Raw genomic sequence first — 115,343 nt, forward strand, 5'->3', positions numbered from 1 at the left:
CATTTGCAAGGAGAAACGGAACCATCAAGATCAGCATGACGATCGCCAGTATCTGATCAGAAACGCTGCGCATCAGCGTGTAATCCATAAATGTGGTCAGCAGCATGGCGGATTGCCAGAGAACGGGCAGTAAAAGAAGAACTCCATGATACCGGCCGGCTCCGTGGGTCCCCTTCAGGCCGATGACGATCCACAAAATTCCGGCAATCACCGGTGCGGCAAGCAGGCAAACTATGCCGAACACAGATATAAGCAGGGAAAACAGTACGGCCACTCCGGGCAGGTCAGGGCTAAAAGTCAGCAGGCTGTCCACTTGTTCAAGCAGTGAGGAACCGACAAACACCAGTGCGGCGATACCGGAAGCGATTAAGAATACCCGCGCTGGAAGGTTCATGTGAAAAACCGGTGCGGCCTCTTTGCTCTTGGAAAGCCATCCAAACAGCAAGAGGGCAATACAGCTTACCCCCAGAACCCAGTTGAAGATGGAAGAAAGCGCCAGATTGTCTTTGTAGAACCCGGTGGAAGGGTCAATGGCAGAAAGCTTCAAATAAATACGCAGTACCGTGCAGCACAAAAGCGCAGCCGGAAAAATTAGTTTTTGTGGTTTAATAAGCATGAAAATCCCTTTCCGGCCAAAACCAGCCAAGAACGCTATCCCGCCCTTCTGCGGAACGCTACATAATTATACCGCTTGACCGGAAATCGGTCAAGCGGTATCCTGCGATGGTCAGGGCCTTTCATGCAATGGAATATAGGATGACGGTTTCGAAATTGGTTTGTAGGCCGGCCTGATGATTTTGTTCCCGGTGGTGATTTCCTCCAGCCTGTGGGCACACCAGCCGGCTGTGCGCGCAATGGCGAACAAAGGCGTATGCAGTTCGTCCGGAATCCGCAGCATCCGGTAAACCAACCCCGAATAAAGGTCCACATTGTTGCTGACCGGACGGCTGCTGCCCCATTTTTCACGCAGGACGTCAGGCGCAAGCCGCTCGACAGCGTCAAGAAGCCGGAACTCTCCTTCAAAGTCGGTTCCATGCGCTATATGCAGCGCATTTGCCTTGAGGACAATGGCACGTGGATCGCTCTTCGTATAGACAGCATGCCCCATGCCGTAAATCAGCCCAGAACCGTCGCCCTCCTGCCTGTTCACGATTTTCCGGAGAAACTCACGGATTTCCTGGTCATCGTCCCAGTTGGAAACGCCTTCTTTCAGATACTCCAGCTGTTCGATAACCTTGCAGTTTGCCCCGCCGTGACGAGGCCCTTTCAATGAGCCGATTCCCGCGGCAATCGCGGAATAGGTGTCCGTACCCGACGAGGTCAGGACACGGACGCTGAAGGTCGAGTTGTTGCCGCCGCCGTGCTCGCTGTGCAGCATCAGACAGAGGTCAAGAAGCCGTGCTTCTTCTTCAGTGAACTGCTTATCCGAGCGAAGCAGGCGAAGAATATTCTGGGCGGTCGAATAATCCGGCCGGGGATTATGTAGATACATGCTGCGTCCGTCATAGATTCTTTTTTTTACCTGATAGGCGGAAACCATGATTGAAGGCATCCGCGCGATGAGCTGGATCGACTGCCGGATGACGTTTTCGACAGAGGTGTCCTCAGGATTGAAATCATAAGTATAAAGCGCCAGTACTGAACGCGCAAGCATATTCATAATATTGGGGCTGGCGACCTTCATAATAATGTCTTCGGTAAAATTGTCGGGAAGTTCGCGTGAGGCGGCGAGTATTTGCAAAAATTGATTCAGTTTTTTCTCATTGGGAAGCGAACCCATCAGCAAAAGCCATGCGGTTTCCTCGAAAATATAGCGGTTTTCTGCCCGGCATCCGGCAATCAGGTCGTTAATATTGATGCCGCGGTAAATCAGTTCACCGTCAATCGGCATCTTTTCACCTTCGCTGAGCAGATAGCCGTGTACGTTACAGATTTGCGTGATTCCGGCCAGCACGCCAGTGCCGTCGGAGTTGCGCAGACCCCGCTTGACATTGTACTGATTGAACAATGCCGGATCGAAACTGTTATAGCGGGGATATTCGTCGCATAGTAATTGAATATCCTTTTGAAGCTGCTCATTCGGTTTTTCGGGGTCTCTGCTATACATGATGGACATGGCTCCTTTCCTTCCCAACGGGTCATTCGGCGTAAATGCCGCCAGCAGATATGCAGACTATGTGCAATTCTTTTGACTGACAGCGAAAACAGGCCAACTGTTCGATGTGCAATGCAAATATTGTATAACAGTAAAGTGTCAAAGTCAATAGAATTTCCTCCGGAAAAACAGAGAAAATGAAAGTTTCAATTGGAAATCTTTCATAATCGAGGGATATGAAATGAACCGCAGAGGAGTGGCAATCGCACTATTTGCCTTAATGATGTTTCTGGTCCCGCTTTTGGCGCTAACTGGCGAAAAAGTGGACGTGCAGTTTTCGAACTCTTCAAATGCATATGGAGCATCCTCCAAAATGCAGCCGCAGCAGGACCAGTCCAGCCAGCCGCAGCAGGAAGACCAAGTAAAACCCTCTGAAACCATTTCGGTTTCAGGGGAGAATTTCCGGATTCTGAATGAGCATACCGGAAAAATCTTTGAAGTGTCGCCGAAGGAGTATGTTCGGGGAGCACTTGCGGCGGAAATGCCTCCGACTTTTCACCCGGAAGCAATGAAGGCGCAGGCTGTAGCCGCGCATACCTATGCGCTCTGCCGCCGCGAGCAGGCGAGGGCAAACGGAGAAAATTCAGATTTTTCAGCGGATCCGGAAAATTGGAAGGTATATACCACCGAGAAACTGTTCCGTGAACGATACGGAGACCTTGCGGATGCTTACTGGAAAGCAATCTGCCAGGCAGCCGACGAGGTCGCAGGCTATATTCTCACCTATGAGGGGGAGCCGATTGTGGCGGCGTACCATTCCATGAGCAGCGGAAAAACAGAGGACGCGTCCAATGTGTGGACAGGCGGAAAGCCATACCTTGTTCCGGTTGACAGCTTCGGCGACACGCTGGCCCCCGACTACCGCATGACAGTGACCCTTTCGTCAGACGAACTTGCCGGCGCTTTGCGGAAAGCCTGGCCGGACCTCGTTCTGGAAGGCGACGCTTCCGGCTGGATCGGGGAGGCGCAGCGCTCTGAAAGCGGCTATATTACGGAAATTACAGTGGGCAATCAAACGGTATCGGGGGCGGATTTTCGCACGGCTTTGGATCTGCGGTCTTCCGATTTCACGGTTTCCTATGACGGGGGAGAATTTACCTTCAAAGTAGTCGGCTATGGGCACGGGGTGGGCCTTTCCCAGTATGGAGCCGATTATATGGCGCGGCAGGGCGCGTCTTTTGATGAAATTCTGCTTCATTATTACCAGGGAGCTGCGCTTGCTGCCGCCGCTTCCTGATACTGTGTGGGCGGTCCTGCCATTTTCTGCACTTTAAAAGACAGGCTTGTATCTTGAGACAAAGCGTGTTAAGATTGTGCTAAGAATATAAAGGCGTCGATATTGGAAATTTCCTCGGCGGCGCAGAAAGAGGCAGGATAGAGGGCATGAAAATTGTCATTGTAGGTGACGGTAAGGTTGGCTTTGCGCTGACCCAGCAGCTTTCAAAAGAAGGCCATGACGTTGTCGTAATTGACAGCAATAAAAATGTATTGCAGGAATCCCTTGTGACGCTGGATGTCATGGTTGTTCATGGAAACGGCGCCAGCCTGCGGGTACAGAAAGAAGCCGGAGTTGAAAGCTGTGACCTGGTGATTGCCGCCACTTCCGCGGATGAGATCAATCTGCTCTGCTGTATCATTGCGAGAAAGCTTGGGCACGCACATACCATCGCACGTGTGCGCAACCCTGAATATGCAGAGCAGCTTTTCTTTTTAAAAGAAGAACTGGGGCTGAGCATGATGATCAACCCCGAACGTACGGCGGCAAACGAGATTTTTCGTTTGCTGCAATTTCCGTCTTTTCTGAAACGGGATTCCTTTGCCAAGGGGAAGGTGGAAATCGTAGAAATTGTTTTAAAGGAAAACGGTGTCCTGGACGGCAAACAGCTGCTTGACCTTTATAAGATCGCAAAGGTGCGTGTGCTGGTCTGCGCTGTGGAACGCGGCAGTCAGGTATACATCCCTGACGGGAACTTCCGCCTGCAAAAAGACGATAAGATTTATGTGACCGCGCCTACGCGTGACCTCGCCGCGCTGATCAAGCATATGGGCCTGTACACACACAGAATCAAGGACGTCTTAATTGTCGGCGGCAGCAATATCGCCTATTACCTTGCGGCGGATTTAATCGCGTCGGGTGTTGCCGTGAAAATTATCGAAAACAAACACAGCAGGTGTATGGAGCTGGCGGAACTGCTGCCAAAGGCTTCGGTTATCGAAGCGGACGGATGCAGCAAATCGGTTCTGCTGTCTGAAGGAATCGAAAGCACCGACGCGGTGGTGACATTGACAAATATTGACGAGGAAAACCTGCTGGTATCGATGTATGCGAATTTTTTGCAGGTTCCCAAGGTTGTTACAAAGATCAACCGGACCGAATATAACGAGGTGTTCCGCGGAAAAGGGATCGACTGCGTGATCAGTCCCAAACTGCTGACTTCCAACGATATCGTGCGTTATGTGCGCGCTATGCAGAATACTTCCGGCGGCTCTGTGATTACGCTCCACCGTCTGGTGGACGGCAGGGTGGAGGCGTTGGAATTTCTTGCGACGGAGGATACGCGCTATCTTGGGCAGACGCTCCTGCAGATTCAGCTGAAGCCGAATATTTTGATTTCCTGCATCAACCGCGGCGGTAAAATTATCATTCCAAACGGCGAAACCACCATCGAGCTGAGAGATACGGTGATTGTGGTAACGACAGCCGACCGGCCCATTAACACGCTCAATGATATTTTTGAGGAACCTCCGGTTCCGTCGATGACATACGATTCCACAAACTGCATTTGAATTGATTTCAGCATGTTGGACAGGAGAAAGATGTTAAAATGAATTTTAAAATGGTGGTTTATCTGATTGGACATATTCTCCGGTTGGAGGCCTTGTTCATGGTACCGGCAATGGCAATTTCTTTTTTTGGCAAAGAACCGGTATCTGCCCGGGCCTTCTTCATAACCATTATGGTATTGCTGTCGGTCAGCCTTTTTGCTACTTTCCGAAAACCAAAGAGCAGAGGATTTTACACCCGAGAAGGCTTCTTAGTAACAGCCCTGGCTTGGATGGTCATGTCGCTGTTCGGAGCACTTCCGTTTTTTATTTCCGGAGAAATTCCGAATTACCTGTTTGCTGTTTTTGAGACGGTTTCCGGCTTAACCACAACCGGCGCCAGTATCCTGAAGGACGTGGAAGTGATGTCCAAAGGAATGCTCTACTGGCGCAGCTTTACCCACTGGCTGGGGGGTATGGGAATCCTGGTGTTTCTGCTGGCGATTCTGCCGATGACACAGGGTTCGGGCAGTACCCTACATATTATGCGCGCGGAAAGCCCGGGACCGGAGGTAGGAAAGCTGGTTCCCAGATTGCACCAGATGGCAAAAATCCTGTATTTGATTTACTGTGCGCTTACCGTTATGCAGATGGTTCTGCTTTTGCTGGGCGATATGCCGTTGTTTGACACCGTTTGCATTACGTTTGGCACTGCCGGGACCGGCGGATTCGGGGTTTTGAATTCCAGCTGTGCCGATTACAGCCCCTACTGTCAGATCGTGATTACCGTATTTATGATGCTGTTCGGCGTGAATTTCAGTATTTTTTATCTGCTGCTGATGCGGGAATTTTCACAGGCGCTGCTGAATCAGGAACTTCGTGTTTATCTTGGCATTATGCTCAGTGCTGTCATTCTGGTTACAGTCAATATTCTGCCGGTCTACCGTTCAAATCTGCCTGAAGCGCTGCGGTACGCTTCCTTTCAGGTGGCTTCCATTATGACGACGACCGGATTTGCAACCGCCGATTTTAACCTCTGGCCTCAGCTTTCACGCAGCATTATGGTGGTGCTGATGGTTTTAGGCGCGTCTGCCGGCTCCACCGGGGGCGGCATCAAATCCGCCCGGGTCCTGATTTTATTCCAGTCTGCGAAACAGTCGCTGCGCAAAATGCTGAATCCCCGTGAAGTAAACGTCGTCAAAGTGGACGGCAAAGCTCTCGATGACGAGGTGATTGAGGGTGTACATGTTTATATGACCATTTACTGCGCCGTTGCAGCGGTCTCTTTTCTGATTGTTTCGCTGGACAATTTTTCGCTGGAGACCAATCTGACAGCGGTGCTTTCCTGCCTGAATAACATTGGACCCGGGTTAGGTGAGGTTGGGCCTACCGGGAATTTTTCCGGCTTTTCCGCCGGCAGCACAGTGGTGCTGATACTGAACATGCTGATCGGCCGTTTGGAAATATTCCCGATGCTGTTTTTGTTTGCCCCTTCAAACTGGAAGCGTACCAGAGTACTCCGCCCAAATGTTTAATGCAAAACAGAATCATTGTGCTAATAATTGCCTTCTGATTGCGCATACTACTGAAAATTAGAAATCAGGAGGCGATTTTCATGTTTAAACATGAAAAAGCATTGTTAAATGATGTCAAAATTGAAAAACCCAATCCACAGTTCGCGGTGCTGATGCAGGAGCAGCTGGGTGGCGGCAATGGGGAACTTAAGGCCGCGATGCAGTATATCTCACAGAGCTTTCGTGTGAAAGATCCCGCAATTAAAGACCTGTTTTTAGACATTGGCGCGGAAGAACTCAGCCATATGGAAATGGTCGCGACCACGATCAACCTTCTCAACGGGCATGATGTCGACTATAATGCGGTTGGTGCCGGCGAAATACAGGCACATGTAATTAATGGCTTGAATCCCGGGCTGATCAACTCCTCGGGATATTCCTGGACGGCTGATTATGTCACCGTGACCGGCGATCTCTGCGCGGATCTTCTTTCCAACATTGCGTCTGAACAGCGGGCCAAAGTAGTCTATCAGTACCTTTACCGTCAGGTTACAGACCGGTATGTGCGCGAGACCATCGACTTCCTTCTGAACCGTGAAGAAGCACATAATGCTCTGTTCCGCGAAGCGTTCAACAAGGTGCAGAATACCGGTTCCAATAAGGACTTCGGTGTCACTGAGGACTCCAAGCTGTACTTTAATCTGTCCAATCCGTCTCCCGACAACCAGTTCGGCAAACCGGAAGCTACCCCTCCCAGTTTTTCCTGACGGATTGTGCATTCACCGATTCAACAGATCAAAAAAGGAAGCAGGTTTTGAAACCTGCTTCCTTTTTTGGTATCGTGTCAGTCCGGCAATACTGTGCGAAGGGCATTCCTGATTTCAGAATAACCTGTGCACCGGCATAAGTTGGCTTGCAGCCAATCTTCTATGACTGATTCCCGGGCGTCGGGATGCTGCGTCATGAGGGAATGACAGACCATCAGGAATCCGGACGTGCAGTAGCCGCACTGGAAGGCTTCACAATCCACAAACGCTTTTTGCAGCGGGACATTCTGAAGCCCCTCAATCGTTGTGACAGCGTGCCCGGCCGCTTCAACCGCCAGCACAAGGCAGGACTTCACCGGCCAGCCGTCCATGAGCACCGTGCATGCCCCGCAGTCCCCGTTTTTGCACCCCGGTTTTGCCCCGGTCAGTCCGAACTGTTCCCGCAGGACATCCAGCAAAACATCGGACGGCCTCACCGTGGCAGTCCTCGTTTCACCGTTGACCTGTAAATCGATCACGCATTTTCCTTTATATTCTACCATTTGGCATCTCCTTAAACTTTTGCAGTACTTTGTATACCGTGTTTTTCAGCACGAATGCCCTATATTCCGCGGAGCCGTCCAGATTATCCAGACATGGGCCCGGAAGCTGATGCGTGATCCGCTCCGCTTTTTCGGAAATGGTACAATCCGGGCCGTTCAGGGTGTCTTCGATTCTGGAAGAACGGAACGGGAATTCGCAGAGGCCGGAAAATGCCATCCGGATATCCCCGCCCTCCAGCAGCGCGACAAGCGTGAGCAGCGGGTAGTCGATTTTCTCGTTCTTCGTCTTTTTCACGTGGATATAGGGAACGCCCAGCCATTTTTGATCGATTGCGAACCGGGTGATAAATTCTCCCTTTTTCAGCATTACCCTCTGGTGAAAGACATCCTTAATCGGTACCCTTCGTTCCCCGTTTGCGCCCCAGAGATAGACGGAACAGTCGGTGAGGAGCAGGGGGAGTACGGATTCCCTGTAAATAATGGTGCCGCAGACATTCCCGCCCAGCGTAATCCGGCACTGGTTGGTATGGTCTGCGATCCGGCTTACGGCTGTGCCCAGCATGGGGAACAGCTTTGATTCCGCTATCGCCGACAGCGTGACGCAGGCTCCGATCATCAATCCCTCGTCGGCAAATCCCATATAGGTACACTCCGGTATCGCTTTCAGATCGACCACGGCGCCGGGCAGAATGCTCCCTGCCCGGGACATGGTGATCACCTCGGAGCCGCCGGCGTAATAGGCCGGAGACTTGTCCATGGCAGATAACTTCTGATAGATTCCGTACGCTTCTTTCATCGTATCCGGCCGGTAATAATCGAAATCGTGAGCGATCATGGTTTGCCTCCCATATAACTCTTCCAGATGGTTTCAGGAGTAATCGGAAGCCGGTTCAGGCTGCTGTTGGAGGCCGTGGACAGCGCGTTGGCAAGAGCGGCGGGGATTCCGATAATGCCATGTTCTGAAAATACGCGCGCGCCGTAAGGTGAATCCTCCTGCGGCGTTTCCACAAACCCCACCAGATAATCCGGTTCCTGCCCGATGTGCAGGAGTTTATAATTGCGCAGGCTGGTCGCCTGCATAACGCCCCGCCCATTATAGGGAAAATATTCGCGGCTCGCGAGACTGAGCCCCATCGACATGCCTCCGCAGATGATGCCTTCGGCGGCGCGGGGGTTGATCAGTTTTCCGACATCCATGACAGTCGCGGCCTTGATAATACGGTAGGTGAATTCTGTGGTGTCCAGCTCCACCTCTACCGCCTGTGCGCCGACTGTCCAGTCGGGCCCGGTCTTACCCTTGCCGGTTTCCGGGCTGAGCGGGGTAAGGTGCCCCATAATAAAGCTTCCGCGCCCGATAATTTGTCCGCCGACCGCGTTGCCGTTGGGATATTTGAACCCCTGTACAAGCTTCTGAAAACTGATGCCGAATTGGGGGTCGGAGCGCAGGTAGACATATTCATGTCCGAGCTCCAGTTCCTCCGGAGGGCAACGCAGCGCGACGGATGCAATCGCTTTCAGCTGCGCGATCGCGTCGTCGGCGGCCTTTATAACCGCGCGCCCCGCCATATAAGTGGTCATACTTGCCACCGTTTTCCAGTAGTGCGGATTGAGCTGGGTGTCCACGTCGAGGCGCACATGCACCCTGCCGATATCCATCTTCATCCTGTCGGCCAGCATCTGCGCCAGCTGCGTCTGCCCGCCGGAGCCCATTTCTACGACCCCTGTGTTCAGATTCAGGCTGCCGTCGGAATTGAAGGTCAGGATGGCCCCTGCGGATGCGTCTGTGGGGGAGGTGGATGTTTTCCAAAGGCAGCTCATCCCCTTTGCCCGCACCTTTCCGTCCCCCAGCTCGATCCGGATTCCTTCCTCCCAGTTGATCAGGGAGGAAAGCTTTTGGATACAGGCGGAGGTATTTCCGGCGTTGCTGCTGGTAATTCTCACCTGGGTGGGAGAAAAATGGCCGGGCTGAATTGCGTTTTTCAGGCGGAGTTCCAGCGGGTCGATGCCGCACCGATTTGCCAGAGCGTCCAGTGCCCGCTCGATGCAGAAGGTGTAAGATTCGTGGGCAAAGCCACGGAAGGAGGTCGCGGGGATGTGGTTGGTATAAACGCAGAGGGAATCGCACCACAGGTTTTCGATGTTGTAAGGGCCGGTGCAGTCTGCCGCGATGGCTTTTGACATGTAGGGACTGCTGGTGCAGTAGGCGCCGGTGTCCAACAAAAACAGCATTTCGGCGGCCACAATGGTTCCGTCGCGCGCAGCGCCCAGTTTGATATCCGCTTCGAGCCCCAGCCGCGCGGGGCAGGATGCCATATCCTGCTCTCTTGTAATGGTCAGGCGAACAGGGCTCCCCCCAACCGCGAAAGACGCCATATAGGCCAGCACTTCCAGATAAACGGCGGCTTTTCCGCCAAACCCGCCGCCCAGAAAAGGGACACGGACAACCACTTTCCCCTCCGGAATGTTAAACAGCTTGCTGACCTGTTTTTTTACCGCAAACGGGGACTGTGTGGATGCCATAATCTCCACCGTTCCGCCGGGTTTGATTTCTGCCTGTGCGACCCGCACCTCCATCGCGGCGTGGTCGGAACCGGGGAGGGAGTAGTGCTCTTCTATGACAACCTCACTGGCGGCCCACCCGTGCGAAAGATTCCCTTTCCGGATTTGGAAACTGGCGGCAACGTTGGTTCCCGCCTGCGGAAGAAGATCGTTTGCGCCTTTCTTATAGGACATCATTGCTTCGTGGATGAGCGGGGCGCCCTGCTGCACCGATTCCTGAGCCGAATTTATCACGGGAAGCGGTTCATATTCCACCTCTACAAGTTCCGCGGCAAGCGACGCTTCCGCTTCACTTGCCGCGACGATGATCGCCAGCGGCTCTCCAAAATAGCGTACTTTGTCAATGGCGAGCGCCGGCTGGTCTTCCAAAAGGGTACCGAACAAAGCGGGGAAGCTCTTTCCGTCAAGGACTGCCCTTACCCCCGTCTGTTTTCTTGCCTTGGAAAAATCGATGGAAAGAATTCTGCCATGCGCAATGCTACTGGTGACAAGGCGTGCATGCAGGGTGCCCGGCGAATAAAAATCTCCGGTATACTTTGCTTTTCCGGTAACCTTTTCCCAGGCCTCTATGCGCTCCACGCTGGTGCCGACTGCTGATTTCATACAATTTCCCCATTTATGTTTGATATCTTTAATATTCACATTTTTGGGGGGAATAGACAGCATGCGGCCATTTTTCTTTCAGCAAAAAACGCATCGGATAAACAGGACCCCGCCGTTCATAATAGATTCAGATCGGTAAAGAATGAGAGGTTATTATGGAAGGGATCGGATTCTTGAGCAAATCTGAGCTTATCATCATTGTGATCGGTATTATAACAGGAACTGCGGCGCGCCTGATTACCCTTTGTGTGGATTTCAGGCAGGTTCCTACCTATCCGAGCGCCCTGTTTAACAATGTGGTGCAGGGCTTTATTGCCGCATCCCTGGGAGCCGTGGCGATTCCGGCGGTGCTGGCCGGGGATTTTGCCGCGGTGACCTTTCTGACGGTCGCCGTTCAGCAGTTCCGCGATATCAGAACTGCTGAAATGGAGAGTCTGGGGAATCTGGAACATACGGAATATGCAAAGCGCGGGCAGGCCTATATTGACGGGATTTCCAAAACCTTTGAGTCGAGAAGCTATATCTCGCTGGTGACTTCATTTGTGTCCGTCCTGGTCATGCAGCTGACCGGCAGCGGGAATATCCTGCTTCTGGCGGCCTTTGGCACCGTATCGGGAGCAGTTGTGATGATAGCCCTATACCGGTTTACAAAAGGGAAAATGATTGGGATAATCTGTGATATTGTTCCCGGAAAAATTGAAGTAAAAGGCTCGGAGCTCTACGTGGACGGGATCTTTGTCACCAATTTTCTCGGGACGGATCTCAGCAGGGAACTGATGTCCTCACAGGGGCTTGCCGTAGTCATAAAACCGCGGGACGAGGGAAGCCGGATGACGCTTGAAAATGCGGGGCAGCGCCAGGCGGTGGCGTTTGAGGCGTTCAGAACACTTGGTGTGAAGCAGTATAACTTCGTGCGCCGGGATATTCCATCCGGAAAGGTGATTCTTGCGTTTGTTCCGATTGAGCGGGACATGGATAAGCTGATTTATGTGGTGTCGCATACGCCGATTCTGGAAAACAGCCGCAAGATCAAAAGAATTATGAAGCAGTAAGGAGCGTCGTGAAATGGGAAAAGGCTCGGAAATTTTAGTTTATATTACCGCGGATGAAAACAGGGTCCTTGGCGGCGACCCGCTTACCCTTCTGGTCCGGGGCCTTGAGGAACAGAAATCCATATCGCTCGAACTGTCCCGTGCGCTGGATGCAACTGTCGTGCAGCTGAGAAACGGGGATTTCCTGATCATTCAAACCAACAGCTAAAGTCTTCCATTTTGTTGAAACTATGTTATACTGATAGCGGGAGCGGTTGGGCTCCTGAATTTTAAAATGCAGAGGGCTAAAATGTCGGAATTTGAACAAAATGATGTGAATATGTTTGACCTGCTGATCTGCCTCACAAAGGCGGTCGACCTGATCAGCCACGAGCTGGAAAACCATCACCAGCAGGTCGCCTATCTTGCGCTGCGCATCGCAGAACAGCTGAGGCTGCCGGTGGAGCAGAAAAAGGATTTAATATTGGCCGGGCTCCTGCATGATGTCGGAACCATCTCTCTGGATGAGCGGCTGGAACTGATCGAAAACGAACCGCTGACCGCCCAGAACCATGCGCTCCGGGGGGCGAAGCTGATCGAGGGGTTTTCACCGCTTCATCATGCGGCGGACATCATCCGGTTCCATCATGTCCCATGGAATTACGGTGAAGGGAATTTTTTTCAGGGAAACAGGGTATCACAATTAAGCCATATCCTGCATTTGGCGGACCGCGTTGCGGTCCTGACGGGGAGCAACCAGAATATCCTGGGAAAGGTTAAAGAAATCCGGAAGGCCATCCTGTCCCAGAAGGGCAGGAATTTTCAGCCGGAACTGGCAGATGCTTTTCTGGAAATCAGCGCACAGGAATACATATGGCTGGATCTGGTTTACAGTCCTTTGATTTATATCCTGCCGAAAGCGGTCACCTTTGACACGCTGGAACTTAGCCTCGACGAAGTCATCGGCCTGACCGGAATTTTCTCCAATATCATCGATTCCCGCAGCCCTTTCACCGCATATCACTCTGCAGGGGTGGCAAGCACTGCGGAAAAGCTGGCCGAGCTGGCTGGATTTTCTGAGGTTGAATGCAAGATGATGCTGGTTGCGGGCAACCTGCATGATCTCGGCAAGCTGGCGGTCAGGCGGGAGGTGCTGGAGAAGCAGGACCGGCTGAACGCGGAGGAATTCAATGAGATCCGGAGCCACACGTTCCATACCTACCGCTTGCTGGAGCTGATCAAAGGTTTTGAAACAATCAACCAGTGGGCCTCTTTCCACCATGAAAAGCTGAACGGGAAAGGATATCCGTTTCACTTAAAAGGCGCGAACATCCCGTTGGGATCGCGTATTATGGCGGTCGCGGATATCTTCACGGCAATCTCTGAAAATCGCCCTTACAGGCAGGGAATGGAACAGCAGGAAGTGGTGTCCGTTCTTCAGTCTATGGTAGGGGATGGGGCGATTTGTCCAAAAGTGGTCGCGCTTTTGCTCAGTAATTACGAGCTGATTGATGAAACCCGCAAAACTGCCCAGCAAAAAGCGAGGTACTCCTTTACAGTCTCGCTCACTGAGACCCGTAAAAAGAGTGCGATTTTGCAGATAGAAGAAGATTCATCGGTGAACTTCCTTCCGGAAGACGAAGAACTTAAGGTGTAGAATCAGGCGGCTGGGCAGCGGACTTGAGCGATGAAAATTGATCGAAGAGAACTCCCGCTATTACGAGCGCGATTCCCAGAATTTTCAGCGGATTTATCGTTCCTGCCGCCATTGAATCAATCGCGAAACCTGCGCCAAGCTGCCCGATGAGGACCAGTGCGGTGGCGTAGATCATCTGCGTGTTGACCATTCCTTTCAGAATCAGAAGCATGGAAAACAGTCCGAAAATGCCGCCGGTAAAATAAACGGGTGAGATGTTGCTTAGGTGGGGCAAATCTGTCAGATTACCTGAAAACAGGGCGATCGCAAGAGAAATCAGAGTCCCTTCCAGATAGTTGATCAGAGTCCCGTTTGCCATGCCGAGCCGCTGCTTGGCCTCAAAGTTCACCAGCTTGTTAATCGTGTTCACGATTCCGTTCAGGACAGCCAATCCGGTATAAAACAACATAGACTCAACTCCCTTTCAAGTGTGCAGAATCAGCAGCAGCCCTGCCCCTATCATGAGATAGGATGGGATTCGTTTCAGGCGGAATCTGACTACCGGCAGATGAAACAGCCCGAAATGATCGATGACAGCCGAGGAGATCAACTGCCCGGCGATCGACAGCGCCATGGTTAAAGTGGCTCCGATCTGATTGGCGCAGATACTGGAAGTAGTGACCAGAGCCACGCCCAGAAAGCCGACAAAATAGATGTACGCCGGCCCCCCGCCAAGGCAGAACCGTTCTTTTTTGGAAACAAGAATGTACCCTGCCAGCAGGGCCGCGCCGATTGCATGGACAATGAAACTGATTTCGAAGCTGGTCAGGTAGGATGCAAGTTGCCCGTTCAGGCTTGTCATCAGGCCAAGGCAGATACCGCCCGCCAGCAAAAGGAATAGATTCATACACATATCCTCCGAACTGATGGAATCCTTTTTCATTAGTATGGCAGAAAATCAGCAAAGCGGGGTATGACGCCTGTCATATTGCGTCTCAAAAATTTCAGAAGGACAATAAAAGAAAACGATGAAGCAGATTAGCTTGACAGATCAGCCGCGTTTAAAAGAAAAAGTGGAACTGGTGAAGAGGCATTTATCAGCTGCGGTTTTTGAGAAAATGCAGCCATGCCTCTTTAAAAACGGCGAATTTCTCTGCGTCGAAGGGGAACGCGCGGCGTATCTTTATATCATTCTGGACGGCAGGTGCAGGGTCTTTAAAACACTGGAAAACGGAAAAGTCCTGCTGGTCTGCCATTATGAGGACATTCAGGTATTGGGGGAATTTGAACTTTTTACCGATTCGATTGCAAAAACCACGATTCAGGCTCTGGGAGATTTTTGCTGCCTTGCAATTCCTGTTTCGGAGTATAGAGAACTGCTTTTAGCAGATAATCAGTTTTTACAGTGGGTTTGCCGCCAGACCTGCGAAAAAGTGGAGCGCAACAATCAAACAACCGGAATCAATTTGCTGTATCCGCTGGAACAGCGGCTGGCAAATTATATCCTTGTCATGCAAAATGACGGGGTGTTTTTCAGCAACTACACGCGCCTGTCCCAATATCTGGGGTGCAGCCACAGGCACCTTTTGAGGACGCTCGGATTATTATGTAAGAAACAATTTCTGGAAAAAGAGGATGCCGGTTACCGGCTGAAAAACCCGTCCGCATTGAAACAGCTGGCCGGAAACCTCTTTCAAGCGCAAAAAAAAGCTTGACAATTTGTTTTTCATCCGTTATGATATCGATAATTTACTTGTAAGTTTGAAAGGACACAGTGTTATGAATTTTATGCTGCCCGCCCTTTTTGCCAATATGATTAACGTAGTAGTAAGCGGAATCGTACTATCGATTATTCCGCTTATTATTGTTGTAGTCATTTTGATTAGCAAGAGGCGAACGAGTGTGTCCTTTCTTCCGGCTCCCGCGGTGAGTATGGAATAAAGAACGAAGACATAGAACCTTCGCCTCTGATCGGAAAACGCGGGCGAAGGGATTCCATAAAAAGGAAGAACCTCCGTCTGTGGATCAGGCGGAGGTTCTTTTATTTTTATCCGGAGGTGGGTTATGGAATTAAAAGAGATCGAACAGGCAGCCGCAAGGCTTCGCAATGTTGTGCATAAGACGCCGCTATGTTCCTCGAGGACTTTTTCGGAAATGAGCGGCGCGGAACTGTATCTGAAATGTGAAAACCTGCAAAAAACAGGGTCGTTCAAGGTCAGGGGGGCCTATAACAAGATTGCAAAGCTGATGGAAAACGGCCAGACGGTTTCTGTGGTTGCTTCCAGCGCGGGAAACCACGCGCAGGGCGTTGCTTACGCCTCCGGCGCGGTGGGGATTTCTTCCACGATTGTCATGCCGCGCGGCGCGCCGATTGCGAAAATTTCCGCTACCGAGGGTTATGGGGCGCGGGTTGTCCTGCATGGGGACTGCTACGACGACGCCTTTTCGGAAGCAATGGAGATTCAGCAGAAAACGGGGGCGGTGTTTGTGCATCCCTTTGACGATGGGGATGTCATCGCGGGGCAGGGGACGATCGCTCCGGAAATCCTCCGCGATCTTCCGCAGGTCGATGTGGTGCTGATTCCGGCGGGCGGCGGAGGGCTTCTCGCGGGAACGGCGGCCTATATCAAGCAGATCAATCCGCGGGTGCGGGTGGTCGGTGTGCAGGCGCAGGGCGCGAATGCAATCGAGCAGTCTTTTGAGCAGAAGACGTTGGTATCCACAACCCACTCGGCCACCATCGCGGACGGAATCGCGGTGAAAACACCGGGGGAACTGCCGCTGGAACTGATTCACCGGTATGTCGACGAGGTGGTATCGGTCTCTGAGGAGGAGATTGCGGAAACAGTGCTCCTCCTGCTGGAGCGCAACAAGATGGTGGTTGAACCGGCGGGCGCGGTATCGCTGGCCGCGGCGCTCCACCAAAAAACCGGGCTGGCCGGCAAGCGGGCGGTATGTCTGCTTTCAGGGGGCAACATGGATGTGAGCATGATTCACAAAATCGTGGAAAAAGGACTGGTGACACGCGGCCGGCAGATGAAGTTCCAGACCGTCATGCTGGATGTTCCCGGAAGCCTCCAGCGGTTTTCTTCTATCATCGCCGGCTGCGGAGCCAATATCATCATGGTGCAGTATGACCGCATGCACGCGGGTTTGCAGCTCAATGAGGTCATTCTTCACATCGCCTGCGAGGTGAGCGGCAGGGAACATGGGCAAAAGGTCATTCAGCAGCTCGAACAAAACGGCTATCAGACAGCCATGGAATAGGAGGAAACGACATGCAGATGACTGGCGCACAGATTTTAGTGCAATCACTTCTCGATCAGGGTGTGGAAGTGGTATTCGGCTATCCGGGCGGTTCGGTGCTGAATATTTATGATGCCCTGTATGAACGGCAAATGGAGCTGCGGCATATCGTAACTTCCCATGAACAGGGCGCCGCGCATGCGGCGGACGGATATGCGCGTTCCACCGGGAAAATCGGTGTCGTTCTGGCAACCTCGGGGCCGGGGGCCACCAATCTGGTGACAGGGATTGCCACCGCGTACCATGATTCCGTTCCGCTTGTCGCGATTACCGGCAACGTACCCACCGGGCTGATCGGGCGCGACAGCTTTCAGGAAGTGGATATCGTCGGCATCACCAACCCGATCACCAAGCATAACTACATTGTAAAAGATGTCTGCGAGCTTGCCGGAATTGTACGGGAAGCGTTTGTGATAGCCAATTCGGGCAGGAAAGGCCCTGTGCTGATTGATATTCCCAAGGACATCACCGCCCAGAAAACGGAATATAGCAGGCAGCCGGTTTTCGAGCCGCGCAAAAATCCCGCTCCGTCGGAATCGGACTATCAGGTGGCGCTCGAAGCAATCGCACAGGCAAAGCGCCCCCTGATTTACGCGGGCGGCGGGGTGGTTTTCTCGGACGCATCGGAACTGCTTGTGCAGTTCGCCCACAAAATCAGCGCGCCGGTCTGTGTGAGCATGATGGGGCTGACGTCGATGCCCTATGACGATCCGCTCTATCTGGGGATGATCGGGATGCATGGCACGGTTACCGCCAATGTGGCGGCGCGTGACTGCGACCTGATGATTGCGATCGGTTCCCGTTTTTCCGACCGTGTAGCGGGTAACCGGGAAAAATTCGCGTCCAACGCGCAGATCCTTCATCTTGACATTGACCCGTCTGAAATTTCGAAAAATGTATCCGCCGGTCTGTCGCTGCTTGGCAGTGCGCGGGAAGTCCTTTCCGAGCTGCTTGCGCGTACGGAGCAAATCTACAATTCGGAGTGGGTGCACAGCCTGCTCCGACACAAGGCGTACCATGCCCTGCCGAGTGCAATCAACGGGGAAGAGCTGACGCCGCGTGAAATTCTTTTAAAAATCAAAGGCGCGGCGGGGAAAGACACGGTTGTCGTAACAGATGTGGGGCAGCACCAGATGCTGACCGCTCAGTATTACCCGTTCTCGCAGCCCCGCACGCTGATCAGCTCCTGCGGGCTTGGAACCATGGGGTACGGCCTCGGGGCGGCGATCGGTGCAAAGGTTGGGAATCCTGACCGGCCGGTAGTGCTGGTTACGGGCGACGGCAGTTTTCATATGAACCTGAACGAGCTCGCGGTTGCCGTAACGCACCGGCTCCCGATCGTTATCCTGGTCATGAACAACGGCGTGCTCGGCATGGTGCATCAATGGCAGAAGCTGTTCTATGAGCAGCGGTATGCCTATACCGAACTCAACCGTGCCACGGACTTTGTCAGGCTGGCGGAAGCGTTCGGAGCCGCAGGCATGCGGCTGACAGACCGCAGCCAAATTCACAGCACTCTTTCCCGGGCGTTTTCCTGCGGAGGGCCCTGCGTTGTGGACTGCATGATTGACCGCAAGGAGCGGGTATATCCGATCATTCCGCCCGGCGGAACAGAAGAAGATATGATTTATTCAGATTAGGGGGAAAGGTATGCAGCAGGGTATTTTATCGATTTTGGTCTCCAACCATTTCGGTGTTTTGACAAAAATAACCGGACTGTTCGGCAGGCGGGGCTATAATATCAAGGCTTTGTCGGTCGGGGAAACGGAAAACCCGGAGGTATCGCGCATCACAGTTTTAACGGAAGGAGACCCCGCGCAGCTGGAACAAATTTATAAACAGGTCTGCAAGCTGGAGGAAGTCAGGGCGGCGGCAATCCTTCCCGAAGAGCAGCTGATCGAACGGGAACTCCTGCTGGTCAAAGTTTGTCCCGGTGAAAAAGAAACAGGCGCACTGATGGAACTGGTGACAAACAGCGCCGCGAAAGCGGTTGCGGTGCCGGACGGCGGCGTTATTATCGAGGCAAGCGGCCGGCCGGAACAAATCAATGAGCTTGTGGAGCGGATTCGGTTATTCGGCGTTGTAGAACTCAGCCGTACCGGCGTCACCGCGCTGCAGGCAACCGGGAAAGCGCTTGTCGACAACGCGTTCCAAATAGGGTATTCAAAATTCAGATAATCATGGAGGTATTCAAATGGCAAACATGTATTACGAAAGCGACTGCAAACAGGAACTCTTGAGAGGGAAAACCATAGCGGTCATCGGGTATGGCAGTCAGGGCCACGCACATTCGCTCAACCTGAAGGACAGCGGCGTTTCCGTCGTGGTGGGGCTTCGCAAAAATTCCGCCCGCTGGGAAGAGGCAAGCAAGGCCGGGCTTACAGTGAAGGAGGTCCCGGACGCGGTGCGCGGCGCGGACGCCGTCATGATGCTGGTGCCGGATGAACTGGCGGCGGACGTCTACAAGGAAGCGGTCGCCCCCAACCTGAAAGAAGGGGCCACGCTGATGTTCGCACACGGCTTCAATATCCACTTCAATCAGATCGTGCCGCCTGCCGGTGTCGACGTTTCGATGGTGGCGCCCAAGGGCCCGGGCCATCGGGTACGCGCGGAGTACATGGAGGGGAAGGGTGTTCCCTCACTGATTGCCGTTCATCAGGATGCGTCCGGCAGCGCAAAAGAGTTCGCTCTGGCATATGCGTGCGCGATCGGCGCAGGCCGCGCGGGAATTTTTGAAACCACGTTCCGGGAAGAAACCGAGACGGACCTGTTCGGTGAGCAGGCTGTGCTTTGCGGCGGCGTGACAGAATTGATGAAGGCCGGTTTTGAGACACTGGTGGAAGCGGGCTATTCCCCAGAAATGGCATATTTCGAATGCGTGCATGAGATGAAACTGATTGTTGACCTCATCAACAGCGGTGGATTCGGCATGATGCGCTATTCCATCAGCGATACGGCGGAATACGGCGATTACTGCACCGGCAAACGCATCATTACGGAAGACACCAGAAAAGAAATGAAAAAGGTGCTCGCTGAAATCCAAAACGGGACTTTCGCAAGCAGATGGATTTCGGAAAACCGCGCGGGAGGACGCGCGAGCTTTTTGGCGACGCGGCGTCTGGAAGCGGAACATCCGGTGGAGGTTGTGGGGGCGAAACTTCGCAAAATGATGAGCTGGCTCAAAAAATAAAGCAAACTGAAAAGCTGTGCGGAGAATGTTCCGCACAGCTTTTTATGCCATTGATCCGGCAAAGGACGGCAAGCAGAAATCGAATGGGAATAGCATAATTTTTCAGTACTTTTTAGTACTATTCCAAACAACAAAAAATCCGCTTAAACAGTTCGTTTAAGCGGATTTGGCGGAGATGGAGAGATTCGAACTCTCGCGCCCGTTTCCAGACCTACTCCCTTAGCAGGGGAGCCCCTTCACCAGCTTGGGTACATCTCCAGGTGAAAGATAAACATATTTGTATTTTAGAGAAGATGGCGGAGAGAGTGGGATTCGAACCCACGGCTCTTGCGAGTCACTGGTTTTCAAGACCAGCTCCTTAAACCGCTCGGACATCTCTCCACAGCTGTTAATAACCCAACTGGAACACTAAAACAACAAGTTCAACGCTTGAATAGTATATCATAGCTGAAAACGAAATGCAAGTACTATTTTTATTTGCTCATTCGGACGCAGGGTGCCCGGCCTGTCTTTTTCATCAAAGGCATGCTAGACATTTGCATGAATGCCTATGAAGAGCGCGCAGAGGGGCGAAGTGTTCTTTCCCTTGGAAACTTAGGCTGGATGAATGCCGTCTGGATGTTACCGGCAGTGTGCGCCTGTTCGGGGAAGGAAAGGCTGCGGCAGATAAACCGGGCTATGATGCCTGAAGAGATCGCCGTTTAGACTTGAATTTAAATGGCATATATGCTATCCTTAAAATAATAAGTATAAGTTGCCATGCCGCCTGAGCGGTTATGCTGGCAATACTCGGGGATGTAAGAACGAATGTGCGGATATTGGCATTAAAAATATGTAACACTCGCTCACCATGAATAATAGGCATTTTACATGTTTGCGATACTGCCAGCGTCAAGCGCTCAGGACCGTCTTTCGAGAAAAATCGAAAGACGGTCTTTTTATAAATATCTTATATAAATGGGGGGATGTTTCTATTGCCTGTGAAGAACGTCAATAATTTTAGCAACAAAATGAAAGAGGCTGCGTCGTCCATACTACCGGTTATGCTGCTTGTGCTGGTGGTATGCTTCATTGCGATTCCGATACCGCCGGATCTGATGCTGTCCTTTATCATTGGTTCAGTCCTGCTGATCATAGGAATGGGACTTTTTACCCTTGGTGCCGATATGGCTATGACGCCGATTGGAAGGTATATCGGCAGAAAAATGACGAAAACAAAAAATTTATGGCTGATTCTTTTATTGAGCTTCATACTGGGCGTGATGATAACCATATCCGAGCCGGACCTGCAGGTGCTTGCGGCAAGTGTGCCGCATATCGATACCGGCGTGCTCATCATAACGGTTGCTGTTGGCGTCGGACTCTTTCTGACAATTTGTATGCTGCGCATCATCTTTGGCGTTCAGCTGAGATGGCTGCTTTTGGGTTTTTATGCGCTGATATTTGTACTTGCCTGGCTGTCCGACGCCGATTATCTGAGCATTGCATTCGATTCCGGCGGTGTTACAACCGGACCGATGACCGTTCCGTTTATCATGGCGCTCGGTGTCGGCGTCGCTTATGTACGAAGTGATATGAGGGCTGAAGAGGATAGTTTCGGTCTGGTGGCATTATGCTCTATCGGTCCGATATTGGCAGTTCTGGCGTTGGGATTTCTGTATTCCGGCGGGAGCCAAATCGCAGAAGATACCGTGCTCAAAACCTATGCCGATACCACAGCAATAGGTTTTGGCTATCTGTCCGCATTGCCTAAGTATATGTTGGAAGTCTTTGTGGCGCTGGCGCCGATCGTGGCGTTTTTCCTCGCCTTTCAGATTGTCGCGCTGAAACTGGAAAAGCGCGTGCTCCAGCGCATATTGATCGGAATTGTCTATACCTATGTCGGTCTCGTGCTGTTCCTCGTCGGTGTCAATAAAGGATTTTCGCCGCTTGGCACCGCACTTGGCGGAGAACTGGCTATCGGATGGAGACGCTATCTTCTCATACCGCTCGGTATGCTCATGGGTTGGTTTATCATATCGGCGGAACCGGCGGTGCACGTGCTCAACAAGCAGGTGGAAGAAATCAGCTCTGGCGCCATATCCGCCAAGGCGATGGGCCTCAGTCTTTCGATCGCAATTGCGGCGGCAGGCGGACTGGCGATGCTCCGCGTGCTTACCGGCATCTCAATTTTATGGTTTCTTGTGCCCGGATATATCGCCGCATTGGCGCTGAGCTTTTTTGTGCCCCCGATCTTTACCGCTATTGCGTTCGATTCGGGCGGCGTTGCGTCCGGCCCTATGACCGCCACCTTTATGCTGCCGCTGGCGGTCGGTGCAGGAAATGCGCTGGGCGGCAATATATTGACCGATGCCTTCGGCCTTGTGGCGATGGTGGCGATGATGCCGCTGATCACGATACAGGTTATGGGTATGGTATATGTCTTTAAAACAGATACTGAGGATAAGGTTGTACCTGCTGGGGCGTATGACGATCTCGACGTTATCGAACTGTGGGAGGTAGTCTGAATGGAACTCAATTACGTTATCTCCATCGTCGACCGCGATAAGGGTGAATATATGGCCTCCATTTGTATGGAGCGTGAGCTCCCGATTGTCCTGACGGCGCTGGGCAGGGGAACTGCTACGAAGAAGCTTCTGGACCTGTACGGGCTGGAATCCACCGAAAAGTCAGTAGTGGTGACCATAGCCAGTGCGAAGAACACAAGGGACCTGATATTGCAGGCAAGAAAAAAGCTTTACATTGATATTCCCGGGAATGGTATTATGCTCTCAATCCCGATAAAAAGTGTTGGAGGAGGAAAAACATTGGCCTTTTTATCTGATCACGCAACACCTGACAAGTCGCTCCCCCGAATGAATTTTGACCATGAAATGATTGTCGTGATTGCGAACGAAGGATACACCGAGCAGGTGATGGATGCGGCGCGAACCGCCGGCGCCATGGGCGGAACCGTTATTCATACGAAGGGCACCGGTGCAAAAAAAGCAGAAAAATTTTATGGTGTATCCCTTGTAAACGAAAAGGAAATGATTTTTATCGTAGCCAAGTCTTCTGAAAAAGCCGGCATCATATCCAATATCGTTAAAGAAACCGGGCCTGACAGTCCGGCGGGTACGATTGTGTTTTCTCTGCCGGTTTCACGTGTCGCAGGGCTTCGTCTGTTATAAAATGTCATGCGGCTATGACAAAGACTGTATCGGGCGGGCAAATGATCCTAATAAAAAGGCTTTAGAATGCGAATTCTAAAGCCTTTTTTGGTTGTGCACAGCCTGCCTGTGATGTTGTTTTGCAAATGAATGATTCCGGCATGGGCGACAAACTGTCCGGCCTCGGCTTGTTTTCTCAAACCGCGGCAAAGCGAAATAAAATTAAATATGACAAAGAATGGCTATAACGATAGCTTAAAGCATGTATTTAGCCTTGACAGCATTTACTTACTGGGCCAAACATCAAATCCTGCTATTAACAGAAGATAAACCAACTTCATAGATTATGAATGGGAATTACAAAAAGTTTTTATATTTAAGTAACATGAAAAAGGAGAGTTAATATGTGTAATAAATGTCTTCCCTGTTGCTGCAATTTGAGTTTAATAGGCCCTCAGGGCCCTCAGGGTCCTCAGGGACCAGCAGGCCCGCCGGGACCGCCAGCTACGGCATCAGCTTTATCCGGCCTACAGACACAGCTGGTTGGAAGCGGTGGGACAACTGTTGCAGTTGGCGCAAATGTAATTTTTAATTCTATCGTCAGCAACCCCAGCCCCAATATAACCTATAACGCTGCTACCGGCGTTTTCACGATAACACAGCCAGGCACTTATTATATTGATTGGTGGGTGAATGCGGATGGCGCCGGTCCGGAAACCACCGTTATTTTTAGTATAGTAGCTTCGAACGGCCAAACAATTTCCGCGTCTTCACTTTCCCCGGTCACTTCCTTACAGCTAAATGGGCATGCACTTATAACTGTTGCAGCGCCTGCAACATTTTCTCTTGTTAACAACACCCCGTTTGCAGTCGCTTATGGCGTATCAGCCATCCAGGCAGATTTGGCAATCATTCAGGTAACTGCTTAATCATCTGAAAATAACCTTGAGGGGGCGTCTGAAACAGGCGCCCTCTTTTGGGCTTCTCAGCGGTGGGAAGCATTGATCATCCGATTTTTTGCAGTATGCTGCGCGGGTACGATCAGTGAAAGGACAAGCCTGTCATCCCGCACCATCCCGCCGTGTACCGGCTTTAACCAGGTGGGCCGGATATTTCAATTGAAATATCCGGCCCATCTGGTTATGTTATCAGAAATGTCACCGTCGGACTGACCTTTCGACGGCGGCTTATTTTGAGAGGACTGCCCTGTAAATATCATATGCCGGACCAGTCAAAAGTGCTATTGGGCACAGATGACATAGATTCGAAAGGAAAAAGAGTCATTCATAGAGCCAATCCTGTCAAAAACACCGCCGGATTGTTTTCCGGCGGTGTTTTTGACAGGAGGGTATACATAACGAAAAAAGCTGTTTAGACTCCTGACTATTTTGTGCGGATTCAATTGCAATATTCATACGAAAGGTGTCGAAAGAGCCCCGTATCAGTTTTAGCCTGCGGTTTTTAAAACAGGCAACCGCATGGATAAAAGTAAAAATGAGATTTTGAATGCAAAGGCATGCTAAAAACGAAATAAAATAAATATGATTACTAAAAGAAGATTCATTGGCGGTGGTGAATTTGCTTACAAAATTGTTCAAAAAAGGATTTGCGGCAGCTGCGGTACTTTTGACAATATCAATTTTATATTATTCGGTCTCCATTTTCCACCATATACGTACGGTTAATGCAATGGCGGATAATTCGTTGACATGGGTAGACTTTAATGTCACCAAATCGGCGATGGATCGGGCGCTCCAGTTGGATATAGAAAGCCGCAACACAAAAAATCCACTTAATTGGATTGATCTGCTTGCTTATCTGGGAGCAAAATATGGAGGAAATTTTAATCAATATCGGGCAAAGGATTTAAATGAACTTGTAAAACAATGTAAAGACGGCGTTTCGGTCAAGCAGCTGGCAGAAAATATGAAATACTTTGATTATTATAAAAAAGCGTATGAAGCCGTTCTGGGCGGTATGGTTGGAGAATATCTGATACAGCTTACGGATAAACCCGGCGGCAAGGCCCTGCAGCTTCAGACCGGATACGGGCTGAAAGCCTATTCTCCGGTTGCTGAGGGATATGGTTTTTCACACTACAATGATTTCGGCAGTTCACGTTCCTTTGGATTCAGCAGACCTCATCAGGGACATGATATTTTTGGAAGAATCGGAACGCCGGTTGTGGCGGTGGAGTCAGGAATTGTCGAAACGCTTGGATGGAATCAATATGGCGGGTGGCGCATAGGAATCCGGAGCTTCGACGGCCGCAGATACTATTATTATGCACATTTGCGCAAAGACCGGCCGTACCATGGAGACATGCAGGAAGGCGTGCTGGTACAGGCAGGTGACGTAATCGGATACCTTGGTATGACAGGTTACTCTAACGCTGAAAATGTGAACGGGATGAAAAGCCCGCATCTGCATTTCGGGATGGAGATTGTTCCGGAAGGGTGTGAAAGGGAAAGCAACTGCGAGATCTGGATTGATACATATGAAATTATAAAATTTTTGGAACAACATAAATCTACGGTGGTGCTTGACAAGGAAACAAAAGAATATAACCGCAAGTACAGGTTCTTGGATCTGGGGATGCTGGAATAGCCAGCCGACCGGGGCTGGCTGCTTCAATCAACTGTGCGGGACTGCAACGATAAATGCGGGCGGCATCTTTGCCGCCTTTTTTAATTTTGCATCTTTCTGAAAATGCAGATTGTATCCATCACCGGCGTATTCATGACCTTCAGCTCCGAGCGTACTGAATCGTACTACTACCCCAAATCGATTTAGATACTGGGTCAAACGGAAAAAGCTGCCAAAACAGCCTGAAATCAGCAGTTGAATATAGCATCCGGCAGTCTAAGACAGGCTTATCCTGGCCACGGCTGATACTGTTTTTGTGTGGGGCTATCGCACAGGCGGCTGATTTGTGGTATAATAGCTGCAAAGCGGCTATTATACGATTATGGCCAAGGCGATGCGCTCGCAAAGCTTGCTCCCGCCCAATGGCCAATTATACCACTGCGTGCTTTGCACTTGTGGCATAATAGCCGCAAAGCTGTTAATAGTCGCGCTGCGGATGTTACAACCATTCTTTTTTCCGTAGCTGTACTGATGGAAAACGGCTGGATAAATGGATTGCTTTGGCATCCATGACAGAAATTACTGCCGGCAGGAGGAATTCATAATGGAAATCAAAAAAGCCGCAATCATAGGCGTTGGCGCTTTGGGGGTTTTATTTGGGCGGCAGATTGCCGCCGCCCTTGGAAAAGACGCTGTTTGCTATGTGGCGGATAGACAACGAATTGAGCGGTATCAGAGGGACGGCGTTTACTGCAACGGGGAAAAGCTGGACCTATGCTTCATTGACCGCGATGATACGACCGCAAGCCCCGTAGATCTCCTGATCTTTGCGGTGAAATATCCTGCCATACAGGAAGCGGTGGAGGCGGCGCGCCGCCTGGTGGGCGAACAGACGGTCATCATTTCCCTGCTGAACGGGATCACCAGCGAACGGGTTCTCTCCGACGTGTTCGGCGCGGAAAAGGTGTTATACTGTGTGGCGCAGGGAATGGACGCGATCAAGGACGGAAGCCGGTTCTCCTATCAGAATATGGGCGAGCTTGTCATTGGAGAAGCCGATAACAGACGAAGTGAAAAGCTGTCTGCGGTCGCAAGGTTTTTTGACCGCGCGGGCGTCCCTTATAAAATTCCGGAAAATACCATGCATACCCTGTGGAACAAGCTGATGCTGAACGTGGGGGTGAATCAGACCACGGCTGTCTACGGAATCAACTTCCGGGAATTGCAGAAAGAGGGCCCCGCGAGGCAGACGATGCTTTCCGCTATGCGGGAAACGAAGGCTGTCGCCGCCTATGAAGGAATTACACTGACCGAAGATGACATCAGCCGCTGGATGCAGATTCTGGATTCGTTGAATCCGGACGGACGCCCTTCGATGGCGCAGGATGTGCTGGCCCGTCGCCGAACCGAGGTGGAGCTGTTCGCCGGCACCATAACCGCCCTAGGCAAAAAGCATGGTATCCCCACCTCGACAAACGATCTGCTTTATGCGAAAATTAAAGAGATTGAACGGCAGTTTTAGTCCCGCCGCGTCGCTCTCATAAACAGAAATCCCGCCTTGAATTCAAGGCGGGATTTCATGATTGTTCAGAAACGGCAGGTCACTGCCAGCTTTCCAGTTTATCAACAGCGGCTGTGATCATTTCAGGAGTGACCTCATAGGGATAATGGCGTACGTCGATGCCGCTGAGCGCTTTGGCAATCACGTTTCCAAGATCCTCTCTGGAAACATGAAGATCGGAGAGCTTCGTCGGCAGCCCCATTTTTTCGCTGAACTGATGGATTCGAACAAGCTCTTCGTCCTGCCCGTCCACGGCCAGCAAAACCAGCACGCCATAGGATACGATTTCTCCGTGCAGATGTCCGTAGCGTTCGATCTGCGGAAGAATGGTGAAACCATTGTACATGGCGTGGGCAAGTCCTGTCGTCAGATCAATGCCGACAAGGTTGGAAACCAGCCCGGTTGAAACAATGATTCCCAGAATAATTTCCTCCAGATCGGGGGAAACCGTATTGCTGTCGCAGTCGTGCAGGGCTTTCACGCCGTAACGTACCAGCGGGTCGGAACACATGCTGCTGATCGCGGTGCCGAGTGCGTTGGAGTGGGAAAGCACGTCCCCGCGCCCGGAAGTGGTGCATTCGTAAAATTTTGCCATGGTATCGCCGATGCCGGCCCAGAGGTACTGGCGGGGAGCTTCGGCGATGATCCTGCTGTTAATGAAAATATGGATCGGCGGAACATCGGAAAAGGAGTATTCCCGAAGGGAACCGTCCGGATGGTAAAGGATTCCCAGCGAGGTGCAGGAGGCACAGGTTGAAGCGATGGTCGGAAAGGTGAAAAACGGCCGGTTGGTTCTGTGCGCCAGCACCTTTGCGGTGTCGATCGCTTTGCCGCCGCCCACCGCAAAGATCATATCGGCCTGCTGTACTTCGGCGTTTGCTTCAAGCAGTTCGATGTTTTCCACAGAGGCTTCCCCGCCGTTCCAGAAAAATCCGAGAATGGACAGCGCGGTCTCTTTCACTGCCGCAGCAATGGCATCCCGGGATGCCTGCAAAGCCCGTTTACCGCCGATAACGGCGATTTTGCTGCCATAGCGGGGGCAGATCGTTTTGATATCATCGTAGGCGTCGTCACCGATTGTATAGCCCGGAAACAGTTGTCTGTTCATCGTAAAGTCTCCTTCTAAAGTTTGATTATTCAACGGGAACGGCGTCAAAGCCGGAAAGGTTCTTGCCGCTCTTAGCTTCCGCGGCAGTCTGCCCCACGTATTCCGGATGCTCTTTGAGGTATTTCCGGTTTTTATAAACACCGATCGTAAGGAAGGGGACGACAATAATGGCGATTCCCAGGTATCCGCAATAGCCGTAACCGTATTTGATGATTTTGCTGAGCCCCACCGTAGAAACCCCCATGGAAATCATCATGGAAAAACACGATACCACTGCGCGGCGGAAAACCGGCTGGCGGATGCCGGAGAGAACTTTCAGGTGTTCAAAGCGCGAAACAAACCCGTAGACGGTGGTAACACCGGTAGAAATGAAGCATAAAAGCAGGGAAATGTTATAAAACCAATAGAGAACGGGCATTCCAAGCTGGTTGCAGATATAGAGCGAGGGGAGCGTGGTTTCGCCTGCCGCGGAAAACTCGGGATACCAGCCGAGCAGCATGATGCAGGAAAGCCCCAGTGCGAAAGCGTTCATGAGAAAGGCGACGGTCATGGCTCTGGATGCGTTACGCCCGTTTTTGAGCGGAGCACCGCAGGAAATCATGGTTGGAATGACTACCGACTGGAAACCCGCATAGGTGAATGCGTTCAGCAGGGGAGTGCCAAGACCTTTCGAAGCTTGTAACGTGCTGAAAATGGTTGTGATCTCCGGCAGCCTGGCTTTGACGCCGACTGTAAAAATGATGGCGCAGCAGATCAGAATGCACACGGACATCAGGGTGGAGGCCCTGGAGACCAGAGATGCCCCAAAAATGGTAAGCGCCAGCAGAATCAGCCCGACAAGAAAGACCGCCGCGCCATAGGAGAGAATCCCCAGCTTTTCAAACAGGGAAGCCGCTCCGGCAATCACCGCCCCCACGGCGCAAATCACCATGATGTTGAAATAGAGCTCAAAAACCCATTCCAGTTTGTCAAACGGATGGTAAAGGGTCTGGAACAGTTCCTTATAGCTTTTTAGGCCTCTGGAATTATACATGATCATGCATTCCCGGATGGTCAGCGACAGCAGCGCCATCGAAAGGACTGCCGCGAGAGGAGCAATCCAGCCATACTGGGCATAATATTGGGTGGCCTGATTACCCGTGGCAAAGCCTCCGCCGGCGTGGGAGCTGAACAGGACACTGGCCACCGCAAAGACCCCTGCAAATTTCATGCGGGCGGAGATGGCCGCTTTTTGATTGGGATTGGACATAACTGACACACCTCTTTCAATGTTAGAAACATGAATCCGCACAAACAAGGCAAACAAAAAAAGCCTTTCGCCTCCGGGTATTAAACCCTAAGAGACGAAAGGCTTTACACTTTCGCGATACCACTCTTGTTCATTTCCGTGGAAATGCACTCACCGGATACGGACGCCATGCATCGTATATCCTGTCACTGTAACGGTTGACCTCCGTATTCACCTACACTTTTTTCAGTGAACCCACTCCGAGGCCAGTTCGGTATTTCTCCCGATGCTGTTTTTCACCACCCAACAGCTCTCTGCAATCGTTCAAAATCCTACTATTCCTCATCGATGTGTTTGTCGATTCAGTTTTCCTGTTTCATAATTTAGCACGAGTCTGACCAATTGTCAACCCTTTTTTGAAATAAAGTGGTAAAGGATGAAACAACAATCACTTGCAGACATCGGCTTCGGGGGATGGTTCAAGGCCGGCAATCATTCCTTCCAGCTTTTGAATCACAGCTTCTTTGCTGCGCTCTTTCAGGGGAATGCGCAGGATCATATCTTCCAGATAATCCTGAAAGGCGCTGACCAAAGTTTGCTGACGGAAGACAAAAATGATGGAGCCGTCATTTTTTGCTGCAATGACGCCGTTTTCCTCTTTCACGGCGAAGAAATAATTCTGTATGGGTTTCTCCGGATAAATGAGAAAAGAATAGCGCTCATAGGTTTTCAGAAGGTGAACGATATTTTTTAAGTGCAGGCAAAAATCTGAGCGGGAATATTGTAAAGCGGGTCCTCCCAAAAGGTCGCGCGGACAGGGCACAACCGTCGCTTCCGGAAAAGTTTCCGGAAGGGATAGCCCAACGAGTTCCGTGACATCATTGGCTTGCAGCTTGGATAAAAATGCAGACTGCATCTTTTTCTGGAGCGCGGAGATGCGTTGCGTTTGTTCCGCCGTGCCATAGCTCTGCGCAAGCAGACGGTCAAACATCGGCTTGGGCATCGTCAATGCGGATAAAGCTGTCGTACATAAAATGGAGTTTCCAAACTGCTCTTCAAAACGGACCCACAGTTCGGAGAATTTGGGAAAGCTCTCTTCTTTAAAAATCTGCATCAGAGGATAACAGGTCTTTAGAAATTCCTGAAATTCCACAGTCAGATTTTTTATCATATCGGGGTCCGTATAATAGAACAGCTGTGGGTTTGTCACAGACGGAGAGAAGGAAGTCGAGGTAACGGCGGCAATTCCAGGGGCGATAAACAGGGTTCGCCGAACGATATGCTCCCGAAATTTTGGAAAATAAAAGGATTCAATTGCGCCCGTCATATAAATCGGCATCCACTGGTCGATAGCGGTCAGCAGCTGCGACAGATCTCTGGCGATGGTATGAATGATCTTAATTTTCCATCCCTGTGCAATGATTTTTAAAAGCAAAGCTTGCCACTGATGGTTGAATTCTTTGCTTTTCATCATCCAGTCCATACTTTCATCACTGTATAACAGTAGCGTACAGGGCTTTCTGCTTGCCGCAACAGCGGAAAGAAACCGGATGATGACATCCTGTTTGCCTCCCAGTCCGTAAAAAACTTCCGCATTTACAGGTCTTCCTGCCGGCTGGCAGGTGCGTACTTCGGCATTAGGCAGCAGCACTTCGGATTTTCGGGGCAAGTTGAGCCTGTCCAAAAATTCAATAATTGACTCGTCCTGAATATTGCCTTCATTCAGCCAGGCAAGAAGCTGTTCCGTGATCTTTTGAGGATTTTCCGATCTTTCCTGCGGCTCTAAATTCATTAACTCGAACAAAGTGTTCTTCTGGCTCTCCAATTTTGCCTGTGCAACAAAAAACGCGGCAATTTCTCTGACGTAACTGTTTCGTGGTGAAGGGATACGTTTTCCGGTGCGCCAGCGGCTTACTAAGGAAGCATCGACCGACAGCGATTTTGCAAGGCGGCTGTTTGCAATATTTTGAACAGTCATCAGCAAATTCAGTCTTTTGTAAAAACTCATAAAGACCCTTCTCTCTTTATTCAGCAAGATGACAATTTCAAATGTGATGTCACGGGTTCATGACAAATCTGTCATTGACAAAATAATAAAAGTAACTAGTTTTAATTAAAAAACTGACGAGTTAAATAATACAGACGAAATTGTGACGGCTGTGTTCGGTAAGCGTATCGGTGCTGAATGTGTAACAAAATCACATACAAGGTATCTTTTCTATTTTAATATAAAGGCAAAAGAAAAGCCATACCAAAAAATGGACGCGAAACCGTATGAGCATGTCAATACACAGTCTGTGAGAGACAATTTAATCAACGGCTTAAGAGAGGATAGGGTGAGTATGAAATTTCAATTCAAAAAACGAAACAGGACCCAAAGTCTGAGCAAAATGGTATTGCAGTTCAATGCGATGACAGTTGCCGTTACAGTCGCGATCACCTGCACATTTGCGCTGGTTTCCATGGACAATTCAATTAGAGATTTATCCAGAAAACAGGCAGCGGCTTCTATAGAAATCGTAAAGGAAGACCTGACTGATATGGAACAGGACCTGCTTGATTCGGCACAGGCAATTGCTGGAAATCACGAGATTTCAGCAGCGGTGGCTGCGGGTGACCAGGGAAAAATAACAAGCAAATTAGGGGAACTTGCAAATTCTTTAAATTTGGAAATGGCGACGGTGACTGATGAAAAAGGCACGGTAATTGCACGCACACATGAAGAAAATAAAGGAGACGATATTTCCTATCAGGAGAATGTGCGCAGAGCTATGCAGGGGGAAGCGACAGCGCAGATCGAGACTGGAACAGCGGTTCGATTTGCGGTAAGGGCAGGGGCGCCTGTTTATGAAACAAACGGAAAAGTTGCAGGTGTCATCTCCGTTGGATACAGGCTGGATAATCCGAAGTTTGTAGATGAGCTGAAAGAAAAAATCGGTGCCGAATTTACGATATTTGCAGGCGATGAAAGAGTGAATTCAACCATCATGGAAAACGGCGAAAGAATTGTCGGAACCAAGCTGGATAACAAAATAGCCGATGTCGTCATTGGCCAAAAGCAGCAGTACATAGGAAATGCCACGTTATATGGAAAAAACTACACAGCGGTGTATAGCCCGATTCTTTCTGAAGATGGCAGTACGGTTACCGGCATTTTATATTCGGGCAGCGACATGACGGAAACAGAAAAAAAATTAGCGGAAGAAATTATCCTGATTGTCACAATTGCTGTTTTGGCGGTACTGCTGAGTATGCCAATCGGTGCAATGATCCTGAAAAAGCGCTTGAAAGCCCCTCTTGAAAAAGTAGTGAATGCGGCAAAGGCAATAGAAACTGGCGTGATTGACGAATCTCTGAATCTCCAGCTGCAGTCTATTACCAGCAGGGACGAAATCGGCTCGCTGGCACGCTCCATGGAAGGCGCCGTCCGGTCTGTCAATCGAATTGCCGAAGATTCAAAAGTTTTGGCGGAGGCAATTGCGAATCATGATCTGACCGTCCAGATAGACACATCATCACATAGCGGAGTGTATAAAGAGATTATAACGGTAGTGGACAGCTTGTTCTCGCAGATCGGTTCAATTTTGGAGCAGATCAGACAGGTGGCGGACAGCATTGGCGTGGGTTCGGAGCATATTTCCTCCGCCTCGCAGACACTTGCTCAGGGCGCAACCGAGCAGGCCAGTTCCACGGAAGAACTTGCCGCAACCATTTCAGAAATTGCCCAGCAGATTAAAGAAAATGCGATGAACGCCAACGGCGCCAATAGCCTGACACAGGAAGCCGGACAGGAAGTCGCCATCGGCAGCAGGCATATGGACGATCTGCTGGCCGCCATGGATGAAATCAGCCGGACTTCCAGCGAAATCGGTAAAATCATCAAAACCATCGACGATATTGCGTTTCAAACCAACATTCTTGCGCTGAACGCTGCTGTAGAAGCGGCGAGGGCAGGTTCCGCGGGAAAAGGGTTCTCCGTTGTGGCGGATGAAGTCAGAAATCTTGCGATTAAGAGCGCAGAGGCGGCCAAGAGCACGACCAGCCTGATTGAAACATCGACGCTTGCGGTGGGAAAAGGCGGAAAAATCGCGAAAGAAACGGAACAGGCACTTAGAACTGTCGTGGAAAAGACCGAACAGGTAAGCCGGATTGTGAGTGAGATCAGTCAGGCGGCCCGTAAACAGAGCGATGGCATTTATCAGGTAAATGTCGGAGTTGAGCAGATTTCCGGGGTTGTTCAGACAAACTCCGCGACCGCGGAAGAAACCGCTGCCTCCAGTGAGGAGCTTGCCGGACAGGCACTGACGCTGCGGGAGATGGTGGGCAGATATCGCCTGAAAAACAGGATGGCTTCGCTGCACGAAAATAAGCAGTCGTTCCATGAGATCCGGTTTACAGAAGCGCAGAGCAAATATTAAGGCAAAGCGAACGGGGCACCGGCGATGCTGCCGATGCCCCTTCTGATGATGAAATAAAATGAGAGAAGTTCCGGATGGAGTATTTCGCTGTTTTGGGCCGAGGCACAGGATCAATGAAAATGCAGCTCGACCATTGACAGTACATCCGTCCCGCCGCTCCCGTTTGAGAGGCTGTGGCCGATTTTACGGTTGTTTTCCTCCTCGACGCCGGGGGGCACACTGATCTGATACATCCTTCCCGCCGTATCACTGACACCGCACCAGAACCCTCTTGCGGAAGCGGTATCGTTTTTTAAAAGCACTTCAGCTTTTCCGCTCACTACCACCTTTACAAGTGAGCCATTTGCAATTCCGCTTTCGTAGATGACGCCAATCGGCATTTGGGAGTCCGCCGGGGCAATATCTACTGCCTGGTCAACAGTAGCTGATGCAATGACGATGGTGCCCTTGACACTGACGCCTGTGTTGTTTACAAACGTTTCAAAAATTCCGCCTTCCGCTGTAAATCCGCTGCTGCTGCCGCCTGTTTTTTCTGTAAACAGTTCGTAACTGACTGCCCCGCTCATAGCTTAAGATTAAGGATTCGGTATTACAATATAAGGAACAGCAGCTCTTTCAGCCGCGCTTAACGCCGCGTAGTCAGCTTCGGTGATTTGCTGGTTGACCCATGCGGCCGTTGTCAGAGCGTCGTTCCAGTACCAATAGGATGTCGTCTCGGTTACATAGGCGTAGTCTCCAAGATCGGCGGCAGGATATGCCGCAATCAGTGCGACGCTTGTGGCAAAGGTCCCTTTATAGGCGGAGACAGCTTCGGGCGGAAGCTGTGAAACCGGCAGTTGACCGGACGCATCCAAAGTTGCAATTCCGTTTGCGGTACCCTGTTTTGCTTGGAAAAGTTCATAACTAATTGCACTTGCCAACTTTTATTTCCTCCTTACGGTATGACAATCCACAGGATGTGCGGATTGATTTTTTGACAAATAAATAATTTATGATAGTTTTCTTCTGTGACAAATTTTATTACCATAAAACCAGTCCTTAAGTTGGTTCTATTTTAAAATAATGGCGGCATGGTTTTGCCGTGCAAACTATTTTATGCCTCATACCGGTGATTGTTTCAGTTTTTCTGACAAGAGAATAGGACGCCGCTTTCCACAAGCCCCTTTTTTCATGTGGAATTTTGGGCAGGGTAATGCGAATTACCAGAAATCGTACCAGATAAAATTTATTTATGATTCATGGGTATAGGTAATATCTGTTAGTTTTTATAGTATCCAGAACATTTTTCATCCTGTCCGGAAAGTTGGTTATGACAGCGTAGGTATTTGCTTTTGCCAAACGGAGCATTTCGCTTTCTTCATTAACTGTCCATGCCTGCGCGTCAACTCCATGGCATTTCAGATCCCGGATCATCTCATCCGTAAGAAACGAGTGGTGTACATTCAGAAAGCTGCCCCCATGGGAGGCTGTGTACCTGCCGGGTTCGGCAAGCGGCGAGCTGACCAGAAATGCCACCTTGATTTCCGGAGCCAGCTGTTTGCATTTGATCATGGAACAATGGTTAAAGGAGGAGAACAGTACCCGGGAAGCTATATGGTATTCATGAACCGTTTCAATCACTTTTTCTTCCAGACCCGGATAGTTACAAATTGTATTCTTTAACTCAATGTTGGTAAGGGTGTCTTTATGCCTGATCAGGTCGAAATATTCCCGGAGGGTCGGAATCCGGTTCGTTCCAAACTGCCCTGGGAATGCGCCGTACGCGTCAAATTTACGCAGTTCACTCAACTTTAGTTCCCCGATAAACCCTTTCCCATTGCAGGTGCGGTCCACGCTCTCATCATGAATAATCACCAGTTGGCCATCCCGGGTCATCTGAACGTCAAGTTCGATGCCGTCACAGCCGGACTCAATCGCTTTCCGGAAAGCCAGTATTGTATTTTCCGGATACCGGCCGCTGAAGCCCCGGTGTGCAAAATTTTTTGTCATGCGAATTGCCCCTTTCACTATTCCCTTTATATGCACGAAAGAACCGGTACGGAATGGTCCGCACCGGTTCTTTCAACTTTATTTTGGAAAGGTCAGTTTACTTAATAGTCAAGCCCCTGAACGGCTTCCTCCAGATCGGGAGCCGGAGGCTGCGGCAGATCCGAATTCTTACCACGGTTAAACATCAGATAGAAGGTCGGAAGAAGCAGAAGCGTCAGCAGCGTAGAAGCGCACAGGCCGCCGATCATAACAACCGCCATGCCGCGCATCATTTCCGCTCCGCTGCCAATACCGATTGCCATAGGCAGCATGGACAGAACAGTGGTCAGTGTGGTCATCAGGATTGGGCGCAGCCTAGTCCGGCCCGCGGTGATGAGCGCTGTCTCGATATTCATGCTCTTGCGGTACTGGTTAGTGGTATCGACAAACAGAATGCCGTTGTTGACTACCGTACCAACCAAAGTCAGGAATCCCATCAACGAAGGGAGGCTCAGGGTTGCGTTGCAAAGATAGAGGAGTCCGAATGACCCAATCAGGCTGAATGGAACGCAGAGCATTACCATGATAGAGAACTTTGGCGATTCAAACTGCATGGCCATCACCATAAAGACCAGCAAGATCGCAATCACAATCGCAAAACCCAGCGACTGGAATTCCTCCATCATGCTTTCATCCGTATCGCCCTGCGCAATGGTCACACCATCCGGGAGCGAAAGAGTTTTTACGGCGGCAACAATTTCATCCTTTGCGGTAAATTTCGCCGCAAGGGTGGGCTGGCCGGTGACAGTTACCACATATTGGTTGTTTTTACGGTCAATACTTTGTGGGCTGTCGGAATACTCAATCGTGGCTACGTCCATCAGTGGAACCAGCTGCCCTGCCTGATTGGTGAGCATCAGACCCGAAAGATCGTTGACGGTCTTATAACGATCCTTGGGGTATTCTACCCAGATGTCATATTCCTGCCCGTTCTCGGTCAAAGTAGCGGCATTTTTACCGCTGAGAGTGGTGTTGATCGTACCCGCAATTTGCATGGGCGTAAGTTTTTTGGCAGATGCGCGCATCGTGTCAATTTTTACTTTTGCCTGCGGGTTGCCTTTTGTCGCGCTGGAAGATACGTTGAGAATCTGTTCGTTATCCCGCATGACCTTTTCAACCTGAACGGCTGTGGTTTTCAGATCATCCAGATTACTGCCTTCCAGCACAACATCAATGCCGCCGCTGGAACCCATGGAACCCATGGAATCACTGGAGGAAGTGATATTAATATTGCAGTCAAGCATATCATGCGTTTTTTTCTGCCAATCCTCAACTACCTCGTCGGTAGACATCTTGCGGTCATCCCGGAGATAAGCGGTGAGTGAGGCGTTGGTATTCCCAGTCATCATGGAGTTCATCCCGGAACCGCCGCCTGTGACGGAATAGCTTTCAACGTCAGGATTGCTTGCGGCCAACGATTCGATCTCAGCGCAAATTTCGCTGACGCGGCTCAACTGCAATCCGGGGCGTGTTTCAATATCGACCTTCACGACTCCTTCATCCACCTGCGGCATCATTTCCATGTTAATCTGTGTAACAAGCGCAAAGGAACCGATCAGCAGAATGACAGCGGTCACAACCACCAGCACTTTGTGCGGAAGGATGCGTTTGATCAGGTTTCCATAAGATACCTCTACTTTATGCATAAAGCGGTTAAAGGGAGCTTCTCGTTTTTCACGCGGTTTGAAAATATTGAAGAAAAGGGGAACCAATGTCAATGCGCAGATGAGCGACGCGGTCAGTGAAAAGATGATCGTAAAGCCCAGCTGGCGGAACAGCTGACCGGAAATGCCCTGCATAAGACTGATGGGCAGGAATACGACCACCGTTGTAAGCGTAGAGGCCACGATGGAGGAGGCGACAAACCCCGCCCCTTCCAGGGCAACCTGCTTATAATCCTGCTTTTCGCCGACACTTCGCCTAAAGCAGCTTTCAATAACGACAATCGAGCTGTCCACCATCATGCCGACACCGACTACCATACCGCCAAGCGAAACCATGTTCAGAGAGAAGCCCATAGCATACATGAGTATCAGCGTAACAAGCAGGGAAACCGGCATGGAACTGCCGACAATTAGCGATGCTTTCAGGTCACCGAAGAACAGGAACAGCACGATCATTGACAGCAGGATGCCGAGCAGCAGGGTGCTGAACACAGAGTTTACCGAACTGACGATCATTTCGCTGTTGTCGTCGATCACGTTGAGCTGTACACCCATATCGGCCTGATTAATTTTGTCCATCTGTTTCAGCACAGCTTTGGAGACGCTCAGTGTGGAAGCACTCTGGCGTTTCTGCACGGACAGGGTTACGTTATCCTGCCCGTTATAGCGGCTTAAAGACTCCGAATCCTTGGTAGAACGGGAGATTGAAGCCACATCGGAAAGGTGAATTACCTTTCCGGAAGAAAGGGTAATCGGAATATTGCGCAGGGACTCCGCCGAATCGTAGGAAACGCCGGTACGCACCGCAAGATTCTGGCTGCCCATATCTGCGTCGCCGCCGGGGATAGAGAAATCCGCATTGGAAACCACATCGATGATCGAATTCATCGTCAGCCCGTACTGGCGCAGACGGTCATCCATCAGGCGGACGCTGACATAACTGTCGTTGCCGCCGGATACTTCGATGCTGGCGACGCCTGCCAGTTTTTCAAATTCGGGAGTAATTTCATCGTCAATAAAATTCTTCAGATCAATATCGCCTGTCGCTGTAGCGGACAGGGTGATGGAAGGCATCGCATTGACATCCAGTTCGAGGATAATTGGGTCCTGTGCATCGTCCGGCAGGGTGTTCTGGTACATGTTGACCTTTTCCTGCAAGTCCATGTGTGCAACATCCATGTTTGTGCCGTATTCCATTTCAAGAATGACCATGGACATATTTTCCATAGAACGGGACTGGATATTTTTTACGCCGCTGATTGTGGAAACGGCGTCTTCTATCTTTTTGGAGACCAGTTCCTCGACATCCTCAGGGCTTGCCCCGGGATAGGTTGTCAGCGTGATCAGCATGGGAAGCTCAATGTCAGGAGTCAGCTCTAAAGGAGACTGAAGAACAGCCATTGCTCCGAAGATCACCAGCGCTACCACGACAATGATTGCGGAAACAGGCCGTTTTAAAGTCAGTTTTGTAATATTCATTGAATGGCCCCCCGTTAAGCTTCTTCAGAAGCGGATTCGGAAGAGCTGGCCTGCGTGTCGGAATTTTTCAGCACTACAGCCGCACCGTCAAGAAGACGGGGATGCCATGTGGTGATGACCTCGTCATCTGCGGTGATGCCGGAGACAATCTGAATGTTATTCATGTCGGAGACGCCGGTTTCCACATCGGTTTTCACAGCGACCCCGTCTCTGTAGACATAGAGATAGGGCTTTTCACCGTCGTAATAGACTGCGTCGGCCGGAACAAGAAGGCTGTTGGTCGCTTTTTCAGTAGCCGCATAGATTTTCACAGTGGCCCCGGTGAAAAGCGGCATGTCGGCCTGATCGACGCTGGCTTTTACGGTAAAGAGCCCGCTCTGCGCGTCCACCATTGTGGAAATTTCCGTAATGGTACCTGTCACGTTTTTTCCGCTGTTTTCCACCTGTACCTGGTCACCGACAGCAAGGTTTCCGACTGCGGACTGCGAAACACTGAACTGAACGGTCATAAGACTTTTGTTCGAAACGGTGTAGGCGGGCTGGGAAGTAGATGTAAGGTCGTGTGCCGATATGTTCTTCTGCTCAACGATACCGTCGATTGGCGCATATACTTTGGTATATTCCAACTGCTTTGCCTGTGCTTCGAGAGCCACCTCGGCGGCGTGCAGCCCGGCGTCTACCGTGACTTCCGTATCGTCGCGGCTGATACCGGCAGCCTGGTCATAGGCTTCCTTAGCGGCATTGTATGAGATCTGCGCGTTCCGGTATGCAGTACGGGCGGAGCGCAGAGTAGGGTCGTCGTCATCCTCCAAATCTTTCACCTGTGCATGGGCAGTGCTGTATGTGTCATACGCGTCCTTATAGTCTTTATCGGCTTTTTCATATTCTGGACTGCCCGGTTCGTGTTCCTTTTTTTCTGCGTCTGCGGCCTGCATGTCTGCCTGCGCTTTGTCCTGCGCCTTCTGCGCATTCAGCAGATCATCATCTGCGTCATCGTTTAAATTTCTTAGTGAACTGCGTGCGGAATTCAGCTGCGTCTGTGCGGCATCCAGCTGAGCTTTGAGCGAAATCAGGCTGGAATCATAGCCGCTGCCCAGTTTCTGCTGGGCTTCAATCTTAGACGCCTCCAGCTGTGCAACTGCGGAATCATAGGCCATCTGCAGATCGACGGGGTCAATTTCATAAAGCAGGTCGCCAGCTTTTACCTGTTGCCCGATTTCAAAATATGTACTCAAAACGGTTCCCGATACTTTCGGGAACACCTGTACCTGTTGGTCCGGCTCCACCGTACCGATAAATTCTCCGTCCAACGCGACGTCGCCGACTGTCGGACGGCTTGCGCTGACAGTTACCTGCGAAGCGATTGCTTCCGCTGCGGGTTCCGAATTGCCGGCCATACGGACGGCAACCGCCGCACCTGCGGCAACAACTGCAACGCAGCAAATGGTGATAATTACTTTTTTACTCACAAAAAGAACCTCCTGTATCCCCTCTTTTTCATTATACCAATTTATTCTAACGATTAATTATGAACCCTGTGTTTCAACAATTGAGAAAAAAGTGAATAATTCATGAACGAAGAGTATCATTTTTCCCTGAAAAAGCTCTTCTCATTTTTCCGCTTCTCTGCTAGTATTAAGAAAAGCAGGCTAAAGGAGGAAAACCGCAATGGGAAGTATTCTGATTGTTGATGATAATGTGAAAATCCGAAATCTGATTGATATCTATCTGCGCAGGGAGGGCTTCTCAACCCTCAAAGCGGAGGATGGCGCCGAAGCGATGGCCCTTTTGGAAACGCAGCAGGTGGATTTGATTATCGCGGATGTGATGATGCCGAATCTGGACGGTTATGATCTGCTCAGACAGCTGCGGGAAAACAGAATTGAAATACCGGTGCTGATGGCAACCGCGAAGACCGAATTCGCGGACAAGCGCAAGGGCTTTGAATTGGGCGCCGACGACTACATGACCAAGCCGCTGGATATGGAGGAACTGACACTGCGGGTCAGGGCGCTGCTTCGCAGAAGCAAAATTTACAGCGAGAACCGTATCGTTATGGGGGATGTTGTGCTGGATTACAACAGCCTTGAGGTACGCATGCCCGAAGAAACGGTCGTCCTGCCGCAGAAGGAATTCTATCTGCTCTATAAGCTGTTTTCCTATCCCAACCGTATTTTTACCAGGCAGGAGCTCCTTGACGATATCTGGGGAATGGACACCGATACCAGTCCGCGCGCGGTGGATGTACATATCAAGCGGCTGCGGGAGCGGTTTGAACAGGTGAAAACATTTGAGATTGTGACCATCCGGGGGCTGGGCTATAAAGGCGTCCAGCATACGGCTTGAAGCGGGTTTACGGCACGATTTATGTAAAAGTCGTTGCCATCATGCTCGCTGTTATCTTTATTTCCGTAGTGGTACCGTATTCCGTTTTTAACTTATACTATAAAAAATATGCGGGAGACGAAATTGAATATTTCTTTATACAAAATCTGAAAACAGCCACCCGCTATCTGGAAGAACATGACCTGCCCCTCAATGATATGGAACACTTATACAATGTCGGAACGTTCCGGGTCCTTGTGCAGCAGGATACCAAAGGGCTTACTTTGACGCCGGAACAGGAAAAGATGCTGGAAAATGAAGAAGAGCCGGTCATTACCAACTGGCAGGGGGAAAAAGGTGTATATGCGGCCGCTGCGCGCTATCGGGATGTCTATGTCATCTGGATCCTCCAAACTGACAGCTTGTTTCAAAAAACACATTTTGCCGGGATGCTTGCGCTGCTTGTCTCCGTCCTCGGCGGCTCGTTTATAGCGGTTGTGGCCGGACGCAAGATGACCGGTCCGATCCGCAAGCTGAACGATGCGACCAGACGAGTGGCCGCCGGGGAATTTTCTCTGCAGCTGAAAAATCCTTACAGAGATGAAATCGGCTCCCTCATCAACAGCTTTAATATTATGACACGTGAGCTTGCAAGCGTCGAAATGCTGCGCAGCGATTTTGTATCTGATATTTCACATGAATTTAAAACGCCGCTGACGGCGATTGAAGGCTACGCAAAACTCCTGGTGGATGAAACGGATCCCGATGAACGAAGAGGATATGTGCAGATTATCACGGAGGAAACACAGCGGCTGTCTACGCTGGCGCAGAATATTCTTACCTTGAACAAGCTGGAAAAGGGAAATATTCCGGTGCAGCGGAGCCGGGTCTGTATTGACGAGCAGATTCGGCGCGCCCTGACGCTCTGCGAGTCGAAGTGGAGCGCAAAGCTCCTGGAACTGGAGCTTGAACTGGACGAGGCGGAAATAGAAGGATTGGAACCGCTGCTCATGCAGGTTTGGACAAACCTGATCGATAACGCAATCAAATTTTCAGCAGAAGGCAAAAAAATATGGATCACACTCGTCAACGCAGACAGGCATACCATATTCCGAATTCAGGACGAAGGACCCGGAATCCCGGAAATTGACCGTAATCATATTTTTGAAAAGTTTTATAAAGGAGACAAGTCCCGCGGCAGTGACGGCAACGGGCTGGGGCTTTCGATTGTCCGGCGTGTGGTGGAAATGCACAATGGGACAATTTCGGTGGAGAACCGGGAACAGGGCGGAACCTGCTTTACAGTTACACTGTAAGCCTTTCCATTTCAGGCGGTTTGTGCTATAATGCTTGCGTTGTGTGACGCAAGTTTAAAACAGTGGGAGTCTTTGCAATTGGAGAAAAAACAGGCATTTTTGAAAGGCCTGAAGGACGGAATCCCGATCTGTCTGGGATATCTTTCGGTTTCCTTTACGTTTGGCATGATGACGGCTGAAAACGGACTGCCGTATTGGATATCGCTGCTGATTTCCATGACCAACCTGACCTCGGCCGGGCAGTTTGCGGGAACGGCGCTGATCCTTTCGGGAGGAGCGTTTGTGGAAATCGCCGTCACGACCTTTGTTATCAATATCCGCTATATGCTGATGTCCCTTTCCCTTGCTCAGAAAGCCGACCCCGCAATGTCTGCCGGCCAGCGGCTCCTGCTTTCGTTCGGCATTACGGATGAAGTATTCGCGGTGGGCGTTCAGCAGCCGGGGCTGCTGACAGCACCCTATCTTGCGGGCCTGATTTTTGCCCCCTACTGGGGCTGGGCGCTGGGCACCCTGACAGGCGCGACCGCTACAAGCCTGCTGCCGGCGGCACTGCGCAGCGCGCTCGGTGTGGCAATTTACGGAATGTTTCTCGCGATCATCATTCCCCCGGCCAGAAAGGTGCGCCCGGTGGCAATCACCATCGTCATTGCGGCGGTCATGAGCTGTATCTTTCGCTACACGCCGTTGCTGAACCGAATTTCAAGCGGATGGGTAATCATCTTGTGCGCCATGGCGGCCGCCGGCTATTCCGCCCTGCGCTATCCTGTCGGTGAAGCGGGAGAGGAGGATGCGCAATGAATCTGCCTTATATTTTGACGGCTGTTTTTGTGATGGCTCTGGTTACTTACATACCGCGTATGCTCCCTCTGGTTTTTATGAAGCGCAAAATACAAAATCGCTTTGTAAAATCGCTGCTCGAATATGTCCCCTACGCGGTGCTGGCGGCCATGACGATCCCCGATATCCTCTACGCGACGTCGGGGATCGTGTCCGCGCTCATCGGGCTGGCCGCCGCCCTGATCCTGGCCTACTCCGGAAAAGGACTCCTGACGGTGGCTCTGGGCTCCACAGCCGCGGTATTCCTTGCGGAACAGGCTGTCCGGCTGTTTATTTAAAGAAAAGAAAATCCGGTGCGGCTGGGCCGCACCGGATTTTGATCTATTGATTGGACTGAAAGAACCTGCGCAGCGGCGGTACAATCGCGGCGCCGATTACAACTGCGACAAACGCCTCGGCAAGCCCGTTGGTAAATACGACAGTCAGAATGAATTTTGAAAAGCTTTCAAATGCGATCTGTTTTGCGGCGGCATATTCCTGCCCGAACAAAACGTAAATCCCGCCCATTACCAAACCTGTATTGACGGCGGAACCGGCAAACGCGGCAATCGCGGCCGCAATGCGGACTTTCGCGGCCCCGGCCTCGGCATGGACCAAGGCTCGGAAGATCAGCCCTGTCACCACACCGATCAGAATCCGGGGCACGAGCGCAATGATCAGCGCTTTAAAGCTGCCCGAGCCGGTTCCGGGAACGGCGATCAGGGGAGAAAAAACAAACGATACCAGGGAAGGCTCCATGGTGTTTTTGATGATGCTGGTGATGCCGAATACCGCGCCGAGGATACCGCCGGCTTTCGGCCCCAGAAGAATCGCGCCGATAATCACCGGGATATGCACCGTTGTGGCTTTAATTACCACCAGAGGGATATACCCCAAAAACGGCACAAACGCGACGAGAGCCACGATAGCCGCCATGAGGGCGACCTGTGCGAGGTAGCGGGTTTCTGATTGGTTTTTCACAAAGAATTCCTCCTGCTGTCACTCCCGCAGAACGGGATGTAACGCTTATTTGGAAACTACCGGTTTTTTTGATACAGGAGCCGCAGCCCGTCATGCAGCAGGCGGGGGCGGTACAGAACCGTATGGCTGCAGAGAGGTGCAAGCACCCCGGCGATTTCGCCGGTCGCGGCGACAGACGCGCTTTCCCCAAGCTCGGCTATGTAACGCGCGGTCATGCCGTCCAGCATGGAAATGGCGCCGTACAGTGCGCCGGATTTGATCGCATCCACCGTTCCGCGCCCGATCAGCGGCGCGTGCGAATCGAAGGAAACCAGCGGGAGCTGGGCGGAGCTCTGGCATAAATGCTCCAGTGCGCTTTCCACGCCCGGCAAAATCGAGCGGCCGATCAGCACGCCGTCTTTGTCAATCGCGGAGAAAGTGGTGGCGCCCGCCAGATTGATCACGATCAGCGGCGGTGCAAATTCATGCAGCGCCCCGATGGCTGTGGCGATAAAATCCGAGCCTACCGTGCCCGCGCTGTCCACGCGGAGGTTCAGCCCTGTCCGCATGCCCGCGCCGACTACCAGTACCTTTCCCGCCGCCAGCTGCCCGGCCGCGCACTGCGCGGTGCGGGTGAGGGACGGCACTACGGAGGAGATCACGGCGCCTTCAATGACGTCCGTGTCAATTCCGCGAAAAGAAAGAACTGTGTGCATCGCCGCGGCAAGCTGGTCTGCCGTTGCAAGAGGGTCGGTTCCAATGGAAGCATAGATGGCCTGTTTTTCGCCGTCGTACGCGGCAAGCGAAAGAATACGGTTGTCGATATGGACGGTCAGAACCACAGCATACACCTCCTGATAAAATTGACCGGATTTCCTGCTTTTATGATACCCCGCAGGACGGCCGCTGTCAATGTGTGAATGATTTTCATAAAAAGCGGCTAACTTCTATTTACTTGGTCCAAAATATGATATACTGGGACAGATACTTTCGGGAAGGGATGTGAACCGGTTGGCGATCAATAAGGCGATGCGGGCCGCGTTAAAAGCGCTGTCCTATCCCGACCTTAACGTCAAAAAAAATTATCAGTCGCTGCGGCAGGTCAAAAATATCACTTCGCCCAAGCTGCCGTTTTATAAAACGTGGGATCATCAGGTGTCCCGAGATGGGTATGATATTCCTGTACGCCTGTTTGCACCGAACGGCTGCCCTGCCGGAATGCTTGTATTTTTTCACGGCGGCGGCTGGGTAACCGGCAATATTGACAGCTACACCCGCGTCTGCGCCGATATGGCACGGATTACCGGGCGGCTGGTGATCTCGGCGGACTACCGGCTGGCGCCCGAGCACCGGTTCCCGGCGGCGCTGGAGGACTGCTATGCGGTTGCTGAGGAAGTATACGCCTGCTCGTCACTGTTTGGAATGCAGTGGGAGCAGATCGTTCTGATCGGTGACAGCGCGGGTGCCAACCTGGCCGCCGCAGTTTCTTTAATGGCGCGCGACAAGGGGAGATTTCTGCCATCCGCGCAGATTCTGATTTATCCGGCAACTTACTTCGACCATTCCGAACGATCGCCGTTCCGGTCCGTGCAGGAAAATGGAACCGGCTATCTTCTGACCGCAAAGCGTATCTGCGATTATATGGAGCTTTATCAGAGCGGCCCGGAAGACCGGACGAATCCGTATTTTGCGCCGCTTTTGGCGCAGTCGTTCGAACATCAGCCCCGAACCTTGATTATCACCGCGCAGTACGACCCGCTGCGGGATGAGGGGGAGGCTTACGGGCGGCGTCTGGCGGAGGCGGGCAACGAAGTTGAAGTCTATCGCATCGCGGACGCCCTGCATGGATTTTTTGCACTGCCGCCGCACTTTATGCATGTGAAGCGCACGTATGAATATATCAACCGTTTTCTGAATGGGGTGGACGCTTAGTGGGAAATAAAAAAGCCGCTGAATGGAACAGGCTGGACAATGCGGCTAAAATTTTTCCGCCTGCCAGCAGCAAGCGGGACAGCAAGGTATTCCGGTTTGCCTGCGAGCTGTTTGAAGAGGTGGAACCGGAACCTTTGCAGGCGGCGCTGGAACAGACAGTTGAAATGTTCCCGATTTTCAGGTCGGTGCTGCGCAAGGGCCTGTTCTGGTACTATCTTGAGGCAAGCACGCTGGAACCGGCGGTTCATACCGAAAACAAGATGCCCTGCAGCCCGCTTTATGACGGTGACCGCAGGGATTTGCTCTTTCGCGTCACCTACTATCGCCGGCGCATCAGTTTGGAAGTCCATCATGCCATAACCGATGGTACGGGTGCCATGCAGTTTCTAAGGATGCTGGTTTACCACTATCTTTCGATCCGCTATGCGGGTGATTTTCCAGACGGGCTGCCGCCGATGGACTATGACGCGTCTATGACACAGCGTAAGGCGGACAGCTTTCAGAAATATTATTCCGGAAAACAGCGCGTGAAAATGGAGAAGATGCCGCCCGCCTACCAGATTCGCGGGATGCGCCTGCCGACGGGGCAGATGCGTGTGATTGAGGGCGTAATGTCCGCCCGTGCGGTGTTGAACGCGGCGCACAGCTATCATGCAACGATGACGGTATTCCTGTCCGCCGTCCTGCTGTGCGCCATCCATGACGAAATGCCGCTGCGTCGCGAACGCGAACGCGTCGTGCTGATGGTGCCGGTGAACCTGCGCAAATATTTTTCGTCCGAATCGGCGCGCAATTTTTTCAGCATTATCCGCGTTGGGCATTGTTTTGCCAGTGACGGGAAAACGCTGGGCGAGGTGGTGGGGCAAATCGGCCGCGTGTTTGCGCAGGAGCTGACCACCGAGCGTTTAGGGCGCCGGATGGATGACCTTGCCGCGCTGGAGCACAACGTTTTCGCGCGGCTGGTACCTCTTGTTTTCAAAGATATGGGAATGGCCGCGGCCAACCGTATGGCCAGAAGGGCGATCACCGCGTCGATTTCCAATATCGGAAAAGTGGATATGCCGCCGCCCATGCGGGAGTATATCCGGCAGTTTGACGTTTTTACAAGCACCGACCGGCTGCAGATGTGTATGTGCTCCTATCAGGACCGGCTGGTGCTGAGCTTCAGTTCTGTATTTGCGGATACAGATATCATAAAACGGTTTTTCCGGACGCTGACAGGTATGGGGATTGATATGAAAATTGTCAGCAACCCTTTGGATGAGGAATGAGGTGTTTTTTTGCAGTTTTGCGATAAATGCAGAGTACAGGTTGCGGGCAGCAGAAAACGCTGTCCGCTCTGTCAGGGCAGTCTTACCGGAAGCGGTGAACCGGAAAATGAAGCATTCCCCGTTTTGCCCCAGTGGTACAGCCGGAGCGGTCTGCTTCTGAGAGCACTGGTGTTCCTTTCGGTGACGGCGGCTGTGGTATGCTTTACAGTGAATGCATTGTTCCCGGTGGGACGGATATGGTCGCTGTTTGTCGCGGCCGGAATCGCATTTATGTGGCTCGGCATTGCAACGGCACTGCGCAAACGCCATAATATTCCGAAAACCATCCTGTGGGAGGTGGTGCTCCTGTCCGTCTTCTCGGTTTTTTGGGATCTGCTGGCAGGGAAGAATTGGTCTGGCTGGTCGGTGGACTATGCCATCCCGAGCCTGTGCGTGTTTGCGCTGCTTTCCATGACGGTGATTGCAAAAATATTGCGGATTCAGGTGAAGGACTATCTGATCTACCTCATGATTGGCACGCTGTTCGGGATTCTTCCCATTCTGTTTCTGCTTATCGGTATTGTGCGCGTCCGGTACCCGTCTATTCTGTGTGTAGCGGCAAGCGCTGTCTTTTTAACGGCGCTGCTCTCCTTTCAGGGGCGCAACATGCGTGCGGAACTGAAGAAGAAACTGCACCTGTAAAATGGCTGTTTGTCACAAGATATGGTATTGCGAGTAAAAAAATCCACTAAAGATTGTGATTTTGCAGTTGACTTTTTGCATCCGATGATTTATGCTTAATAAGCGATCAATCGGCGTCGCCATAGATGCCGAAGGAATAGACGACCCCGGTATCGGGAAACAAGACAATGGAGGGCTGCAAAGTGGGCAACAAAACAGGACAGATGATAGGCGAAGGTGTAAAATTCGAGAGGATCCGCAGGATTACCGGTTATCTTGTGGGTACGGTTGACCGCTGGAACAATGCAAAGCGCTCCGAAGAGCATGACCGTGTGAAGCACGGTGTGGGCACCGGCTTGGAGCAGTTATAAGAATATGCGGGAAGGGCGGCCTGCGGGCCGCCCTTTTCTTTGGAGGAATTGTTGATGTCTGCCATCCGGATTGCGGGAGTGGTCCGGGAATCCATTGTAGATGGGCCCGGTTTCCGGTTTGTCGTATTTGTGCAGGGATGCCCGCACCACTGCAAAGGCTGCCATAATCCCCAGTCGCACGACTTTACGGGCGGCTATCTCTGTGAAACGGACACATTGCTGGCGGAGATTCAAAAGAACCCGCTGCTGTCCGGGGTCACTTTTTCCGGCGGGGAGCCGTTTTGCCAGCCGGAGCCTCTTGTGGAGCTGGGGACAGAAGTGAAAAAACTGGGGCTGAATCTGATTGTTTACAGCGGTTATACCTACGAGGAACTGAACGGGATGGACAGCCCCGATGTGCATGCGCTGCTGGATTTATCCGATTATCTCATCGACGGAAAGTTTCTGCTCGAACAAAGAAATCTGCTGCTGCGTTACCGCGGCAGTGAAAACCAGCGCATTATTGACCTGAAACGCACGCACGGGCAGGGTGCCGTGGTTACTGTGGAACTGTAAAGAAAAAAGGACGCCGGCCGGCGTCCTTTTTGATTGTTTTGCTGTATATTGATTAAAAAGCGCCCATGCGTATCAGCTGCTGTGTCGTCATGCCAATCAGGGCCGCGCTGTCCGGCTGCTTTTCCGCAAGCCCGGCGGCGGGAAGGTCTCCGGCTGCTTCAATATCGTAAAAACAGCCCACAAGACGGCCTGCGAGGCTTTCGCCGGGTTGGCCCAGAACTCCGACAAAGCTTCCGGTATAGCTGCTCTGCGCCGAATTATCCACTTTTACCGAGGCGATTCCGCGGTCGATCGTGCCCTGCACCAGCTTGCCCGCAAATCCGCCGGCGGCGGTGCAAAAAGAGTTCCCGGAGACCGTTCCGGTGATAGTGCAGTCGGTCAGCATGCTGGCCGGACCGTCAACCACGCCGCAGAGCCCGCCGACAATACCGCCCCCGGTGACGGTGACGTCCGCGCGGCATGCCTGCAAAACCCCGCCGCTGACCAACCCGGCAATACCTCCGGTGGCCTCCGAACCGCTGATTTCGCCGGAAACCCTGCATTTACTGATCCAGCCTCCGGCTACCCAGCCGGCAATGCCGCCGCAGGGCTGTTTAGAATCTTTGCCGGCCTCAACCTTCACGGATTCCAGATTCAGGTTGGCAATAAAACCGTTGCTGCCGACGCCCGCAAACAGTCCGTTCCCCTTTGCCGTTAAGTTGCGGATGGTATGCCCCTGCCCGTCAAACGTGGTGCAGAACCCTTTGGGCGCGGGGTCCCTGGGATCGTCGGACGCATAGGAACCGATGGGGGACATCAGGATTCCCGACAGATCAAGATCGGCATCCAGCAGATAAACATTATCCTGGTAATCCCTGTCTCCCGAATTTATCAGCTTGGCCAGCTCGGTCAGTTCCTGCGCGGATCGGATTTTTACCACCTGGCCTTTGTTGCCCCTTTCCGGCAAAGGCAGATTCCGTACAGAAATTATCCTCCAGAGAGAGTCCTGGGATTTCGCCTTTAAAAAAGTGCCGGCGCCCTTTTCGGGAGGAACGGCAGGGGCGAAAACATATTCGCCGGGATAGAGTTCCCGCCCCGCGACACTGCGGTTCACGACCAGCCTCCATCCTCCATCCTCAGTCTTTTCCAGGCTGGATAATGTCAGGTCCGGCAAATTGAACTGCTGTGTGTAGTCCGCGCTGAAACGAAGGTCGGACAGCCCCTCCGTTGCCGCGCGGTTCTTGCCGAAACAGGCTTCATACAGTGCCGCAGCGTCTTTCGTGGGGAGCACATAGCTCACCACATCGGAGCCGCTGTAAACGGCGCAGGCGTCCAGCAGACGGTTTTCTTTTGCCCAGCCGAACGCAAAATTGCGCAGGATATCCGGATTCGGCTTGCCGGCGCTGAACGCGGCTCCGCCGCAGTAGCCCTCGTAAATACGTACGTAGTCCTGTATCAGGGTGGCTGTTACGGCTTCTTCGCTGCTATCAGCAGCGGCTGGGACCGGTTTTTGAGGCTGAGAAAGGACGGATATTCCGTTATCCGGCTGTGTATTGCATCCCGCAAAAAGGAGCAGGCACGCAGCAAGCGCGGCAGTGATCAGTTTCATAGTCCACCTCATTTCTATCCATCAAGTTAAATTTATTTATTTTATCCGGATTGTATATGGATTTTTCTCCCTATCTTTTAATATGTGCAGAAAACATAGGCAAATGATTGCGCCTATGGCAAAAAAAGTGATATACTAATCTGACAGTAAAAAACGGAGGGGTAACATGTCAAAATTAGTCTGGAAACCGGGTACGCTGCTTGCGCCTGTTCCGCCCGCGCTTGTTTCCTGCGGTACAATGGAACGTCCCAATGTCTTTACAGTCGGCTGGACAGGCATTGTGAACACCAACCCCGCCATGACCTATATCTCTGTCCGCCCCGAAAGGTACTCCTATGCGCTGATTAAAGAGTCAGGCGAGTTTGTCATCAATCTGACAACCGTCAGCCTTGTGCGTGCCGCTGATTTTTGCGGGGTACGCTCGGGCCGTGACACGGATAAATTTTCCGCATGCGGCCTGACGGCTGAGCAGGCGTCGCAGGTTGCAGCGCCCATGATCGCAGAAAGCCCGCTTTCGATTGAATGCAGGGTGGAGTCCGTCACCGCTTTAGGGACGCATGACATGTTCCTTGCGAGGATCGTTGCCGTAAATGTGGACCCGTCGCTGGTCGACGCGGCCGGCCGGCTTCATTTGGGAAACTGCGGTTTGGCCGCCTATGCACACGGGGAATACTTTGAACTGGGGAAACGGATCGGGACTTTTGGCTATTCGGTGAAAAAACCAGTTAAAAAATCCCGAAAACCCGCCAAGGCCCGGGATAAGAGGCGCTGAAAAAGAATTGGGGCCTGCAAGATGGTTCTATGCCCTTATCATAGCTGGACGATTTGATACTGTCAATGTTTCACAACTGCCAAAATGTGCGAATGGCCTGATCAATCCGGCTGTTTACGTACGGCGGCGCGTGATTTTTGTATTTCAGGAAAGATGAAATGGGAGGGAGAGACCCATGCGGGATGGATTTGTGAAAGTCGCGGCGGGAACGCCTGAAATCAGGGTGGCAGACTGCGCGTTTAATGCCGCTTCAACGATTAATATGATGAAAGAGGCGCAGAAACTGGGCGTACGGCTGCTGGTTTTGCCGGAGCTTGGACTGACCGGGTATACCTGCGGCGATCTGTTTTTTCAACCTGCGCTGCTGGACGGTGCACGGGAGGCGCTGGACTCGGTCCGCAAGGCTTCCGCAAAGCTGGATATGCTGGTGGTGGCAGGGCTTCCGATCGAGCTGCGCGGCAAGCTTTTCAACTGTGCCGCGGTCGTTTACCACGGGGAGATTCTGGGGCTGGTTCCGAAAACCCATCTGCCCAATTACGGGGAATTTTACGAGAGGCGCTGGTTTAGCCCCGCGCCGGATCAGTACGACTATTATAACGCCTATGGGGACGACGCGGTTCCGTTTTCTTCCAGGCTGCTGTTTTCCTGCGCCGAACTGCCGGAATTTATTCTGGCGGTGGAGGTCTGTGAAGACCTGTGGTCGGTCAGCCCGCCGTCGGTTGCCCACGCGGTTGCGGGCGCAACGATCATAGCCAACCTTTCCGCGAGCGACGAAACGATCGGTAAAGACGCCTACCGGAGAAGCCTTGCAGTCGGGCAGTCGGCCCGCCTTGTCTGCGGTTATGTCTATGCCGACGCGGGCGAAGGGGAGTCCACCACCGACATGGTGTTTGCCGCGCACAACCTGATTGTGGAAAACGGCACGCTGCTGGCGGAAAGCGAACGGTTTGTATCCAATGCGCTTACTGTAAGCGAAATTGATGTCAAACGGCTTACAGGGGAGCGCCATCGGATGACAACCTATCCGGAAGTGAACGACAAGGGATACCTGCATATCGAATTCTCCATGCCTCTGCGGGAAACAACGCTGACGCGGCCGATATCCGCCAAGCCGTTTATCCCGGCGGACCCTGAGGCGCGGCGCAGCTGCTGCTGGGATATCCTCTCCATCCAGTCGATGGGGCTGAAAAAACGCCTGGCACATTCCCATGCGAAAACCGCCGTGGTCGGAATTTCGGGAGGGCTGGATTCCGCGCTTGCCCTGCTGGTGGCGGTGCGCGCCGCGGATCTGCTCGGCCGCCCGCGCACCGATGTGGTGGCGGTGACGATGCCGTGTTTCGGTACGACAGCCCGCACGAAAGGGAACGCCGAGCGGCTTTCCGAACTGCTCGGCGTTACGCTGATGCATGTGGACATCACGGCGGCTGTGCGGCAGCATTTCAAGGACATTGGCCATCCGGAGAACCAAACCGACGTCACCTTTGAAAATTCACAGGCGAGGGAGCGCACACAGGTGCTGATGGATCTTGCCAATCGGACCGGCGGCATTGTGGTGGGAACCGGTGACCTTTCCGAATTGGCGCTTGGTTGGGCTACTTATAACGGTGACCATATGTCCATGTACGGCGTGAACGCCTCCATCCCTAAAACACTGGTGCGCCACCTGGTGGCCTTTGAGGCGCAGCGGCTTGGCGGCGCGCTGGAAAAGGTGCTGGCTGATATTCTGGACACACCGGTCAGCCCCGAACTGCTTCCGCCCAGTGAGGGGGAAATTCAGCAGAAAACGGAGGATCTTGTCGGGCCTTATGAACTGCATGACTTTTTCCTGTATTACGGAATCCGCTGGGGGTTTCCGCCGGAAAAGGTGCTAAGGCTCGCGGAATACGCGTTTGCCGGGGAATATGAGAAAGCAACAATCTTAAGCTGGCTGAAGATTTTTTACCGGCGCTTTTTTCAGCAGCAGTTTAAACGCTCCTGCCTGCCGGACGGTCCCAAAGTTGGTTCGGTTTCCCTGTCGCCGCGGGGCGACTGGCGGATGCCGAGCGATGCGGTTGCTGATTTATGGCTTCGCAGGCTTGAAAACCTGTAGAAACGGCAGACTATATAAAAATCCCGCACTGCTTTTGCAGCGCGGGATTTTTAGAAATATGTGAGAGGTCACAGGGGGTATTCTGACAGAATATGTTCGTATTTTTCAAGAAGGCTGTTGCTGACAGAATCGACGGCTGAAAAGTCCATGGCGGCGATATAATAAGTCTCCAGCTGATTATGCAGTTCATAAGCTTCTGCGAGCAGGGAGCCTGCTTCGCTCAAAAGCTGCTGTGCTGCCTTTCGGTTAAATGTCAGCCTGCGGCGGGATTTTCTCAGGGCTTCTTCATCGGTAAACCTGCGGGAACGGATGACTTTGTAGGGGACAACATCCGGATGGTGGAAGTCATTGGATGTCATAAATCCAAGCTGCAGGGACGGGATAAACAGGTGTTCGAGCTTTTCAAATGGAGAAAGCGGGCAATAGCAGGAGATAATGTCAAGCCCGGATTCCAGCGCACGGCTGCGCAGTGCGTTTAAGATCAGCCGCGAAGTGGCGCCGTAGGAGTCTTCGATCAGGTAGATGCGGCTGCAAAGGGTATTTGCTGTCTCGTGAAAGAGGATGGGGCCTTTGTTTGTAATTGCGGAAAGGAAACGCACCGATTCGTGGCCTGGGGCGTTGCCGCCGCCTTTCAATTCAGCGGAAGCGATGCGCGCCGCCGCCTTTTGCAGTTTGGAAATTTCCGTTGCGTCCAACGCGATCCTCCAGTTATCGCCCAGCAGGCTTCCCGCTGCGGCAAGAAAGCGGCAGCAATGCTCATGGCACCGGCTGATGCGTGCTGCCAGCGTCATGATTTCCTTGCGCCGTTCATAGAGCAGATGTTCGTCCCAGCAGCCGGATAAATCCACGAGCTGTTCGAAAGCGCCCGGATATTTGGGATCGATCACATGGGGGTGGGCTGCAAATACAAACGCATATCAGAAGAGCCAGTGAATCCGCAGATTCTGTTCGCCGGTACTGTGATTTCGTTCCCCGATTGCGATGGTATCCAGCAATTCTGCAACCAGTTCCCGGGGCAGCTGATCGAAGTTCAGCAATTGGTTGATTTGGTCAAGTACGGATTGCCGGTCATAATTGCTGCTTTCTAGGTTCTCCAGCTCGGCGTTCAATGCATCCATACGGCTTTCCAGCCGCCCTTTTTCTTCAAGATATTCCCTGTTCAAAGCCATAAACTGCACGGCGTCAATGATGCCGGAGGATTTATCCAGATACAGGTCATGAATTGCCCTGGAACGCCGCTCTACCTCCATCTGCAAGTTTTTAAGTTCTTTGTTCAGAGCACTCGTTTGCTTTTCTGCCCGGTCGTTCGTCAAGAAGTTCTCTATCCCGTCCGGCACATAATACAGGCGAATATATTCCCGAATCAGGGAAGCTACCTGCGCTTCCAGCAGGTCAAGCCGTATCATATGGTGAGAACAGCGATTCTGATCCGTGGAATACAGTTTGCACCGGAGATAGCGGCGGCTGTTGCTTCCGGTCCCGTTGGAAAGCTTGAGCATGGTACTGCCGCAGTCCATACAGTGAACTTTACCGGCCAGCGGATGGACCGTGCCGGAGCCGCTGCTTTTTGTGCGCTCGCCGAGAAGCCGCTGGACGGTCTCGAAGGTAATTCTGTCAATGACTGCTTCGTGGGTGTCCGGGACGATTGTCCATTCTTCTTTCGGCACAGAAAGCGACGCTTTGGATTTATAGCTGATTCTCCTGCGCTTACCCTGTACCATGTCGCCGATGTACATCCTGTTTTTCAGGATACGTCCGACTGTTGTCCGGTTCCAAAGCCCGAGGGAATCTTTTTCAGAACCGTTCACATAGTTCAGCCCTTTTTGTTGCTTATATCTGGTTGGGTTGGGAATCCCCCGTTCATTCAGCTGGTCGGCGATGCGCTGCTTGCCATATCCCGCCAGATAGAGCCGGAAAATTTCGCGGACGACTTCGGCGGACTGCTTCTCGACCAGCAAGTGGTTGTGGTCGGCGGGGTCTTTTTGATACCCGTATACCGGAAAGCTGCCGATATATTTCCCCTGTTTCCGTTTCATCCCGAAAACGGCGCGGATGTTTTCCGATAAATCCTCCAAATACCATTCGTTGATGAGCCCGTTGATCTGACGGGCTTTTTTATTTCCTTTGATTTCTGTATCCACATGATCCAGCACAGCCACAAAGCGGATTCCCCACAGCAGAAACTTGTTGTGGAGATAGGTTTCCACCAGCTCCATGTCGCGTGTGAAGCGGGACTGGGTCTTGACCAGCAGGATGTCAAACCGGTGCTGTTCTGCTTCCGCAATCATCTGATTAAAGGCCGGGCGCGTTCGGTCGGTACCGGAATAGTCTTCGTCACAAAAAATTTTATAGATGTCCCAGCCGTTTTCGGCTGCATATTTGATTAGCAGCGCTTTCTGATTTTGAATACTTTCCGATTCCAGGCTCTTATCCGTGTCCTCCTTGCTTAGCCGGCAATAAATCGCCGCGCGCTGCGAAAGTTCCCCCATTTCCTTTGCTGTTCCTCCTTTCGGATGGCTCCTGATTGTGTAATCACTCTGCTCTATTGGTATGAGAGTAGGATTGCGCCTATGATAAAAGGAAGGGGATATATGGGAGTTTGGAATTACCGACTGCTTTCTTTGTCGTTTTATGCGGAATAATTGTTTTATATAAAATTTTATATAAAACAATTTACTTAAATAGCAGATAATAAAGAACTGAATTACTTAAATTCAAAAATATTATGTAATTTTTCCATAAATGATCATGGAAATGTTTATTTATTCAAACAAAAATGGCATAAAATATAAAGTTGACTATTGAAATTTTATATAAAAATTTTATAATAATGCTAAATACCAAAGGGAGGCGAACGGGTGAAGGCAGGAATGAAAAGAATCAGCGAAATGACGGGCTATTCCGTAGCGACGGTTTCGAACGCGCTGAACCACAAACGCGGCGTCAATAATGAAACCTCCACCCGCATCTTTCAGGCTGCACAGGAACTTGGCTATATCAACAGCGCTAAAATTTCAAAAATCCGGTTTGTGACTTATAAAAAGAACGGACTGATTATCGACGATACGCCTTTTTTTCCGGCCTTGATTGACGGTGTGGAACGGGAGGCAAAAGGCCTGGGCTATGAAACCGTATTCTGCACGCTTGACCGGGAAAGCGCAAATTATGAGGAACAGGTTGCTTCCATTCTAAGCGACCCGGCGGCGGGGGTGCTGCTGCTTGGGACGGAAATGGTGGAGGAAGACTATCAGCCGTATCAGGATGCGAAAAGCCCGCTGGTGCTGCTGGACGGCTGGTGCGACAGTTTTCCGTTTGACAGTGTACTGATCAGCAATGCCGATTCGGCTGCGCAGGCCGCGCAGCACCTGATTTCTAAAGGGCATCAGCGCATCGGCTATCTGAAAGGCAAATTCCGCATTAAAAACTTTGCCTACCGCTCCGCCGGCTTTCGCCAGGCGCTTTGCAGAAATGGACTTACGCTTGCGCCGCTTGATACGGTCCCTCTGCTTTCCACAATGGAGGGGGCCTATCAGGACATGAAGGAATGGCTGAAAACGGCAGTAAGCCTGCCTACCGCGTTTTTCGCTGATAATGATGTCATTGCGCTTGGCGCGATGCGCGCGATGAAAGAAAACGGCGTGCGTGTGCCGGAGGATGTTTCCGTGATCGGATTTGACGATCTGCTTTTGGGGGAGGTTTCGTCCCCGCGGCTTACCACCGTTCACGTGTTTAAACAGGAGATGGGGCAGCTTGCCGTCCGACGGCTGGTGGATATCATCCAAAAAAATGGCAGCCGTACCCGCGCGAAAATCCAGGTCTGCACACAATTAGTGGAACGTGAGAGTGTTTTTGACCGGAATCAATCAATTGATCGTTTGGAGGAATGAAGGATGGAACAATTGAAACTTGGATTTGCCCCCACGCGCAGAAGTATTTTCAGCGCGCCCGATGCTGTCAAGTACAGCAACCTGACGCGGCAGCGGCTGCGGGAACTGGGTGTCTCGTTTGCGGACATCACGGAGTTCAACGAGGAAGGGCTTCTCTACAATGACGCCGACATGCAGAAAATCGCGGCAAAATTCAAGGCGGAAAAGGTGGACGGATTATTTGTCCCGCACTGCAACTTTGGAACGGAGTACGTGGTTGCCCGCCTTGCGAAGGAACTGAACGTTCCCGTCCTGCTTTGGGGCCCGCGCGACGAACGCCCGGATGAAAACGGTATCCGCCTGCGCGATACCCAGTGCGGCCTTTTTGCGACCGGAAAGGTGCTGCGCCGCTTTCAGGTCCCGTTCACCTATCTCAAAAACTGCCGCCTGACCGATCCCGCTTTTGAAAACGGCATCCGCCGGTTCCTCGCGGTCTGCAATGTGGTCAGGACATTCCGCCACACGCGGATTCTTCAAATTTCCACCCGCCCGTTCGACTTCTGGACAACGATGTGCAACGAGGGGGAACTGCTGGAGAAATTCAATATCCAGCTTGCTCCGATTCCGATGCCGGAACTGGCCGATGCGGTAAAAGCGGCGAAAGAACAAAAGACTGAGGTTGAGAAAACCATTGCATACATAATTGCCAATATGGATGTGCAGATCAAGCCGGACGAACTGGAAACCGTGGCGGCCCTGAAGGTTGCCATGCAGACGCTCGCAGACAAATACGGCTGCAACGCGGTGGCTGTCCAGTGCTGGAACTGCATGCAGGATGTTCTGGGAATCATGCCGTGCGCCGCCAATTCCCTGCTGACCGACGAGGGACTGCCGGTCGTCTGCGAAACGGATATCCACGGCGCAATCACCTCGCTGCTGGTGCAGGCTGCGGGCATGGGCGAAAACCGGACGTTCTTTGCCGACTGGACGGTACGCCACCCCGACAATGAAAACGCCGAGCTTTTGCAGCACTGCGGCCCATGGCCCCTTTCGCTGGCGAAAACAAAGCCGGTGCTGGGCTATCCGCTTGCGTTCAGACACCCCGGCTCTGTTTCCGCCGAATGCCGCCACGGCGATATCACGCTTGCGCGCTTTGACGGTGACAACGGCGACTATTCGATGCTGCTTGGAAACGCGAAAGCGGTGGACGGCCCCTATACCAAGGGAACCTACCTATGGGCCGAGGTAGAGAATCTCGATCGTCTGGAGGATAAGGTCGTCTGTGGTCCTTATATCCACCACTGCACCGGTATCCACGGCGATGTGGTTCCGATACTGTACGAAGCCTGCAAATATATCGGCGTGAAGCCGGACCTTTATGACCCTGTGGAGGAACGTGTAAAAGCGATCATCAGGGGAGAGGAGCCAGCATGAATACAAAGGAACTGACGGCAAAATCGTTCGAGCTGCGCCGTGTCGTTCTGGATATGATCTACCGGACGAAGACAGGCCATATCGGCGGCGATTTCAGCGTAATGGACATTCTGGTTACCCTGTATTACCGGCAGATGCATGTCGGGCCGGAGCTGGTCAGTGACCCGAACCGCGACCGATTCATCCTGAGCAAAGGCCACTCGGTTGAGGCGCTCTATGCCGTGCTGTCCGATCGGGGATTCTTCCCGGAAACCGACCTGCTGACCTATTCGCAGTTCGGGTCCAAATACATCGGGCATCCGAACAATAAGGTCAGCGGAATTGAGATGAATTCCGGCTCTCTGGGGCATGGACTTTCCCTTTCCGTGGGCATGGCGCTTGCGGCAAAAATGGATGGCGCGCCCTACCGCGTCTATACGGTGATGGGGGACGGGGAACTGGCGGAGGGCTCGGTCTGGGAAGGCGCGATGGCCGCCGGGCATTATCATCTGGAGAACCTCACGGCGTTTGTTGACCGGAACCGCCTGCAAATTTCTGGGGGAACCGAACAGGTGATGGCGCAGGACAATCTTGACGCGCGGTGGTCGGCCTTCGGCTGGAATGTGCTGCATGCGGCGGGCAACGACGTCGCGGCGCTGGATGCAGCCGTGGAACAGGCGAAAGCCTGCAAAGGAAAGCCGACGGTCATCCTTGCGGATACCATAAAGGGATATGGGGTCTCCTTTATCGAGAATCAGGCCGGGTGGCACCATCGTGTTCCGACAGAGGAGGAATACCAGAAGGCGGCGGCCGAACTGGGAGAAAGGATGGTGAACGCGCAATGAACCGGATTCCAAACAGGCAGGTAATCTGTGAAGTTTTAAACCGGCATGCGGATTCCGACAGGGATATTGTGGTGCTTTGCAGCGATTCGCGAGGCTCTGCTTCGCTGGCTCCTTTCGCGGACGCGCATCCGGAACAGTTTATTGAAGTTGGCATCGCGGAACAGGATTTGGTGTCTGTCAGCGCGGGGCTGGCCAGATGCGGAAAGAAAGTTTTTGCGGCTTCTCCCGCCTGCTTCCTCTCCAGCAGGAGCCTGGAACAGGTCAAGGTGGATGTGGCCTATTCCAATACCAATGTGAAGCTCATCGGCATCAGCGGCGGCATCAGTTACGGCGCATTGGGGATGACACATCATTCAGCGCAGGATATCGCCGCAATCGCATCGATTCCGAATATGCGTGTTTATCTGCCGAGCGACCGGTTTCAGACAGAGCTTTTGATGGAATCGCTCCTGCTGGATGACCTGCCCGCCTATCTGCGTGTGGGCAGGAACGCCGTTGAGGACGTTTATGAGGAAGGGAATACCCCTTTTGAACTGAACCGGGCGACCGTGGTGCATGAGGGATCGGATATTGCCATCATTGCCTGCGGCGAACTGGTCGGCGCGGCAAAAAAAGCCGCCGAACTGCTTGAAAAGCAGGGCATCGGCACGCGGGTTCTGGATATGTACTGTGTAAAACCGATTGACCGGGAAGCAGTAATCCGGGCGGCGAAAGAAACCCGGGCGATCATCACTGTGGAAGAACACACCGTTTTTGGCGGACTGGGTTCTATGGTCAGCCAGATCACAGCAAGCGAGTGCCCAGTTGTGGTAAAGAATCTGGCTTTGCCGGATGCCCCGGTTGTTACCGGCACCTCAAAAGAAGTATTCGATTACTACGGGCTTAATGCGGAAAGTATTGCAAAGCTGGCGTCGGAGTTGGTAAAATGAGCGGGAACTATCTGCTGGCCATCGACCAGAGCACGCAGGGAACCAAAGGATTGCTGTTTGATGAAACGGGCGCGCTGACCGCGCGCGTAGATGTACCGCATGAGCAGCTGGTCGACGAGCGCGGCTGGGTCGAGCATGACCCCGAGGCGTTGTACAACAACACACTGGCCGCCGCAGAGGCCGTATTGAAAAAAGCGGATCTACCGCCCCAAAGGGTTGCCGGAGCGGGCATCAGCAACCAGCGGGAAACCGCCGTCGCGTGGGACCGGAAAACCGGGGAGCCGGTTTATCACGCCATTGTCTGGCAGTGCGCGCGCGGCGCGGAAATCTGCGAAAGGATTGCGGCGGGCGGACACGCGCAACTCGTAAAAAACCATACCGGCCTGCATCTCTCCCCCTATTTTTCGGCGGCAAAGCTGGCGTGGATCCTGCAAAATGTTCCAAAGGCATCCGAGCTGATGCGCCGCCGGGAACTGTGCATGGGAACGGTGGACAGCTGGCTGCTTTACCGGCTGACCGGCGGGCGGGAGTTTAAAACCGACTACTCCAATGCTTCCCGTATGCAGCTGTTCAATCTGACCGGTCTGTGCTGGGATGAAGAGGTGTGCGGCCTGTTCGGTATCGACCTGTCCGCACTGCCCGAGGTATGCGATTCCGACAGCCTGTTCGGATACAGTGATTTCGGGGGGCTGTTCCCGAATCCCATTCCCATTCACGCTATGATGGGGGATTCCCATGGGGCTTTATTCGGGCAGGGAGGGCTTTCTCCCGGGATGATGAAAACCACTTACGGCACAGGCTCATCTGTTATGATGAATATCGGCGGGACTCCTGTATTCAGCGACGCGGGCGTGGTGACGTCCCTCGCATGGCGGGTAGGAGGCAAAACCGATTATGTACTGGAAGGCAACATCAATTATACCGGAGCCGTCATGCGCTGGGTGGTGCAGGAGCTTGGCCTGCTGTCCTCCGCAAAAGACGCCTGCGCGGTCGCGGCTCAGGCGAATCCGGAGGATGAGACCTATCTTGTGCCGGCATTCTCGGGTTTAAATGCGCCGTATTGGGACAGCGACGCGAAAGCGGCAATCTGCGGCATGACCCGCCTGACGGGAAAAGCGGAGCTTGTAAAAGCGGCGGAGGAATGTATCGCCTATCAGATCGCGGATATTGTCAACATCATGAGCAGGGAATCCGGCATCCCGATTGATTCGTTGCGCGTGGACGGCGGCCCCACAAAAGACGGCTATCTGATGCAGTTCCAGAGCGACATCCTCCAAATCCCGATTCTGGTGCCGGATGTGGAGGAACTCAGCGGCATGGGCGCCGCGTTTGCGGCGGGGCTGGCAATGGGAATTTACGAAAGGGAACCGCTATTTTCGCGCGTGCGGCGCACACAGTATACCCCGGCAATGCCGGAGACAGTGCGGGGGAAAAAATATGCCGGCTGGAAAGCGGCTGTTAACATGGTGCTCACAAAAAACGGTAAGCGCGGGTGAAATACCCGAAAGCATACAAGATTTACTCAAATGATTAAGGAGGAACAGTAATGAAAAGCGCAAAAAGGTTTTTAGCGGCTCTGATGGCGGTTTCCGCTCTCGGCATCCTGACGTCAGGCTGCGGAGGAAACGCGGAGGCTCCGGCTTCGCAGGCGGCTCCCGTTTCCTCTCAAGCAGAATCTTCTCAGCCGGCTTCTTCCGAAGCACCGTCTTCCGAGGCTCCGAAAGCAGAAGCTCTGACCGGAGGCGGTTCCAAAATCATCTATATCATTACCCCGTCTCACTCTAACCCGTTCTTTAAAACCGAGGCCGAAGCTGCCGATGCAAAAGCAAAGGAACTGGGTTATGAAACAAAGGTCGTTTCCCATGACGACGACCCGACCAAACAGTCCGAACTGTTTGAAACCGCGATTTCCGATAAGGCCGCCGCGATTATCTGTGATAATGCGGGCGCGGACGCAACCGTTGCCGCTGTCCAGAAAGCGCGCGACAACAACATTCCGACCTTCCTCATCGATCGTGAAATCAACGAATCCGGCATTGCGATCAGCCAGATCGTAGCGAATAACTATCAGGGCGCAAAGGGCGCCGCGGAAATATTTGTTGAGGCAATGGGTGAAGCGGGCGAATATGCCGAACTGCTCGGCAAGGAATCCGACACCAATGCCGGTGTCCGTTCCAGCGCGTTCCACGAAGTCATCGACCAGTATACGGACATGAAGTGTGTGGCAACCCAGACTGCGAACTGGGAGCAGACCGAGGCCTACTCCAAAATGGAAACCATTCTCCAGTCGAATCCCAATATCAAAGGCGTCGTCTGCGGGAATGACACCATGGCGATGGGCGCATCGGCAGCCATCAAGGCCGCCGGGCTCAAAGATATTGCCATTATCGGTGTTGACGGGAGCGACGATGTGCGCGACGAGATCAAGGCCGGCACGATTACCGCGACAGCGCTTCAGCAGGCCGCTTTGATTTCTGAAATGGCTGTGGAGCAGGCCGACAAGTATTTAAAGGAAGGCTCGACCGGTTTGGACGAAAAACAACTGGTTGACTGCATTATCATTACCAAAGAGAACGCGGATAAGCTTTCCGCATTCCGTTACAGCGAATAAGCATCTGGATTTTCGCGCGACAAAACGGGCGCGGGCAATCAACAGATTCGCCCGCGCCCAAAACCGGACTCTATGGATTCCATCTGACCGATGGCTTTTAAACTTGAAAATCATCTGCTTCGGTATTGCCGGGCAGTCACATGGGCACGCCGGAATCCCGGCTGGCCTGATACACAGGGGCATACCCACAAAAAGGAGGATCATTCCGATGCTGAGAAAAATCCTTGCAATTACTTTGGCAGCTTCAATAGCTCTCCTGTCGGCCGGCTGCGTTACAATCGTGAAGACAGGGGAGGAGGGAAAGCTGACCGGGGAAGTGGAATTCAACGCGGGCGATAATGTAGCGGAGATCTGGGAATCGAAGGTTCTGCCCGACCTCAACGAAAAGGCGGTGGATCTGGCACAATTTTTGACCGAAGCGAACGGCGACCTGAAGTCTCTTGCCTCAAAATATGGAAAATACTCCATGGGAACCTCCGGGGAACTAAGCTATACGGTAAAGGGAACGGCTGTTGTCCAGGAAATTATTTCCGATAAAAAAGCAGGTTATATGACCGTAAAACTGGACGGCTATTCCGGGCCCGAAACCATTAAACTACAGATCGGGACAGTCTATAAGGGATCGGCGGTGCGGGATTCTCTGGACTTTATTAAATTCGAGGATTACAAAAACCAGGTGGACTATGCTGCGGTTTCGCAGAGCCTGCATGAAACCATTCAGAACACCGTTATCAGTAAGCTGGATTTCGCGTCGCTTGCGGGGAAACAGATACAATTTGTCGGGTGCTTTACCGTGGATAAGGCGGACGAATTACTGATTACCCCGGTGCAGATCGAAGTGAAATAGGGAGGGGGCCATCGCATGGAAAATCGGGACGGAGCGAATGATATCTGCCTGCATGCGCAAAATATAGATAAATTGTATCCCGGAACGAAAGCGCTCGATCAGGTTTCTTTTGATGTGCATACAGGGAAAGTCAATGTATTGATCGGTGAGAACGGCGCGGGCAAATCTACGCTGATGAAAATTATCGCGGGAATTGAACAGCCCACCGCAGGGGAACTCTTTCTGGACGGCAGGCAAGTCAGCTTTCGCAGTACCGTGGAAGCGCGCAGATATGGAATCGGGATCATTCATCAGGAACTGAGCTTATTTCCGAACCTGAATGTCTATCAGAACATTTTCATGGCCAATGAAAAGACAAAAAACGGCTGCTTCCTTGATAATAAAAAACATTACGCATTGGCGCATGAGGTGCTTGAACGTCTGGAGTATCCCATCAAACCCGATACGCTGGTGGGAAATCTGCGGGTAGGCCAGCAGCAGATGATTGAAATTGCGCGCAACCTGATTCAGGAGGGGCTTAAAATCCTGATTATGGACGAACCGACTTCCTCACTGAGTGAAATGGAGGTCGAGGTGCTGTTCAAAATCATGCGTGAACTGACTGCGGCGGGCATCTCGATTGTTTACATATCGCACCGGCTTGAGGAAATCATGCGGATCGGGGACTATATAACCATCCTGCGGGATGGGAAACTCGTGGCGAAAGCGTCTGTCTGCGGGATTGACCTGCCGTGGATTGTGCGGCAGATGACCGGCGAAGGCAAATCCTACCCGAAAAAAGACCACAGCGTTGATTGGGCCGGGCAGGAAACCGTGCTGGAAGTAAAAGATCTGACGCTCCCAAAAAGCGGCGGTGGATATCTGCTGGACCATGTGAGCTTTGACCTGAAAAAAGGGGAAATCCTGGGGATTTACGGTTTGCTCGGCGCCGGGCGCACCGAAATTTTTGAGTGTATCATGGGGCTTCGGCCGGAGCATACGGGTACGATTGTCATGAATGGACAGGAAATCCCCGTAAAAAGCCTGTCTGAACAGATTGGACGCGGGTTTGCGTGGGTTCCGGAGGACCGCCAGCGCGAGGGTCTGGTGCAGACGCTGAGCATCGGGAAAAACATCTCGCTGTCCAGCCTGAAGCAGTATGTCCGCGGAATTTTCCTGAATGAACGGATGGAAGGCAAAAGCATCGATCAGATGATACGGGAAATCCATATCAAAGTCGCGGACAAATCCCTTCCGATCCTGTCACTTTCGGGAGGCAACCAGCAGAAGGTGGTCATTGCGAAAGGAATCCTGACCAGCCCCAAAATCCTGCTTCTCGATGAACCCAGCCGCGGCATTGACATCGGCGCGAAAACCGAGGTATTCGATATCATCAACCAGTATGCTGCGCAGGGCCTGCCGCTCATTGTAATTTCTTCGGAGCTGAATGAGATCATCGCGATTGCCGACCGGATTGTCGTGCTTTCCAACGGAATCAAAACCGCCGAATTTACAGGGGATGAGATTACCGAAGACAATCTGGTTCTGGCATCCTATAAAGGGCACCATGGACACAATTCGAAAGAGAAGGAGTTTTCGGGCCATGAAATTCAATAAAAACGCGTTGATGATGACGCTGCTCAAAAGCAGAACCTTTATCGTATTAATTATACTGGTAGTCTTCTTTTCCTTTGCAAGCCCGACCTTCCTGACCTCAAAAAGCCTTTTGCTGATTGCGAAGCATGTTGCCCTCTACGGTATTCTCGGTATCGGCATGACCTATGTCATTATCACAGGCGGAATTGACCTTTCTGTTGGCGCGGTGGTGGGGCTGAGCGGGATGATTGCCGGCGGGCTGATCAATGAGGGCCTGCAGATGTTCGGATATACGCTTTACTTTAGCGTCCCCATGATTGCGCTGATCACAATTATCTGTGGGGCAGCCGTCGGTGTTGTGAACGGATTTTTAATTACCAGATTTAATGTGGCCCCGTTTATCGCGACGCTCGGCATGATGTATGTCGCCCGCGGTTTTGCGATGCTGCGTTCCAATGGAGCGACTTTTTCGAATATTGTGGGGAAAGAGGCGCTCGGCAATACCGGCTTTGAACTGTTTGGCCGGGACATCTGGGGGATTCCGGTCGGCGCAATTATTCTGGCAGTCATTGCGGTGGGAGCATCGGTGGTACTGAAAAAGACCCCGTTCGGCTGGCATGTGTTTTCGATCGGCGGTAATGAAAGAGCGGCAAAGCTTTCCGGCGTCAAGGTCAATCAGGTGAAATTGATGGTCTATCTGTTTTCGGGAGCCTGTTCCGCGATTGTGGGGATTATTACAGCCTCACAGCTGGTCGCGTCCCATCCGGCTTCCGGTGAATCCTGGGAAATGAACGCGATTGCAGCCGCGGTTCTGGGCGGGACGTCGATGGCGGGCGGCATCGGGACGATCGGCGGAACGATTGTAGGCGCGTTTGTCATCGGCGTCATCAACGACGGCATGGTGATGTGCGGCGTTTCGGAATTCTGGCAGATGGTCATTAAGGGGCTGGTCATTGTGCTGGCGGTGATTATCGACCAGTTCCAGCGCAATCTTCAGGCAAAAATGGCGCTGCAGGCCCGCAGCAAAGATGCGGTTGTCCACTGATTTTTTCATTCTTTACTCCCGGCAGGCGCGTGCATCTGTTTTGATGTACGCGCCTGCTGTTTGTCAGATTTGTGTTGACAACAAACCCCGAAATGCGTAGTATAAAATTATGATGTAAAATTTTATATGAGGGGCCGTCAGCTTGAAAGTTGGAATCAAAAAAATCAGTGAACTGTCAGGATTTTCGCTTGCCACAGTTTCTAATGTTTTAAACCATAAAAAAGGGGTCAACCAGCAGACGGCAGATTTGATCCTGAAAATTGCGCATGAAATCGGCTATCTGAAAGAGAACTGCGTCAAAACAATCAAACTTGTCATTTATAAAAAACATGGCATGGTTGTTTCCGATACGCCATTTTTCAGCGCATTGATTGAAGGAGTGGAGGGCGAGTGCCGTTCGCGGGGCTTTGCTTTGGAAATATGCAGCTTGGATCAGCACAGCAGGGATTTCGAGGCGGTCCTGAACGGTTTGCTGCGGGATTATTCGTCGGCAATCCTGCTGCTTGCCACAGAACTGGACGAGCAGGATATGCGCCCTTTTGAGTCGGCTGTCCCGCCGGTCATGGTGCTGGACAATTGGTTTTCCAACATGAAATTCAATTCGGTGCTGATCAACAATACCGATTCGGTTTACGGCGCCGTCAGTTATCTGGTTTCCTGCGGGCATCGGAAGATCGGCTATTTGAAAAGCGCGGTTTCCATCAACAACTTTGATTATCGTGCCGAGGGCTATCTGAGTGCCATGCGGCATGCGCGGCTGGTTCCTGACGAAGCCTATACCGTCCGGCTGACACCCACCATGGACGGTGCTTATCAGGACATGTGCGCCTACCTCAATGGAACCCCTGCTTTTCCGACGGCTTATTTTGCCGACAATGACATTATCGCGCTTGGCGCGGTCAAAGCTTTGAAACAGCACGGAATAAAAATCCCGCAGGATATTTCCTTGATTGGCTTTGATGACATGCCTTTTTGCGAAATCGCTTCCCCTGCCTTGACGACAATCCGCGTGTTTAAGCAGGAAATGGGCGCTTTGGCGGTCAAAAATCTGGCGGACAGTTTTCAGCAGAAAAATCCAATCCGAATCAAAGCGGAAGTTTGTACGGCATTTATCGTACGCGGCAGCGTAAAGCGGCTGTAACCACATTTTTACGGTCAAAGACGGGAAACGATGCGGTGGATTGCATTGGCATTTCAGGCCAGTGCTGTCGGCGCATCTGCAAATCCGCCGACAGCCGCAGTGAAGCCCAAGAGACGGACCCTTTTATCGGGATGCTGCCGAAAATGATGAAAACTACAGTAAAAAAGGGAAGCCGGCTATGCAGGCTTCCCTTTTTTACCAATTCAGTTTACTGAAGAAAGGCACCGACTTTTTTCTCTGAGATAGAATCCGAAAGTTTAAATTTTGAGGTTTCCCGGAACAGAACGCTTGCGTGAGCCGAAAGCTCCTCGCTGGAAGCGGAGCTTTCTTCCGCCGCAGACGCATTGGACTGCACGACTGATGATATTTGCTCGATGCTTTGCGTAATCTTCGCAATGGCAGTTGCCTGTACCGAAGAAGAACGGTCGATTTCATCTACCGCCTGTTTGATTGCTTCGGTTGCCTGGAGGCTTGTGGCAATCGTCTGTGACATGTCCTGCGCAATCTGAGAGCCCGCATCGACGGCGTTGATGGAAGTGACAATCAAATCAGCGGCATGCTTGGCAGCCTGTGAGGATTTTTGGGCGAGATTTCCGACCTCGGAAGCAACAACCGCGAATCCTTTTCCTGCGCTTCCCGCACGGGCTGCCTCAATGGACGCGTTCAGCGAAAGAATATTGGTCTGGAACGCGATGGATTCAATGATTTTTGCAATGTTCGCAATCTGATCCGCAGACGTTTTAATTTGTCCCATCGCTTTCAGCATTTGATTCATCTGCGTGTTCGAGCTTTCGATGTTTTGTGCCGCAAATCCGACATGCTGAGCCGCTTCCCTGGCTTTTGCCGCGTTTTTGGCGGCAGCGTCGGATACATGTTCAATTGCGAAGGTCAGGTCCTCAACAGCGCTTGTCTGTTCCGAAGCACCGGAGGCAAGCTCCTGCGCGCTGGAAGAAACCTGTCCGGCCCCCGCATTGACCTGATCGGCTGACTGGTAAATTGCAGAGAGTGTCCCGTTAAGCGAAGAATAGATTTCTTCAAGAGACCGCTTGATCGGGGCAAAATCCCCGATATAGTCGTATGTTACCGTTGCGGTCATATCTCCGTGCGACATTCCGTTCAAATGGCCGGTGATATCGCTGATGATGGTATCCATATTTGCAATCAGCTGTCCGGTTGCCTGTGTAAGCAGGCCTGTCTCGCTGTTGTTTTTTATAATGGGAGCTGAGGGCGTATGGACATCGCCCTTTGCAAGCAGCAGAAGCCTGTCGGTGACATTTTTAATGGGAGAGGCAATCTTTCCTGCCCATTTATACATAAACAAAATACCGAAGGCGGCGATTGCTGCGCTGGAGACCAGCAGAAAAAGTTCGGCAAGTAATTTATCGCGTTGTTGGGCCGCAAGCGCGGCGTCAATTTCGTCATAGTAGTTTCCGGTACTGATGTACCACCCGTACGGCTCAAATTTGAGCGTATAGGCCCGCTTATAAAAGGAACCCTCCTGACCGGGTTTGGTAAAATAAAATTCTGTAAAGCCCCCGTCCGGCTGATCTCCCGCCGTAATGACATTTCGTATGTAATAGGTACCATTCAGATCGGTTGCATTATAGCGCATGGTTCCCTCATATTCGGGATTATTATGTACCGCGCATGTTCCGTCGGCAGTGTCTGCCCAAAAATATCCTTCGCCGTTGTCATAACGGGTGTCCCGCACGATTTTTTGCGCATTTGCCAATGCCTGCTCTTCTGTAATCTCGCTGCTCTGATACCGCTGGTAGTTGACGTTCAGCACACTGACCAGATTTTCCGTTACGGTTTTAATCTTAACATCATAAGCCTGCTTCTTCTCGAGAATAGCTTCTGAATATGCTTTGCTGAGACTATAATAGGAAATGATCGAGAGAAGCGCAATTGTGCCGGCCAACAGAATTCCGACAAAAAGGACAAGCTGGCCTTTCAATTTTAACTTTTTGAATTTTTTTAATCTGACATGCATAGAAACACCCCTTCACCCTGTCGCCCCGTTTGTCCAGGAATAGATCGAATTCTTGAACAATTACCAAATATTATCAGGGCTTCCTGTGCTATTATATGCTTGTCACAGTTTGCCGTCAATAACTTGGGAGGATGAAAGATTGTTTCAAAAATGCCGGTGGATGCGGATTTTTCGCGATCTCGTATGCCTGTGCGAATCCGCGTTGAACCTGCATTGGGAATCGGTTTGTGAAAACCGGATAAGAATTCAATTTTCTCGGTCAGCTTCGTGCGTCAAATTACCTTCACGGCGCAATGTATTCAGCAGATATCGGTCTACCGCTTTTTGCAGATTCTGTTTTCGTTCCTCTTCATTGGAAGACTGAAACGTTTCGGTAATAATCAGTTTGACTCTGTTCATCTTTATACACCCCCATCATGCTTATGAAGGGGACAAGAAGCGGTATGCACCCGGCAGGAACTATCAGGAACTATTAGGATATGTGCTCCGCGCATGAGGTGCGGTACCATCAGCAATGGAGGTTTTGATAGCGGGGACGATGACGCCGTCCAGAGAGTCCACGTCGGAAGAGCAGTGGATCATTTCAACAAGAGAACAGCGTTCCTCGACTTTTGAAATAACACGCCTCATAAGCGTCGATTTGCCGGTCCCCGGTCCACCTTTCAGGATAAAGGCGCGCCAGCCGTCAGATGCGTCGGCAAGCTGGTCAAAACGGGAAACAAAACCCTGCGGCGTATTCGCACCGAGGAAAAAGTGCAGAAGTTTTTTATTGCTATTCATAAAAATCCTCCCAAAACGATTGTTACCACATGGTATTCGTTTGGGAGGATTTTGGTGAAAGACAGGCCATGGTGAGTTTTTACTTTCAGGGTTTCTTTATCGGGGCGGTAAATTCAAAAAATTGCGCAGTTTGAATGGCGTTTTTAACAAAGATCCGTTAAAGTTTCTCTTCAGCCAGCTCCAGTTCATCGAGCTTCGCGCGCAGTTTCACAAAATCATCCAGCCCGTCCGGCTTCTGGTTCGGGTTGCGCAGCAATGCCGCTGGGTGGAAAGTACCCATCATCAGGACCCCGTTTTTCTCATAAAATTCACCATGCTGGCGCGTTACTTTGAAATCAGGAGAAATCAGGGAACAGGCGGCGATGCGCCCGAGGCAGACAATGACCTTGGGCCGGATGAGATACACCTGATTGCGCAGATAACCGATGCAGGCGGCAATCTCGTCCTTTTCCGGGTCACGGTTTTTCGGCGGGCGGCATTTGACCATGTTGGCGATATAAATATTGGTTTTGCGGGAGAGTCCGACGTGCTCCAGCATTTTATCCAGAAGCTGCCCGCCGCGGCCTACGAAAGGTTCACCCTGCAGGTCCTCGTTTTCTCCGGGCCCTTCGCCGATGAACATGACTTTCGCTTTGGGGTTTCCGACACCGAACACCACGTTTGTGCGCGTTTCGCAAAGCTTGCATCCACGGCAGGCAAGAGCAGCCTCGCGCAGTTCTTCGAAATTCTCAATCATTCCTGGTCTTCCTCTCTGTTGCTTTCCGGGTTATGATACCACAAACGCAAAGCATGCAGTGGTATCATTGGCCATTGGGGCGGGAGCGAGCTTTACGAGCGCATCACCTTGGCCATAAACGTATAATAGCCGCCTTGCGGCTATTATACCACAATTTTCAATGTCAGAAAACTATGATAAAAGTTTAACAATGCTTGCAATATACCTGCATAAGGCTTAAAATAAAACTAGATATGAGTAAATTCTTTTCTTATAGGAGGAAACATCAGAATGGCAAAATTTATTGTTGAAACTTCTGCGCGTCATGTTCATGTCACACAGGAGGATTTGGAGACTCTGTTTGGCAAAGGCGCGACGCTTACCAACAAAAAAAATCTTTCACAGCCGGGACAGTTTGCATGTGTGGAAAAGGTTGATGTAGTCGGACCTAAAAAAACCATCCCGGGTGTTTCAATTTTAGGGCCGGTTCGTCCCGCGACCCAGATTGAGGTATCTCTGACCGATGCGAGGACACTTGGCGCTACGCCGCCTGTCCGTGAGTCCGGAGACATTGCTGGTTCCGCCGGCTGCAAGCTGGTTGGCCCTGCCGGCGAAGTGGAACTCAAAGAAGGGATGATTGCCGCAAAACGGCATATCCATATGACTCCCGATGACGCAAAAGTATTTGGTGTTTCCGACAAAGAAATTGTTTCTGTAAAGGTTTCTCCCTGTTCCCGTCCGCTGGTGTTCGGCGACGTGGTAGTCCGTGTCAGTGAAAAATTTGCGCTTGCCATGCATATTGATACCGATGAAGCAAACGCTGCCGGTTGTGCCGGTGAAGTGTTTGGTGAAATTGTAAAGTAAATTGCAGGAAAAACCGCAGGCTTGCCTGCGGTTTTTTATTTTTTATCGCATTTATCATAAAAATCCGGTTACTTATCGCAGATTGGAAATCAATAGATCACATTTTGCACACAATTTTACCTCATACTGAAAAGAACAACTTGACAGGACAGGTGAGCGTAATGGACAGTAAAATTCTGGTGGCGGAAGACGAAGCAAAAATCAGGCAGCTGGTGGCAAGTTATCTTGTGCGGGAGGGCTTTAAAGTCATTGAAGCCGCGGACGGGGAAGAAGCGGTCAAGCGCTTTGAGGACAACGAGGATGTCGTCCTTGTGATGCTGGACGTCATGATGCCCAATAAAGACGGATATGACGCCTGCCGGGAGATCCGGAGCAAGTCGGACGTTCCGATCCTGATGCTGACGGCGCGGGACAGCGAGGTGGACGAACTGGCCGGATTCCGCATGGGGGCCGATGAATATATTGCGAAACCTTTTTCCCCGATGATTCTGGTGACAAGGGTCAAGAATCTGCTGCGCCGCACCACCTCAAATGATATGAGCGATGTTTCGGTAGGCGGTATCAAAGTGCTTTACCGTGAACGCACGGTGCTGGTCGATGATAAAAAGATCATTACGACACCTAAGGAGTTTGATCTGCTTTATTACCTGATTAAAAACACGAACATTGTTCTGACAAGGGATCAGATCATCTGCACAGTGTGGGATATGGATTATAACGGTGATGACCGGACGGTTGACACCCATATCAAATGCCTGCGCGCTAAGATTGGCCGCTACTCCAAAAATATTGTGACAGTGCGAAAGGTTGGTTACAAATTTGAGTGGCTGGAATAAATGGGGAATCCGGCGCAAGCTGTTTTCTGTCATCATTCTGATTCTGCTGTTTAATGTTGTGGTTTTGCTGGTGATGGGTTCCACCCTGTTTGCCGGCTTTTATCAGTCCAATAAGATCGGGGAGCTGAAGAAAAGCGCAAATCAGATCCGGCAGGCTTATCAGCAGAACAGCGAGACGTTTTATGACGAAATCAGCCTCATCGAAAACGAAAACACTCTGGTCAGCGTTTTTTCCGTCGGAGACGACGGTTCCCTGAAAGTCCTTTACCATTCCCGCGCGGACAAAGGCGAGGGGCGCTCATCGGAAGTGCCGCGTGACCTACCGCCCATGGTGCCCAGCAATAAAATGGAGGAATGGAAAAAAGAACTTCTGACCCGGATTCAGGATCTGGATGAATCGTTCGATGTGCAGGGGTTTGGAGCGCGAAGCGGCAACGGACGCATGGACATCACCCTTGCCACCAGGCTGGATGCGAACCTCTATCTCTTCATGCAGACGCCGAAGGATTTTATCCGTTCCACGGCGGATCTGGCTGTCATCTATACGGCGCTTCTTTCAATCGGCATCCTGCTGATCGGGTCGGTCATCATTTACTTCGTGGTTGCGCGCGTTACAAAACCGATCCAGCAGATACAGAAGGTAGCCGGGCAGATAGCCAAAATGGATTTTTCCGACCGCTGTGAAATTAAAGGCGGCGATGAAATTGCCATGCTGGGGACCAGCATCAACCACATGTCCGAAGAACTGGAGGCCTCCATTGAAAAGCTGGTGGAAGCAAACCAGGTGCTGCAAAACGATCTTGTCCGCCAGCAGCAGACCGACCGTATGCGCCAGCAGTTTGTGGCGAATGTGTCCCATGATTTCAAAACGCCGCTGACGCTGATGATCAGTTATGCGGAAGCGATTGCCGAAAGCGCGCAGAATGACCATCTCCAGGAATACTGCGAAATCATTATCGGTGAAGGGAACAAGCTCTCTCAAATGGTGGGGCGGCTGCTGAACCTTTCCAAGCTGGAAAACGGCATTGACCAGGTGGAAAAGTCTATTTTTTGTTTAAGCGAAGTTTTCGATCAGGTCATTAACAATCAGCGCATTATAACGGAGCGGCAGAATGTTACCGCCAAAAAAGAACTGGACGAGGAGTTCATTGTATACGCCGATTATCAGAAGATCGAACAGGTCGTGACAAATCTGTTTGAAAATGCGGTGAAGTATACGCCCCCCGGCGGAACCGTTGTAATAGCCGCGGGCCGGCAGAACGGGAAATGCCATGTGTCTGTGATAAACACCGGAGACCATATTGCCGAGGAAGATCTGGAAAACCTGTTTGAAAGTTTTTACCGGGCGGATAAATCCCGTACAAGAGGCACCCAGAGCTATGGCCTTGGGCTGGCGATTGTGAAGGTTGTCATGGAGGCGCACGGGCAGCGTTACGGGGTGGAAAATATCGACAAGGGTGTAAAATTCTGGTTTGAACTGGAGCTTTCTGATCTGAATGATGAGGAACAGGATCCCCTCCACATCCTGGTTTGAGCGTAAAATCGCTGTTCAATTGAATCCGCGGGAGCCTTTGGGCACTCGCGGATTTTTTGTCGAACCCGGCACTGTTTCACACAATTCACACACAATGCGTCGTTACAATCGTCTCAAAGAATCAAAAGCGGACTGCACAAATGATAGGGGGATCTTGCGATGACGGAACAGCTTCGGAAGCTGCCGGTCAAAAAGCTGGCAATAGCGGCTGCCATAATCGGACTCAGCGCCTGTGTGCTGACAGCATTTACTTTTGGCGGGACCAAAAAAGAGGAAACACAGACGGTTTATAAAGAGACTGCCGTTCAGAAGGGCGATCTGACGGTGGGGGTCAGTGAGACGGGGTCTGCTACCATTAAGGCAGTTACAATTGATACGGAAATTGACGCCAAGGTGGAAAAGGTGCTTGTCAAGGCGGGACAGTCCGTAAAAAAAGGGGACGCGCTGATCCAGCTTTCCACCGAGGATTTGCAGGATGAACTGGAAACGCTCCAGTTGAGCTACGAAAAGCAGCAACTGTCGATTCAAAAAGCGGAGCTCGATCAAAAAGTTTCCGAACTGGAAGCAAAGTCTACCTTGGACAGCAGTATCCTCAAAGGGGAAACAGCCGATCAGTCCTATGAAATCACGCTGGATCAGGCGGAATATGAATATGCAAATGCTAAATCAGAGCTTTCGGAGCTTGGCGATACGCTGAATGACTATGAAAATGAACTGGACGATATGGATGATACCCTTAAAAAATACGCCCAAAACGCGGATGAGGCAAAAGCGGCCCTGATTGAGGCGCTGAATGCGGCAGACAGCAGTCTCGGCCTTTCCACAGGCTCATCCGACACCGATATCAGCGGCGCCTATGACGGAGTAACGGACAGCGACCTCGACTCCGAGACAATACGTGCCATCAAAAACCTTTACAGCAAATGGGAAAGCGCAGAAGACAAGTACGACGATTATAACGACGCTTACGACGAGAAAGAGGAAAGCCTCAAAGATAAGATTTCCTCTACGAAGAGCAGTATCAAAAGCAAATCCCTTTCGCTCAAAAGCCTCGAATCCAGCATGAAACTGGATGAAACCACGGCGGAAGCGGATAAAAACAGCAGCCTTGTCACAGCGGAGAATGCGCAGACCATTTACGATACAGAACTCGCGCAGAATGATATCAGCTTAAAAACCGCTCAACTGGAGCTGAAGGAAATTCAGAAGAATATTGATGAGTTAACTCCTTACTTAAACGGCGGAATCCTCACAGCCACCTGCGACGGGCTGGTCATGAGCCTTGGCTGTGAAGAGGGGGATGAGGTTTCCAAGGGCGCTACACTGGTTACCCTTTCCGACCCGCAGAATGCTTACGCGGTGGTCACCATTGATCAGGAGGACATTGCCGATGTGAAACTGGGCAACACTGCGAATGTTACATTCAGCGCTTACGAGGAACTTAAATTTACCGGCACCATCGATTCCATCTCCATTACGCCCGCGCGTTCGGGATCCTCAACCGTCAGCTACACCGTCAATGTAAAACTGGACGGCGATGCTTCGCAGATATATGAGGGGATGACCTGTGAAATCACCTTCATCACAAAGGAAGTAAAGGACGTTCTCTATGTTTCCAATAAGGCGATCATCAGCGACGGCGGCAAGGAATCTGTCAAGGTGAAAGGCTCGGACGGCGCGGTCGGACAGGTGGAAGTAACCACAGGATTTTCGGATGGGCGCAATGTGGAAATCAAGTCCGGCCTTTCGGAAGGGGACACCGCCCTGATTGAAAGCCAGGTGCAGACCAGATGAGACTGACGGAACTGCTGCATTTGGTATGGCTAAACATTACAGAAAACAAATTTAAGGTGATTCTAACCTCTCTTGGAATTATTGTCGGGGCCGCGACCATCGTGATGGTCATTGCCATCGGGCGCGGCGGTCAGGCGGACGTGGAAGATCAGTTTAAAAACCTTTCCGCCGGTGCAATCGATGTTGTATATGCCGGGCAGATTGACATGGACAACATGATGGCAGGCCCTGGAATGGGGGGAGGGATGCCGCCTGATATGGGGGGTGAACGCTCCTGGAGCAACCGTTCGGGCGGCAGCGGCCGGGCATCGGGCGGGGGACGTTCTTCCGGAGGTCAGATGGGCGGTATGGGAGGCACGTCCGCTCTAAGGAAGACGGTCACGCTGGACGAGGAAGATGTGGAAGATATTCTGCTCTTTGTACCGGATGTGGAGGCCGCTTCCATTTCCGCCTCCACAAAAACCAGTGTGACAGGCGGAAACCTTGAGGAAGAGACGCAATATACGGTAGCGGGTGTAAAGCCGGAATATCAGGACATGAGCAATCTGACCATGGCGATTGGGGACTTTATCACAGATGAAAACGACGGGAATGAGGAAAAAATCTGCATCTTAGGATACAGTCTGGCTTTGGAAATTTTCGATACGATTATGGAGGCCTACGACAGCATGGTTTACATAGACGGCAGGTCGTTCACAGTGAACGGGGTCCTTTCCCAGATGGGCTCGATGGCATCGGGAATCAGCCCCGACACGGCGATTTTTGTGCCTTACTCTACCGCGAAAAAATATGTGATGGGAAGCAGTATCAGCCCCCAGATCACCGTGATTGCCGGCGATGTCAACAAGGTGCCGGAGGTTTCGGAAAATATCGAGACCGTTCTGACGTCCAGCTATACAGGCTCAAGCTTTACCATTACCGATGCGGGAAGCAAAATGGAAGCCGCCGCACAGTCGGCAAAAACGCTCTCGATGCTGCTGATCGCGGTTGCCTCCATTGTGTTTATCGTAGGCGGAATCGGCATCATGAATGTGCTGTTTGTATCGGTGCAGGAGCGCACCCGGGAAATCGGGATTCTAAAAGCGCTTGGCAGCTCCAGACATGACATCCTGCTCGAATTTCTGTTTGAAGCCAACATGATCAGCACCTTCGGCGGCGTGGCCGGCATCGGGCTCAGCTTCGGGCTGCTGCCGCTTGTGCAGCAGTTCGGCATGCGCGTGGAGCCGTCGATGCAGGGCTGGATAATGGCTTTAGTGTTTGCTATCCTGACAGGGACGGTATTCGGATTTTATCCGGCCATGAAAGCTTCCAAACTAATTCCGATCGAAGCGCTGAACGCGGAGTGATGCATATGAAGAAAAAATGGCTGACAGTGGTTCTTACAGTACTCTTGATTTTTTCCGGCTGTTCTTCTGTCGAAGACGCTAAGACGGCTGTACTAAGCTGGATGGGGAAAGAGCAGACTGTCCGGCAGGAAACGGCGCTTGCCGAAGGGCAATATCAGATATCCGGGAAAATTAAAGAGATTCGGGGGAATGAGATGACCCTTGAACTGGGCGAGCTTGAAGGCTCCGGCAGGCAGAACTTTGACCGGGAAAAGGCGGAAGAGAGCGGCGGACAGAACCGTTCTTCCGGAAGGCAGTCAGCGGGCGAACCTGCTTCACCGTTTTCTGCGGAACAGGGAACTCCCCCGTCGGATACGCAGGGCGGTGACCTTCCTGAAATACAGGGGGATGCCCTTTCGGAGACGCAGGACGGGACGCGCTCCGGGAGCGGCAAGGGTGATTCAGCCGCCCGGCGGAGCGGCGCAAGCGGCAGCGGGCGGCAATCTTTCACAGCAACGTTTCAAAAATCGGGGGAGACAAAGATCTGTCTGATTCCGGTTAAAACGCCGGTATATGCGGCTGGCAATACAGGCACAAAACTGAGCTTCTCACAGCTGGAGGTCGGCGCCGTTATTACAGCCACTCTCCAAAAAAGCGATTCCGGTGATGATTACTTTATTTCCATACAGGTGGTGGGCTGATGGCTGAAACAAGTGAAAATATGATCGAGATGCGCGGCGTGTGCAAAGGTTATGACATGGGCGGCGCGCGGCTTGAGGTACTGAAAAATATTGACCTGACCGTCAAACGCGGACAGTTTCTGGCAATTCTGGGGCCGTCGGGTTCCGGAAAATCAACACTGATGAACCTGATCGGATGTATGGATCGGGCGGACCAGGGGGAATATATGCTGGACGGAAGCCCCATCCATACCTATAAGGACGATGAACTGACGGTAATCCGCAACCGGAAAATCGGGTTTGTATTTCAGAAATACCATCTGATCCCCAAGTATACGGTATTGCAGAATGTGATCATGCCGCTTCTGCTGAGGGGCATGAGCCATCGTCAGGCTGCGGCGGACTGCGCCGAAACGATCGCCATGCTGGGCCTGTCCGACCGCCTGACCCACCGGCCGAACGAACTTTCCGGCGGACAGCAGCAGCGGGTCGCAATCGCCAGAGCTTTGGTTGGGCATCCCGCCATCCTGCTTGCCGACGAGCCTACCGGTGCGCTTGATTCCGCGACAGGGCTGGAAGTTCTGGAGCTTTTCAGCAAACTCAACGAAATGGGCAACACGATTATTATGATCACCCACGACCTGTCGGTGGCCGCACATGCGAAGCGGACCGTTAAAATCATTGACGGGGAACTGTTTGAATAAGAATCTGCATAAGAAATGCAAGGCGGCAGTCAAAAGGGCTGCCGCTTTGCATTCCTTTAGGAAATACATCTGGACTTTTTGACGAAAATCGAATATGATAATAAAAGTGTCTTTGGGCGGAGGATTTTTCTCTGGATTCTCCCCATTATAACCGTTCTGAACGGCTGGGCGCATTCGTCCTGGCGTTCAGAGAAGTAATAGAGGTGTGTTGTGTGTCAAATGAAAAAAATTTAAATGGGCCGTCATCGGCCGGAAAGTTCGGGAGCAAGCTGGGGTTTATCATGGCTTCGGTCGGCTCGGCCATTGGCATGGGAAATATCTGGATGTTTCCTTACCGCACCGGACAATACGGCGGAGCGGCTTTTCTGGTTCCGTATTTTCTGTTTGTCGCTCTGTTCGGCTGGGTCGGCCTTTCCGGCGAGTTTGCGCTTGGGCGGCTGACGGGGACAGGCCCGATCGGGTCCTACGATTATGCCATGAAATCGCGCGGCAAAAGGGGTGGAAAATTCCTGGGTGCGATTCCGCTGTTCGGCTCTCTGGGAATCGCAATCGGATACTCTATCGTGGTGGGATGGGTGCTTCGTTCTCTGGCGGGTTCTGCGACAGGCGCAATTTTTCGGGGGGAATCCGCCGATTTTTTTGCGGAAATGACAGGGCCGTTTGGAAGTGTGCCGTGGCATTTTGCGGTAGTAGTTTTGACTGTGCTGATTCTTGCAGGCGGAATTGTCGGCGGTATTGAAAAAATCAATAAAATTATGATGCCGGCTTTTTTCATTCTATTTTTCATTATCGCGGTACGTGTTGCGTTTTTGCCGGGCACAGGCGCCGGCTATGCCTATCTGCTTGTTCCCAAATGGGACCAGCTCTTGCGGCCTCAAACCTGGATTATGGCTATGGGGCAGGCTTTCTTTTCTCTGTCCATCACAGGCTCGGGAATGATTATCTACGGCAGCTATCTTTCCAAAAAAGAAGATATCGTGCATTCTTCTATCCTCACCGCTATTCTGGATACGGCCGCGGCGCTGGTAGCCGGATTTGCCGTGATTCCCGCTGTGTTCGCTTTTGGGATGGATCCTCAGGCGGGGCCTCCGCTCATTTTTATCATTCTGCCGAAGGTATTTTCGCAGATGCCTTTGGGAGGCATGTTTGCCACGCTGTTCTTTGTTTCGGTGCTGTTTGCGGGTGTGACATCCCTGGTGAACATGTTTGAGGTCTGCACAGAGGCGGCTCAAAAGCATCTGCGTCTGGGCCGCATACCGGCGCTGCTGCTGGTGGGAACGGTGGTTTTCGCCGCTGGGGTTTTGATCGAGTATGAACCGTATATGGGCCGCTGGATGGATTTTATCACGATCTTTGTGGTGCCGGTGGGTGCCGTGTTGGGGGCCATCATGATCTACTGGGTGCTCGGACTTCCGAAAATTCAGGCGGAGCTTATGGCAGGACGCCAGAGGCCGCTTGGCAGGGCATTCGGCTTTTTCGCCAAATATGTCTATGTCATTCTTGCCGCGTCCGTGGTGGTGTTCAGCATTGCATACGGCGGAATCGGCTAAATCACTGCTTCTCGTTCTGCTCAAACGCTGTACAATTTTTGATAGCTGGTATATAATAATATTGGAGTAAAAGTTGAATGAGGAGGGAAGCGGACATGACGGGAAAAACAGTCATCACGATTGGCAGAGAATTCGGCAGCGGAGGCAGGGAAATTGGAAAAAAGCTGGCGGAACGGCTACAAATCGCATTCTATGACAAAGAATTGCTCGAAGTAGCGGCGAAGGAAAGCGGAATTTGCAAGGAACTGTTTGAAAGCAACGATGAAAAACCGGTCAACAGCCTGCTGTATTCCCTTTCCGTGAACCCCTATTCAGTCGGAACAATTGCCGGCACATCGGATCTTCTTCCGATTAATAACAAGCTGTTTCTTGCGCAGTTTGACGCAATCCGAAAGGTCGCGCAGCAGCATTCCTGCGTCATTGTGGGACGCTGCGCAGACTATGCGCTGCGTGACGAGCCGGATTGTTACCACATTTTTATCCACGCACCGCTGCAGACACGTATCAAGCGCATTAAGGAACTCTATGAGCTGAGTTCGGGTGAAGCGAAAGATCTGATCCTGAAAACCGATAAAAAGCGCAGTGCTTATTATAACTCCTACGCAGACCACAAATGGGGAGAAATCGGCAATCATCACCTGGTGGCCGATAGCAGTATGCTTGGAATTGACGGTTGCGTTGAACTGATTATAAAATTTTTGGAACTTCAAAACAGATACAGATCGTTATAAAATCGATGGAGATATACAATGAGTTATATTATTGACCGGTTTGAGGGAGAGTTCGCAATTTGTGAAGACGAGACCGGTGTTATGCACGATATCAAAAAAACGCTTCTTCCTGCGAATGCGGTTGTAGGGGATTGCTTTGAGGAGATAAACGGTGCATATGTATTGGACCCTCAGGAAACTGTGCGCCGCCGCGAGACAATCCGTAGCAAGCTGGAATCCCTCTGGGAAGAATAGTGCAACCCTGTGAAGATAAGATAGAATACAGAAAAAAGTCCGGCATGAGCCTATTGTCATTTAGTTAAGCCCTATCCCAAACGAAAAAAAGCCCCCTGTCCATTTTTTAAAGAATGGACAGGGGGCTTTTTTATTATTCGCTTGTTTACGCACAATCATTATAGGGGTTATCGTCTTATGATTGAAATGATTGTATTTATTCTATTAAGTATGAGTTTAAAGGGCACCGTTAGGCTCAATATAATAGGAGCCGGAATTACTAACGAAGAGACATCGAGTAGTAAATCCTCAACTTATCAAGGCCTGTAACAAACGAACAGTACTTATATACTGCAATGTCACCACAGATATTTTACACAAAGAAAGTATCAGTCTTTACGATGGTATGATATATTATTAAAAAGTAAATAATCTGATGGGGAACGGGTATGAAAAAACTCTTAAAAAGAATTTTACTGGAATGGGTTATCATCATAAGTGTGTCGGCTATAACTAATTATATATATTCAACAATTAAAGGTAGAGAGTTTTCTTCCTCTTTTTTCTCATTTGGCCCCTTGTCTTCCATAATAATTTTGTGTGTTGTCTTTACAATTGTTGATATTATAAAATATTATCGGGGAAAGCTATAAACTCCGCAAAATAAGCATACTGTGGAGTTTATCTTTGTCTCATTATACCCCCTAAACCTGTTCTCTGGAAGAGGCCGGGGCGCGTAACCTCGCAAAAGCCAACGATAACCGCGCCAGTGGAGCCGGTTTTGCCGTAGAATGAAGCGGACGGTCAAGGGCTTAAGGGTGGAGATTTTCCCGCGTTCTTCTCCTTGAAGTTCTGACCATTCAAGATAGTATTGAATCATAAAAAAGCAAGAACAGTTTAAGGCTGAACTTGCTTTTATTATATAATCGGCCGATAATCCTTGTATGGCCAAATCACAAATCTATAGTTTGAGTCCCTTAACTTAATAGCCCGTAAACAATGCGCGGCACTGATTTTCTATATGGAAATTAATTATATTTCAGACGTTGACTATACTTGTTGAATATCTGCGGATGACCTTAGATATCGGTTGACTGTGAAAAGCGGGGGGATCGCCCCCTGTTTTTTTAGTTACTGGTCATGCCGCAACACGATAGATAAATCCAACAAAAGATTTGGTCCTTATGTTGTGTGGGTCTCTGCGACCGGGCCCCGTACTGGTTCGGTGTACCTGCTGATGTCCTGCATGAGCTTCCTGCCGGTCTCCTGCGGGTTGCGGTAGAACTCCTTGCAGAGGTAACTTAATAAACATACGGCACAAAAAGAATAGTTAAGGAACAAACTTGAAAGTTTGCTCCTTAACTAAATGACATTGGGCATGAGCCGGGCTTTTTTCTATTGTTTTTTGAAATAACGTTTTTTGAGATACCAGGCGGCGGCAATCAGACCTCCCGCCGCAAGTACCAGCAGGGTTATCGTCGAATAGGTTCCGATATATCCGACGATTAATTCCCAGGAAGCGCCCGCAACGACCCCCAGCCAGACCAAAATCGTGTTCCAAACCAGACTGCCGGCGGTGGTGAAGAGCAGGAAAAGCCCCATCTGCATGTTCGCCATACCTGCCGGAATGGAAATTAAGCTGCGTACAATTGGAACGCAGCGGCAGAAAAAAACCGCACCGTTGCCGTGCTTTTCAAACCATTTGCATGCCGACGAAATATCTCCCTTTTTGAACCGGAGCAGTTTTCCAATCCAGCCATCCAGCCACTGCTCCAGCCGCTCAGGCGACAGGATGCGCCCCACACCGTAAAGAATCAGCGCACCGGCCAAGGAACCAAGCGTGGCCGCAATGACCACCGCCCAGACGTGCATCTCCGAGTAGGTCGTCATAAACCCGCTGAACGTCAGAATGACTTCGGAAGGGATGGGCGGAAAAATATTCTCGACCGCAATCAGCAGAAAAACCCCTATATAGCCAAACTGATTGATTGTTTCCAGAATCCATTCCTGCAAATAAAGCACTTCTTTCCTGATAATACAGTAAACTTCTGCGGCATTTCTCTTTTATTTTACCAGATAAACCGCACAACATGCGGATTTTATTCGCAGCCGCAGAAAACCGGCATGCCGGGGAATTTTTTGCGCAGCTCGCGGAGCTTTTCCGCGGGAACCGCTTCGCCGTCCCGCCGTCCGCAGCGCGGGCAGATTTCGTCAATGATCCCCGTGTAGCCGCAGACCGGGTCGCGGTCGACGGGATGGTTTACGGAACCGTAGCCAATGCCCGCGTCTTTCATGCAGCGAATGACCGCTTCAAAAGCCTCCAGATTTTTGCTCGTGTCACCGTCCAGCTCAACGTAGCTGATGTGGCCGGCATTGGTAAGCGCATGATAAGGTGCCTCCAGCCGGATTTTATCAAAAGCGCCGATCGGGAAATAGACAGGGACGTGGAACGAGTTGGTATAGTAATCCCGGTCGGTAACACCCGGAATGGCGCCGTAAAGATCCCGGTCGATCCTGACAAACCGTCCGGAAAGCCCTTCTGCCGGGGTTGCGAGCAGGGTAAAGTTCAGCCCGTTTTTTTCCGATTCCTCATCCATGCGGCGGCGCATGTAGCTGATGATTTCAAGCCCAAGCTTCTGGCTTGCTTCACTTTCGCCATGATGTTTTCCGGTAAGCGCTTTAAGCGTCTCTGCCAAACCGATGAACCCCATGCTCAGGGTTCCGTGTTTCAGCAGTTCGCCCACACAGTCATCGGCGCCAAGCTGCTCGGAATCAATCCAGACGCCCTGCCCCATCAGGAAGGGGTAATTGCGCTCTTTCTTGGAACATTGAATTTTAAAACGGTGGAGCAGCTGGCGTGTAACAAGCTCCATCCGTTTATCCAGAAGCTCATAAAAGCGCTTCAAGTCCCCTTTTGACTCAATGGCAATCCGCGGCAGGTTGACAGAAGTAAAGCTCAGATTCCCGCGTCCGCAGGTTACTTCGCGCGACGGGTCATAGTGGTTCCCCATTACGCGGGTGCGGCATCCCATGTAAGCAATTTCCGTATTATAATCGCCGGGCTTGTAATAAGCGAGGTTAAACGGCGCGTCAATAAAGCTGAAATTCGGGAACAGACGCATGGCGGAAGTTTCCATCGCCAGCTTAAACAGGTCGTAGTTGGGGTCTCCCGGATTGTAGTTGACGCCCTCTTTTACCTTAAAGATCTGAACCGGGAAGATCGGGGTTTCCCCGTTCCCAAGACCTGATTTGGTGGCAAGCAGCAGGTTGCGGATGACCATACGGGCTTCGGGTGAGCAGTCGGTCCCATAGTTGACCGAAGAAAAAGGAACCTGCGCACCCGCACGGGAGTTCATGGTGTTCAGGTTATGGATAAATGCCTCCATTGCCTGATAGGTCGAGCGGTCCGTCTCTGTGAGAGCAATTTCCAAAGCGCAGCGGTGAGCATCCGCCGCCTGTTCCTCACTGATCGTCTGAAACCCGTTTTCGCGCTGGTGGCAAGGCAACCAGCCTGCAAGCCGGATTCCGTACTGCTCCGCGTTGCCGATAGATAATTTTTCATCTACCCCGACTCTTACAGCAGCCGCAAGTGCGGAGGCATCGGAAAAGGGCATGTCCATCTTAAAGCGGAAATACTGTGCCAGAGCTTTGAAATATTCCTTTTCAAAGGTTTTCGCTACGCCGGGTGCCATGGAATAATCAAAGTTCGGGATGCTCTGGCCGCCATGCATTTCATTCTGGTTTGCCTGAATGGCAATGCAGGCGAGCGCGGAATAGCTGATGATGCTGTTTGGCTCCCGCAGATACCCGTGCCCTGTGGAAAAGCCGTCTTTAAACAGCTTGAGCAGGTCGATCTGGCAGCAGGTTTCTGTGAGCATATAGAAATCCTTGTCATGGATATGAATATCACCGTTGATGTGGGCGGCGGCGATGTCTTTTGGAAGAATATAGTTGTCAATAAAATATTTAGAGCCTTCGGAACCGTATTTCAGCATGGTGCCCATAGCGGTATCGGCATCAATATTGGCGTTTTCCCGCTTGATATCTGCATCTTTGGCATAGGCAAAGGTGAGTTCTTTATAAATATCCATCAGGTTGGCTTCCGACTGACGAATTTTGTTGTGTTCAGCACGGTATAAAATATAGGCCTTTGCTGTTTTCGCAAAGCCGGCGGCAATCAGCGCCTCCTCCACTTTATCCTGTACCTGCTCCACAGTGGGGACGTCAGCATCCGAAAAGCATCCAGTCACTTTATTGGTCAGGATGGTCAGGGTTCTCGCGGGAATCGTCTCATCGGCCACCGCAATGCTCGCTTTATGAATCGCTTCCCGGATTTTGCCGGGATCGAACGGCACAATTTCTCCGTTACGTTTTTTAATCGTCTCTACCATTCAACATCATCTTTTCTGTCTAATCATTTTTTTAACCTTTTCCCATTCTACTTTATATAGTTCGTGATGTCAACAGGACAACTAGATATAGTACAGCGTGCGTTTTGCTTTTTGGCCGGAAAAACAGAGGAAGCCAGCGCCTTTGCAGCACAGGCAAATAAAAAGTTTTTTATATCCACAGAAAACTTTATCCGAAAGAAAGCAGAATCCATCGGTAGAAGGCCGGGGGATTCTGCTTTCTTATTGTCGTACGAAAACTCCTGGCTGTGCCGGGAGTTCAAAAAAGCTTTAGCGATGAGTATAGCAAAAAACCTCCTTTTGATATAATGAAGCTGCGGTCTGCCAACTGCAACGAGACATATCAAAAGGAGGAACATTCGACATGAAGACGAATGATATAGATAGTTTAAATCATACGAGCTGAAATTGCAAATACCATATAGTGTTTGCCCCAAAGTATCGAAGAAAAGTAACATACGGAAATATGCGGGCTGAGATAGGAAAAATACTGAGGGAGTTATGTAACTGGAAACAGGTGGAGATCATAGAAGCGGAGGTGTGTCCGGACCATATACACATGTTGGTGAAAATACCACCAAAGATGAGCGTTTCCGGATTCGTAGGATTTCTCAAAGGAAAGAGTACCTTGCTGATATTTGAGCGGCATGCGAATTTGAAATACAAGTATGGAAACCGGACATTCTGGTGCAGGGGCTATTTTGTGGATACGGCAGGGAAGAATGATAAAGCAATAGCCCAATATATCAAAAATCAACTGGAAGAAGATCAGGTTGAAGACCAGATGACACTCAAGGAGTACGTAAACCCGTTTACGGGTAGCAAGTAACAAACTTTTGCAATTGGCAGACCGTACCAGCGCCTTGAGGCGCAGCTAGTAAAACAGGGCTTTGCCCGCATATGGAGAACCCCCGGCTTTGCCGGGGGGTAACTATTTATTCGTGTTCATCTTCTGCTTTTTTCGTAAAACAATCCGCAAATTTGGTGTAAATCCGATCTCCAAGCCGTTTGATGCCGCCGTAGAGGTGACGCCGTATCAAAGGTTCAATCAGGTCGACGTCCTTATCGCAGATAGCCCGCAATAAAGCAACATGCTCTTCGTAGATTTCCTGATAGTTTTGCACGGCAACAATGTCCAGCATCCTGAAACGCATATAGTGAACCTGCATGCGCTGAATTAACTTCCACAAAGATTCCTTATGAACGTACGAGAACCAGATACCATGGAGAGCAGAGTCCAGCGCGTAAAAATCGTGAGGGTCGATTTCGCCGGACAGAAGAACCTCCTGCCTGTGGATCGCCGCCTTTACTTTTTCGATTACAAAGGGATCGCATTCCCGAATCATGTCACGAACCACCATTGTTTCAACGGCGACACGCATGTAAATCGATTGTTCTATCTGGTCAAAGTCCAGCAGAGAGGCAGTGGTGCTTTTATAGGGAATGATGGTCAGCAGCCCGGCATCCTTGAGGCGCTGAAATGCGGCACGTACAGGTGTGCGGGAGGCGTTAAAGCGCACGCAGATTTCACTTTCGGAAATCTGCTGGCCAGGTTTGATCGTAAGATTCAATATTTCCTCTTTCAGCACGGAATAGATCGATTTGCTGGTTGCTCCAATCGCATCCATATCTGCCCTTTCCGGCCGGAATTGTATCCAACCTTTGTTTTCCTACATATTAGCATTATGCTTTATAAAATGCAAGTCCGTACTCTTATTTCTGTGCAAAATAATCATGAAATTCCGTATAAAGACGGCTGCCAAGCCTTGTGATGCCGCCGTAAAGATGCCTGGTAAGCAGCGGCTCAATCGCGGGTGCATCTTTCCGGGCTATGGCGTCGAGCATTTCCCGGTGTTCCGAAACGATTTCAGCAAAATTGTGCACTTCAACAATATCCATCATGCGGAAGCGGGAATAGTTGCTCTGCGCTTTTTGAATCATGTCCCATAAATACGGCTTTTTTGTTTCATAGAACCAGATTTCGTGCAGCTGGCTGTCCAGGTCATAAAAGTCGCTTACCTCAAAATCCCCATCAATTAAAAGCTCCGACCTGCGAACGGTATACCGGATATTCTCCAGCAGCATGGGATTGCAGAGTTTCATAAAATCCCGCAGGACCATGGTTTCCACAGCAACCCGCTGGTAGATGATCTGATTGATAATGTCAAAATCAAGCAGCGTCACAGCGGTTCCCTTATAAGGAATAATGGTTACCAAACCGTTTTCCTGCAGACGCTGAAGAACACTGCGGATAGGGGTACGGGATACATGGAACCTGCCGCAAAGCTCGTTTTCGCTCAGGGAAGTCCCCGGTTTGATCACCAAATCGATAATTTCCTTTTCAAGAATCTGATAAATTGCATCACTGTTTGTATTCGCGTCCATACCGATCCCTTCCCGCCTTCAAAAATCAATTAGTCATTATTATAGCATGAGGGTACTTGGAATTCCAGCTTGGAATCAGAGTTTTTACCTGTATACAAATTCCGGATGTCAATTAAGTTCAAAATTGTTTGTTCTGTGTAAAATGCGTATATAGACATGTATACAGATGACTCTGCGCAGGTGGCGGTCTGTTGCATGATAAAGCATCTTTTCAGTATCGTGCAAAAGAATTGGATTATACGGATTTGTTTAAATTGTTTCGGATAACAGAACATATTTCTAAAATTCGAGTTTATTGTTCTCTATATCAGAACAATGAATTAAAAAAAGCGCTTTTTGTTCTCTATTAGAGAATCGAGTCTGTAATCTGACCAGATTTAAAAATTACAATTGTGATAGGATACAAGATTATGTTTGACACCTTGAAAAATTAGGTGACTATTTGCTATAATACAATTAGAAATTAAGAACAAAGTTCTCTAATGGAGAACGACGTTTCTCGACAAGAACGGAGGCTGCTATGGATCAGGAAGACTCAAAAGTAAAATCCCTTGCAAAATCACTTCGCATATTGGAATGTTTTACTGTTCAGCAGCCGGAGCTTGGAATCACACAGATCAGTGAGCTGCTGGGCGTCAATAAAAGCAATGTGCACAACATCATGTCGACCTTTCAGCAGTTTGGGTACGTTGAACACCTGCCAAACGGGAAATACTGTCTGGGACTGAAAATGCTGGAATACTCCTTTATTATTAACCAGCATCTTGGATATCCTAAAGCTGTCTACGATATTTTGGATGATATCGCAAAGCAGACGGATGAAATTGTTTATTTCGGTTTGCCGCGCGGAACCAATGTGCTTTACCTGTATGTGGTGCATCCCCGCTCCAAAATCGGGGTTTTGCCATACCGGGACATCCTCGGCGAAAAAGCGCCGCTGTTCTGTACCGGGATCGGCAAGGCAATGCTGGCGTTTATGCCGCAGGATGAATGGCCTCAGCGGATTCCGACGGAAAGGCGGGCATTTACGCCCAATACCATGCTGGAGTATGACCGGATTCTGGAGGACTTGAAACGTACCCGCCGCCGCGGTTATGCAATTGACAACGCGGAGCGTGATCTCGGTGTCCGCTGTGTGGGGGTACCGGTTTTCAATACACACGGACAGCTGGTGGCGGGAGTAAGCACATCCGGCCCGTCGTCGACGATGACAGACGAAATGCTGCTTCGGTGCTCAAAAATTTTACAGGAAGCTTCACTCCGTATGCGGGAACGCATCTATAACTAGGTTCGGACGCCGAACGAAACGGCGTGATCATATGAGACTATTAGGAGGAAAAGTTTATGAAAAAAGTTTTGTCAATGTTGCTTTGTGCCGCAATGACGGCGACACTCTTTACTGCGTGCGGTTCTTCGGGTGCCGCATCCAGTTCCGCACCGGCTTCTTCCGGGGCGCCTGCCGCATCGGAGGCGGCGTCTCCCGCGGCTTCCGAGCCCGTCAACCTGGTTTTCTCCATCACGGCAGTTCCGGGCGACGCGCATGCCGACGCACAGAAGATTTTTAAAGAAACTGTGGAGAAGGCATCCAACGGCAATATTACGGTGGAATGCTATGATTCCGGCTCCCTGTTCAATCAGGATACGGAAACAGCGGCAGTGATTGCGGGCGATTGCGACCTCATCTATTCCAGCGCATCATGGCTGACCACAAATTCACCGTGGGTTTCGATGTTTACCGCAGGCTATATGTTTAAGAGCTATGACCATATGACGAAAGTCCTGAACGGTGATATCGGAAAAGAAGCATTCAAAAAAATCGGCGACGAACAGGGGATCCTGCCGCTGGGCGCATTTTATCTGGGCACCCGCCAGGTCAGTCTTTCCGCAGATAAGGAAATCAAAACGCCTGCCGATCTGAACGGCGTGAACCTGAGAATGCCGAACTCCGACGCGTGGGTATTCCTTGGCAAGGCAATGGGCGCCAACCCGACCCCGATTGCGTTTAACGACCTGTATCTGGCGCTTCAGACCGGTACCGTGGATGGCCAGGACAACCCGCTGCCGACCGTGGAATCCGCAAAATTCTATGAAGTACAGAAATCCATCACCCTGACAAACCATCTGGTCGACAGCGTTTGGCCGACCATCAACAAAGCGAAATGGGATTCTCTGACTGATGAGCAGAAGGGCTGGGTCATGGAAGGCGTGGAAGCCGCCCGTAAGTACTGCGACGAAACCAATGTTGCTAAAGAAGAAAAACTGGTTGAGTTCTTTAAGGAAAAAGGCCTGAAAATTTACAATGCGGATATTGACGCATTCTCCAAGCAGGTTCTTGACAAATATCTTGAAAACAAAGAAATGACGGATTCCTGGGATATGGACCTGTTCCAGAAAATTCAGGATATGGCGAAGTAATTTTATAAACAAACAGAATCCGGTTAAAAAGCAGGGGACATACCGTGGAAGACCCGGCGGTATGTCCCCTTTGGATACGGGTACATCGTTCATCTGCCTTTAGGCGCATAACGGTGGAATGATTGAATGAAGGGGAAGGGAGCCATTTGAAACAGACAGCCAAAAAAGCGATTTTTCTGGTTCGTGATATTTTAGAGCTTTATATTCCTGTTGTCGCATTTGTCGGGCTCTTCAGTGTGTTTGTCCTTCAGGTGTTCTTTCGCTACATCCTGCGGAACCCCCAGTCATGGGCGACAGAAGTCACTGCGGCCTGTTTCCTGTGGACAGTGCTGCTCGGCGCATGCTATGCACAGCGCAAAAAGAGCCATGTGATGTTTACACTGGTTTATGATATGCTTTCTGTAAAATGGAAAGCGTTTACCGCTTTCTTGGGGAACCTGATTATTGCGGCGGCATTTGCAATCAGTGTGAAGCCGACCTGGGATTTTATTCTTTTTATGAAAGTACAGAAAACAAGCATCCTGAAAATCGGTATGCATCTGATTTATCTTCCGTACATTGTATTTCTGATTTTGATGCTGATTTATACAATTGCAGATCTTTATGCGGATTTTATGACCTTTACCGGTCTTGGCGGCAAAAAATTTGAAGAAAAACTGATAGAAGAAAGTATCCCTGATTATCAGAAAGCAATTGACGATGCAATCAAGGGAGAGGAGGGGATCGAATGAATATCGCATTGATTACATTTTTGATTATATTCGTCCTGATCTTTGTTCTTCGCATGCCGATTCCGACGGGCATGATGGCAGCCTGTATCTTTTATTTTGTACTTAGCGGAACCAATGTGAAGATGGTGGCCCAGCAGACCATGGGCATGTTGTTTTCCAATTATACCATTATCGCGGTCCCGCTGTTTATTTTTGCGGCAAACGTCATGAATTCCGGTAAAGTCACGGAAATGATTTTTGGGTTCTCTCAGGGAATTGTCGGGCGGTTCCGCGGGGGGCTTGGTCACGTGAATGTTCTGGCATCCCTGATTTTTTCCGGCATGACCGGTTCGGCAATCGCCGACGCCTCCGGTCTGGGCAAAATGGAGATACAGGCAATGCGCGACGAGGGCTATGATGACGGCTTTAGCTGCGCGATTACAGCGGCCTCTGCAACCATCGGCCCCATCTTTCCCCCAAGCATTCCAATGGTCATCTACGCCATGCTTTCCGGCGCATCGGTCGGCGCCCTGTTTATGGGCGGCATGGTTCCGGGCGTCCTGCTGGCAATTGCGCTGATGGTTTACATTGCGGTTATAGCACGCAAACGCAACTATCCCCGCAGCGCCAAGCTGGTGCTGAGCGAATACCTGAAATATACGCTGCGGGCGATCCCGGCCATCCTGACGCCGGTGATCCTGCTGATTGGTATTTATACCGGCATTATGACACCGACTGAGGCGGGCGCGGTTGCCGGATTGTATGCTCTGCTGGTTGCTGTTTTAGCATATCGTGTGCTAAACTGGGATGGATTCAAAAAGGTCCTGATTGATACCGTTCAGAGTACCGGAACAGTTTCGCTCATGGTGGGTGCCGCCACTTCTATTTCCTATATTGTCGCCAAAGAACAGATTGCGGCGAAAGTTGGCGATTTGATTCTTTCCATGACCGACAACAAATATGTCTTTCTGCTGCTGGTCAATATTGCGTTCCTAATTTTGGGCATGTTTATTGATACATCCGTGATTCAGGTCGTCTTTATCCCGATTGTGCTGCCGCTGGTTTCTGCAATGGGGATTGACCTGGTGCACTTCGGCCTGGTTGTTGTGTTTAACATGATGATCGGCCTGTCAACGCCTCCGTTCGGAATGCTGCTGTTTATTACCAGCGGGGTTTCGGGAACACCGCTCAAAGATGTCATCAAGGAAATCTGGTGGCCGATTTTCGCGATGCTGGTTGTACTGATTGCCATCACTTATTTTCCGAACATCGTACTCTTCCTTCCTAAGATCTTCCTGCACTACGGTGTATGATCAATTATTAACTTGAGGTGATTCAAATGGCATTTTCTATCCACGGCGGCGTGTGGCCGACCATGATTACCCCGTTCACTGACGACAACAAGGTGGATTTTCAGGCAATCGAAAAAATCTGCAATTGGTATATTCAAAAAGGCTGCAACGGTATCTTTGCTGTCTGCCAGTCCAGCGAAATGTTTTACCTGACCAAACAGGAAAAGACGGACATTGCGAAAGCTGTTGTAGATGCGGTGGGCGGGCGTATTCAGGTGATTGCATCCGGACACACCGATTCGGACAAAAAGACACAGTTTGAAGAGATTGAAGCCATGATGAAAACCGGTGTGGAAGCATATGTGCTCGTCAGCAACCGGCTTGATCAAAAGGGCGACGATGAAGAAGCATTTGTCAAAAATGCAAATGAAATTTTTGACAGGTTCCCCGAAGTCGACTTTGGCATTTATGAGTGCCCGATGCCGTTTAAGCGGCTGGTGCCCCTTGAGTTTCTTGCCGATGCCGCAAAATCCGGGCGGATGGTGTTCCTGAAGGATACCTGCTGCGATTACGAGCTGATCAGGGAACGGCTGAAGGTGGTTGAGAACAGCCCGCTGAAAATCTTCAACGCGAACGCGGCCTCTTTCTTTGACAGCGTTACTCATGGCGCCGCGGGCTATAACGGCATCATGGCAAACTATCACCCCGATTTGTATAAATGGGCGGTTGACCATAAGGATACCGATTATGAAAAGGCGAGACTGCTTGCAGACTTCATCACCGAAGCGGCAATGATTGAAATGCGGCTGTACCCTGTCAGCGCGAAATACCATATGAATCTCGAAGGGATTCCGATGAGCCTGGTTACCAGAAGCGCCGACCCATCCCGGTTCGACAAAAACGCGAAAATGGAAGTTGACAGCCTCTTTGCGCTGGAAAACAAAATCCGCAGCCATCTTGGAATATAAGGCATAGAGTGGGAAAGGGGACATCCTGTATGTTAAAGAAACCGAAAATCTTAGTCGTCGGCAGTTTCGTAATGGATTTGATTGTATCCACTGAAAAATTTCCCGGGTCCGGGGAAACGGTTCTGGGTAAAAGCTTCCGTACCGCCCCCGGCGGGAAGGGTGCAAACCAGGCCGTGCAGGCCGCCCGCCTTGGCGCGGACGTTACCATGGTCGGGAAAGTGGGCGACGACGGCTTCGGCCGCGAACTGATTGCGTCCGCAAAGGCGGCGGGTATCCATACGGAGCATATATTGGTTGACCCGGACACCTCTTCCGCAGTCGGAAATATTTTGCTGGAGGTATCCGAAGGGCAAAAAAGCAAAAACCGGATTATTGTTGTGTCGGGCGCGAATATGAAGATCACACCGGAAGAGGTGGCTTTTCTCAAAGAAGAGATCGCATCTTACGACATGGTGGTCCTCCAGCTGGAAATCTCGATGGAAATTAACGAGATTGTTGCCGGATATGCGTTTGAAAAAGGCGTGCCGGTCATGCTGAATTCCGCGCCTTCCGCGCCGCTGTCCGACGAGCTGCTTTCCCACCTCGCCTATATTTCACCCAACGAGCATGAGGCCGCCGACCTGACGGGCGTAACCATCCGCTCGGATAAACAAAACGGCGTCAATATGGACGATGTGAAGTCCGCAGTGCGCGCGCTTCTTGACAAAGGCATAAAAAACGCTATCATTACACTTGGAAGCAATGGAGCGGTAGTGGCCAGCGCACAGGACTTTGCATATGCGTCCTGCGTGGATGTTGTGGAGGTCAAGGACCCGACTGCCGCCGGGGATTCGTTTGTTGCCGCGTTTGTAACCGGGCTTTGCGCCGGGCTTACGCATCAGCAGGCACTGGATTTTGCCAGCTATACAGCGACGATCACCGTTTCACGCATGGGCGCCCAGCCTTCCCTGCCGACTTTGAATGAGGTAATTGATTTGATGGAGCGGGAACAGTTCGGCGGGTTTGACCTTGCGATGCTGGCACCGCTCAGACAATAAGGAGGCAGTCACATGGATCAGGAAAGCAGACAGGCACTTCATGTCTTTCTGGAAAAAGCGAAAACAGAATTTAACGCATTTGCCGATACAATCGGAAACGATGCTTATGACGATGCGGTGCAGGTCATTCTGGACGCGCAGAAAAACAAAAACCGCGTGCATATCACGGGAATCGGGAAGCCAAGCCATGTGGCAAATTATATGGCTTCGCTGCTCTCTTCGACCGGTACGCCGACCTATTTCCTGCATGGAACGGAGGCGGTGCACGGCTCCTGCGGGCAGCTCGTTCCGGGCGATGTGGTGATCTGCATTTCCAACAGCGGGGAAACCGCCGAATTAAAAGCGACCGCAACGGCAATCAAAAATAACGGCTGCAAAATCATCGGCGTTACCGGAAATCCGGAGAGCTGGCTTGCGAAAATTTCCGACGCTCATTTGTTTGCCGGCGTCAAAGAGGAAGGCGGACCGCTCAACCGCGCGCCCCGCGCCTCGATTCTGGCAGAAATTCTGGTACTTCAGGGCTTGAGCATTGTTCTGCAGTCTATTCGTGGATTATCGCCGCAGGAATACGTTACCTGGCATCCGGGCGGGTCGCTAGGTAAACTGCGCGACAACGAAAAATAAGGGAGGAACCAGCCATGTTGAAGACATCCTGCATCAATCCGGAAATCATGAAAACGCTGTCCCTCTGCGGACACGGGGACAAAATCCTGATTGCCGACGGAAACTATCCGCTTGACAGCAAGACGGGGGATTCCAAGAAGGTCTACCTGGGTGTAGCGTCGGGGATTCCAACCGTTACGCAGGTTCTGGAAGCGCTTTTGGGCGGTATTAACGTGGAAAAAGCGGAAGTGATGGAACCCGGTGACGGAAGCCGTCCGGAGATTTTCAGTGAGTTCGAAAAGCTGCTGCCGGGTATGACGCTGGAAGGAATCGATCGGTTTGAATTCTATGATGCCTGCAGCGAACCCGCGGTTCGCCTCTCTATTTCCACAGGCGAAAAACGCATTTTTGCGAATATTCTGCTGACGATCGGGGTCGCATAATTTTGACAGGATGAAAAGACAAGCCCTTCCGGTTCGCCGAATCGGTGGGGCTCGTTCGTGATTTGGTTACAGACAGCACCGCTTTCTTTCTATATACTTTCAGTATAAAAAGAAGGTGGTGTTGTCTGTTTGTCTGTCAAAACAAGAAAACGTGCGGTTGTTGCACAGGAGGAATGCGTTGCATGCGGCTGCTGTGTGCCTGTATGCCCGAAAGGTGCAATCCATATTGAAAAAGGAATGCACGCCCAAATAGAGCAGACCCTGTGTGTGGGATGCGGAAAATGTAAAGCAGTCTGTCCGGCTTCAGTCATTCAAATGGCGGAGGGAAACGGCTGATGAAGAAGAAACACTGGTACCAATTTCTTTGGATTGCCTCGGCGGTTTATCTCCTGCTTGGGTTTGTGAATATCCTGTTTGCATGGTTGGGGATGCTTTGCTTTCTCATTCCGGTGCTGATTGCGGTATTGAAAGGCGATAAAGCCTATTGCAACCACTATTGCGGCAGAGGACAGCTGTTTGAACTTCTGGGAAATCGGCACGGCCTGTCACGTAAAAAAGAAATCCCGTCTTTTCTGCGCAGCAGATGGTTCCGCTACGGCTTTTTGATTTTCTTCTTTATCATGTTTTTCAATATGCTGTTCTCAACCTATATGGTCTTTGCCGGTGCGGCCGGCTTAAAACAGGTCGTTACGCTTATCTGGACGATCCGGCTTCCCTGGAACTGGGCTTATTCCGCGCAGGGAATCGCGCCGTGGGCGGCGCAGTTCGCTTTCGGATTTTACAGCGTGATGCTGACTTCCACGGTGCTGGGATTTGCGACCATGCTGTTGTATAAACCGCGCAGCTGGTGCGTTTACTGCCCGATGGGTACCGCGACACAGCTGATTTGCAAGGCGAAAAACCATGGGAAGCGCACAGGCAAAATAAAGGGTGGTTCATAAAATGGATATTACAAAGCCGTTTTGTGATTTGCTCACAGAAAAAGAAGTTCAAATGGGTATAATAGAAGCATAACAAGCCACATAACCATTTTGTAATATGAAGATTAAAGGAGACGATCTTATGTCAGTTGTAACAGTAACAAAAGACAATTTTGAGCAGGAAGTCATGAAATCTCAAAAGCCCGTGCTGATCGATTTTTGGGCATCCTGGTGCGGGCCATGCAAAATGCTTTCCCCGCTGGTGGACGAGGTCGCCGAGGAAGCGCTTTATGCGAAAATCTGCAAGATAAACGTCGATGAACAGCCGGAATTGGCGGGCGTGTTTCGAGTTATGAGCATCCCGACGCTTGCCGTTTTGAAAGACGGGAAGGTTATCAGTACATCGGTCGGCGTCCAGTCAAAAGCAAAAATCCTCAAAATGATTGAAGAATAACAGCCAGCAAATACGGCGGCACGGTGGCCGCCGTATTTGCTGTACCGGTATCTGAAAAACGGGCAAAACAGGAAAAACCGTGACTTTTTTTGTAAAATATGGTAAGCTATCCTAAAATAAACGAATACAACAGGAGAATTCTCCGAAGAATGATAGAAAAAGCCGGTCAATTACGCAGCGGGACCCGCAGGGACGGCTTAAAGCAAAAAGGGAGGCTGGAACATGTACGATATTATCATTATAGGCGCGGGAACAGCGGGGCTTTCCGCCGCGATCTATGGTGTTCGTGCCGGCAAAAAAGTTCTTGTATTGGAAAGTGCTTCTTATGGGGGGCAGATCGTTACCTCACCGGAGGTGGAAAACTATCCCGGGATCAAAAAGATTTCCGGATTTGAATTCGCCACAAATCTGTATGAGCAGGCGATGGAACTGGGCGCGGAAATTGAAATCGCCAGGGTAACGCAAATCAGGAAAGACGGCGTGCAGAAAATTGTGGTGACGGAAGAAAAGGAATATGCCTGCCGGGCGGTGATTCTGGCTTCCGGAGCGAAAAACCGTCCTTTGGGCCTTGCAAAGGAGCAGGAACTGATCGGCAAGGGGATCTCTTACTGCGCTACCTGTGACGGCGCATTCTATAAGGGCAAACCGGTTGCCGTAAACGGCGGCGGCAATACAGCTCTGGAGGACGCGGCCTTTTTGACCGGCTACTGCGAAAAGGTCTATCTCATCCATCGCCGCGATTCATTCCGCGGAGAGCATAAGCAGGTGGAAGCGCTCCGGCAGAAAGCGAATCTGGAGTTTGTCCTTGACACGAATATCGTGAAACTGATCGCGGATGAGAGGCTGAAAGCCATAGAGGTTCAGAATACGAAAACGAAGGAAACCCGTGTGATTGAGGTCAGCGGTTTGTTTGTCGCAATCGGGCAGATGCCGGAAAACAGCGCGTTTTCGCCGCCTGTACAGTTGGACCAGGCGGGCTATATTATTGCCGGCGAGGATTGTAAAACCAATGTGGATGGCATTTTCGCCGCGGGGGACTGCCGCACCAAGACGGTTCGGCAGCTTGCGACCGCGGCGGCCGACGGCGCGGTTGCCGCGCTGGCGGCATGTGAATATATCAGAGCCTGAGAACCAGTTAAAACGCCCTGTCCGTTTCTGCGGACAGGGCGTTTTGGTATTCTGTTAAGCCTGCATTCTGGAACAAATTTGTTCCTTTAGAATATCTTTTAACGCGCAGGAACTGCTGCTGTGGGAACGAGCGATACAGGTTTTACAGCGGTCGGCTTCCTGTACGGCACAGCTGACCATGTTATGGGAAACCGTACTGGTAAATAAAATCAGCAAGTCCGGGCTGCCAATCTGCTTTCTGAAATCTGCCGGCATCTTGGTGAAAACTTTTGCTTTGTAGCCAAACTGCTTGCAGATCATTTTATATTGGGTTTCCATTCGTTCGTTTCCGCCAACAATGACGACACTCATTAAAATCCCCCATTTCCAGATCATAACCTTACGTGGTTAGTCTTAACTAACTAAGCGGATATTATCATAGAAACAGGGGAATGTCAACATGAAAATTTAAAAATTTTATAAATTTCCCACATGTTCTTTCATTTTTTGGAAAGTCAATTCACTGATATCATGCTCAATTTTGCATGCATCCTGTGCGGCAATATCAGACGGAACCCCCAGAGCTGTCAGCCAACGGGTAATTAACTGGTGACGTTCATAGATTCGCTCGGCAATTTCCAGCCCTGATTCCGTCAGCTCAATCCAACCGTCCCTGTCAACGACAATATAGCCGTTTTCTTTGAAAAGAGACATGGCATGGCTGACACTGGGTTTGCTGAAGTTCATTTTTTGCGCAATATCGATTGAACGCACAGCTCCTTTTTCTTTTTTTAATATTAAAATTGTCTCCAAATAATTTTCAGCCGATTCGTGTATTTTCATTCCGGCACCTCCTGTAAAGATCGTTTATTATCTGAATTGCATGATTTTTAATGCGGTTGTCTGTTTTATTGTAGCACGTTGCCGATTCCATCTCAACCCCTTCAAAATATTCAAAACAGCATTGACAAATCTGGTTAGCCGTGGTAAACTACAGATGGATTAAAAGTTAGCTTTATCTAACTACAGGAAGGGCAATCAGCAGCCATAAAAGGAGGAATAGTGATGCCGTTAACAATGGTCGGTTCCGGTACGGTCAACACGGTGAAAAAAATAAACGGGAAAGATGAGACCAGGCGCTTTCTCGAAAGCCTCGGTTTTGTGGAAGGCGGAGTTGTGACAGTGATTTCCGAGCTTGGCGGAAATCTGATTGTCAACGTCAAGGATTCTCGGGTGGCAATCAGTAAAAGTATGGCCAACCGGATTATGGTTTGATAGAAAGGGCGGAAAAACATGAAGACATTGAGAACCGCAAAATGCGGGGAAACTGTTACAGTGGCAAAACTGGAAGGGGAAGGAGCGCTGAAACGTCGGATTATGGACATGGGCATCACAAAAGGCACGGCGATCTTTGTTCGTAAAGTGGCTCCCCTGGGCGATCCGGTGGAGGTTACTGTGCGGGGATACGAGCTAACCATTCGCAAGGGAGACGCCGAGAAGATCCTTGTCGAATAGTTTGCGGGGAACCGCGTTTTTTTGTTCCCGGAGGTTAGCTGATGCTAATCAAAAAACGGCTGTACAGCAATCAGCGGGGCGTCCCCGCGGAGGAGGGTTTAACGAAATGTCAATTACGATAGCACTTGCAGGAAATCCGAACTGCGGCAAAACGACAATGTTTAATGATTTAACCGGTTCTTCCCAATATGTGGGCAACTGGCCGGGCGTAACAGTGGAGAAGAAGGAAGGAAAGCTTCGTGGTCACAAAGACGTGATCGTGACCGATCTGCCCGGAATTTATTCACTGTCTCCCTATACGCTGGAAGAAGTGGTGACCAGAAATTATATCATCGATGAAAAACCGGATATCATCGTCAATCTGGTGGATGCGTCCAATATTGAGCGTAACCTTTATCTGACGACCCAGCTGACCGAGATGGGAATCCCGGTAGTTGTTGCGCTGAACATGATGGATATCGTGAAAAAGAACGGCGACCGGATTGATACGCAAAAATTGTCCGCAGCAATCGGCTGTGAAATTGTTGAAACATCCGCGGTGAAGGGAATCGGCTCAAAGGAAGCTGCGGAACGGGCCGTTTTGCTGGCAAAACAGCGTGTGCAGACCGTTCCGCAGCATACGTTTGACAAGCGGGTGGAAGATGCGCTGGAGCAGATTGAAAGCCTGATAAGCGAAATTGTCTCTTCGGAAAAATCCCGTTGGTATGCAATCAAACTGTTCGAGCGGGATGAAAAGGTGATGGAACGCTGTGGATTTACACAGGAAACAAAGGATCACCTGGAAGAAATCATAGTCGATTGCGAGAAAAAGTTTGATGATGACAGCGAAAGTATTATTTCCAATGAACGCTACCAATATATCGGCAAACTTGTAAAGACCTGTGTACATAAAAAGACCACCGGAATGACGACTTCCGATAAAGTAGACCGGATTGTCACCAACCGTTGGCTGGCGCTGCCTATCTTTGCAGCGGTGATGTGGGTGGTCTATTTTGTATCTGTCTCCTGGCTGGGAACGATTGTAACCGACTGGACCAACGATACGCTGTTTGCGGAAACTATCCAGCCTGCTGTTACAGCTTTCCTTGAAAATGTAGGCGCTGCTGAATGGCTCATTGGGCTGATCGTGGACGGCTGCATTGGCGGTGTAGGCGCGGTGCTGGGATTTGTTCCCCAGATGCTCATCCTCTTCTTTTTCCTATCCGTTCTGGAGGATTGTGGTTATATGGCGCGCGTCGCCTTTATTATGGACCGGATTTTCCGCAAATTCGGCCTTTCGGGGAAAAGCTTTATCCCGATGTTGATCGCGTCCGGATGCGGTGTGCCCGGCATTATGGCTTCACGTACGATTGAAAATGAAAAAGACCGCAAAATGACGATCATAGTAACAACCTTTATCCCCTGCGGCGCGAAACTGCCTATCATTGCGCTGATCGGCGGAGCGCTATTCCCGGACCAGACCTGGGTTGCGCCGGCCATGTATTTCCTCGGCGTGGGCGCGGTTATCCTTTCAGGCGTGATTCTCAAAAAGACCCGCCTGTTTGCGGGAGATCCGGCACCTTTCGTGATGGAGTTGCCCCAGTATCATATTCCGGGTGCAAAGGGTGTTTTGATCCATATGTGGGAACGCGGAAAATCTTTCGTTATTAAAGCTGGTACTATTATCTTTGCCGCCTGTGGTATCGTGTGGTTCCTTTCCAACTTCGGGTTTGCCGACGGCGCGTTTGGCATGGTCGATGCGGAAGTAAGCTTACTGGCTGTGTTGGGCGGCTTCGTTGCTCCGATCTTCGCTCCCCTTGGATTCGGCACCTGGCAGGCAACCGTTGCGACAATTACCGGGCTTGTGGCTAAAGAAAATGTCGTCGGAACATTCGGTGTCCTGTTTGGCCTTGGTGAAGTGGCCGAGGATGATCCCACGCTGCTGAACAGCGTTTCCGCAATGCTTACTTCCGTTACCGCGATGTCCTTCATGGTGTTTAACCTCATCTGCGCACCCTGCTTTGCTGCTATTGGTGCGATCAAGCGGGAAATGGGCGGTTGGAAATGGACATTGATCGCGGTCGGTTATCAGACTTTGCTTGCATATGTGCTGGCCTTTATCATCAACCAGCTTGGCTCGGTTATTTTTATGGGGGCATCGTTTGGAGTCGGTGCGGTGCTCGCTATCATCATGGTGGCAGTTATCGTGTGGCTTCTGCTGCGCTCGTACCATCCGGAAAAAGCAAAGACATTAACTGCTGTAAAAGCGGGCGTCTAAGAAAGGATTTGATTTTATGGCAACCTGGATTATCGGTGGAATTGTAATTGGCGCTATGGCGCTTGCAATCAGATATACCTGGAAAAAGCAAAAGAACGGCGAGTGCACAGGAGGTTGCTCCGGCTGCGATCATTGCGCAGGACATTCTCACTCGCCCCAGTAACAGAATCAGTTATGAAAAAGGTGCCGCTGCGTTTAGCAGCGGCACCTTTTTCATGCGATCTAGTTATCGCCGTTCTCCTTTTTGTTCTCTTGAGGCGGATCGATTAATTCTTCAGCGGTTTCGGCTGAGAACCTTGCCTGAAGACCGCGAAGATTCTGCCGCCTTTGCGGTTGATTCTTTCGTATGCGGTTTAAGAATTGCATTGCCACATAGCAGATAAAGTAAAAAAGAATCAGCGATATCCCGGCGATTAGCCCCGAAGTCTGCCCGGACACAAACGGCATACTGACAATGATGATGACAAGGGAAAGCAACACAAACAGGGAAGTGAACGGAAATCCCCACAGCTGACATTTCCCGTCCGGCGGGCAGCCGTTTTTTTTGCGGAAACGGATATGCGTTGCCATGATGATGACATAGGTGAACAGCAGAGCGAAACCGCCGGAGCTGATTAAAAAAAGGTAAACACGCGGCAGCAGCATTCCAAGCCCCAGCCCTAAGAGCATGCCAAAGCCGGAAAAAAGAATGCCGCGATAGGGAACATCCCTATGGTCCTGCAGCCAACCGGGCGCAAGCCCTTCTTCCGCCAGGGAGCGCATCATACGTCCCAGGCCGAACATGGAGGCAAGCATCGTCGAAAGGATCGCCGTAATCAGTACCAGATTGATGGCAGTTCCCGCCCATCCAAAACCGCGCCGGTTCAAAGCGGCCACAAACGGGCTGGTGCTTTCATTAATTTCAGCGGTCGGAATCAGAAAGAGCAGAACGGCAATGGAGATAATATAGAATCCGACCAGACAAAAGACCGTATAGCGGATCGCTTTCGGAATCGTTTCTTTAGGGTTTTCCACCTCTGAAGATGCCAGCCCGATGATTTCAAAGCCCGCGTAGGAGAACATCACGATCAGCATGCTGCCCGCAACGCTTTTTAATCCTCCGGGCATCAAAGGCTCCCGTGTCAGTTCCTGAGCTCCCGCAGCGGCGTTTTGCGGAAAAACCCCAAAGATCAATAGCGCCCCCATGATTACAAAGGAAAAAATTGCAAACAATTTAATAATTGCAAGGCCGCTTTCCAGCTTGCTGAGCTTATCAGCGCCTAGCAGGTTCAGCAGGGTGACGCCGATAATGATGCCGCCGCCAAGCAGGGGCAGGGACATATTCGGAAGCCACTCCCGTACCAGGATGGAAACGGCGGTGGCTTCGCTGGACATCGCCAGAACCATTCCCGTCCAGTAGACCCATCCCACCACAAAACCGGTTCCCTTGCCGAACGCCTGTGCCGCAAATGTGCGGAAAGAACCGGAATCGGGATTTGCCACCGTCATTTCAGAAAGGGCAAACAGGATAAAATAGACCAGCAGTCCGCCAATGATATAAGCAATTAGAATAGAAGGCCCGGAAGCGTGAATGGCGACTGAGGAACCCAGAAAAAAAGACCCGCCTATTACAGTTCCCAGCGCCATCATCGTCAGCTGCCAAGCCGATAACCCTTTTTCGCGTTTTTCCATATACAGCTATCGCGTCCTTATCGTTCATAGGTTTGTTTCGCTGTTATTATTCGTGAAAAAAGAATGGTTATCAGCGCAGGCTGAATTTTACAGCCCATAAATAAAAATTAGATTGTTTCATCACAAGATGTCTGGTATAATAAGGAAGGTAAATCAGATTAAAAAGGATGCATGAAATGATCTTGATCAAATTAACTGCAGGGAGGCATAGCAATGATTGAGGATAAATATATTCACTTTACAATCGGCAGACAAAAACATATTGCGCTGATTGCGCACGACAACAAAAAAGAAGAAATGATTGAATGGGTGCAGGCTAATCAGGAGATATTAAAGAATCATTTCCTTTGCGGAACAGGAACGACCGCCCGCCTGATTGCGGAAAAAACCAACCTTCCGGTAACCGCTTATAACAGCGGCCCGCTCGGCGGTGACCAGCAGGTCGGCGCGCGTATTGTGGAAGGCAGAATTGACTTTGTCATTTTTTTCTGGGACCCTCTCGAAGCGCAGCCGCATGACCCGGATGTCAAAGCTCTTTTGCGTATTGCCGCGGTTTATGATGTGCCGATTGCTTATAACCGTTCCACCGCGGATTTCATGCTGACTTCCCAATATATGGAAGGCGAATATGACCGCCGCGTACTCAATTATGATGCGATTAACCGCGAGCGGATTGAAAAATATTTGGCAAAATAATCGGAATCCGGAACTATGTTTTTAAAACAAATCTCCAGACCGGCGCTGGCACCGGCCTGGAGATTTTTATCATGCGTTTTAAAATGAATTATTTTTTTGAGCCTTTATTGGAACTGTTGTCTGTATTTCCGCCGTTGTCGGACTTATCGGTGGACTTTGTCTCCGAATTGCCAGAACTCTTGCTGGCTTTTTCCGTTGTTTCCTTATCAGCTGCTTTGGAGGCTGCCTCCTCCTTGGCAGCGGCTTTGGAGGATGCAGCCGCTTCTTTATCAGCAGCTTTGGAGGACGCAGCCGTTTCTTTATCAGCAGCCTTGGAGGACGCGGACGCTTCCTTATCAGCAGCTTTGGAGGATACCGCGGCTTCCTTTTCGGCAGCCTTGGAAGATGCCTGAGCGGCTTTGGTATCTGCTGTCTCAATGCTTGCAGTGGAAGACGACGCTTCAGAAGAAGATTCGCTCTCCGATGAACTGGAGGATTCTTCGCTCGAAGAGCTTTCAGAGTCTGTTGGTTCCTCAGCGTCTTTGCCTGCCTTCGCAGCTTTTTTAGTTTCCTTGATGGCCTTCATGATCTCCTTGACCGGTTTGTTCAGCCAATCTTCCGTGCTGATCGTTTCAGAGTCCCCCGCGCTGGCCTGCAGCTTTTCCACAAGATTGAGCTTTCCTGGGGTTACGCCCAGCTGTCTGGCTTCCTGAACGCGTTCCAATCCGACACTGATGGCCTCAACTGCAACGTCGTCGCCAGTTTCTTCCACAGTTTCCTCAACCTGCTGCTGAAGCTCCTCCGCCAGGCTCTCCGCTTCTTCTGAATTGTCCCCGGCGGTTGCAATCACAATTCCGCCTTCTTCAGCGCCTTCGAAATAGCCGTTTTCGGCAATCTGGAGGACAGTCTGGGAGATGGCCTCCTCAATCGGCTTATGCTTGAGCTTCTTTATGCCTAATTCTTCTATAATTTCTTTCCCATCGTCGTTTACTGCCTTAACGGTCAGAACCCGCTTGAAACGGTTTAGGGAGTATTCCACCGAAGGGTTGACATCAAGGCTGACATAAGAATAAGGAGTGGCATATGCCCATGCTGTGGTACCCAGAACACAAACTAAGGCAGCCGCCGATATTGCGGAAGCCAGCCACTTTGTATGTTTTTTCGCTTGATAAAACGACTGTTCTTTCAAATCAATCACCTGTCCGATCGTATAGTTTTGATTTTTCAACTTCACGATATTGCCATCGTCGGAAAGAACCGCAGCGTAACTATCTCTAAAATCTATCACGATTCCTCTCATTTGCACAGCTCCTTTCCAATGGCGCGTATATAATCTGCGAGGTAAGGATACTCTCCGGATAGTATCACTACCGCCGCTATAATATACTTTCGGTAGCGTTCGATTATTTTTCGGGGTATCTGCGCATTTTTTTCAATACGGTTCAGCGGCAGCTGCCTGGTACGCGATAAAGTATCCAGCAGTTCAGGGTGGTTGACCATATATCGAATAATTTCAGCGCAGGCAAGCTTTGTTTTTTTCGCTTTGGGCGAACAGGAGACAAGGTCAAAAAAGGAAAAACCAAATTGCGCTAGAACTTCATTGGCTGCTTCGATTTCGTATTTCAGCGAATCGTCGCTTCTTTGAGAAACCGTTTTTGAAACCGCCTGTGTCACGGCAATTTCTTCTTCCTCCGTTTCTGAAGGAGTATCAAAGATGTAAGGGTCCACTGCGATTTCATGTGCGTATTTATTTTGCTTTCTTTGGTAATCAATCAACCTTCGGCAGATCACTTTATCTGCAAAACTAAAAAAGCTGCCCTTGTCCAATTGATAGCCTTCAACGGCTTGTACAAAGGCCTGCAGTGCAATCGCCCATTCGTCGTCGCTTTTGGAGATATAGCGGTGGGTTATTTTCGAAGCGGTTTTTATAATAAAAAATTCACTTTGCGCAATCAGTGTATTTAGTGTGGTTTCATCTGTGCGGGATTGCACTGCAATCTGATCAATTTCCTTCAAATGAATATCCCTCCCAAGCAAATTTTTCTGTTCCATTATATCATAAAAAGAATCAAGCGATATTTGGAAAAAAATCCACATAATTTCGCCTGAAAACGGCTCCAAGTATTTATAGGTCAATAAACAATTCGTAACGATTTGCATTTTTTATAAGGTCATCCGAAAAAAATTTGACTTTCGAATATCATAACAGAAATATAGTTCTGTCCGCGTTATCCAAATTTCAAGCTTTATGATTGCGTTTTCAATAGAAAGCAATCACAAAAAGCGCAGGAACAAATTTTGTTCCTGCGCTGATGAAATCGTGGTTATTGCAGCAGGGGGCAGAACACCCGCTCCCTGCTATGCTTTGTTTTTTGCTTTTTTGGCGCACTTTGGACAGATTCCGCAGAATTCCAAACTATGCCCGTTAATCGTATAGCCTGTTTTCTTTTCCAGTTCCGCTTCCAGTGATTCTAACGGGCAGTTCTCAATCAATATGATTTCATTGCAGGCCGTGCAAACCAGACGATGCTTATGCTGGTGACTGCTCAGCTGATAATAGGTTTTGCCATCCTGGCTGATGCTTTTGAGCAGAACTCCTTTTTCAGACAGGGTAGACAGTGTGCGGTAAACAGTGGAAAGTGTAACGGGTTCACCGTTCTGAAAGGCTTTGGCATAGATGTCTTCCGCAGTCAAAGATACAGCCGCATCTTCTATGATATGCAGCACAGTTTGGCGGCTTCTGGTATTTTTTAAGGCATTTATTTTTAAAATATCGTTTGCCATCGTTTCACCCGAAATCATCGTTTCTTCCCTCACAGTATACTATTGCATTTGCTGTGTGTCAAATCTTCCATGAAAATGAAAATTTTTTTAAAACTATTTTGAATTGCCTTGACAGTGCCTGAAAATAGCTCTAGTATGAAATGCAAATGGTTCTTGTTTGCTGTTGAGCGCATCTCAAATTTTGCAAAGACAGCATGAGGATATTCATCCATATATTAAGAAGAGCCCGGTTGTGGGATTTTGAAAGGATTGTAACGATGGCGAGGATTGATATTATATCCGGATTTTTGGGGGCAGGAAAAACGACACTGATCAAAAAGCTGCTGAAAGAATCATTTTCCACTGAAAAAGTTGTGCTGGTGGAAAATGAGTTCGGGGAGATTGGGATCGACGGCGGATTTCTCCGTGAAGCCGGGATTGAGATTCAGGAAATGAATTCGGGCTGCATCTGCTGTACGCTTTCCGGCGACTTTACAAAAGCGATTAAGGAGGTTGTCCGGCGTTTTTCTCCGGAACGTATTATCATCGAACCGTCCGGTGTCGGTAAGCTGTCAGATGTTATCAAAGCCTGTGAACGTGCTGTGCAGACGGACGAATTGAAACTGAATATGTGTATATCTGTGGTGGATGCCACGAAATATCGGATCTATGTGAAAAATTTTGCAGAATTCTTCACCAATCAGATTGAACATGCAAAGACGATCATTCTCAGCAGGACGCAGAAGATGCAGGAAGAAAAACTGCGAGAGGTGGTTCTGGATATCCAGAAGCGCAATCCTAAGGCGAATGTGATCACCACCCCTTGGGAAGAACTGGCGGGGGAACGGATTGTGGCAGCCGCGGAATCTGATACGGCCCGTTCGTTTATTGAGCATGCGGTGGCTGCGACACAGCAGCCACACAAACACGGGTTACACTGTACCTGTGATCACGACCATGACCATGAACATGAACATGAACATAATGATCACCCGCAGGGCTGTTCCTGCGGCCATGAACATGAAACAGATGACGCCTCATGCTGTGAACATCATCACGCGGCTGACGAAGTATTTGGAACATGGGGCGTGGAAACGCCCAGGCAGTTTACCCGGGCGCGGCTTCAGGATGCTTTGAACAGCCTGTCTATGAACTCGGAATATGGAAACGTGCTGCGGGCGAAAGGGATTGTTCCGGTTGAAAACGGGGAATGGGTACAGTTTGACTATGTCCCGGATGAAACAGAAATCCGCCCGTGCGCCCCGGATTATACCGGGCGGCTTTGCGTGATTGGTGAAGATCTTTGCGCCGACTGCCTCAGCGCATTGTTTGAAGTTTAAAAAACCGCGGAAAGAGGAGAGCCTCAATTGAAACAGAAGCTCATTTGGCTAGCGACGGTCGCGGCTTCATTACTCTGTATCATTCTCGGAAACAGGGTTGCCGTTCAGGGGCTGACATCGTTCAGCGGAGCCGAAACTGCCTCGGTCGAAAAAGTCAGGGTAATCGAAATACTCAGTAAAGAGACGGTAAAACCCGAATATGCGGGGATGCCTGGCGACAACATTAATATCAAATTTCGCGCGGTGATCCTCAGCGGTATCCACAAGGGAGAGGAACTGGAAGCAATGCAGCTGATTAACCCGATGCAGCCCCTCCCAATCAAGGAGGCGCAGCCGGGTGTCAAATTTCTGGTCACCAAAGACCAGTCGGGCGTTTATGACGCCGATACATGGTATGCGTCACAGGATGTCAGGAGCGACGCGCTGATTGGATTAGGGCTGTTTTTTGCGGTGTGCCTGCTCCTGTTTGGACGAATGAAAGGATTTGATACCATTCTGTCGATGGGGTTCACCTGCTCGGCGATCTTTCTGGTGCTGATCCCGGCGATATTGTCCGGAAAAAACATTTATGTCTGGTCGATGCTTGTTTGCTCGTATATCGTAGCCATGACGCTGCTGATCGTCACAAGAGCCAATATGAAAAGCCTCGGGGCCGGACTTGGATGTGCGGGGGGCGTGCTGGCGTCCGGAGGGCTTATGTTTTTCATGAGCCATATCATGAGCTTGACAGGAATGGTCGACGAAGAATCGTATTATTTGCAATTTTTAAACGGCGAGAACCCTATCGATATGAAGGCAATCATCTTTGCTGCGATCATCATCGGCGCGATCGGGGCTGTGATGGATGTCGCCGTATCAGTTGCGACGTCGCTGTATGAAGTCTGCAGAAACACCGAGCATCCGGATTTTTTCCTGATGGTAAAATCGGGGTTTGCCATTGGTCAGGATATGATTGGCACGATGGCGAACACATTAGTCCTTGCATATATCGGAAGCTCGCTTTCGACCGTTTTACTGCTTGCCGCTTATAACCGTTCGATTCTTTCGCTGCTGAACCGTGAAATGATCGTCGTCGAAATTTTGCAGGCGCTGATCGGCAGCCTTGGCATCCTGCTCACAATTCCTCTGACCTCCGTGGTTTGCGGCTTCCTGTATGCGGGCAGGCCCCGCCTGAAAAAATTTCGCGGGCCAAAAGCTGGGAAACAAGACAGGATGGCTATTGGAAATGACTATGGCGGGCTGACGCAGTATGATACTCTTCGGAATAAATTCTCGGAATTGGAGGGGCAGGATGGAAGTTCAGATTGATGTGGTTACGGGGTTCCTTGAATCCGGGAAAACCAGCTTTATCCAAAGCCTGCTGGAGCGGGACGTAATAGCGGCGGGAAGGCCGACTGTCCTTTTGGTATGCGAGGAAGGGCTCGAAGAATATGATCCAGAACAGCTGAAAGCTAAAAATATTACTTTGGTAACGGCGGATGATCCAAACACCCTGAATCAGACATTCTTTCAGAATTTAATCGGAACCCATAAGCCGCACCGTATCCTGGTTGAGTATAACGGTACATGGAAGATCGGCAGCCTGCTGAAAATCAAGCTTCCGGACGGCTGCAGGATCAACAGTATTGTGGGGCTGGTGGATGCCTCCACCTTTGAAACATATATGTCCAATATGAGCCGTATGATGGCGGAACAGCTTGCGAATTGTGATGTGATCTTTGTCAACCGGTTTGAGGAGCTTGAACCGGAGCAGGCAGATATCATTCGGAGAAGTTTAAAAAATATCAACCGAAAAGCGGAAAAGGCGTTTTTTAAAAACCGGATACCGAAGAATATTTTAAAACGTTATTTCATGATTGCCGGCCCCAGCCTTTGGAAAGTTGCAAAGGGCTTTCTAGTCGTTTTTCTGTTTTGGGCGGTCGTTATGTATTTTCAGGCGGTGCAGGCTCTTGCGCTGGAAAATCAGTATACATTTCTGCAATCGGTCAATACCATTTTTATCAGTATTCTTCTGCAGGCGATTCCGTTTGTTTTGATCGGGGTTTTTACCTCTTCCATTTTGCAGGTATTTGTTTCGGATACGCTGCTTGTCCGCCTGTTTACCAAACATCGTCTGTTGGGTGCGCCGCTGGCCGTTGTTCTGGGCGTGTTCTTTCCGGTGTGTGATTGTGCAATGGCGCCTGTCGTTGCCCGTATGGTGCGTAAAGGAGTCCCGCTTTCCTATGCGGTCACCTTTCTGCTTGCGGCTCCGGTAGTCAACCCGGTGGTCATATGGTCCACGCTCTATGCGTTCCCGGGGCAGCCCCGGATTGTACTGCTGCGGGTGGTTTGGGGCATTCTGGTGGCGCTGATTGCGGGCCTGCTGATTCCGCTCCTTTGGAAGAAGGGACTTCCTGTCCAGCGGACGATCATTGATTCGACCTGCGCCAGCGGATATATCGGTGACAGTTCTTCCGAAGGCTTCCGAGGTAAACTGGAAATACTGTTTCGGCACGCGGGTATGGAATTTTTCAATGTGGGGCGTTATGTGGTGGCCGGCGCACTGATATCGTCCGTGTTGCAGGTGCTGGTTCCCAAAACCGCGCTTTTGGGAACAGCACAAAATGTTGTGCTGGCACCGCTCGCAATGCTTGTGGCGGCATTCCTGATGTCGGTCTGCTCCACTTCCAACGCGTTTATTGCCAGGAGCTTTTCTTATACGTTCCCGATTGGGTCGGTGCTGGGTTTTATGGTAATGGGGCCGATGCTTGATTTGAAGAACCTGCTGATGCTGATGAGCGGTTTCCGTAGAGGTTTTGTTCTTCGTCTGGCGGGACTGCTGGCAGTCATCGGCTGGATTGGATTTGTGACAGCGACAATCGCTGGGCAGGGGGTGTTATGATGAAAAAAATCAATGGGGAAGTTTTATTGCAGATGATTCTGATCGCTGTCATCGATGCTTTCCTTGTCGGTTTGCTTGTTACCGGAAAAGTGAAAAATTATATCCATCCACGTTTGATTTTATATCTGTGGTTTGCGGTGGGAGCATTGGCCGTCATTGCGCTTTTGATGATTCCGGTGATGCTTCAGCCCCGCCACAAGGTAAGCCTGTTCCCGTATCTTATTTTTGTGTTTCCCCTATTGACCGGTTTCATTCTGCCGCCGACGACAGATATGGCGCAGGTAGCGGGGATCGGGACAGGAAAGACAATCTCTTCCCCCGGGTTGTCCGAACAGGCCCCGCAGAACCTGCAGGATACGGTTTCTCAGCTTACTTTCCCGGAACAGGAAGCATCGCAGAGCAGTTCCTCAGCCCCAGAAAGCGGTGAATCCGCTGAAAAGGTCGATGTTCCGGACGGGGTGACTCTGATCACCGACGACGAATATCTTGACTGGTATATGGATGTTTATGAAAATCCGGAAAAATACGAGGGGAAGCAGTATAAGATCAAGGGTACTGTCTTTCGGATGGACGGATTTGCCGATAATGAGTTTGTCCCGGCCCGCATGGCGATGGTATGCTGCGCCGCGGATTTGGCAGCGGCGGGCTTCCTGTGCAGGGCTGACGATGCAAAAAAGTGGAATGATGGCGACTGGATATGGGTAACCGCAACCATAAAGGTTGAATTTGAAAAAAATATGGGAGAAACCATGCCGATCCTTTACCCCTCCTCCATTGAACCAGCGGAAAAGCCCAAAGAAGAATGGGTATATCCCACCTATTAAATTATCTGCCCCGGATTCCTCGGGCCACGCGGCCTTAGAATCCGGGGCATTCTCAATTTAAAAGGATTCCTCGACGGGCATGATATAGATGCTGCCGTCGTCCTGCAGTTCGGCATATAAAACATCCTGATGGGAGTGGATGTTCTGCAAAGACAATTGCCTCATAAGCCAGCCTTCATCAAGATTGAATTCCGTCAGATTCCGTTCGATCAGCTTGCCGTCAACAATAATCTCTGCCGGTAGATTGTTTGGCTTTGTTAAGGGAGCGTTTACATCCTGTTTTGTTGCCTGCTGCTTTTCAGGCTTTTTCAGGACACTGAGGCTTCCGTTGGTTTCCAATATGGCATACTCCACATCCCTGACTGAGAAGATACTTTGCTCCCTTAGCAGCATCGAGACTTCGTCCATATCAAGCTTGGCGGATTTCAGCGCCTTTCTGACCAGGGCGCCTTTTTTTATTACAATTGTGGGCTCTCCGTCAACAAAGCATCTGAATTTACCCGACTTCAGTCCGGCAAACGAGATTATTCCAGTCAGCGCGCACCACCAAACCAGCCCTAAAAATTCATCGATAAAAGGCTCGTTGGATTTGCTGATGATATTTCCTGCAATAGAACCGATTGTAATGCCGGTTACATAATTGAAGTAGGTGAGCTGGCTGATCTGTTTTTTCCCCAGAATCCGGGCTAATACTAATATTACAAAAAATGTCAGCGTCGTTCTTAAAATCAGATAGACATGTTCCATGTTCCTGTTTCCTTTCCGCAGTTTTTTCCATAGCACCCATGTATTAGCATAACCGCCGATATGCAATTCAACCGCGAAACCAAGAGCAATAAGCGAAAAATGATGAATTGCGATTGTTGCGGGATTAACCAAAAGCAGGGCCTGATAGCAGGCCCTGCTTTTGGTTGTAATCTAATCCCACCTGTTATCTGCATAATCGGTTATCGAACTACCCATAATGAATATCTTCTGGTTTTCGTTGGGATTCTACCCCATAAAAATGCCTCATTTATCCAGGAATTACAAAAAGTGGATACATAAATGATTTCCTGATACTCAAAATAACTGTATTATGTCATAAGGATGATCAAATGATAACCTTATTAAAAAATATTGAGTGTTATGCTCCCGAATATATAGGCAAAAAAGACCTTTTCATCGCATGCCACAAAATCTGCAAAATAACTTCGCCGGGCGGCTTAGCTAACCAGGAACCCATTGCGGATGTGATTAACTGCGAAGGACTGATTGCCTTCCCCGGTTTGATTGACCAACACGTGCACATCATCGGGGGAGGCGGTGAAGAAGGATTTGCAAGCCGCATTCCTGAAATCAGGTTTGAAGAGATAGCGGCGGCCGGTGTAACCACCCTCTGCGGGCTTCTGGGTGCCGACGGCTGTACGAGGACTTTGGAAACTTTATACGCAAAAGCAAAGGCGCTGGAGCTGAACGGGATTACTACTTACCTTTACGCAGGGAGTTACGAAATTCCTGCCGTTACCTTTACCGGCAGCATCATGCGCGATTTAATTTTGATTGATAAAGTAATCGGGGCGGGGGAGATCGCAATTTCTGACCATCGCTCTTCACAGCCGGATACGGGGGAACTGCTGAAGCTGGCGGCACAGGTACATCTCGGCGGGTTATTGGCCGGAAAAGCCGGGGTGCTTCACCTGCACGTCGGGGACGGGAAAGAAGGGCTGGCCCCCGTCCTGAAGATGGAGGATCACTCTGATCTGCCGAAAGAAATGTTTGTCCCCACCCATGTCAACAGAAACCCCCGGCTGTTTCGGCAGGCGATGGATTATTACAAAGCAGGCGGCAATATCGACCTGACGGCGGGGGAATCCAATGGAATCCCCGTTCCAAAAGCAATCCGAATGTTGGCGGAACAGAATCCTGACTTGTCAACAGTCACCGTCAGCTCGGACGCGAACGGCAGTATCCCGCAGGGGGGAACGGTAAAGATACAGGTTCTGTATCAGGATTTAAGAGACTGCATACTGGAAGAAGGGCTGAAACCGGAAACCGTTATCCGCCTTGCCACAGTGAATGTTGCAAAAATCCTTCATTTGTATCCGCAGAAAGGTGTAATCAGGGAAGGAAGCGACGCGGACCTCCTGATCACAGACCATGACTATCGCATCCGGATGGTATTTGCAATGGGAAAACGTTTATAAAAATTAAAAGAATTAAATTTGTTCTGGAGAATCAATACATGAAAAAAGAAACAAGAGGCTATCTGATCATTATCGGCGGCGCGGAAGATAAAGAAAATGACAGTATTATTTTAAAACAGGCACCGCGGATGCTTACGGATGAGGATTTGCTGACCATACTAACTACGGCAACTGAACACCCGGAGGAAACGGGGCAGAAGTATTTTGAAGTATTCCGCAAAATCGGGGTCCAAAATATTCAGGTGCTGAACATCAATACGCGGGAGGAAGCCAGCCATGCGTGCTTTTGCGAGCAGATCGAACGCTCCAGCTGTGTTTTCATGACCGGCGGAGACCAGCTGCGCATTACCAGCATCCTAGGGGGGACGAGGGCCTGCTCGGAACTGAAACGGTTGTATGAATCGGGCGGGATTATTATGGGCACCAGCGCCGGCGCGTCGGCAATGAGCTCGACCATGATTGTGACTGGCAAAGACAATGAGCCCGCCAGAAAGTGCACCTTGAAAATGGCCCCGGGGCTGGATTTGATTGACGGCGCGATCATTGATCAGCATT

The 115,343-nt window shown here is 50.7% G+C and carries 106 protein-coding genes, 2 tRNA genes, 2 pseudogenes and 1 other annotated feature (2 of these 111 only partly in view); of the genes and pseudogenes, 73 read left to right on the forward strand and 37 right to left on the reverse strand.

Going from position 1 to position 115,343, the window contains the following annotated elements; genetic code table 11:
* Positions 1-616, reverse strand: partial view of a hypothetical protein gene (locus C1A10_RS12470; protein ID WP_145997738.1) — the 5' portion only. The gene continues 221 nt to the left of window position 1, outside the view; 616 of the gene's 837 nt are visible here — the first part of the coding sequence; the start codon lies at positions 614-616; the stop codon falls past the left edge of the window.
* Positions 617-727: 111 nt separating this feature from the next.
* On the reverse strand, positions 728-2,107 hold the full coding sequence (locus tag C1A10_RS12475) for a citrate synthase (RefSeq protein WP_101911655.1): 1,380 nt from the start codon (positions 2,105-2,107) through the stop codon (positions 728-730).
* A 229-nt stretch (positions 2,108-2,336) separates the two neighbouring features.
* Between C1A10_RS12475 and spoIID the strand changes: the two genes are divergently transcribed.
* The 4 genes from spoIID (at position 2,337) to C1A10_RS12495 (ending at position 7,199) form a co-directional block, all read left to right on the forward strand.
* Positions 2,337-3,392 (forward strand): stage II sporulation protein D, encoded by a 1,056-nt coding sequence (gene spoIID / locus C1A10_RS12480; RefSeq protein ID WP_101910574.1) that lies wholly within the window; start codon positions 2,337-2,339, stop codon positions 3,390-3,392.
* 146 nt (positions 3,393-3,538) lie between these two features.
* Positions 3,539-4,942, forward strand: a complete 1,404-nt coding sequence (gene trkA, locus C1A10_RS12485; RefSeq protein WP_101910575.1) for a Trk system potassium transporter TrkA — start codon at positions 3,539-3,541, stop codon at positions 4,940-4,942.
* 38 nt (positions 4,943-4,980) lie between these two features.
* Complete coding sequence (locus C1A10_RS12490; protein WP_101910576.1) at positions 4,981-6,453, forward strand: TrkH family potassium uptake protein; 1,473 nt, start codon at positions 4,981-4,983, stop codon at positions 6,451-6,453.
* A gap of 80 nt (positions 6,454-6,533) precedes the next feature.
* Positions 6,534-7,199, forward strand: coding sequence for a manganese catalase family protein (locus C1A10_RS12495; RefSeq protein WP_101910577.1), 666 nt, complete (start codon positions 6,534-6,536; stop codon positions 7,197-7,199).
* A gap of 77 nt (positions 7,200-7,276) precedes the next feature.
* Here C1A10_RS12495 and C1A10_RS12500 read toward each other — a convergent pair whose 3' ends face one another.
* From C1A10_RS12500 to C1A10_RS12510, 3 genes are read right to left on the reverse strand one after another with little or no spacing between them, the layout of a single operon-like run.
* Entirely contained in the window at positions 7,277-7,741 is a 465-nt protein-coding gene (locus C1A10_RS12500; RefSeq protein ID WP_101910578.1) for a (2Fe-2S)-binding protein, read from the reverse strand.
* Positions 7,728-8,576: an FAD binding domain-containing protein gene (locus tag C1A10_RS12505; RefSeq protein ID WP_101910579.1), complete on the reverse strand. Its 849-nt coding sequence runs from the start codon at positions 8,574-8,576 to the stop codon at positions 7,728-7,730. Before C1A10_RS12505 ends, C1A10_RS12500 begins: the two co-directional genes overlap by 14 nt.
* Positions 8,573-10,903, reverse strand: coding sequence for a xanthine dehydrogenase family protein molybdopterin-binding subunit (locus C1A10_RS12510; protein WP_101911656.1), 2,331 nt, complete (start codon positions 10,901-10,903; stop codon positions 8,573-8,575). Before C1A10_RS12510 ends, C1A10_RS12505 begins: the two co-directional genes overlap by 4 nt.
* A gap of 173 nt (positions 10,904-11,076) precedes the next feature.
* Between C1A10_RS12510 and C1A10_RS12515 the strand changes: the two genes are divergently transcribed.
* The 3 genes from C1A10_RS12515 to C1A10_RS12525 all read left to right on the forward strand — a co-directional run bounded on the left by C1A10_RS12515 (position 11,077) and on the right by C1A10_RS12525 (position 13,591).
* The gene (locus C1A10_RS12515) at positions 11,077-11,955 is read left to right on the forward strand and encodes a YIEGIA domain-containing protein (protein ID WP_242968924.1); all 879 of its coding nucleotides are present in this window, start codon (positions 11,077-11,079) and stop codon (positions 11,953-11,955) included.
* A gap of 13 nt (positions 11,956-11,968) precedes the next feature.
* Positions 11,969-12,163 carry a capping complex subunit for YIEGIA gene (locus C1A10_RS12520; protein WP_101910581.1) on the forward strand — a complete coding sequence of 65 codons (195 nt, stop codon included), beginning with the start codon at positions 11,969-11,971 and terminating at the stop codon, positions 12,161-12,163.
* An 81-nt stretch (positions 12,164-12,244) separates the two neighbouring features.
* The gene (locus C1A10_RS12525; RefSeq protein ID WP_180951127.1) at positions 12,245-13,591 is read left to right on the forward strand and encodes an HD-GYP domain-containing protein; all 1,347 of its coding nucleotides are present in this window, start codon (positions 12,245-12,247) and stop codon (positions 13,589-13,591) included.
* Here the strand turns inward: C1A10_RS12525 and C1A10_RS12530 are convergent.
* Together C1A10_RS12530 and C1A10_RS12535 are read right to left on the reverse strand one after the other, a co-directional pair.
* On the reverse strand, positions 13,581-14,039 hold the full coding sequence (locus tag C1A10_RS12530; protein WP_101910583.1) for a DMT family transporter: 459 nt from the start codon (positions 14,037-14,039) through the stop codon (positions 13,581-13,583). The two genes, C1A10_RS12525 and C1A10_RS12530, sit on opposite strands and share 11 nt — an antisense overlap.
* Before the next feature lie 15 nt (positions 14,040-14,054).
* Positions 14,055-14,477, reverse strand: a complete 423-nt coding sequence (locus tag C1A10_RS12535) for a DMT family transporter (RefSeq protein WP_101910584.1) — start codon at positions 14,475-14,477, stop codon at positions 14,055-14,057.
* Between the two features lie 121 nt (positions 14,478-14,598).
* On the opposite strand from C1A10_RS12535, the gene C1A10_RS12540 reads away from it, so the two are divergent.
* The 5 genes from C1A10_RS12540 to ilvC all read left to right on the forward strand — a co-directional run bounded on the left by C1A10_RS12540 (position 14,599) and on the right by ilvC (position 20,066).
* Entirely contained in the window at positions 14,599-15,285 is a 687-nt protein-coding gene (locus C1A10_RS12540) for a cyclic nucleotide-binding domain-containing protein (RefSeq protein ID WP_101910585.1), read from the forward strand.
* Between the two features lie 349 nt (positions 15,286-15,634).
* A complete protein-coding gene (gene ilvA, locus C1A10_RS12545) occupies positions 15,635-16,837 on the forward strand; it encodes a threonine ammonia-lyase (protein ID WP_101910586.1) in 1,203 nt (400 codons plus the stop codon).
* A gap of 11 nt (positions 16,838-16,848) precedes the next feature.
* Positions 16,849-18,516: a biosynthetic-type acetolactate synthase large subunit gene (gene ilvB / locus C1A10_RS12550; protein ID WP_101910587.1), complete on the forward strand. Its 1,668-nt coding sequence runs from the start codon at positions 16,849-16,851 to the stop codon at positions 18,514-18,516.
* 10 nt (positions 18,517-18,526) lie between these two features.
* Complete coding sequence (ilvN, locus tag C1A10_RS12555; protein WP_101910588.1) at positions 18,527-19,054, forward strand: acetolactate synthase small subunit; 528 nt, start codon at positions 18,527-18,529, stop codon at positions 19,052-19,054.
* A 16-nt stretch (positions 19,055-19,070) separates the two neighbouring features.
* Positions 19,071-20,066: a ketol-acid reductoisomerase gene (gene ilvC, locus C1A10_RS12560; RefSeq protein WP_101910589.1), complete on the forward strand. Its 996-nt coding sequence runs from the start codon at positions 19,071-19,073 to the stop codon at positions 20,064-20,066.
* A gap of 167 nt (positions 20,067-20,233) precedes the next feature.
* Here ilvC and C1A10_RS12565 read toward each other — a convergent pair.
* Positions 20,234-20,324, reverse strand: a tRNA-Ser gene (locus tag C1A10_RS12565).
* A 36-nt stretch (positions 20,325-20,360) separates the two neighbouring features.
* A tRNA-Ser gene (locus C1A10_RS12570) sits at positions 20,361-20,447 on the reverse strand.
* A gap of 629 nt (positions 20,448-21,076) precedes the next feature.
* Here C1A10_RS12570 and C1A10_RS12575 point away from each other — a divergent pair.
* The 5 genes from C1A10_RS12575 (at position 21,077) to C1A10_RS12595 (ending at position 27,323) form a co-directional block, all read left to right on the forward strand.
* Positions 21,077-22,573 (forward strand): DUF1538 domain-containing protein, encoded by a 1,497-nt coding sequence (locus C1A10_RS12575; RefSeq protein ID WP_479724271.1) that lies wholly within the window; start codon positions 21,077-21,079, stop codon positions 22,571-22,573.
* The gene (locus tag C1A10_RS12580) at positions 22,574-23,236 is read left to right on the forward strand and encodes a P-II family nitrogen regulator (protein WP_101910591.1); all 663 of its coding nucleotides are present in this window, start codon (positions 22,574-22,576) and stop codon (positions 23,234-23,236) included. It abuts the gene before it with no gap.
* Between the two features lie 383 nt (positions 23,237-23,619).
* Positions 23,620-24,144: a C1q-like domain-containing protein gene (locus tag C1A10_RS12585; protein ID WP_180951128.1), complete on the forward strand. Its 525-nt coding sequence runs from the start codon at positions 23,620-23,622 to the stop codon at positions 24,142-24,144.
* A gap of 775 nt (positions 24,145-24,919) precedes the next feature.
* Positions 24,920-25,822, forward strand: coding sequence for a M23 family metallopeptidase (locus C1A10_RS12590; RefSeq protein WP_242968925.1), 903 nt, complete (start codon positions 24,920-24,922; stop codon positions 25,820-25,822).
* A gap of 583 nt (positions 25,823-26,405) precedes the next feature.
* Positions 26,406-27,323: a ketopantoate reductase family protein gene (locus C1A10_RS12595; protein ID WP_101910592.1), complete on the forward strand. Its 918-nt coding sequence runs from the start codon at positions 26,406-26,408 to the stop codon at positions 27,321-27,323.
* Positions 27,324-27,402: 79 nt separating this feature from the next.
* On the opposite strand, the gene C1A10_RS12600 is transcribed toward C1A10_RS12595, so the two are convergent.
* From C1A10_RS12600 to C1A10_RS12610, 3 genes are all read right to left on the reverse strand, one after another.
* Positions 27,403-28,470 carry an iron-containing alcohol dehydrogenase family protein gene (locus C1A10_RS12600; RefSeq protein WP_101910593.1) on the reverse strand — a complete coding sequence of 356 codons (1,068 nt, stop codon included), beginning with the start codon at positions 28,468-28,470 and terminating at the stop codon, positions 27,403-27,405.
* Between the two features lie 25 nt (positions 28,471-28,495).
* Positions 28,496-29,719 (reverse strand): YkvI family membrane protein, encoded by a 1,224-nt coding sequence (locus C1A10_RS12605; RefSeq protein ID WP_101910594.1) that lies wholly within the window; start codon positions 29,717-29,719, stop codon positions 28,496-28,498.
* A gap of 87 nt (positions 29,720-29,806) precedes the next feature.
* Positions 29,807-30,056, reverse strand: a binding site (T-box leader).
* A 90-nt stretch (positions 30,057-30,146) separates the two neighbouring features.
* A complete protein-coding gene (locus C1A10_RS12610; protein WP_101910595.1) occupies positions 30,147-31,706 on the reverse strand; it encodes a hypothetical protein in 1,560 nt (519 codons plus the stop codon).
* A gap of 334 nt (positions 31,707-32,040) precedes the next feature.
* Here C1A10_RS12610 and C1A10_RS12615 point away from each other — a divergent pair, with 334 nt between their 5' ends.
* Complete coding sequence (locus C1A10_RS12615) at positions 32,041-34,116, forward strand: methyl-accepting chemotaxis protein (RefSeq protein ID WP_180951129.1); 2,076 nt, start codon at positions 32,041-32,043, stop codon at positions 34,114-34,116.
* 110 nt (positions 34,117-34,226) lie between these two features.
* On the opposite strand, the gene C1A10_RS12620 is transcribed toward C1A10_RS12615, so the two are convergent.
* The 5 genes from C1A10_RS12620 to C1A10_RS12640 form a co-directional block, all read right to left on the reverse strand.
* Complete coding sequence (locus C1A10_RS12620; RefSeq protein WP_101910597.1) at positions 34,227-34,682, reverse strand: hypothetical protein; 456 nt, start codon at positions 34,680-34,682, stop codon at positions 34,227-34,229.
* Positions 34,683-34,691: 9 nt separating this feature from the next.
* Positions 34,692-35,036, reverse strand: coding sequence for a hypothetical protein (locus C1A10_RS12625; protein WP_101910598.1), 345 nt, complete (start codon positions 35,034-35,036; stop codon positions 34,692-34,694).
* 316 nt (positions 35,037-35,352) lie between these two features.
* Positions 35,353-36,105, reverse strand: a complete 753-nt coding sequence (locus tag C1A10_RS12630) for a glycerophosphodiester phosphodiesterase (RefSeq protein ID WP_101910599.1) — start codon at positions 36,103-36,105, stop codon at positions 35,353-35,355.
* 101 nt (positions 36,106-36,206) lie between these two features.
* Positions 36,207-39,287, reverse strand: coding sequence for an efflux RND transporter permease subunit (locus C1A10_RS12635; RefSeq protein ID WP_101910600.1), 3,081 nt, complete (start codon positions 39,285-39,287; stop codon positions 36,207-36,209).
* A gap of 14 nt (positions 39,288-39,301) precedes the next feature.
* Positions 39,302-40,756 (reverse strand): efflux RND transporter periplasmic adaptor subunit, encoded by a 1,455-nt coding sequence (locus C1A10_RS12640; RefSeq protein ID WP_101910601.1) that lies wholly within the window; start codon positions 40,754-40,756, stop codon positions 39,302-39,304.
* A gap of 199 nt (positions 40,757-40,955) precedes the next feature.
* Between C1A10_RS12640 and C1A10_RS12645 the strand changes: the two genes are divergently transcribed.
* The 4 genes from C1A10_RS12645 (at position 40,956) to C1A10_RS12660 (ending at position 44,043) form a co-directional block, all read left to right on the forward strand.
* On the forward strand, positions 40,956-41,633 hold the full coding sequence (locus C1A10_RS12645; protein WP_101910602.1) for a response regulator transcription factor: 678 nt from the start codon (positions 40,956-40,958) through the stop codon (positions 41,631-41,633).
* On the forward strand, positions 41,630-42,928 hold the full coding sequence (locus C1A10_RS12650) for an ATP-binding protein (protein ID WP_101910603.1): 1,299 nt from the start codon (positions 41,630-41,632) through the stop codon (positions 42,926-42,928). Before C1A10_RS12645 ends, C1A10_RS12650 begins: the two co-directional genes overlap by 4 nt.
* Before the next feature lie 72 nt (positions 42,929-43,000).
* The gene (locus C1A10_RS12655) at positions 43,001-43,726 is read left to right on the forward strand and encodes an AzlC family ABC transporter permease (RefSeq protein ID WP_101911659.1); all 726 of its coding nucleotides are present in this window, start codon (positions 43,001-43,003) and stop codon (positions 43,724-43,726) included.
* Positions 43,723-44,043: an AzlD domain-containing protein gene (locus tag C1A10_RS12660; RefSeq protein ID WP_101910604.1), complete on the forward strand. Its 321-nt coding sequence runs from the start codon at positions 43,723-43,725 to the stop codon at positions 44,041-44,043. The genes C1A10_RS12655 and C1A10_RS12660 overlap by 4 nt, the downstream gene beginning before the upstream one ends.
* Before the next feature lie 43 nt (positions 44,044-44,086).
* Here the strand turns inward: C1A10_RS12660 and C1A10_RS12665 are convergent, their stop codons facing one another.
* Positions 44,087-44,725 carry an ECF transporter S component gene (locus C1A10_RS12665; protein WP_101910605.1) on the reverse strand — a complete coding sequence of 213 codons (639 nt, stop codon included), beginning with the start codon at positions 44,723-44,725 and terminating at the stop codon, positions 44,087-44,089.
* 56 nt (positions 44,726-44,781) lie between these two features.
* A complete protein-coding gene (locus C1A10_RS12670; RefSeq protein WP_180951131.1) occupies positions 44,782-45,546 on the reverse strand; it encodes a type III pantothenate kinase in 765 nt (254 codons plus the stop codon).
* A gap of 169 nt (positions 45,547-45,715) precedes the next feature.
* Here C1A10_RS12670 and C1A10_RS12675 point away from each other — a divergent pair, with 169 nt between their 5' ends.
* The 5 genes and pseudogenes from C1A10_RS12675 (at position 45,716) to nrdG (ending at position 49,493) form a co-directional block, all read left to right on the forward strand.
* Positions 45,716-46,636, forward strand: a complete 921-nt coding sequence (locus C1A10_RS12675) for an alpha/beta hydrolase (RefSeq protein WP_242968927.1) — start codon at positions 45,716-45,718, stop codon at positions 46,634-46,636.
* Positions 46,636-47,907: a condensation domain-containing protein gene (locus tag C1A10_RS12680; protein ID WP_101910607.1), complete on the forward strand. Its 1,272-nt coding sequence runs from the start codon at positions 46,636-46,638 to the stop codon at positions 47,905-47,907. The genes C1A10_RS12675 and C1A10_RS12680 overlap by 1 nt, the downstream gene beginning before the upstream one ends.
* A 9-nt stretch (positions 47,908-47,916) precedes the next feature.
* A complete protein-coding gene (locus tag C1A10_RS12685) occupies positions 47,917-48,588 on the forward strand; it encodes a DUF6320 domain-containing protein (RefSeq protein WP_101910608.1) in 672 nt (223 codons plus the stop codon).
* 212 nt (positions 48,589-48,800) lie between these two features.
* Positions 48,801-48,938: pseudogene (gene nrdD, locus C1A10_RS12690) on the forward strand (anaerobic ribonucleoside-triphosphate reductase); the annotation flags it as partial.
* Between the two features lie 54 nt (positions 48,939-48,992).
* Positions 48,993-49,493 carry an anaerobic ribonucleoside-triphosphate reductase activating protein gene (gene nrdG / locus C1A10_RS12695; RefSeq protein WP_101910610.1) on the forward strand — a complete coding sequence of 167 codons (501 nt, stop codon included), beginning with the start codon at positions 48,993-48,995 and terminating at the stop codon, positions 49,491-49,493.
* A gap of 52 nt (positions 49,494-49,545) precedes the next feature.
* Here nrdG and C1A10_RS12700 read toward each other — a convergent pair whose 3' ends face one another.
* Positions 49,546-51,081: a hypothetical protein gene (locus C1A10_RS12700; RefSeq protein WP_101910611.1), complete on the reverse strand. Its 1,536-nt coding sequence runs from the start codon at positions 51,079-51,081 to the stop codon at positions 49,546-49,548.
* Positions 51,082-51,247: 166 nt separating this feature from the next.
* Between C1A10_RS12700 and C1A10_RS12705 the strand changes: the two genes are divergently transcribed.
* Positions 51,248-51,853: a flavin reductase family protein gene (locus tag C1A10_RS12705; RefSeq protein ID WP_101910612.1), complete on the forward strand. Its 606-nt coding sequence runs from the start codon at positions 51,248-51,250 to the stop codon at positions 51,851-51,853.
* Positions 51,854-52,028: 175 nt separating this feature from the next.
* Positions 52,029-53,942 carry an NAD(+) synthase gene (locus tag C1A10_RS12710; RefSeq protein ID WP_101910613.1) on the forward strand — a complete coding sequence of 638 codons (1,914 nt, stop codon included), beginning with the start codon at positions 52,029-52,031 and terminating at the stop codon, positions 53,940-53,942.
* A gap of 68 nt (positions 53,943-54,010) precedes the next feature.
* On the opposite strand, the gene C1A10_RS12715 is transcribed toward C1A10_RS12710, so the two are convergent.
* Together C1A10_RS12715 and C1A10_RS12720 are read right to left on the reverse strand one after the other, a co-directional pair.
* Positions 54,011-54,829, reverse strand: a complete 819-nt coding sequence (locus C1A10_RS12715; RefSeq protein ID WP_101910614.1) for a hypothetical protein — start codon at positions 54,827-54,829, stop codon at positions 54,011-54,013.
* 30 nt (positions 54,830-54,859) lie between these two features.
* The gene (locus tag C1A10_RS12720) at positions 54,860-56,431 is read right to left on the reverse strand and encodes a recombinase family protein (protein ID WP_101910615.1); all 1,572 of its coding nucleotides are present in this window, start codon (positions 56,429-56,431) and stop codon (positions 54,860-54,862) included.
* 369 nt (positions 56,432-56,800) lie between these two features.
* On the opposite strand from C1A10_RS12720, the gene C1A10_RS12725 reads away from it, so the two are divergent.
* From C1A10_RS12725 to C1A10_RS12770, 10 genes are all read left to right on the forward strand, one after another.
* The gene (locus C1A10_RS12725; protein WP_101910616.1) at positions 56,801-57,829 is read left to right on the forward strand and encodes a LacI family DNA-binding transcriptional regulator; all 1,029 of its coding nucleotides are present in this window, start codon (positions 56,801-56,803) and stop codon (positions 57,827-57,829) included.
* Positions 57,830-57,832: 3 nt separating this feature from the next.
* On the forward strand, positions 57,833-59,242 hold the full coding sequence (locus tag C1A10_RS12730) for an L-fucose/L-arabinose isomerase family protein (protein ID WP_101910617.1): 1,410 nt from the start codon (positions 57,833-57,835) through the stop codon (positions 59,240-59,242).
* Positions 59,239-60,066, forward strand: a complete 828-nt coding sequence (locus tag C1A10_RS12735; protein WP_101910618.1) for a transketolase — start codon at positions 59,239-59,241, stop codon at positions 60,064-60,066. The genes C1A10_RS12730 and C1A10_RS12735 overlap by 4 nt, the downstream gene beginning before the upstream one ends.
* Complete coding sequence (locus C1A10_RS12740; RefSeq protein WP_101910619.1) at positions 60,063-60,995, forward strand: transketolase family protein; 933 nt, start codon at positions 60,063-60,065, stop codon at positions 60,993-60,995. Before C1A10_RS12735 ends, C1A10_RS12740 begins: the two co-directional genes overlap by 4 nt.
* On the forward strand, positions 60,992-62,491 hold the full coding sequence (locus C1A10_RS12745; protein WP_101910620.1) for an FGGY-family carbohydrate kinase: 1,500 nt from the start codon (positions 60,992-60,994) through the stop codon (positions 62,489-62,491). The genes C1A10_RS12740 and C1A10_RS12745 overlap by 4 nt, the downstream gene beginning before the upstream one ends.
* A 50-nt stretch (positions 62,492-62,541) precedes the next feature.
* Positions 62,542-63,606, forward strand: coding sequence for a D-ribose ABC transporter substrate-binding protein (locus C1A10_RS12750; protein WP_101910621.1), 1,065 nt, complete (start codon positions 62,542-62,544; stop codon positions 63,604-63,606).
* A 208-nt stretch (positions 63,607-63,814) separates the two neighbouring features.
* Positions 63,815-64,453 (forward strand): DUF2291 domain-containing protein, encoded by a 639-nt coding sequence (locus C1A10_RS12755; protein WP_101910622.1) that lies wholly within the window; start codon positions 63,815-63,817, stop codon positions 64,451-64,453.
* Positions 64,454-64,468: 15 nt separating this feature from the next.
* Positions 64,469-66,049 (forward strand): sugar ABC transporter ATP-binding protein, encoded by a 1,581-nt coding sequence (locus C1A10_RS12760; RefSeq protein WP_101910623.1) that lies wholly within the window; start codon positions 64,469-64,471, stop codon positions 66,047-66,049.
* Positions 66,036-67,073, forward strand: coding sequence for an ABC transporter permease (locus tag C1A10_RS12765; protein WP_101910624.1), 1,038 nt, complete (start codon positions 66,036-66,038; stop codon positions 67,071-67,073). Before C1A10_RS12760 ends, C1A10_RS12765 begins: the two co-directional genes overlap by 14 nt.
* A 142-nt stretch (positions 67,074-67,215) precedes the next feature.
* Positions 67,216-68,214: a LacI family DNA-binding transcriptional regulator gene (locus C1A10_RS12770; protein WP_101910625.1), complete on the forward strand. Its 999-nt coding sequence runs from the start codon at positions 67,216-67,218 to the stop codon at positions 68,212-68,214.
* A 208-nt stretch (positions 68,215-68,422) separates the two neighbouring features.
* Here the strand turns inward: C1A10_RS12770 and C1A10_RS12780 are convergent, their stop codons facing one another.
* The 4 genes from C1A10_RS12780 to C1A10_RS12790 all read right to left on the reverse strand — a co-directional run bounded on the left by C1A10_RS12780 (position 68,423) and on the right by C1A10_RS12790 (position 71,723).
* Positions 68,423-70,207, reverse strand: coding sequence for a methyl-accepting chemotaxis protein (locus C1A10_RS12780; protein WP_101910627.1), 1,785 nt, complete (start codon positions 70,205-70,207; stop codon positions 68,423-68,425).
* A gap of 246 nt (positions 70,208-70,453) precedes the next feature.
* The gene (locus C1A10_RS18525; RefSeq protein WP_180951132.1) at positions 70,454-70,606 is read right to left on the reverse strand and encodes a hypothetical protein; all 153 of its coding nucleotides are present in this window, start codon (positions 70,604-70,606) and stop codon (positions 70,454-70,456) included.
* 63 nt (positions 70,607-70,669) lie between these two features.
* Positions 70,670-70,987 (reverse strand): P-loop domain-containing protein, encoded by a 318-nt coding sequence (locus tag C1A10_RS12785; protein ID WP_101910628.1) that lies wholly within the window; start codon positions 70,985-70,987, stop codon positions 70,670-70,672.
* A 157-nt stretch (positions 70,988-71,144) separates the two neighbouring features.
* On the reverse strand, positions 71,145-71,723 hold the full coding sequence (locus C1A10_RS12790) for a uracil-DNA glycosylase (protein ID WP_101910629.1): 579 nt from the start codon (positions 71,721-71,723) through the stop codon (positions 71,145-71,147).
* Positions 71,724-71,993: 270 nt separating this feature from the next.
* Between C1A10_RS12790 and pduL the strand changes: the two genes are divergently transcribed.
* The 10 genes from pduL to C1A10_RS12840 all read left to right on the forward strand — a co-directional run bounded on the left by pduL (position 71,994) and on the right by C1A10_RS12840 (position 81,954).
* Positions 71,994-72,566 (forward strand): phosphate propanoyltransferase, encoded by a 573-nt coding sequence (pduL, locus tag C1A10_RS12795; RefSeq protein WP_101910630.1) that lies wholly within the window; start codon positions 71,994-71,996, stop codon positions 72,564-72,566.
* 161 nt (positions 72,567-72,727) lie between these two features.
* On the forward strand, positions 72,728-73,402 hold the full coding sequence (locus C1A10_RS12800) for a response regulator transcription factor (RefSeq protein WP_101910631.1): 675 nt from the start codon (positions 72,728-72,730) through the stop codon (positions 73,400-73,402).
* Entirely contained in the window at positions 73,386-74,936 is a 1,551-nt protein-coding gene (locus tag C1A10_RS12805; RefSeq protein ID WP_101910632.1) for a sensor histidine kinase, read from the forward strand. The genes C1A10_RS12800 and C1A10_RS12805 overlap by 17 nt, the downstream gene beginning before the upstream one ends.
* A gap of 159 nt (positions 74,937-75,095) precedes the next feature.
* Positions 75,096-76,730: an efflux RND transporter periplasmic adaptor subunit gene (locus C1A10_RS12810; protein WP_101910633.1), complete on the forward strand. Its 1,635-nt coding sequence runs from the start codon at positions 75,096-75,098 to the stop codon at positions 76,728-76,730.
* Positions 76,727-78,076 (forward strand): ABC transporter permease, encoded by a 1,350-nt coding sequence (locus tag C1A10_RS12815; protein WP_101910634.1) that lies wholly within the window; start codon positions 76,727-76,729, stop codon positions 78,074-78,076. The genes C1A10_RS12810 and C1A10_RS12815 overlap by 4 nt, the downstream gene beginning before the upstream one ends.
* A 5-nt stretch (positions 78,077-78,081) precedes the next feature.
* A complete protein-coding gene (locus C1A10_RS12820) occupies positions 78,082-78,756 on the forward strand; it encodes a hypothetical protein (RefSeq protein ID WP_101910635.1) in 675 nt (224 codons plus the stop codon).
* Entirely contained in the window at positions 78,756-79,439 is a 684-nt protein-coding gene (locus C1A10_RS12825; protein WP_101910636.1) for an ABC transporter ATP-binding protein, read from the forward strand. Before C1A10_RS12820 ends, C1A10_RS12825 begins: the two co-directional genes overlap by 1 nt.
* Positions 79,440-79,651: 212 nt before the next feature.
* The gene (locus C1A10_RS12830) at positions 79,652-80,989 is read left to right on the forward strand and encodes a sodium-dependent transporter (protein ID WP_278309130.1); all 1,338 of its coding nucleotides are present in this window, start codon (positions 79,652-79,654) and stop codon (positions 80,987-80,989) included.
* A gap of 95 nt (positions 80,990-81,084) precedes the next feature.
* Complete coding sequence (locus tag C1A10_RS12835; RefSeq protein WP_101910637.1) at positions 81,085-81,720, forward strand: cytidylate kinase-like family protein; 636 nt, start codon at positions 81,085-81,087, stop codon at positions 81,718-81,720.
* 18 nt (positions 81,721-81,738) lie between these two features.
* A complete protein-coding gene (locus tag C1A10_RS12840; RefSeq protein ID WP_101910638.1) occupies positions 81,739-81,954 on the forward strand; it encodes a DUF3006 domain-containing protein in 216 nt (71 codons plus the stop codon).
* Between the two features lie 1,374 nt (positions 81,955-83,328).
* On the opposite strand, the gene C1A10_RS12845 is transcribed toward C1A10_RS12840, so the two are convergent.
* Together C1A10_RS12845 and C1A10_RS12850 are read right to left on the reverse strand one after the other, a co-directional pair.
* A complete protein-coding gene (locus tag C1A10_RS12845) occupies positions 83,329-83,946 on the reverse strand; it encodes a DedA family protein (protein ID WP_101911662.1) in 618 nt (205 codons plus the stop codon).
* An 86-nt stretch (positions 83,947-84,032) separates the two neighbouring features.
* Positions 84,033-86,324, reverse strand: a complete 2,292-nt coding sequence (locus tag C1A10_RS12850; RefSeq protein ID WP_101910639.1) for an anaerobic ribonucleoside triphosphate reductase — start codon at positions 86,322-86,324, stop codon at positions 84,033-84,035.
* Between the two features lie 382 nt (positions 86,325-86,706).
* Here C1A10_RS12850 and tnpA point away from each other — a divergent pair.
* Positions 86,707-87,171, forward strand: a pseudogene (gene tnpA / locus C1A10_RS12860) (IS200/IS605 family transposase).
* A gap of 106 nt (positions 87,172-87,277) precedes the next feature.
* On the opposite strand, the gene C1A10_RS12865 reads toward tnpA, so the two are convergent.
* Positions 87,278-87,970 (reverse strand): GntR family transcriptional regulator, encoded by a 693-nt coding sequence (locus tag C1A10_RS12865; protein ID WP_101910641.1) that lies wholly within the window; start codon positions 87,968-87,970, stop codon positions 87,278-87,280.
* Between the two features lie 85 nt (positions 87,971-88,055).
* Entirely contained in the window at positions 88,056-88,727 is a 672-nt protein-coding gene (locus C1A10_RS12870; RefSeq protein WP_101910642.1) for a GntR family transcriptional regulator, read from the reverse strand.
* Between the two features lie 520 nt (positions 88,728-89,247).
* Here C1A10_RS12870 and C1A10_RS12875 point away from each other — a divergent pair.
* From C1A10_RS12875 to trxB, 12 genes are all read left to right on the forward strand, one after another.
* Positions 89,248-90,015, forward strand: coding sequence for an IclR family transcriptional regulator (locus tag C1A10_RS12875; RefSeq protein ID WP_101910643.1), 768 nt, complete (start codon positions 89,248-89,250; stop codon positions 90,013-90,015).
* Positions 90,016-90,071: 56 nt separating this feature from the next.
* Positions 90,072-91,142, forward strand: a complete 1,071-nt coding sequence (locus tag C1A10_RS12880) for a sialic acid TRAP transporter substrate-binding protein SiaP (RefSeq protein WP_207654732.1) — start codon at positions 90,072-90,074, stop codon at positions 91,140-91,142.
* Between the two features lie 146 nt (positions 91,143-91,288).
* On the forward strand, positions 91,289-91,873 hold the full coding sequence (locus tag C1A10_RS12885) for a TRAP transporter small permease (RefSeq protein WP_180951133.1): 585 nt from the start codon (positions 91,289-91,291) through the stop codon (positions 91,871-91,873).
* Positions 91,870-93,165 (forward strand): TRAP transporter large permease, encoded by a 1,296-nt coding sequence (locus tag C1A10_RS12890; RefSeq protein ID WP_101910645.1) that lies wholly within the window; start codon positions 91,870-91,872, stop codon positions 93,163-93,165. Before C1A10_RS12885 ends, C1A10_RS12890 begins: the two co-directional genes overlap by 4 nt.
* 26 nt (positions 93,166-93,191) lie before the next feature.
* A complete protein-coding gene (locus tag C1A10_RS12895) occupies positions 93,192-94,112 on the forward strand; it encodes a dihydrodipicolinate synthase family protein (RefSeq protein ID WP_101910646.1) in 921 nt (306 codons plus the stop codon).
* A 29-nt stretch (positions 94,113-94,141) separates the two neighbouring features.
* Positions 94,142-95,149, forward strand: coding sequence for a ribokinase (locus C1A10_RS12900; RefSeq protein WP_101910647.1), 1,008 nt, complete (start codon positions 94,142-94,144; stop codon positions 95,147-95,149).
* A 12-nt stretch (positions 95,150-95,161) separates the two neighbouring features.
* Positions 95,162-95,773 carry a KpsF/GutQ family sugar-phosphate isomerase gene (locus C1A10_RS12905; RefSeq protein ID WP_101910648.1) on the forward strand — a complete coding sequence of 204 codons (612 nt, stop codon included), beginning with the start codon at positions 95,162-95,164 and terminating at the stop codon, positions 95,771-95,773.
* Positions 95,774-95,787: 14 nt separating this feature from the next.
* Positions 95,788-96,195, forward strand: a complete 408-nt coding sequence (locus C1A10_RS12910) for an RbsD/FucU family protein (RefSeq protein ID WP_101910649.1) — start codon at positions 95,788-95,790, stop codon at positions 96,193-96,195.
* A gap of 129 nt (positions 96,196-96,324) precedes the next feature.
* Positions 96,325-96,531, forward strand: coding sequence for a 4Fe-4S dicluster-binding protein (locus C1A10_RS12915; protein WP_101910650.1), 207 nt, complete (start codon positions 96,325-96,327; stop codon positions 96,529-96,531).
* Complete coding sequence (locus tag C1A10_RS12920; protein ID WP_101910651.1) at positions 96,531-97,136, forward strand: 4Fe-4S binding protein; 606 nt, start codon at positions 96,531-96,533, stop codon at positions 97,134-97,136. The genes C1A10_RS12915 and C1A10_RS12920 overlap by 1 nt, the downstream gene beginning before the upstream one ends.
* A 121-nt stretch (positions 97,137-97,257) precedes the next feature.
* Positions 97,258-97,569, forward strand: coding sequence for a thioredoxin (gene trxA, locus C1A10_RS12925; RefSeq protein ID WP_101910652.1), 312 nt, complete (start codon positions 97,258-97,260; stop codon positions 97,567-97,569).
* A 222-nt stretch (positions 97,570-97,791) separates the two neighbouring features.
* Positions 97,792-98,697 carry a thioredoxin-disulfide reductase gene (gene trxB / locus C1A10_RS12930; RefSeq protein ID WP_101910653.1) on the forward strand — a complete coding sequence of 302 codons (906 nt, stop codon included), beginning with the start codon at positions 97,792-97,794 and terminating at the stop codon, positions 98,695-98,697.
* Between the two features lie 54 nt (positions 98,698-98,751).
* Here trxB and C1A10_RS12935 read toward each other — a convergent pair whose 3' ends face one another.
* Both C1A10_RS12935 and C1A10_RS12940 read right to left on the reverse strand, forming a co-directional pair.
* Positions 98,752-99,048, reverse strand: coding sequence for a DUF2325 domain-containing protein (locus C1A10_RS12935; RefSeq protein ID WP_101910654.1), 297 nt, complete (start codon positions 99,046-99,048; stop codon positions 98,752-98,754).
* Positions 99,049-99,153: 105 nt separating this feature from the next.
* The gene (locus C1A10_RS12940) at positions 99,154-99,519 is read right to left on the reverse strand and encodes a metal-dependent transcriptional regulator (protein ID WP_101910655.1); all 366 of its coding nucleotides are present in this window, start codon (positions 99,517-99,519) and stop codon (positions 99,154-99,156) included.
* A 222-nt stretch (positions 99,520-99,741) separates the two neighbouring features.
* Here C1A10_RS12940 and C1A10_RS12945 point away from each other — a divergent pair, with 222 nt between their 5' ends.
* From C1A10_RS12945 to C1A10_RS12960, 4 genes are all read left to right on the forward strand, one after another.
* The gene (locus tag C1A10_RS12945; RefSeq protein ID WP_180951134.1) at positions 99,742-99,951 is read left to right on the forward strand and encodes a FeoA family protein; all 210 of its coding nucleotides are present in this window, start codon (positions 99,742-99,744) and stop codon (positions 99,949-99,951) included.
* Positions 99,952-99,969: 18 nt separating this feature from the next.
* A complete protein-coding gene (locus C1A10_RS12950) occupies positions 99,970-100,191 on the forward strand; it encodes a FeoA family protein (protein ID WP_101910657.1) in 222 nt (73 codons plus the stop codon).
* Between the two features lie 106 nt (positions 100,192-100,297).
* Positions 100,298-102,448, forward strand: a complete 2,151-nt coding sequence (feoB, locus tag C1A10_RS12955) for a ferrous iron transport protein B (RefSeq protein WP_101910658.1) — start codon at positions 100,298-100,300, stop codon at positions 102,446-102,448.
* Between the two features lie 16 nt (positions 102,449-102,464).
* Positions 102,465-102,611, forward strand: coding sequence for a FeoB-associated Cys-rich membrane protein (locus C1A10_RS12960; RefSeq protein WP_101910659.1), 147 nt, complete (start codon positions 102,465-102,467; stop codon positions 102,609-102,611).
* Between the two features lie 59 nt (positions 102,612-102,670).
* Here the strand turns inward: C1A10_RS12960 and C1A10_RS12965 are convergent, their stop codons facing one another.
* Positions 102,671-104,119 carry an amino acid permease gene (locus tag C1A10_RS12965; RefSeq protein ID WP_101910660.1) on the reverse strand — a complete coding sequence of 483 codons (1,449 nt, stop codon included), beginning with the start codon at positions 104,117-104,119 and terminating at the stop codon, positions 102,671-102,673.
* 213 nt (positions 104,120-104,332) lie between these two features.
* Between C1A10_RS12965 and C1A10_RS12970 the strand changes: the two genes are divergently transcribed.
* Entirely contained in the window at positions 104,333-104,815 is a 483-nt protein-coding gene (locus C1A10_RS12970) for a methylglyoxal synthase (RefSeq protein WP_101910661.1), read from the forward strand.
* An 88-nt stretch (positions 104,816-104,903) separates the two neighbouring features.
* Here C1A10_RS12970 and C1A10_RS12975 read toward each other — a convergent pair whose 3' ends face one another.
* From C1A10_RS12975 to C1A10_RS12985, 3 genes are all read right to left on the reverse strand, one after another.
* Entirely contained in the window at positions 104,904-106,094 is a 1,191-nt protein-coding gene (locus C1A10_RS12975) for an anti-sigma-I factor RsgI family protein (protein ID WP_101910662.1), read from the reverse strand.
* Positions 106,091-106,810 carry an RNA polymerase sigma-I factor gene (gene sigI, locus C1A10_RS12980; RefSeq protein ID WP_180951135.1) on the reverse strand — a complete coding sequence of 240 codons (720 nt, stop codon included), beginning with the start codon at positions 106,808-106,810 and terminating at the stop codon, positions 106,091-106,093. The genes C1A10_RS12975 and sigI overlap by 4 nt, the downstream gene beginning before the upstream one ends.
* Before the next feature lie 342 nt (positions 106,811-107,152).
* Positions 107,153-107,596, reverse strand: coding sequence for a Fur family transcriptional regulator (locus C1A10_RS12985; RefSeq protein ID WP_242968929.1), 444 nt, complete (start codon positions 107,594-107,596; stop codon positions 107,153-107,155).
* A gap of 239 nt (positions 107,597-107,835) precedes the next feature.
* On the opposite strand from C1A10_RS12985, the gene C1A10_RS12990 reads away from it, so the two are divergent.
* From C1A10_RS12990 to C1A10_RS13005, 4 genes are read left to right on the forward strand one after another with little or no spacing between them, the layout of a single operon-like run.
* A complete protein-coding gene (locus C1A10_RS12990) occupies positions 107,836-108,897 on the forward strand; it encodes a CobW family GTP-binding protein (RefSeq protein ID WP_101911665.1) in 1,062 nt (353 codons plus the stop codon).
* A 27-nt stretch (positions 108,898-108,924) separates the two neighbouring features.
* A complete protein-coding gene (locus tag C1A10_RS12995) occupies positions 108,925-110,205 on the forward strand; it encodes a YibE/F family protein (RefSeq protein WP_101910664.1) in 1,281 nt (426 codons plus the stop codon).
* Entirely contained in the window at positions 110,189-111,778 is a 1,590-nt protein-coding gene (locus C1A10_RS13000) for a permease (RefSeq protein WP_101910665.1), read from the forward strand. Before C1A10_RS12995 ends, C1A10_RS13000 begins: the two co-directional genes overlap by 17 nt.
* Positions 111,778-112,602, forward strand: coding sequence for a TIGR03943 family putative permease subunit (locus C1A10_RS13005; protein WP_180951136.1), 825 nt, complete (start codon positions 111,778-111,780; stop codon positions 112,600-112,602). The genes C1A10_RS13000 and C1A10_RS13005 overlap by 1 nt, the downstream gene beginning before the upstream one ends.
* 57 nt (positions 112,603-112,659) lie before the next feature.
* On the opposite strand, the gene C1A10_RS13010 is transcribed toward C1A10_RS13005, so the two are convergent.
* On the reverse strand, positions 112,660-113,349 hold the full coding sequence (locus C1A10_RS13010; RefSeq protein ID WP_101911667.1) for a YetF domain-containing protein: 690 nt from the start codon (positions 113,347-113,349) through the stop codon (positions 112,660-112,662).
* Between the two features lie 350 nt (positions 113,350-113,699).
* Here C1A10_RS13010 and iadA point away from each other — a divergent pair, with 350 nt between their 5' ends.
* Entirely contained in the window at positions 113,700-114,788 is a 1,089-nt protein-coding gene (iadA, locus tag C1A10_RS13015) for a beta-aspartyl-peptidase (RefSeq protein WP_101910666.1), read from the forward strand.
* 38 nt (positions 114,789-114,826) lie between these two features.
* Positions 114,827-115,343, forward strand: the 5' portion of a protein-coding gene (locus C1A10_RS13020) for a cyanophycinase (protein WP_101910667.1). The gene runs 317 nt beyond the window's last position; 517 of the gene's 834 nt are visible here — the first part of the coding sequence; it begins with the start codon at positions 114,827-114,829; the stop codon falls past the right edge of the window.

It is taken from the genome of Marasmitruncus massiliensis, from assembly GCF_900186535.1.
Classification (GTDB): domain Bacteria; phylum Bacillota; class Clostridia; order Oscillospirales; family Ruminococcaceae; genus Anaerotruncus; species Anaerotruncus massiliensis_A.

What these genes read in the sequence shown, in the direction of transcription:
- C1A10_RS12605 (WP_101910594.1), bottom strand. Translation starts at nt 29,719, where the DNA reads ATGTCCAATCCCAATCAAAAAGCGGCCATCTCCGCCCGCATGAAATTT.
- C1A10_RS12600 (WP_101910593.1), bottom strand. Translation starts at nt 28,470, where the DNA reads ATGAACAGACAACTGTTTCCGGGCTATACAATCGGTGACGACGCCTAC.
- C1A10_RS12840 (WP_101910638.1), top strand. Translation starts at nt 81,739, where the DNA reads ATGAGTTATATTATTGACCGGTTTGAGGGAGAGTTCGCAATTTGTGAA.
- C1A10_RS12595 (WP_101910592.1), top strand. Translation starts at nt 26,406, where the DNA reads ATGGAAATCAAAAAAGCCGCAATCATAGGCGTTGGCGCTTTGGGGGTT.
- C1A10_RS12575 (WP_479724271.1), top strand. Translation starts at nt 21,077, where the DNA reads ATGAAAGAGGCTGCGTCGTCCATACTACCGGTTATGCTGCTTGTGCTG.
- C1A10_RS12950 (WP_101910657.1), top strand. Translation starts at nt 99,970, where the DNA reads ATGAAGACATTGAGAACCGCAAAATGCGGGGAAACTGTTACAGTGGCA.
- C1A10_RS12475 (WP_101911655.1), bottom strand. Translation starts at nt 2,107, where the DNA reads ATGTATAGCAGAGACCCCGAAAAACCGAATGAGCAGCTTCAAAAGGAT.
- C1A10_RS12815 (WP_101910634.1), top strand. Translation starts at nt 76,727, where the DNA reads ATGAGACTGACGGAACTGCTGCATTTGGTATGGCTAAACATTACAGAA.
- pduL (WP_101910630.1), top strand. Translation starts at nt 71,994, where the DNA reads ATGGCAAAATTTATTGTTGAAACTTCTGCGCGTCATGTTCATGTCACA.
- C1A10_RS12610 (WP_101910595.1), bottom strand. Translation starts at nt 31,706, where the DNA reads ATGAGTTTTTACAAAAGACTGAATTTGCTGATGACTGTTCAAAATATT.
- C1A10_RS12705 (WP_101910612.1), top strand. Translation starts at nt 51,248, where the DNA reads ATGTCAAAATTAGTCTGGAAACCGGGTACGCTGCTTGCGCCTGTTCCG.
- iadA (WP_101910666.1), top strand. Translation starts at nt 113,700, where the DNA reads ATGATAACCTTATTAAAAAATATTGAGTGTTATGCTCCCGAATATATA.
- C1A10_RS12505 (WP_101910579.1), bottom strand. Translation starts at nt 8,576, where the DNA reads ATGATCGCTCACGATTTCGATTATTACCGGCCGGATACGATGAAAGAA.
- C1A10_RS12535 (WP_101910584.1), bottom strand. Translation starts at nt 14,477, where the DNA reads ATGAATCTATTCCTTTTGCTGGCGGGCGGTATCTGCCTTGGCCTGATG.
- nrdG (WP_101910610.1), top strand. Translation starts at nt 48,993, where the DNA reads ATGTCTGCCATCCGGATTGCGGGAGTGGTCCGGGAATCCATTGTAGAT.
- C1A10_RS12850 (WP_101910639.1), bottom strand. Translation starts at nt 86,324, where the DNA reads ATGGTAGAGACGATTAAAAAACGTAACGGAGAAATTGTGCCGTTCGAT.
- C1A10_RS12495 (WP_101910577.1), top strand. Translation starts at nt 6,534, where the DNA reads ATGTTTAAACATGAAAAAGCATTGTTAAATGATGTCAAAATTGAAAAA.
- C1A10_RS12870 (WP_101910642.1), bottom strand. Translation starts at nt 88,727, where the DNA reads ATGGACGCGAATACAAACAGTGATGCAATTTATCAGATTCTTGAAAAG.
- C1A10_RS12960 (WP_101910659.1), top strand. Translation starts at nt 102,465, where the DNA reads ATGGCAACCTGGATTATCGGTGGAATTGTAATTGGCGCTATGGCGCTT.
- C1A10_RS12900 (WP_101910647.1), top strand. Translation starts at nt 94,142, where the DNA reads ATGTTAAAGAAACCGAAAATCTTAGTCGTCGGCAGTTTCGTAATGGAT.
- ilvN (WP_101910588.1), top strand. Translation starts at nt 18,527, where the DNA reads ATGCAGCAGGGTATTTTATCGATTTTGGTCTCCAACCATTTCGGTGTT.
- C1A10_RS12990 (WP_101911665.1), top strand. Translation starts at nt 107,836, where the DNA reads ATGGCGAGGATTGATATTATATCCGGATTTTTGGGGGCAGGAAAAACG.
- C1A10_RS12940 (WP_101910655.1), bottom strand. Translation starts at nt 99,519, where the DNA reads ATGAAAATACACGAATCGGCTGAAAATTATTTGGAGACAATTTTAATA.
- C1A10_RS12580 (WP_101910591.1), top strand. Translation starts at nt 22,574, where the DNA reads ATGGAACTCAATTACGTTATCTCCATCGTCGACCGCGATAAGGGTGAA.
- C1A10_RS12895 (WP_101910646.1), top strand. Translation starts at nt 93,192, where the DNA reads ATGGCATTTTCTATCCACGGCGGCGTGTGGCCGACCATGATTACCCCG.
- C1A10_RS12540 (WP_101910585.1), top strand. Translation starts at nt 14,599, where the DNA reads ATGAAGCAGATTAGCTTGACAGATCAGCCGCGTTTAAAAGAAAAAGTG.
- trxB (WP_101910653.1), top strand. Translation starts at nt 97,792, where the DNA reads ATGTACGATATTATCATTATAGGCGCGGGAACAGCGGGGCTTTCCGCC.
- C1A10_RS12800 (WP_101910631.1), top strand. Translation starts at nt 72,728, where the DNA reads ATGGACAGTAAAATTCTGGTGGCGGAAGACGAAGCAAAAATCAGGCAG.
- C1A10_RS12490 (WP_101910576.1), top strand. Translation starts at nt 4,981, where the DNA reads ATGAATTTTAAAATGGTGGTTTATCTGATTGGACATATTCTCCGGTTG.
- C1A10_RS12765 (WP_101910624.1), top strand. Translation starts at nt 66,036, where the DNA reads ATGAAATTCAATAAAAACGCGTTGATGATGACGCTGCTCAAAAGCAGA.
- C1A10_RS12660 (WP_101910604.1), top strand. Translation starts at nt 43,723, where the DNA reads ATGAATCTGCCTTATATTTTGACGGCTGTTTTTGTGATGGCTCTGGTT.
- C1A10_RS13005 (WP_180951136.1), top strand. Translation starts at nt 111,778, where the DNA reads ATGAAAAAAATCAATGGGGAAGTTTTATTGCAGATGATTCTGATCGCT.
- ilvB (WP_101910587.1), top strand. Translation starts at nt 16,849, where the DNA reads ATGCAGATGACTGGCGCACAGATTTTAGTGCAATCACTTCTCGATCAG.
- C1A10_RS12865 (WP_101910641.1), bottom strand. Translation starts at nt 87,970, where the DNA reads ATGGATGCGATTGGAGCAACCAGCAAATCGATCTATTCCGTGCTGAAA.
- C1A10_RS12615 (WP_180951129.1), top strand. Translation starts at nt 32,041, where the DNA reads ATGAAATTTCAATTCAAAAAACGAAACAGGACCCAAAGTCTGAGCAAA.
- C1A10_RS12700 (WP_101910611.1), bottom strand. Translation starts at nt 51,081, where the DNA reads ATGAAACTGATCACTGCCGCGCTTGCTGCGTGCCTGCTCCTTTTTGCG.
- C1A10_RS12810 (WP_101910633.1), top strand. Translation starts at nt 75,096, where the DNA reads ATGACGGAACAGCTTCGGAAGCTGCCGGTCAAAAAGCTGGCAATAGCG.
- trxA (WP_101910652.1), top strand. Translation starts at nt 97,258, where the DNA reads ATGTCAGTTGTAACAGTAACAAAAGACAATTTTGAGCAGGAAGTCATG.
- C1A10_RS12510 (WP_101911656.1), bottom strand. Translation starts at nt 10,903, where the DNA reads ATGAAATCAGCAGTCGGCACCAGCGTGGAGCGCATAGAGGCCTGGGAA.
- C1A10_RS12945 (WP_180951134.1), top strand. Translation starts at nt 99,742, where the DNA reads ATGCCGTTAACAATGGTCGGTTCCGGTACGGTCAACACGGTGAAAAAA.
- C1A10_RS12910 (WP_101910649.1), top strand. Translation starts at nt 95,788, where the DNA reads ATGTTGAAGACATCCTGCATCAATCCGGAAATCATGAAAACGCTGTCC.
- C1A10_RS12735 (WP_101910618.1), top strand. Translation starts at nt 59,239, where the DNA reads ATGAATACAAAGGAACTGACGGCAAAATCGTTCGAGCTGCGCCGTGTC.
- C1A10_RS13000 (WP_101910665.1), top strand. Translation starts at nt 110,189, where the DNA reads ATGGAAGTTCAGATTGATGTGGTTACGGGGTTCCTTGAATCCGGGAAA.
- C1A10_RS12835 (WP_101910637.1), top strand. Translation starts at nt 81,085, where the DNA reads ATGACGGGAAAAACAGTCATCACGATTGGCAGAGAATTCGGCAGCGGA.
- C1A10_RS12820 (WP_101910635.1), top strand. Translation starts at nt 78,082, where the DNA reads ATGAAGAAAAAATGGCTGACAGTGGTTCTTACAGTACTCTTGATTTTT.
- C1A10_RS12585 (WP_180951128.1), top strand. Translation starts at nt 23,620, where the DNA reads ATGTGTAATAAATGTCTTCCCTGTTGCTGCAATTTGAGTTTAATAGGC.
- C1A10_RS12790 (WP_101910629.1), bottom strand. Translation starts at nt 71,723, where the DNA reads ATGATTGAGAATTTCGAAGAACTGCGCGAGGCTGCTCTTGCCTGCCGT.
- spoIID (WP_101910574.1), top strand. Translation starts at nt 2,337, where the DNA reads ATGAACCGCAGAGGAGTGGCAATCGCACTATTTGCCTTAATGATGTTT.
- C1A10_RS12935 (WP_101910654.1), bottom strand. Translation starts at nt 99,048, where the DNA reads ATGAGTGTCGTCATTGTTGGCGGAAACGAACGAATGGAAACCCAATAT.
- C1A10_RS12785 (WP_101910628.1), bottom strand. Translation starts at nt 70,987, where the DNA reads ATGAATAGCAATAAAAAACTTCTGCACTTTTTCCTCGGTGCGAATACG.
- C1A10_RS12630 (WP_101910599.1), bottom strand. Translation starts at nt 36,105, where the DNA reads ATGACAAAAAATTTTGCACACCGGGGCTTCAGCGGCCGGTATCCGGAA.
- C1A10_RS12985 (WP_242968929.1), bottom strand. Translation starts at nt 107,596, where the DNA reads ATGATTTCGGGTGAAACGATGGCAAACGATATTTTAAAAATAAATGCC.
- C1A10_RS12970 (WP_101910661.1), top strand. Translation starts at nt 104,333, where the DNA reads ATGATTGAGGATAAATATATTCACTTTACAATCGGCAGACAAAAACAT.
- feoB (WP_101910658.1), top strand. Translation starts at nt 100,298, where the DNA reads ATGTCAATTACGATAGCACTTGCAGGAAATCCGAACTGCGGCAAAACG.
- C1A10_RS12760 (WP_101910623.1), top strand. Translation starts at nt 64,469, where the DNA reads ATGGAAAATCGGGACGGAGCGAATGATATCTGCCTGCATGCGCAAAAT.
- C1A10_RS12975 (WP_101910662.1), bottom strand. Translation starts at nt 106,094, where the DNA reads ATGAGAGGAATCGTGATAGATTTTAGAGATAGTTACGCTGCGGTTCTT.
- C1A10_RS12520 (WP_101910581.1), top strand. Translation starts at nt 11,969, where the DNA reads ATGGGAAAAGGCTCGGAAATTTTAGTTTATATTACCGCGGATGAAAAC.
- C1A10_RS12620 (WP_101910597.1), bottom strand. Translation starts at nt 34,682, where the DNA reads ATGAGCGGGGCAGTCAGTTACGAACTGTTTACAGAAAAAACAGGCGGC.
- C1A10_RS12750 (WP_101910621.1), top strand. Translation starts at nt 62,542, where the DNA reads ATGAAAAGCGCAAAAAGGTTTTTAGCGGCTCTGATGGCGGTTTCCGCT.
- C1A10_RS12645 (WP_101910602.1), top strand. Translation starts at nt 40,956, where the DNA reads ATGGGAAGTATTCTGATTGTTGATGATAATGTGAAAATCCGAAATCTG.
- C1A10_RS12500 (WP_101910578.1), bottom strand. Translation starts at nt 7,741, where the DNA reads ATGGTAGAATATAAAGGAAAATGCGTGATCGATTTACAGGTCAACGGT.
- C1A10_RS12905 (WP_101910648.1), top strand. Translation starts at nt 95,162, where the DNA reads ATGGATCAGGAAAGCAGACAGGCACTTCATGTCTTTCTGGAAAAAGCG.
- C1A10_RS12740 (WP_101910619.1), top strand. Translation starts at nt 60,063, where the DNA reads ATGAACCGGATTCCAAACAGGCAGGTAATCTGTGAAGTTTTAAACCGG.
- C1A10_RS12730 (WP_101910617.1), top strand. Translation starts at nt 57,833, where the DNA reads ATGGAACAATTGAAACTTGGATTTGCCCCCACGCGCAGAAGTATTTTC.
- ilvA (WP_101910586.1), top strand. Translation starts at nt 15,635, where the DNA reads ATGGAATTAAAAGAGATCGAACAGGCAGCCGCAAGGCTTCGCAATGTT.
- C1A10_RS12890 (WP_101910645.1), top strand. Translation starts at nt 91,870, where the DNA reads ATGAATATCGCATTGATTACATTTTTGATTATATTCGTCCTGATCTTT.
- trkA (WP_101910575.1), top strand. Translation starts at nt 3,539, where the DNA reads ATGAAAATTGTCATTGTAGGTGACGGTAAGGTTGGCTTTGCGCTGACC.
- C1A10_RS12780 (WP_101910627.1), bottom strand. Translation starts at nt 70,207, where the DNA reads ATGCATGTCAGATTAAAAAAATTCAAAAAGTTAAAATTGAAAGGCCAG.
- C1A10_RS12825 (WP_101910636.1), top strand. Translation starts at nt 78,756, where the DNA reads ATGGCTGAAACAAGTGAAAATATGATCGAGATGCGCGGCGTGTGCAAA.
- C1A10_RS12710 (WP_101910613.1), top strand. Translation starts at nt 52,029, where the DNA reads ATGCGGGATGGATTTGTGAAAGTCGCGGCGGGAACGCCTGAAATCAGG.
- C1A10_RS12965 (WP_101910660.1), bottom strand. Translation starts at nt 104,119, where the DNA reads ATGGAAAAACGCGAAAAAGGGTTATCGGCTTGGCAGCTGACGATGATG.
- C1A10_RS12720 (WP_101910615.1), bottom strand. Translation starts at nt 56,431, where the DNA reads ATGGGGGAACTTTCGCAGCGCGCGGCGATTTATTGCCGGCTAAGCAAG.
- ilvC (WP_101910589.1), top strand. Translation starts at nt 19,071, where the DNA reads ATGGCAAACATGTATTACGAAAGCGACTGCAAACAGGAACTCTTGAGA.
- C1A10_RS18525 (WP_180951132.1), bottom strand. Translation starts at nt 70,606, where the DNA reads ATGAACAGAGTCAAACTGATTATTACCGAAACGTTTCAGTCTTCCAAT.
- C1A10_RS12875 (WP_101910643.1), top strand. Translation starts at nt 89,248, where the DNA reads ATGGATCAGGAAGACTCAAAAGTAAAATCCCTTGCAAAATCACTTCGC.
- C1A10_RS12880 (WP_207654732.1), top strand. Translation starts at nt 90,072, where the DNA reads ATGAAAAAAGTTTTGTCAATGTTGCTTTGTGCCGCAATGACGGCGACA.
- C1A10_RS12755 (WP_101910622.1), top strand. Translation starts at nt 63,815, where the DNA reads ATGCTGAGAAAAATCCTTGCAATTACTTTGGCAGCTTCAATAGCTCTC.
- C1A10_RS12525 (WP_180951127.1), top strand. Translation starts at nt 12,245, where the DNA reads ATGTCGGAATTTGAACAAAATGATGTGAATATGTTTGACCTGCTGATC.
- C1A10_RS12635 (WP_101910600.1), bottom strand. Translation starts at nt 39,287, where the DNA reads ATGAATATTACAAAACTGACTTTAAAACGGCCTGTTTCCGCAATCATT.
- C1A10_RS12920 (WP_101910651.1), top strand. Translation starts at nt 96,531, where the DNA reads ATGAAGAAGAAACACTGGTACCAATTTCTTTGGATTGCCTCGGCGGTT.
- C1A10_RS12745 (WP_101910620.1), top strand. Translation starts at nt 60,992, where the DNA reads ATGAGCGGGAACTATCTGCTGGCCATCGACCAGAGCACGCAGGGAACC.
- C1A10_RS13010 (WP_101911667.1), bottom strand. Translation starts at nt 113,349, where the DNA reads ATGGAACATGTCTATCTGATTTTAAGAACGACGCTGACATTTTTTGTA.
- C1A10_RS12530 (WP_101910583.1), bottom strand. Translation starts at nt 14,039, where the DNA reads ATGTTGTTTTATACCGGATTGGCTGTCCTGAACGGAATCGTGAACACG.